The organism is Bacillus sp. MYb56, from assembly GCF_002976445.1.
In the GTDB taxonomy this organism is placed as follows: Bacteria; Bacillota; Bacilli; order Bacillales; family Bacillaceae_G; genus Bacillus_A; species Bacillus_A mycoides.
The window spans coordinates 115344-230686 of the sequence record NZ_PCOH01000005.1; the positions used below are offsets into that span (position 1 = coordinate 115344).

A 115343-nucleotide genomic window follows, 5' to 3' on the forward strand; every position below is an offset into this window, starting at 1 on the left:
TACACGAATTGTCCATCAACAGCAACTAAGCTAATCCAGCGATACATATACGCGTATAGAAGAGCACGATTACATTTGTCGTAATCTAACTTCGTTTGCGTTGCATTCAAGTCTGGCATAAAGGCTGGTAAGTGCCAATATTTATCTAAATGCGGCGTCAAACTAGATTTTTTACTATTTAATTTGTTCACGCGGCGATAATACGATTGAAAATAATCACCTTTATCGTTCATAAAACCATTCGCAATATGTCCAGATGAAAGCTTAGGAAAATCTTGTAGCGATAATCCGTAATGAGCACGATAACAAATCACTTCAAATGGTGAAAACGCCTCGTTTACCGTATCTTTTTCTTTAAACATTTCTTGCAATAACTCTTCTTGCAATTCTTGTTTTAAAGATGGATGTACGCCCCAATATTGTAATTCTCTATGATGAGAAACTTTCGGAACGAACGGACTTGCTAAATGGAAAAGATCTTCAATTTTTTCACGAACGTATTCATCACGATCACGCTTCTTGAAATCTGCTTCTTTTCGCAATGCTTCAACGATATTAAGCTCTAATTTGTCACGATAGCGCACTTGAAGTTCGTCATAACAATAACTCAATATATGTTCACGATAGAAGTCTTCCACCTTTTTCGACTGAATTTCTTCGGCTTTCGCATCACGACAATATTCCCCGTACAAGCTCATATAAATTTCGGACGATATATCTTTCGGTAATACACCTAAATTTAAATGTTGCTGCATATCTTGCCAAATCTTTTCTTGCAATTTCTCTTCAGCTAATACGTATACATTCGTCGGGTTCGTTTTCCCCTCAAATTCCTTGCTTCGCTTTTGGATTTCAAACAATAAATTTTCACGTGTTTCGTATAAATTATCAAAGAATCTTTCCCAATATTGAATCATTTTATCAACTGCTTGGTATAGCGATTGATACACGAGTTCTAACAACATTTCTTTACGATACTCACTTAATTTGTGTACGTACTGCGTTACAATATCTTCAAATTCTTTTTTAAACAAACGCTGCTGATTATTAATCATTTTTCCAAACCAGCCTTGTTGCTGCGCAATTTCAACGCGGCGAACAGCCGTTACAGTTCCATCAATATTACTCACATTAAATTTCTTATCGTAGTTTTGAATTAAATTACGCTTTTGTTCATTATTTTCATGTAGTCGATTCATCTTCTCTACTAACTGCTTACGAATTTCATACAGCATAAAACGTGCTGCAACTGGATGAACTGGATCCGTTTTCTTTAAAAACCATGTATTTAATTGGTAAGACTGTCCTTCTGAGCCACTCGGTGTAAAGCGGTCTGATTCGATCATGTCATATAAAAGGGTAGTAACATGCTCATGTACACGGCTCGGAATGGCATAAGCATATAAACGAACCGCATGATCAACTCTCGCTACTTCCCCCTTCATTTGTTCCATCATTTTAAGCTTCGCAGCCGATATTTTGCACTCATGCTGCAGGCGGTTTAATTCCTCATCTTTTTGCACTGTACGGTGTACGTAACTCTCTACAGCATCTAAAAACAATTTTGATTTTGCAACACCGAGCTTACCACCCTCTGCCCCCTCACGTGTTTCATGGTACATTTGTCTATAAAAAATATGAGCTTGTTCTGGCCGAGTAGCAAGATGCTCTAAGTCTTCTAAATAACTTTTCCCGCGCTCTGGCTTTTCACGCTGCATACCACGTTTGACATCTTGGTCGTATCTTTGCTTTTTTTCTTGAAACAGTTGATCTAAATGAAGCCAAGATTCATCTAAACCTTGCACCGCCCATTTTAAAGCACAGTATTTCAAAACGTGCTCATACGGATAAATAAGTTTTGCCGTTCCTGCTCCGCAATATCTCCCTTTCCCACTCGATTCTGCCAATTGCTGAATTTGATTATCTTCTTGTGCAAAATGATTTGCAGACATTGGACTAAATAACTGTAAATAAATCGTATTTGCCATTTGCTCCATATAATCCGATAAATTGTGCAAATGGTGCCCATGTAAATTTTCATAATCATATAAGAAACAATAATTGTACGGTAAATGATGCTGCTTTATCGTATGGTTTGTTCTTCCGTCCTCATCCACTTGATCAGGACGATATTCTAATTCAATCGTTACGCCGCCTCGTTTTGATAATTCACCAGTCGATCCAAGCGTAATAGCGTGCAACTCTTTTAACGATGCATAACCATTCGCTTGCACAGTTTCAAACTCTTTCGCACTAACCGTTCTCGTCTTAACTAAAACATCCGGCATTAAAAACGCACCGCGAATTAAAATGTTATGATGCTGCAATTTCTTCCGGAGCATCTCACGCAAATATAATGCGATTTGTAAAAACATCCCTGAGCCTGTTCCGCCGGCTAGTGATGTTACAATAATGACACGTACACCATATTCGGTCTGATCACTTGTAACTGGAAAAATCTTCTCGATTTCTTGCCAAAACGATGTGAGTTTATCTTCTTTCATCGCAGCACGTAACGCTAACCGTGAAATGACGCGTAACTGTCCAGCCCCTTCTGTTAACGGTTTATCAAGTATAGTCGGGTCCATCGGAAACCACTCTGGAATCGTTGGATCTCCCGCAATATACTCTCTCGGTGTTTTACTCGAGCTCGTTTGCGTCTTAAACTTCCGAATATGATCAAATTTACTCAATGTATTCACATCTGTATCAAATACATGCATCGCTACCTTTTTACGACGCTCCTCAGGTAATCTTTCATATATTTGATGTGTGACAGTACTACCGATTCCACCTAAGCCAATTAAAATTGTTGGAACTTGTAATGTCATGTGAACCACCTTCCTATTCTTGCTTGTTTGAAAAGAAGAATAAAGAGAGCCGGGCCTCCTCCGCCCCTCTTACACCCTATCTACTATTCACATTCGTACCGGTAAATCTCCTTACCATATCCTCTATCAATTACTAAAAGTTCATTTGGATACAACGTCTTATGCTCCATTCCTACCTCTTCCTCTGTTATAAACATCCCATCAATAATCATCCCAACCACTTGCGATTCTTTCGCTACAAATATAGATTTCGATCCTTTTTTCGCTATTAATGTTACAGATTGCACAGTCTTTCTTTCTGCTCGGAATGGAATGCCAAAATAGTGCTTCCACCATTTATTTTTAAGTAACTCTGGTTCAGATTGATAAAGCCAATCTTTCGCTACTTCTTGATCCCATTCGTAATATAGTAATGCTTTCCTATGAAATCTAGGACGAACAACCCATCCTAAAATAATAATTCCTACTATTAAAAGTAATAAAGTGATAGGAATTACAAATTTAAAAATGAGCGCATACTTCTCAAAAAACGGCGCATTTTCAATGTGCAGTACGATCTTTTCCTTTACTTCTTGTAATGTTGAATCATTGATCGTGATGGTAGCCTCTACGGTGCCGGTATCTGTAAAATTGAATGTGTCGGAGTAATAAGGTCGAGGATAAACATAAACTTGACTACCATGCTGTTTTAATTCATAGTTGATCGATTGATTCGATGTGACACCAGTAGATTTTAATAGTTTCTTTACAGCCTCTTCTGTCATCGGTTTACCATTTAACTGGGGCTGTAAAATAAATGGTTTACTATTTTCTAAATTTGTTACCTTTTCTTCATAATCTTTCGTAACAGCTTGAAGTGTTAATTTTGGTTTTTCAGCTGGTTCAATTTTGAATTCTTTCGTCTGTCTATAAAATCCCTTTATATTCATATGGACTTTCCCGCGTACTAACGCTTTACCAACCTGTGTCTCGTAATAAAACACATGTCTTTTATCATCCCACTTCATCGGATACTGCTTTCCATCTATTTCTACTTCTGCTTCGAAATAAGAAGTTTGAATTGGTAATTCAGTAGGTTTCGCTTCAATAACAGCTGTCACACCTTCATACATTTTCTCAACATTTTTTCTATCTTTATCATCTTTGTCGTACGTAGAAACAGTATAATTAAGCGCTGGTTCAACAAGTACTTGTAATCCCTCTTTCTCAATGTCCTGATCCACTTCTATCGTATATGTCCCTGGCTTAATCACTTCCTGGTTCGCTGTACTTACATGCACTATATTTCCGAATAATTTAGCTTCTCCTGGTGCATGTATAGAAAAAGAAGACTGCAATTGTAACGGTTTGGAAAGTTGCATAACTTTATAATTAGACAAAGAAGGTGATTGTCGTACAAGCGTCATACGCTTTAATGGAAACGGTGTTGTAATCTCTACTTTTTTCCCTACTATTTTCGTTTTGACAATCGACTCAACAGAAGAAAATGGATCACGATTTGCAACTAATGCTGCCACTTGATTCACACTTTGTACAATACCATCCTCACCGCTAGACGGCATGACAACTCCATTCATTTCTTTTTTCCAAATCTCTTTAAACGTATTTAACTGCAGCTTCTCTTGCTGCCCTAAATCCTCTTCCATCGTGATTAAGACTGGATGTAAAGAGATCTTTTTCGAATCCATTTCTTTCTTAAACTGCGCTAACTTCTGTGTAATTTGTTCTTTTCCGCCAATCTTATCTTTCTCCAAATCATTAAATGCCCCGTCAGTTAATACAATAAGCCAAAATTCACGTTTCCCATCTATATCTGCTTCCTTTTTTATAGATTGCATCGCCGTTTCTACTGCGCTAAATGGAGTATTTAAATATGTTTTCCACGCCCCAATCCCCTCAATTTCTGTTTGCCTTTGATCCTTTGTTAATGAAATGTTTAATGGAGCATCCGGCTTACTCATTGGAACGTAAGAAAACTTATTTTTCTCATCTAATAGCGCAACTAAACTTTGCAAGGCGTAATTGGCATACTTCCAGCGATCGTTATTTCTCATGCTGCCCGAATCATCATATACAAGTGAAACGACCCTTTCCTTTGCCTCCTCTCCTTTTGCAAAAACTGAAAAAGGTAAACATATAAATAGAAACAGCATGAACGTGGCACAAATTCGAATTTTCATGATGAGGCTTCGCCACCTTTGTAGACAAATTCCTATGTTTAAATTTATGAGAGGAAACAAGATATATGACTTGTATTTTAGGACAACAGTTCACAGCAATTACATTATGTAAACAAAAATGAACTACTCCCATATTTTATTTCGAATTTTTTCCTTATTATATATCTGAAATAACACATAGATTTCATACTTTTCCAGCTATAAATTCCACCATTAAAGTTTGATTTTCTTTTCAATACAAGAAATAAAGAGCACGCTATAATTAGCGCACTCTTTACTTCTTCACATATACTTCAACAATCGGATTTTCCTTTTGATCTGCATGTAAACGTATATTCTCTTCACCCGTATTATAAATGCTAGCTACCAGCATAACTGTTAACAAATTAGGGATTTTCCCGTCACTTCCATATTTTCGTTCAAGAGCTTCTGTATACTCGAAATCCAAATCACCCTGCACATATGTATACACTTCAAAACCATCTTTCAAATTACATACGACCGTATCAATAATATCCGCCCCTACTTGTTTCTTCATTTCACCTCGCAGTGCTTCTATTAATTCCTCCCAAGGAATTTCGTACGTCTGAAATTGGTCTGTAGATTTCATTTCTCTTCCTCCTCGTTATGTATCCTGTTCGTATATTTCCCCTTTCGTATAACAATTATGATAGATAGGTCATTCGTACAAGCCGCACTTGTCCTGCTTACATATCGTATTACGGTAATACGGAAGGAGGAAAGAACATGCATAGAAAAAGATGTTATGATACATGCCAACGTTATTTCGGTAAAGTTGTTCGAATTGAAGATCGGGATGGTCGCATTCACTTAGGCAAAATAATAGATGTAACAAACGATTCTGTTTGGATTGAACCAATGCAACAGCGCTCATCTTTTGATACAGGATTCGGGTACTATAACGCATATTCAAACGGCGGATGTGATATTTGCGGTGGTATTAGCAGATGTGATAACTGTGGATTTGGATGCGGTGGTGGATTCGATGGTGGATTTAGTGGCTGTGGATGCGGCGGTCGTGGTTGCGGTGGTTGTGGCGGCGGTGGCTGGGGCCTTGAACTCGGATTTGGCTTTATTTTTGGAATTACTTTGGCTGCATTATTTTTCATCTAACATAGTAAAGAGTTGACTATCTTTAGCCAACTCTTTTTCTATTTTTCACATATAAAAATCCGATGCCCTAAAATATGTTGATACATAAGCAGTACTTGTTCGTGTTGCACCCACGCCTCATACAATTCTTCCGGAATAAACGGTGATACATTCCACTCTGGCTCTTCCACATGTCCTGCAACTGTTTCTGCAATAGTTCCGCCACCCGCAATTGTAATTCTTTTAAAATTTGCTGCTTGAAATAAATGAATCCACTCATTCTCAGTTAATAATTCTTTCATACCGTATAACTGTCCAATCTTTTCCTCCTCTTTCTTCTCAATATGTTTTTCGGTAATCATTTCAATGACAACAAGTCTCCCATCCTTTTGTAATACACGATAACATTCCGAAATAACCTTTTCTTTATTTGTAAAAGCGAGTATAGATTCTCCAAGTACAAGCTCAAAAGAATCATTTAAACACGGTAACCTTTCTACATCTCCTTGAATCAATTGTATATTTAAACCATCAAACAACCATCTATCTTTCGCTTTTTGAATCATAATTTCATTCTTTTCAACCGCTGTCACTTTATAACCCAATTCTTTTGTCATATACGCCGCTGTTTTCCCCGTGCCGCAACCTATCTCAAGAACATTTTCTCCGTGTCTAAGCGGCAATTGAGATAGTAATTGCTTCGTTAACGTAAAACCACCAGGATGAGCACTCCCTATTCCGTAATAAGCTAAAAAATCAATGTACGAATTTCTTTTCATGGGATTCTCCTTCATTTTTCTATAATACTTATATTCATTCATAAAAAAGTGGTGCAAAAAAAAACATTTCCAAAGTGCTTTACTACACCTTAGAAATGCTTTTATTTGTTATTATTTCTCTTCTACATACGCCCATTTGAAACTATATTCCGGACTAATATTATGTTTCACAATTCCCTTTACATTTGGTTGCATAACATATGATCTAGCATTTTGATATAAAGGTACAAGTGCTACATCATCTTCAAGTAACACTTTTTCTGCCTTCCCTAACTCTTCCCAACGTTTCTTTGCATCAGACATTAATTCTGTTTTACTCTTTTTAATACTCTCATCATATTTTGAATTTGAGTAACTCATTTGATTCTGAGAATTCGTTGTTTCAAACATATCTAAGTATGTCATCGGATCTGCATAATCTGGGCTCCAACCACCATATGCGATATCATATTCTTGCTCTGATTCTAATTTTAATTTTTGCTTAAACGGCTGAAGTTTAATATTTACTGTTACACCTTTTAAGTTTTTCTCAATCTGATCCTTTACATACTCTCCAACTTTTTTCGCATTACCAGTATCGTAGTTTAAGAATTCAATTGTCACCTGATCTTTTCCAAGTTCTTTTTTCGCTTCGTCCCATGCAGCCGCAGCCTTTTTAGTATCTTGTTTCAAACCATTTTTAAATGTTTCTTGGAAATCTTTACCGTCAGGTCCAGCTGCTAAACCCTTCGGAACTAAATAATCGGCTCCTTTTGAACCATCATTTAAGATGACATTTGCTAAATTCTTTTTATCTATCGATAATGCAATTGCTTCACGTAATTTCTTGCTTTTTAGTGGTGTATCTTGACCAGCACGCTTTTGATTTAAACGTAAATAGAATGTACTTGGTTCTGAATATGTTCCAAACTCATCTTTTTTATTTCTATACTTATCAACGAATTCTCCTGATAAAAGCGCGAAATCAATTGCACCTGTATCATATAAATTTACCCTTGTAGCTACTTCTTTTACTACACTGTAATTAATTTCATCTAGTTTTACAGTCTTTTTATCCCAATATTGGTCATTTTTCTTCAATTTCCAGCCTTGCTCATGTTTCCAATCAGTAAGTACAAACGGTCCATTATAGACTGTCGTATCAGATTCTAAACCGAACTTCTCTCCTTTTTCTTTTACGAACTTCTCATTTAATGGATAGTATGATGGGAATGCCACTAAGTTTAAGAAGTATGGTACCGCTTGCTCTAATTCTACTTCAAGCGTATAATCATCGGTTGCTTTTACTCCTAATTCAGTTACAGGTTTTTCTCCTTTATTAATCGCTTCTGCATTTTTAATATAGTAAGTAATAAATGCATACTCAGCAGCTGTTTTTGGATCTAATAGACGTTGCCATGCAAATACGAAATCTTTTGCAGTTACTGGATCACCATTTGACCATTTTGCATCTTTACGTAGCTTGAATGTATATTTTTTACCATCCTCGCTTTTTGTGCTAGATTCTGCTGCAGCTGGGATTGGCTTATTATCTTTATCAAGACGATATAATCCTTCCATCGTGTTTCCTAAAATTTGTGAACCAAGTGTATCCGTACTTTTCGAAGTATCCATCGTCGGAATTTCATTCGTTTCTGTTCGATTTAATACTTGTTTTGCTGCATATTTAATATCGGATTTTTTCTCTTCCCCACCATTAGACGTTGTAGTTGTTTTCTTCTCTCCACCTGATCCCGAGCAAGCTGTTAATGCCATACTCATTGCTAGAACTGGTGCTACAACCGCTGTTAATTTTGTCATCTTTTTTCTCTTCATTTCTTTGTACCCTCCCCAATTATATGTACGATATTAACAGTTAGAGATTCTCTATTAACTTTCGTTATCAGAAAATTCTTATTAATTAATATTCTACTATTTTTTCCGGTTTTGTAAAGTATTTTTGTAAATTTTCTAAATATTTATTTTTTTATGATAATAACTTGCTATTTTACTATTACTACTATATGAATCATCCCCCGTCTACTATATGTAAACATATCCCCTCTTATTCTTCTCTATTGCTATGTTCTATATTTTTCTCATCAATATGAAATCTCTGCTATCATTTATCTATCCAATTGTTGAACTCCTTTCTAATTTCCATGTGCCTTATTCTCCTATTCATACAAAAAAAGCATTTCAAAAGCATATTAGCCACTTTTGAAATGCTTTCATGTTATTTCTTTCCGCCATCCTCAGTTACATACGCCCACTTAAAGCTATATTCTGGACTAATGTTGTGTTTCACAATTCCTTTTACATTCGGTTTCATTACGTACGCTCTTCCTGTTTGATATAAAGGAACTAATCCTGCATCTTCTTCAAGGAATATTTTTTCTGCTTTCCCTAACGTTTCCCAGCGCTTCTTCGGATCAGACAATAATTCATTACCTGCTTTTTGTACCATTTCATCGTATTTCGGATTTGAATAACTCATTTGGTTATATGGACTCTTCGATTCAAACATATCAATAAATGTCATTGGATCCGAATAATCTGGGCTCCAACCTGCAAATGAAACTTCATAATCTTGCGCTGACTCTAATTTTAATTTTTGTTTGAATGGCTGAATTTTCGTGGTAACTGTTACACCTTTTAAATTTTTCTCAATTTGATCTTTAAAGTAATCGGCAATCTTTTTCGCAGTTCCATCATCATAGCTTAGTAATTCAATTGTAACTTGATCTTTTCCAAGTTCCTTTTTCGCTTCTTCCCAAGCTGCTGCGCCTTTTTTCGTATCATATTTCAGACCATTTTTAAATGTATCTTGATAATCTTTACCATCCGGTCCTGTCGCAAGCCCTTTTGGAACCAATTGATCCGTTGCTTTTGATCCATTATTTAATATAACGTTTGCTAAACCTTTTTTATCAATTGATAATGCGATTGCTTCACGAAGTTTTTTGCTCTTTAACGGTGTATCTTGTCCATTACGCTTTTGATTTAAACGTAAGAAGAACGTACTTGCTTCTGAATACTCACCATATTCATCTTTGTTCGATTTATATTTATCTACAAATTCTCCTGATAATAATGTAAAGTCAATCGATCCTGTATCATATAAATTTACTTTTGTAGCCACTTCTTTTACAACGCTGTAATTAATTTCTTCTAATTTCACAGTCTTATTATCCCAATACTTATCATTTTTCTTCAGCTGCCAACCTTGTTCATGTTTCCACGATGCCATTACAAATGGCCCGTTATACAATGTTGTATCTGCTTCTAAACCGAATTTCTCTCCTTTTTCTTTTACGAACTTTTCATTTAAAGGATAATATGACGGGAATGCTAATAAATTTAAGAAGTACGGTACCGGTTTTTCTAATTCTACTTCTAGTGTATAATCATCTACCGCCTTTGCTCCTAATTCAGTTCCAGGTTTTTCTCCTTTATTAATCGCTTCTGCATTTTTAATATAGTAAGCAATAAATGCATATTCTGCCGCTGTGTTTTTATCAAGTAAGCGCTGCCATCCATATACGAAATCTTTCGCTGTTACAGGCTCTCCATTTGACCATTTTGCATCTTTACGCAGTTTAAACGTATATTTTTTACCATCTTCGCTTTTCGTACTTGATTCTGCAGCAGCCGGAATAGGCTTATTATCTTTATCAAGACGATATAATCCTTCCATTGTGTTCCCTAAAATTTGTGCCCCTAACGTATCAGTAGATTTAGAAGTGTCCATCGTCGGAATTTCTTGATTTTCCGTACGATTTAATACTTGCTTCGCTGCATATTTAATATCAGCTTTTTTTTCTTCCCCACTATTAGATGTAGTAGTCGTTTTCTTCTCCCCACCTGATCCAGAGCACGCTGTCAATGCAACACTCATTGCTAAAACTGGTACTACAACCGCTGTTAACTTTTTCATCTTTTTTCTCTTCATTTTTGTACCCTCCCTAATTATATGTACATTACCAACCCTTGAGAGACCCCTTGCTAACAATTAATTTTCTGAAAATTATAACTAATATTATTCTACTCTATTTTTCGTATTTGTAAATAGTTTTATTTTAAATATTCTGATTTTTATCTTCATAAATTAGTATGATTTATCCCCCATCTACTATATGTACGTACTATACGCCTTATTCTTCTCTATTTAACTGAGCTAAAAAAAAGCATTTCAAAGTAGCTAAGCTACTTTGAAATGCTTTTTTAACTCTATTATTTTTCAGTCACGTATGCCCACTTAAAGCTAAATTCTGGACTGATATTATGTTTTACTACACCTTTTACATTTGGTTGTAAAACATAAGAATCCCCACGTTGATATAAAGGTACAATCGCTACATCTTCTTCAAGTAATGTTTTTTCAGCTTTTCCTAACTCTTCCCAACGTTTCTTCGCATCGCTCATTAATTCCGTTCCAGCTTTTTTCACCATGCCGTCATATTTAGGGTCAGAGAAGCTCATTTGGTTATGAGAATGTCCAGTCTCAAACATATCTAAGAACGTCATTGGATCTGCATAATCTGGATTCCAACCACCGTATGAAATATCATATTGTTGCTCAGATTCTAATTTTAGTTTTTGCTTAAATGGTTGAAGTTTAATGTTAACTGTTACACCTTTTAAGTTCTTCTCAATTTGGTCCTTAATATATTCTCCAACTTTTTTCGCATTACCAGTATCATAGTTTAAGAATTCAATTGTAACTTGGTCTTTACCTAGCTCTTTTTTCGCTTCTTCCCAAGCTGTAGCAGCTTTTTTAGCATTTGGTTTTAAACCATTTTTAAACGTTTCTTGGAAGTCTTTACCGTCTGGTCCAGTTGCTAAACCTTTTGGTACTAAGAAGTCAGCTTCTTTTGATCCATCATTTAAAATTACGTTTGCTAAATTCTTTTTATCAACTGATAGTGCAATTGCTTCACGTAACTTTTTACTCTTTAATGGTGTATCTTGTCCATCACGTTTTTGGTTCATACGAATGAAATACGTACTCACTTGTGAATATGTTCCGAATTCATCTTTCTTATTTCTGTATTTATCTACGAACTCTCCAGTTAATAAAGCAAAGTCAACTTGACCGCTATCATATAAATTGATAAGAGTTGCTGGTTCTTTAACAACACTGAAGTTAACTTCTTCAAGTTTTACAGTCTTTTTATCCCAATATTGATCATTTTTCTTTAATTGCCATCCTTGTTCATGCTTCCAATCTTTAAGAACGAACGGTCCATTATAAACTGTTGTATCAGACTCTATACCGAACTTCTCCCCTTTTTCTTTTACGAATTTTTCATTTAATGGGTAGTACGATGGGAATGCTACTAAGTTTAAGAAGTACGGTACCGCTTGCTCTAATTCAACTTCAAGCGTAAGATCATCTACCGCTTTCACTCCTAATTCAGCTACAGGTTTTTCACCTTTATTAACCACTTCTGCATTTTTAATTGGGAATGCGATAAATGCATACTCAGCAGCTGTTTTTGGATCTAATAGACGTTGCCAAGCATATACGAAATCTTTCGCCGTTACTGGATCTCCATTTGACCATTTTGCATCTTTACGCAGTTTAAATGTATATTTTTTACCATCTTCACTTTTCGTGCTAGATTCTGCTGCAGCTGGAATAGGCTTATTATCTTTATCAAGACGATATAATCCTTCCATCGTATTCCCTAGCATTTGTGAAGATACTGTATCTGTTGATTTAGAAGAATCCATCGTTGGAATCTCTTGGTTTACTGTTCGATTCAACACTTGTTTTGCCGCTAATTTTCCCTCTGACTTGCTATCTCCACTTGAGTTTGTGCTTGTCTTTTTATCTCCGCCTGATGTAGAACATGCTGTTAATGCCATGCTCATTGCTAAAACCGGTACTACAACTGCTGTTAGTTTTTTCATTTTTTTCTTTTTCATTTTTGTACCCTCCCTAATTCTAAACGATAGCTATTTAAGAATTTTCTGATAATTCTGTTTTTCTTTATATATTTATCAGACGATTCTTACTACTTCTTATTCTACTAATTTTTTAAAATTTGTAAAGTGTTATTATTGAAAATTATTAAAAAATTATTTTCTTACAGTAATATTCATAAAAATTCCATATAGTTTTTTAACATCGTTTTTTATCATTACATATACACTAATTTAATAGTGTTAATGATACTTTCCAATAAATAGACTGTAGATTGTCGTTAATAAATAATGTATATTCTAGAGATCTCTTTCCTACAAAAACAAAAAAAAGCAGATATAGCATCCGCTTTAATTTCCCTCAATTTGCTTCTCACTTAATCCAAGATGTGTTCTGAGTGTATTACTCAAATTTTGCAAGTCTTTTTTATTAGGATTATAATAATATACACGCTTCCCATTTGGGCCATTTGGTAAATATAAATCATCACCGTTCAGTTGAATCTTCTCAACTGAACAATCTAAACCATATTTATAAAAAGATAAAATATCATCCAATGCTAAATTTGTTTTAAAATCGCCATCGACGGCCTCAACCATTTTCTCCAGTTTTGTAATAGACCCTACACTTTTTAATTTACTTAAAATCGCCTCAATAACAAGTTGTTGGCGCTGTCCCCTCATTGCATCACTATCAATATGACGAGTTCTCGCCAAAGCAAGTGCTTCTTCTCCCGTTAATTTTTGAACCCCTTTTTTCAAGTGAATCGTATCGGGTTCATCTTTACTATTTTGTTCAGTACATTCAACCGGGACATCTACCTCAACACCATCGAGCCCATCGACAATTTTAATAAATGACCCAAAATTAAATTTCACAAAATAATCTACCGGTACTTGCAGCAACTTTTCTACTGCCTCAACAGAAGCTTGTGGCCCTCCATCCTTTCCGTTTTTAACGAAACCACTTCCATATGCGTGTGTTATTTTATCTTTTTTCTTTTCGATTGGAACATATGTATAAGTATCTCTTGGTATACTGGTTAATTTCACTGTCTTATCTTCTTTATTAAACGTAGCTAACAATAATGCATCCGTATGAAATGCACCATTATAGCCCTTTTGCCGTTCTTGATTTTCATCAATCCCCATAATTAACATTGAAACGTTGTGTGTAATTGGCTTTACAGCTTTCTCACGTAAATTTGATTTTTCACCACGCGATAAGTTCAAATTAGATTTTTGTACGAGATTAGAAGTTTTCATATATACATAAGCACCATACCCAACTCCGCCAAATAGTAATACTCCTAACAATACACTTATGATCGTTGTCTTTTTATATTTTCGTTTATTTTTCTTTTCTCTTGAAGGAGAGGTATTCTCCATATAGTTCCCTCCGTTTTCTATTCATCTAATATGTTTTTCAATTTTTCATAATTAGTGCTATCCTTTTGAAATACATTCTCTTTCAATCCTTTGTTTATTTGTATCCATTCAGTCGTAATCGAATATTGAATCATACCTTCATGGAAACTAAGGAACTTCAACATAATCCCCGTATTTTTCTCTACAACCATTTCAAATTTCCCACTCAAATCTTCAGATGTACTTACAGGCATTTCTATGTTTATTACCCCTTCTATTTTGTAGCAATCGAGTCCAAGATACTTCGTTTCTTTATAACTCCAATCTTTATATCGAATTAATAGATCAGCAAATTCTGATTGAATACTGTACTTAGCGAATCCCACATATTCGTCATCATACCGTTTCTTCTCACTTGATTTTCTCAATAACCTTTCCGTAGGGCTTAATTTTAATAGTTCATTATTTCTTTCTTTTGGACTCCATCTCGTCTCTTTATACGTATTATTCTTATCATTAAACTCTTTTTTTCCTTCCTCGCTATAAATCATCGTGCTTTTTTTCGATAGCTTGTCTTCTTTAGATGAAATACCACTTTGTTTCTCCGTATCAATCGCATATTTATATGTTGTAGCAATTCTTGTAGAGCTAGAATATTCTTCGAATTGCCCTGAAACATTTTGGAAATGATCAATTGAATCAAGCATCTTTTGATGAATCTTTTCCTTATCTGGATAATTGACGTTCGACTTTATTTCTTCTTCATTCTCATAATCAGAAAATGCATTCTTCTTTACGTAATTAAACATCCCTCCATTTTGTGCAAAGCTCTGTATAGAAAACTCAGACATAGATACAATTGATAGCGTTAGAACAGCGGCACTAATAAACATCATATGTACTCTATAACTCTTTCTTTTTACAGGAAGATTATGAAGTGTATCATTAATTTTTTCATTTAGTGCCTGTGGCAATACGGTATTATCCTTTTCTATTCTCTTTTTTAATTTTTCATCAAATAATTTTTCTTTATCCATTTTAACCACCTCCTACTCCATCTTTAATCGCTCTTCTAATTGTTCCCTTGCACGTGACAATCTTGATTTAACCGTTCCTTTTGGAATTTCTAAAAGCGTTGCAATACTTTCTTGATTCATATCTTCATAATAATAAAGTACAGTTACAGCTCTTAGTTCTTCCGTTAAAGACTGAATAGCATTACAAAGGTCAATATCTTCATATTGATCGAACGCCACCATATTACTATCATGATCCTCAATTACAATTACTTTTTTATAAGAGCGAATTATATTGTTACACTCATTTATTAAAATTCTAATGAGCCAAGTTTGAAAAAATTCTTCCTTTTTCAGTTTTTTTATATTTTCATAAGCTTTTAAAATTGTTGCCTGCATCGCATCCTCTATATTCGTCTCATCACATAACATCGCCTTCGCAATGCGATACATCTTTACTTTTTCTGTATGTATAAGTGTCATAAAAGCCTCGTGATTACCCTTTTTTGCTAAAGAAACATCCGTTTCTTCTTTTACAATCATCTTATATAAAGGAATTACTTTCACAATTGGTCCTCCTGTTTCAGCCTCTCTATTAATTAAACTTTACACATATTAGACGGAGTATCCTAGAAAAAGGTTCAATTCTTTTGAATATTTCTACAAGAAAAAATGTAAACATTCCATTTTGACTATCTACTTAAATGTTTCTCTAAAAGATATCCCTTCGAATTTACAAACAAAAAAAGCCCACTTTCTCAGTGGACTTTCTAATTTACAACGGTAAATCCCTCTTCCTAAACACTACAATTGCTACTATGAAGATACAAAGTGCTCCAGCAGTTAAGCCTATACTTACTGGCCATATATTATATGTTCCTTCAGCAATTTCTTTCGGACGAAACAATGTAAATAAAGATATATTTCTCATCCACTCTAACTTATCACTTAATTTCCCTACCATATCTAATACGAAAAATAAGATTGTTAAACTGGCTGAGTAGCTAAGTGCCTTTCTTTCATCATTACATATACAAGAAAAGAAAAATGAATAGGCACTAACTACTAAAAATATAAGCCCTCCAACTACATTTATTTTCAAAAATAATTCTTTATTTAAGTTATTATCTTTTAAAAACCAATCTGCACCTAATATACCAGCTACATAAGTGACAATTACAATTATTAGTAGCCCCAATATGAGAACAGTAGCTTGTGTAATTGCAATTTGCACCCTGGATACAGGTGTTGCTAATAAATATGCCATCGCCCCTTTATCTACATGACGAGCAATTAGATGCGTTGCAACCGTGACACAAAAAATTGTTAAAATGATAATAAACAATAGACTATAATATTCACCAGCTAAAAAATCCATTACATTTTGAATCGGACCTTCCATTCCAACAATTTTTTTCACACTATCAGGCATGGCACTTATTAATTCATTTAAACCTTTGGCTGAAACCATCGATGGGAATATCCAAATTAATAACCATAAATAAAGAGCTGCACCAGTAGCATAGCTGAATATACTTTTTTTCGTTTCTTTCAAACTAGCTAAAAATAGTTGTTTATTCATGCTTTACCCCTTCTTTCTTCTCGTAATAATGCATAAATAAATGTTCTAAATCCGTCGCTCTCGTTTGAAGTGCAGTTACATTATAGTTTGAAAGTATTTGTAAAACAGTTTGATAGTTTCCTTGCACAATAATTGACGCCTCTCTACCTTTCATTCCTTCAAATTGCAAATCACATTGTTTAAGAGATTCGATTTCTTCTTGAGATGATACTGTTACATCTATCACCTGTCTTCTCATGCCTTGTAAATCATGAATGTTTTCAACGGTTACAAGACAACCATCTTTAATAATAGCTACTCTGTCACAAGTTCTCTCAATTTCAGTGAAAATATGTGATGACATAAGGATTGTTTTTCCTCTTTGCTTTTCCTCTAATATTAAATCTATAAATACTTGTTGCATAAGTGGATCGAGTCCTGATGTCGGTTCATCTAAAATTAACACTTCTGGATCATGCATAAATGCCGCAACTATACCTACTTTTTGTTTCATTCCTTTAGACATTTTTCGAATTGGTGTTTTCACCTCGAACTGCAAACGTTCTATCAATTCATCTCGTCTTTTTATATTTTTTAACCCACGCATTCCTTGCATCAAATTTAATAACTCTAATCCATTCATTCCTTCAATAAAAGAAATTTCTCCTGGTAAATAGCCAACTTCTCTTTGAATTTTCGCAGCATCTTCCCAACAATCTAATCCGAAAATTGTCGCTTTACCAGCCGTCGGTTTTATAAATCCCATTAAATTACGAATCGTTGTTGATTTCCCAGCACCATTTGGTCCTAAGTAGCCAAAAACTTCTCCTTCTTTCACTTCAAATGTAATATCAAACAAGCCTTTTCCATTTGAAAACTGTTTTGTAACATTTTGAACTGAAATCATAAACCCACCTCATTTTTTGAAATATTTAACATGTGATATTTCAAAATTATTGTACTCCTCATCTTTCATATTCGCAACAACTTTTTGAAATATTTATATGTCCATATTTCAAAAATATTGTTTTCAATTATTTTTTCTTGTATATTTTAATTGAGGTGATTGCATTGAACGGCTTTGAAAAAGTGAAAGAAAAGAAAAAACGTGCTATTAAAGAGGCGGCCTTCTTATTATTTTCAGAACGTGGATTTAATGAAGTGAAAATAGAGCATATTGCAAAAGAAGCAAACGTTTCTCAAGTTACCATTTATAATCATTTCGGAAGTAAAGAAGCATTATTTAGAGAGCTTATACAAGAATTTATAACATCTGAATTTCAATATTATAAAAAACTTGCAGAGGAAAAATTACCTTTTCATGAGATGATGCAAAAAATGATTGTAAGAAAAATGAATACTGGTGGGTTATTTCAGCCGGATATGTTACTACAAATGATGCAAAGAGACGAAGCGCTCCGAGAATTTATTTATAGTTATCAAAACGAAAAAATCTTACCTTGGTATTTAGAAATATTAGAACAAGCACAGCGCAAAAATGAAATTAATCCACACCTTTCAAAAGAAATGATGTTACTTTACATTCAAATGTTCACTAAATTAGGTGATGATTTCGGGGCACAGCTTCTTGAAGGAGATCGAGAAAAACATATACAAGATGTAGTTACGATGTTTTTTTATGGACTTTCCGTCCCAGAAAAATAATTTTTTCTAAAGAACAAACAAAATCATAAAAAAGCCCTTTGGATATTTAAATCTCAAGGGCTTTTTGGTGTTAAAAAAATTATTAATACTAATTTTCTCTTAACGAAGTTAAATGCTGCTTTATAGATAATACCTTATTATAGATTAACTCTTTTAGCATAACAGGCTGAATTGAGATAATCGTTTCTCCGAAATTCAGAAAATAGTTCGAGATAAAATCAACTTCTTGTTTATTAAAATAGCCTGTTATAATGTAATTTTCGTTTTCTTTTTGTATCTTCATGGAAGGATAATTCTCTTTATCAAAAATGTCTTTTCCTTTTTGATTAACAACGACAATAAAATCAGTTGCATCAGGCCTTCTATGAAAATTAGTAAGATAACTTAACAATTCTTCAAGATTTTTTGAATTAGTATTGCTTGTTTCCACAATAGAAAGAATTTTATCACATCTAATTATTTGAACATGATTTGTCTCAAAATTAAAGATTTTAGCATACCACTGTCCAAATTTAGATTCTATTCGAATAAATTGGGCGACCAATACTTTCTCCTCATCTTTTTTTAAATATGTTAAATGATAAACTCGCTCAGCAAAAATCCCCTGTAAAAGTTCTTTTAAGAACGGACTAAAGTTACTATGATTTGTTACTTCAAAGGAAAGCGTTCGTTCCATGATTGAAATATTTTTACTCACATTATCAGGTAATACATGTTTAAATTTATTTTCAAGCGCAATACTTTCTATATTAAATGGCTTTGTTTTGTATCCATTTAATGTAAGCATCGAAAAGTATAACGCATACATTTCATCCACACTAAAATATATTGGTGATAACACACTATTTTCTATAATTTTATAACTCCCATTTCTACCTAGTTCAGAATATATTGGTACACCTATTTCTTCTAATGATTGAATATCTCGTAGAGCGGTACTTTTAGAAATATCATATCTAACCATTAAATCTTTTAAATTAAAATATCTTTTATTATTTAAGAAAATAAGCATATCATTTATTCGTTCAGTTTTTTTCATATTTCCCTCCATAAAAGGTGTCATGTATTGAAACCTTTTTAGTCTATATTATAATTATTAACTAATAAAGGAGTTATATATTTATGACATTAGAAATAGCTATTTTTCTTTCAATGAATGGGCAAGCAAAGGAGGCAATTAATTTTTATACACGTAATTTAGAGGCCAAGAAGTTAATGATTGTTACGTATGAAGAACTGGCCAAAAGAGATAGTTCTTTTGAAATTACAAGTGAAAATAAAGATCATATTGCCCACTCTGTTTTACAAATTGGGAATACAAAGCTAATGATAGCCGAAGATACAATGAACCCTACTGAACGTTATAGCGTTGGAAATAACATGTCACTTTGCATTCAAAGTGCTAATTTAGAAGAAATACAAAGATTTTATAATAATTTAATTTCCGATAAGCATGTGAAAATAATCTCTCCACTAGAAAAAAATGTATTTAGTGAAGCATATGGTATTATTGAAGATCCTTACGGCATACAAATCCAGTTAATGTATGATAAACGACTAAACTAAATAATGAGTCATATTCGCATATTCCTAATAAAAAAAGACACGAAATTCGTGTCTTTTTTTATTTTACCGCAATGACTCTACCCGTTTCACTACTTTCAGTCGCCAATTGAATCAATTTAATAACGTCTAAACCTTCTTGAGCAGTTACAGGTAGTTTTTCACCATTTAATATGCTATCTCGCACGCCTTTATAATACATGTCATAGCAGCCGACTTCTGTTGGAATACGCTCTAAGCTTTCTTCTGTTTCTAAAGTAGCAAAATTCTCTTCAGAGTCTGCTCCATAACCATTATCCCCTGGCTTCATTCCAGTCTTTAATTGTTCTTCCTGTGAATCCATACCATACTTCACGATAGAACCTTTATCTCCATGCAGTGTAAAATGTGGTCCAGCTTGCTTTACGTAACTGCTACTATGTAAAATAACGCGCTTCACTCCATAGTGAAGTACAACATGGAAGTAATCATCCACTTCTGCACCTGGTCGTTGTTTTATTACATCTGCGCTTATCGCATCTGGTTTCCCAAATAATGATAATGCTTGGTCAATTAAATGCGATCCTAAATCATATAATATACCTGATCCTGGTAAGTTCTTTTCTCTCCAGCGATCGCGTACATGTGGGCGGAAACGATCGAAATGCGCTTCATATGCGTATACATTCCCTATTCTTTTTTCTTGTAATAATTTCTTTATCGTTAAGAAATCATTATCCAAACGGCGATTATGATACACACTTAAAACGACATTATGTCGGTTCGCTAATGAAATAAGTTCTTCTCCTTCTTCAATTGAAACAACGAATGGTTTTTCCACAACAACATGCTTACCGTGTACAATTGCTTCTTTTACATATGGAAAATGGGTTGTATTCGGCGAAGTAATGACCACTAAGTCAATATCAGCTCGATTTACTAATTCATCAATTGTACCAACAACTTCAGCATTTGGTAATGCTTGTTTCACTACTTCTTCTTTTGATGATAAAATAGCACGAATATCGTATTCTTCTATCGTTTGTAATAACGGGATGTGAAATGTTGTACTAGAAAATCCAAATCCTACAATCCCTACACCTATTTTTTTCATGTTGCCCCTCCATTTGTCCCGCTTTAACGGGCAGTAAGATTCCTAACTCAAAATTCAACGAAAGCAAAGAAATTAGGTGAGGAATCAACTGCTCGTAAAAGCCCGATTGGCTCAACTAATAATCAGTGGGGATAAAGAAAATCCCCACTGATTAAAGTTTCACTTTATGAGAACGATTTCATTTCATTATTATAACAAGATTATTTTTATATACATAATGATTTGCTTAGAAAAAAGCATCTTGCTATCATTCATAGCAAGATGCTCCCTTTATCCCGCATTAACGCGCAGTAAGACTCCCACCTCAAAATAAGGGGAATGCGAGGGAGTTAGGCGGGAGACCAACTGCCCGTAAAAGCCCGATTGGTGAAGGCTAATAATCAGTGGGGGATGGAAAAAACCCCCACTGATTAAAGTTTCACTTTATTCCGTTCTTTTCTTTGTCCACGTTTCAATTACTTCACCAGTATCATTAACATCTAGTACTAAACTACCATTACTATACCGGTCTTTATTTCGAAACGCTTTCGGATCAATTTCTTCTACAATGTGTTTCTCTGTCTTCATGTAAACTAATTCATCATCTCGAACAATTTCAATACCGACAATGCGGTACGGATTACGTTTTAACTCTTTAAAAATTACAAGGCCTCGCTTCGCCCTCGTTGATTTCTCAATTTCCGATGCCTTTATACGTTTCACAGCACCTCGCTGCGTAACGAGAATAAGTTGATCTTTTTCACCATTTAACGGTTTACCAGAAGCAACATAGTCATCTTCTTTTAAATTAATTGCTTTCACACCAGCTGCTCTGACACCAACTGGACTTACTTCTTCTTCATTGAATACAAGTGCATATGCACCATGTGTTGCAAGAACAATATCACTTGTCCCATCTGTCGCAAATATATCAACAACTTCATCATCTTTTTTCAAGTTTACAGCAACGAATGCCCGTGAATAACGCTGCACTTTATATTGGTTTAATTCTGTTTTCTTAATCATACCGTTTCGTGTAACAAATACGATAAATCGTTTTTCTTCTTCAAAATTCGGTACGACTGTTGCCCAAATTAACGATTCATCTCGCTCGAGTGAAACAAGATTCGCAACGTGTTGACCTAAATCTTTCCAACGAATTTCTGGCATTTCATACACAGGAAGATAAATATAATTTCCTTTGTTCGTAAATAAAAGAACGGTTTCTGTCGTGTTTGTATCGAAACGCTCAAGTAAGATGTCACCCTCTTTCATACCGAAGTATTTCCCGTTCGATGCATTATGCGAACGCCAACCTGTTCGTTTCACATAGCCTTCTTTCGTTACAGTAACGATGACATCTTCTTGCGGAATCATAACTTCCACATCGATTTTAATTTCTTCAATTTCCTCTTCAATTATCGCACGGCGATTATCACTATATGTTTTCTTTACTCTCTTCAAATCTGTTTTAATAACTTGAAAAAGTCTTTTTTCACTTTGTAAAATTGACTGTAACTCTATAATTTTCTTACTAAGTTCCGCTGCTTCTTGCTCTAGCGCTGTAATATCTGTATTTGTTAAACGATATAATTGCAGTGAAACAATTGCTTCTGACTGCGCCTCTGTAAATCCAAATTTCGCACTTAAATTATCTTTCGCGTTACGCTTATCTTTAGACCCACGGATCGTTTCAATCACTTCATCTAAAATTGATAATGCTTTCTTTAAACCTTCTACAATATGCTGACGATTTTCTGCTTTTCTTAATTCATATTGTGAGCGTCTTGTAACAACTTCTTTCTGATGTCCAATATATGCATCCAAAATCTTAGGTAATGTCATAAGTGTCGGACGACGATTATTTATCGCTACCATATTAAAGTTGTATGGAATTTGTAAATCTGTATTTTTATATAAATAATTTAAAATACCTTCAGCATTCGCTTCTTTTTTTAATTCTACAACGATACGAAGACCTGTACGATCTGTCTCATCACGTACTTCAGCAATTCCATCTAGCTTTTTATCTATACGTAATTCATCCATTTTCTTAACAAGATTCGCTTTATTTACTTCGTACGGAATTTCTGTAATAACGATTTGTTGCTTCCCGCCACGAATCGTTTCAACCTCTGCTTTTCCGCGAATAATAATTTTACCTTTACCTGTTTCATACGCTTTTTTAATGCCATCTATCCCTTGTATAATACCACCTGTAGGGAAATCTGGTCCTTTAATAACTGTTAACAAGTCCTCCACAGAACTATTCGGTTGATCGATACGCATAATTGTAGCATCAATTACTTCTCCAAGATGATGCGGTGGAATTTCTGTTGCATAACCAGCGGAAATCCCTGTAGATCCGTTCACTAATAAATTCGGGAACATTGCCGGTAATACAATAGGTTCTTCACTCGTATCATCAAAGTTTGACACGAATTCTACTGTTTCTTTATCAAGATCACGTAATAACTCAGATGCGATTGGTGATAAACGTGCTTCCGTATAACGCATTGCCGCTGCTGGATCCCCATCAACACTACCGTTATTTCCGTGCATTTCAACTAAAACATTACGTACTTTCCAAGTTTGACTTAAACGGACCATCGCCTCATATACAGAGGAATCACCATGTGGATGATAATTACCGATAACATTACCTACTGTTTTAGCTGATTTACGAAACGCTTTATCATGTACGTTTCCTTCTACATACATAGAATATAAAATACGTCTTTGTACCGGTTTTAAACCGTCACGCGCATCTGGAAGCGCGCGGTCTTGAATAATATATTTACTATAACGTGCAAAGCGGTCACCTAACACGTCTTCAAGCGGGAGGTCATGAAACTTCTCTGCCTGCATGTTATTCCACCTCCGTCTCCATAATCATTTCATTTTCTAAAATATTTCCTTCTTCTTGCATACCAAATTGTACATTACGCTCAATCCATTTACGGCGAGGTTCTACTTTATCCCCCATCAATGTCGTAACTCGGCGCTCAGCTCTTGATGCATCGTCAATTTTCACACGGATTAACGTACGTGTTTCAGGGTTCATCGTTGTTTCCCATAATTGATCGGCATTCATTTCGCCAAGTCCTTTATAGCGCTGCAACATGTAGCCTTTACCGACCTTTTTCGTTACACCACCTAATTCTTCATCAGACCATGCATACTCAATTACTTCACTTTTCCCTTTTCCTTTACTTACTTTATATAAAGGTGGAAGTGCGATAAATACTTTACCAGCTTCAATAAGTGGTTTCATATAACGGTAGAAGAACGTCAGTAGTAACACTTGAATATGTGCTCCATCCGTATCTGCATCGGTCATAATAACAACTTTATCGTAGTTAATATCTTCAACAGCGAACTCATTCCCTACGCCGCCGCCAATTGCGTAAATAATCGTATTGATCTCTTCATTCTTAAAAATATCAGCAAGCTTTGCTTTTTCCGTGTTAATTACTTTACCACGTAATGGTAGCACCGCTTGGAAACGACGATCTCGCCCTTGCTTTGCTGAACCACCAGCCGAGTCACCCTCTACTAAATACAATTCGTTTTTCTGAGGATTACGTGATTGTGCAGGTGTTAACTTCCCGCTCAAAGTACCTTCTGATTTTTTCTTCTTCTTACCAGTACGCGCTTCTTCTCTCGCTTTACGAGCAGCCTCACGTGCTTGTGCTGCTTTAATTGCCTTTCTCACAAGAAGTGTAGCTACATCCGGGTTTTCTTCTAAAAAGTAAGCTAAATGCTCAGATACAATTGCATCAATTGAAGAACGAGCTTCACTTGTACCTAGTTTCCCTTTCGTTTGCCCTTCAAACTGGAGTACATCTTCTGGTACACGTACAGAAACAATCGAAGCTAATCCTTCTCGAATATCTGTACCCTCTAAATTTTTGTCTTTTTCTTTTAATAAAGAAACTTTACGAGCATACTCATTGAACACACGTGTCATTGCTGTTTTAAATCCAGCTTCGTGTGTACCACCGTCTTTTGTACGTACATTATTTACAAACGAAAGAATGTTTTCTGAGTAACCATCATTAAACTGAAAGGCTAACTCTGCTTCAATTCCATTTTGCTCACCCGAGAAATATACAACTGGATGAATCGAATCTTTCTCTTCGTTTAAGTATGAAACGAAAGCCTCAATTCCTGTTTCATAATGAAACACATCTTCTAAATCATTACGTTCATCTTTTATCGAGATTTTCATTCCTTTTAATAAGAATGCAGATTCACGTAATCTCTCACATAATGTTTCATAATTATAATTTGTTGTGCTGAAAATAGTTGTATCTGGTTTGAAGTGCATCGTTGTACCAGACTCTTTCGTTTTCCCGATTTTCTCTAACGTCGTTGCAGGAGTACCACCATTTTCAAAGCGTTGTTCATAAATGCTACCATCTCGCTTAATCGTTACTACTAGCCATTCTGATAAGGCGTTTACAACTGATGCCCCAACACCGTGTAAACCACCACTCGTTTTATAGCCTCCTTGGCCAAACTTACCACCAGCATGAAGTACTGTTAAAATAACTTCAGGTGTCGGCTTTCCAAGCTTATGCATTCCCGTAGGCATTCCTCGCCCTTTATCAATTACGCTAATACTATTATCTTTATGTATTACGACAGAAATTTCGTCGCCAAATCCCGCTAATGCTTCATCAACGGAGTTATCTACTATTTCATATACTAAATGATGCAATCCACGGCTATCCGTACTCCCGATATACATACCCGGGCGTTTTCGAACGGCTTCAAGTCCTTCTAACACTTGAATTGCATCTTCATTATATTGGAACTGATGCTTCGCCAAACTCCTTGCCCCTTTCCTAATCAAATCAGAACATATGTTTCTATTATAGAATAACGCCTCGACTATAGTTTTGGCAAGTTATCTTATCTCTTTTATATACTATTTTCAATAGAAAAATCCTTGTTTTTTTTCACAAGGATTCCTCTAGGCTACTATTTCAGAAAAATAATCGTTTGTCAACGAGAAATGGATATGTATTCCAACATTATACATTCCAAACCTTTATCATGATCCAAATGATCAATATCCAAAATGGGATAACAAGTAACAATCCCCAAAAACAGCCTTTAAAAAATCTCATGATGAACACCTCGTTCATCCGCCCTACTTATGTAAAAAGCGAGGGCTGAATCAATCTTTCTATCTTTAAAATCTATACTATTTTGTCATTACATGCTCTACTTTAATGCAACGATCCATTATTACTGTGTACCCTTTTTCTTGTAAAAGTTTATATGTATCTTCATCTTGTACTCCTAATTGTGCCCAGAAAACATCTGCATCAATCTCTACAAACTCTTTCGCAACATCCTTTAAAAATTCTGAGCGACGAAACACATTTACAATATCAACATGTTCTTTAATATCCGTCAGTGAAGAAACCGCCTTTTCTCCGAGTACTTCATCTACTGTTGGATTTACTGGAATAATGCGGTACCCAGCATCTTGCATTGCTTTTGAAACCATATACGATGTGCGTTCTGGCTTATCTGATAATCCAACAACTGCAATCGTTTTACTTTTCTTTAATACTTCACCAATTTCCGTACGAGTTGGGTTTTCAATTATCATAATTTATCCCTCCTATTCCTTTAGTATATCCGATAAAGAAAGTCTCTTTCAACATGAAAGAGACTTTCTTTTATTCCGATTATTGATTCTTTGTAGCTGAATTATCTGCTAATGTAGCTGTTTTCGTCATTTTTTGGCCATTGCGATAGAATGTAACTTCTACTTTCTCGCCTACTTTTTTCTTTTCATATAAATATTTACGGAATTGAAGTGAATTCTCTACTTTTTGATCATCTAACGCTACTACTATATCATATTGCTCTAAACCAGCTTTTTCTGCAGGTGATATTGGATAAATTTTACCTAATACAACGCCGTTTGTTACTTCTTTCGGTACTTTCAATTGATTTACTGCATAAGCTTGCACATCTTCTAATGAAACGACACCTACTCCTAGTGCTGGACGTTTCACCACTCCTTCTTTTTCAAGGGATTCAATAACTGGCTTTGCAATATTAATTGGAATAGCAAATCCAATTCCTTCAACTTCTTGTTGTGCAATTTTACTTGAATTAATCCCAATTATTTCACCGTTTTGATTAAATAACGCACCACCACTATTACCTGGGTTAATCGCTGCATCTGTTTGAATAACTTGAGCATTCCAATCTGCACGCTTATCGCCATCAATATCTACTGGAATTTCACGTTCTTTGCTACTAATAATACCTTCTGTTACACTTCCATCAAACCCTAGTGGGTTACCGATTGCAATCGCTTTTTCACCCGCACGAAGTTTACTTGAATCACCTAAAGTGGCAACTTTATTTACATTAGATCCATCAATTTCTACAACCGCTAAATCTAACCAAGGGTCTTTCCCTACAAGCTTTGCATCTACCTTTTTACCATCACTTAGTTTTACAGCAAGTTTATTTGCTCCATCTACTACATGGTTGTTCGTTACAATATACGCTTTATTTCCTGCTTTTTTATAAATAACACCTGATCCTGAGCCAGCTTGTTGCTCTTGGCCTGTCGGTTGCATTGCAAATGGATCAACACTTTGTTGCATATTAATAACACCTACAACAACATCCTTCGCGCCTTCGATCATTCCCGGTAAATCAGTTTCATTTTTCGCTTTATTTACAACTGGAACTACAGTTCCTTCTACTTGTTTATTAGAATTGAATGACGAAACAGCTGCATTATTATTTTGCACCCATGGCATGTACGGTGCTGCAAAACTAATCGAAACCGCCCCGACTACAGCTCCAACTAAACCTGTGAAAAAATATCCTTTTTTACTACCTGATTTTTTCACTTCTCTCGTTTCACTATGCTCTTCATTCAAATTCCGTCCGTCGTAATATCCCATGTTTTATTTCCCCTCCCTGGTGAATTCGTACTTTCAGTATAGTCACATTTTGTGTCCTTCTTGTGAACTCATCGTGAAATCCAATTAAAAAAATACTCCTATCTACCATTGTAGACAAGAAAAGTATTTTTTGTACATTCCACCTACAAAGGAGAGTGTAAATTTGCTATATCCCAAAGCCGGGATGCATAGTAACTTAAAGGTTATTCTTCGAATTTGTAACCTACTCGAATAACAGTGCCGATATGCCTCGCCTTATCTCCTAGCTTATTTCGCAGTTTTTTAATATGTGTATCAACCGTTCGGTCATCACCGTAGTAATCATATCCCCATAACTGATCTAATAAATGTTGACGTGACAACACAATTCCTTTGTTCTCCATTAAATAAACAAGAAGTTCGAACTCCTTATGTGTCAATATAATTTCTTCACCATCTACTAAAACTGTTCTAGATAGTCGATTCACTTCTATTCCAGCTAAAGACATAGTATTTTCTTCTGATACTCCTACCGCTCCATCCGCACGTTTCAATAACGTCTTTGCACGAGCTACTAACACTTTCGGACTAAAAGGTTTTGTTACATACTCATCTGCACCTAGTTCAAAGCCTAGTAATGTATCATCCTCATCAGAACGTGCTGTCAGCATAATGATTGGTACCGCTGACTCTTTTCTAATTCGTCTACAAACAGACCAACCATCTATTTCTGGTAACATAATATCTAACATAATTAAATCAATTGTATGTTCAGCAAATAATTCTAGCGCTTTTTTTCCATCTTCCGCTTCGATTACTTCAAAGCCTTCATTACGAAAATAATCACTAACAATTTCACGTAATCTTCTTTCATCTTCAACAAGTAATACTGTTTTATTCATATAACCTATCCCGCCTTTTTACTCTTTCAATCGAATAATACGTTGATTGGAGCTTCCGCGAAATGGAAGTGTTAAATCTTTTTTATCAAGTTCAAATCTTCCATCGACCAAAACATCCCCATAATGTAACAATTCTATCATATCATTATTTTGAGCACTCTGTATCTCTTCTAACCTGTAACCTGTATAAATCCATAGATTTTTTCTCAAATCCTTCACTGCTTTTGCTACTTTTTTCACTTCAGCAGCTTGAAAAAATGGATCTCCGCCTGAAAATGTTACATCGGTTAATGAATTTTTTTCAATCTCTTTCACAATTTCTTCTACCGTCATTTCAGTTCCATTGCAAACATTCCATGATTTCGGATTATGGCAACCGATACAACGATGCGGACAGCCCGCAAAAAACACGACTGTCCGCAATCCTTCTCCATCTACTACACTATCATGAATGATATTCATAACTTTCATTTATGCTTCACCCGATCCATCTCTTCACTACGTTTCGCGCTATTCCACTTTGACATATCTCCAACAAGATATCCTGTTATGCGGCGAATTCTTTCTATTTCATTCTCATCTTCATTCCCACAACTCGGACATTCATTCCCGATAATGCCATGATAACTACAGCACTTACAACGATCAACAGGATGGTTAATTGAACCGTACCCAACGCCATTCTCTGCCATCGCTTGCACAATTTGCTTTAATGCCTTTTTGTTATGCATAGCTGCTCCGTCTAGTTCAATATACGTAATATGTCCCCCGTTACATAGGGCATGGAAAGGTCCTTCTAAACGAATTTTATTTATCGCTTGAATGTTATAATAAACTGGAATATGGAATGAATTCGTATAGTAATTATGGTTCGTTATACCGCTAATCTCACCAAATTCTTCTCTATCTTTTTTCACAAACTTTCCTGATAACCCTTCTGCTGGCGTTGCAATTACAGAGAAATTGAGTTGATGTTCTTCCATCGCCTTATCCATTCTCTCTCTCATAAAGGAAATAATTTCATATCCAAGCTTCCACGATTCTTCATTTTCTCCATGATGCTTTCCAGTTAACGCTACTAAACATTCTGCAAGACCGATAAAACCAAGACTTAACGTCCCTTGTTTTAAAATCGGTGCCACAGCATCTTCAGGTTGTAACGTCTCTCCACCACGCCATACACCTTGTGAATATAAGAACTGAAAATCTCTTGCTCTCTTTGTACATTGATAAGCAAATCTCTCTAATAATTGCTTAACGCCTAAATCTAAATAATAACTTAGCGCTTCAAAAAACGCTTCTTTTGAACCACTAATTAGCGCTAATTTCACTAAATTAATAGAAGTAAACGATAAATTCCCTCTTCCAATTGCTGTTTCTTCCCCATGTATATTAGACATAACACGAGTACGGCACCCCATATAACATACTTCACTTTCAGGTCGACCATCATAATGCACAGCATTAAACGGAGCATCTAAAAACGAAAAGTTAGGGAATAATCGCTCAGCGGTCGTTTCTAACGCTAATTCAAATAAATCATAGTTCGGATCACACTCTTCAAAGTTCACGCCTTTTTTCATTTTGAAAATTTGAATAGGAAAAATCGGTGTTTCCCCTTTACCAAGTCCAGCTTGCGTCGCTTTTAAAAGTTGCTTAATTAAAAGTCTTCCCTCTTTCGATGTGTCTGTTCCGTAGTTAATAGAAATAAATGGTACTTGTCCCCCGCCCCTACTATGCATACTATTTGAATTATGAACGAAAGCCTCACACGCCTGATACGTATCATTTTCTGTCTCTTTCCATGCAAATTCCTCTATTTGTTCTTTCGTAAGCGGATATGACTGTAGTCGTTTTTTATGTCTCTTTACTGTTTTTCTCACATATGGAGCTAAATCAATATCAAAGAGTGCAAACGATTGACCACCGTGCTGCATATTTTGATTCGCCTGAAAAATAATTGAAGAAAGCGCCAACGCACTTTTAATGTCTTGCGGTTGTCTCATATGTCCATGTCCAGTATGAAAACCGTTAGCTAGCATTTGCGCTAACGGAATTTGCGAACAAGTCGTCGTTCCTGTTGCATAAAAATCTAGATCATGTGGATATAATATATTTTGATCTATCGCTTTTTTCACTTGATCTGATAATAATTTTTCTATTGCATAATACTTTGCGCTCTCAGATGCGAACGTTCCCATTACTCCCATTGGAGATCGACCATCTACATTTGCATTTTCCTGCATTAAATCTTGTTCATTACCGTGGATAATTGTCTCAAATACTTTCATTAATTCTTCTCCACGTACATTTTGTTTCAACATTCATAACCCTCCACCAACATGTTGTTGTCTTTTGATTAAAATCATACAACATATAGTTCTTCTGTTCCTGTGAAAAATGTAACATTCCTGTGAAAGTTTTTTTAAAAATTAATGACTTTTTCATTTATAAAAAAGAAATGTGCTCTTTACAAATGTATGGTACAATAAATGGGAAAAACTCTTTTTACCCTTTATCAACACATTTGTATAAAGGAGACTGAACTCATGGTTATTACATATCTTTTATTTATCGTTGCCTATCTACTCGGTTCGATTCCATTTGCATTAGTCGTTGGAAAAATTGGTTATGGAATCGACATTCGTGAGCATGGAAGCGGTAATCTAGGCGGAACAAATACATTCCGTACATTAGGGAAAAAAGCAGGTTTTATCGTAACAATTGCTGACATTTTAAAAGGTACATTAGCAACAGGTCTACCGATTATTTTCGGGTCAGATATTCACCCACTATGGTTTGGATTAGCCGCTGTTCTTGGACATGTCTATCCGATCTTCGCAAAATTCCGCGGGGGGAAAGCAGTTGCAACTTCTGCTGGGGTGCTATTATGCTATTCACCAGTTGTTTTTGCAATATTAGCTGTTGTCTTTTTCAGCCTTTTATTTACAACAAGATACGTATCACTTTCTTCTATGATAACAGCTGTCGTTGCTGTTATTGCATCCATTGTTAGCGGGGATAAAATCTTCATTATTGCGATGTGTTTATTAGCAGGTATGGTTATTTATAAACACCGTGCAAATATCGGAAGAATTATAAATAAAACTGAACCAAAAGCAAACTTTTCAAAAAAGCAAAAATAAGATCGTAACCCACATAACGCAAAAAGAAAACGTGAAGCATATTAATAGCGTCTTTTTGCGTTATTTTTTATACTAAAAGAAAAAGCAACATAACTTGGAGGAACTATACATGAATCTTTCCGTAACAAAAGAAGCAGCACAATGGTATAAAAACGAATTAAACTTACAATCGGGTGAAACAATACGCCTTTTCGTACAATACGGCGGTTGCAGTACTGTGCAAAAAGGACTTTCTTTAGGTATTCGTAAAGATGACCCTGCGCACCCTGCTGTTCAAACTCAAGAAGAAGGTATTAACTTCTTTATTGAAGGCGATGATGAGTGGTTCTTCGATGGACATAATTTATTAGTTACACTTAACGACGGTGATGATTTCCCTCAATTTAATTATGAAAAATAAAAAAGCGTGGCTTCTGCCACGCTTTTTTTATCCCGCTATTTGCGGGTAGTAAGACCCCCACTGATTAAAGTTTCACTTTATTTCTTTTTAATTTCCTCATATTTCGCATACCACTCAGGATATAATTTTTTAAATGATACAGGGCGGAACCCTTCTTTTTTCGCACAAATATTCGTCGTGCTTGCAGTAATACAAAGTTCGCCATCACCATTATAAATTTCATATCCATATACAACGCGGAGCGGGCTCACAGTATCAACCCACGTTTTCACAATAGCTTTTTCTCCGTAACGCATCGCTTTACGATATGAAATTTGCAAGTCTAATACAGGAGAAATAATTCCCTCTTTCTCCATTTCAACATATGAAAATCCTAATTCTTGTATAAGTTTAGTGCGCCCAAGTTCCAGCCACACTAAATAGTTTGAATGGTAAACAACACCCATCTGGTCTGTTTCCGCATAGCGGATTTCAACTTCATGTTCTGCTACAAACATTTCTATTCGCCTTCTTTCACTTCTGCTACCTTGCATACATTTAATCATAATACAGTGGAATCAAAAATAAAATAAAAACAGTGAATCTTTTACCGAAAGGGGCAAGCACATGATCCAAATTGTAACTGTTCGTAGCGGTGATAGTGTTTATGGTTTAGCATCAAAGTACGGATCTACACCTGAAGAAATTGTAAAAGACAATGGACTAAATCCAGCTGAAACACTCGTTGTTGGTCAGGCACTTATCGTTAATACAAAAGGCAATAATTATTATGTACAGCCAGGTGACAGCCTTTATCGAATTTCTCAAACGTATAACGTCCCTCTCGCCAGTTTAGCTAAAGTTAATAACCTTTCATTAAAATCTATTCTCCATGTCGGACAGCAATTATATATACCGAAAGGAACAAAACGAGCAGTAGAATCCATTGCTTATTTACAGCCTTCAACAATACCGATAAAAGAAAGTTTAGTAAATGCTACACGTGCTATTAATCCATTTTTAACATATTTAGCCTACTTCAGCTTTGAAGCAAAAAGAGACGGCACTTTAAAAGAACCGACGGAAACAGCGAAAATCGCTAATATCGCAACGCAAGGTAACACCATTCCTATGCTCGTTATTACAAATATTGAAAATGGAAATTTCAGTGCCGATCTGACCTCGGTTATTTTACGCGATGCAACAATTCAAAACAAGTTTATTACTAACATTTTGCAAACAGCTGAAAAATATGGCATGCGAGACATTCATTTCGATTTCGAGAGTGTGGCACCTGAAGATCGCGAAGCGTATAATCGTTTTTTACGAAATGTGAAAACACGCTTACCTAGCGGGTACACATTAAGTACAACACTTGTACCGAAAACGAGCTCAAATCAAAAAGGGAAATTTTTTGAGGCTCACGATTATAAAGCACAAGGACAAATTGTTGATTTCGTCGTCATTATGACATACGACTGGGGTTGGCAAGGTGGACCACCGATGGCGATTTCCCCTATTGGTCCTGTAAAAGAAGTACTTCAATATGCAAAATCTCAAATGCCCCCACAAAAAATTATGATGGGGCAAAATTTATATGGATTTGATTGGAAACTTCCTTTCAAACAAGGGAATCCACCCGCAAAAGCAGTTAGCTCTGTCGCAGCTGTTGCACTTGCTCGTAAATACAATGTTCCTATCCGCTATGATTTCACAGCCCAAGCTCCACATTTTAATTACTTTGATGAAAACGGCGTACAACACGAGGTTTGGTTTGAAGATTCGAGGTCTATTCAAAGTAAATTCAATTTAATGAAAGAACAAGGCATTGGTGGTATTAGTTACTGGAAGATTGGTCTACCATTCCCACAAAATTGGCGTTTACTCGTTGAAAACTTTACAATTACGAAAAAAGGCTGACGAAAGTCAGCTTATTAAATAGTTTTATAATATTATCCAAACACACAAAAAGGAGAATGATGACATTCTCCTTTTTTAACCGTTATCAACAATTGGTTGTTTGCCAGTTTGGTCTTGCATTTGCTTCCCTTTATTGCCACCAGCTTTTTTCGATTGTGTTCCAATTTGATTTGGTGCAAAGTCTTTTGAATTCTTTTTCGGATTACCCATTACTATCGCCTCCTTAACACTAGTATCGTACTAGTGTTAAGAATTATTCAGCCTGCTTAAAAAGTTTCATTTCATAACGTTTTTCAATTCGTTTTTCAATTCGATCCATTGCATCACGATCGCTTAATAATTGTTGTTTATTTTCATTTACAAGTTCTTCAAACGATCTACGGCGACTTCTTCTCATGTTGCTCACCCTTTCTTCTACGCTTTCTTATTACATAGTATGAGCAAATGAAAAACTCTTTAATCAGATTTGCAAGAAAATTTTATGTTTTGATAAAAAATCCCATGCGCATATATTGCACATGGGATTTTTTACACCATCGTATTTAAATATTTTTTAATTTCTTCATCCGCATTTACTTTATTTGCTCTATATTCATCCAGCGCTCGTAATACAGAATCGTATTCTGCTACAATGTAGCTCTCTAGCTTCAAAATGTCCTCTACACTGTCAATCATAATTCTCGTGTTGCCAATCTCACTTTTCAATGCTGCCTCGTATGTTAAGCTCGTACAAATTTCTCTTACATCGTCTTCCATTTTTTCTGTTAACACATATTTCTTTCGCCCTTTGACCTTTAACCTTATAATTGGGTAAAAAGCTTTTATATCTAAATAACTCCCAACATTCATACAACGAATCCACTCAATATCACGTTTATTTCGTACAAGCATTTCTTTTACCGCTTCAAATACCGCTGTTTCATCAAGTACTTCCTTATTCGCTTTTCTTTTTCCTTCTTCTTCAACGGCTGCACATTTTTGATAAACAGCCGCACACGTAATACAGTCGTCAAATGCATTATGAGAACTTAAGCGAATTCCAAGCATTCGTTTTAACGTTTCAAGTTTGTGATTAGGCGCATGCTTCATATATTTTTTCGCTAAAAACACAGTATCAATAACGTTATTTTTAGGCTCAGGTAGTCCAAGCATATTTACATTACTCTTTAAAAAACGCATATCAAAAGAAGCATTATGTGCCACGATAATATTTGTATCTAGAAATGCCAAAAACAAAGGCAATACTTCTGCAATTGTTGGTGCGTCTGAAACACGATAATTCGTAATACCTGTTAAACTCGTAATTCGGCTCGGAATTGGACGCTCTGGATTCACATACGATACAAATTGATCTACTAGTTCATGATTACAATATTTCACTGCTGCAACTTGAATAATTTTATCATTATAAGGGTTAAATCCTGTTGTTTCAAAATCAATTACAACATAATCTAACGGTAAGGATACATTCCCCACTCCAGACACTCCTTTATCTCTAAACATTTATATTTCTTTTATCATATCACGAAGCTTTCACTACTTGAAAAAGAAAAGGCAGAAATGATTATATTCCATCTCCACCTTTTCACCGTTATTTTAATTTAGCAATCCGTTTCTCCATCTCTTTTTGCGTCATCGGTCCAATAAACTTATCTTGAATAACACCTTCTGTATCAATAAAATAAGAAGTTGGAATGGTAATTACTTTATACGCTGTTGTCACATCAATGTTCTTGTCCAATAAAATAGGAAAAGTAATTCCTTTTTCTTTAGCGAAGTTCCTTACCTTTTCTTCTCCCCCTCCTTTTTCTGAAGGAGTATAGTTTATAGCTAAAATTTCTACGTTTTCTTTATGTTCTTTATAAAAGGCCTCCATATCAGGCATTTCTTGCTGACAAGGCCCACACCACGTTGCCCAAAAGTTTAAAATAACTTTCTTTCCTTTTAAATCGGATAACTTTACATTCGTTCCATCTATCTTTGCTAATTCAAAATCTGGTGCGCTCTTTCCAATTTCAATACCGTTCCTTGCGAAAATCTCTTTCATAGCAGCTTCACTTTTGGCAGGCTTTTCTTGCATTACTTGATCCTCTTTACCAAACTGTTCATAAGCTGCATATCCCGCTAAACAAAGTAACACTACAATAATGGTAAGCTTCCGCCACATATTATATCACCCTTACGTGTTTATCTTTTTATTACATAATCACCAAAATGCTATATACCTTATTTTAGCTTATACGGACAAGCTTGGAAATATTCACAGTCGAAATAGTTAGAATATTTATAGTGCAGATGAAATATTTCCCTTTTTATCATATAATTAGAAATAAATACAAAACTTGCGAGGTGATATGTATTTTACAATTACTTATCAACCCTTTTACTTTTGTTTTCTTCACTTTACCGTTACTATGTATTTTTTTAGCGCCTTACTATACAAATTCAAATGGGCTGTAATTATTATTTCTTTTACTGTTCCACTTATATTTTTCATTATCGTCTCTAAATTTAATATACACCTAGCTTTACAAAACTTAGACGCTTGGATTGTTTATAGTTCTGTTTATTCTGTACTTTCCTACATAACGGCAGCGCTAATACGAAGAAAATTGCACATGTAGCACTTTCAAAAAGGGGGATTTTTATGAATTTATTTAAAAAAATACTATTATATATTCTTAGTTTTATATTTTCCCCAATCGGGATTATCACTTGGATCATCTCGCTCTTCAGTAAAGATCCTGAAAAAAAGCAAGTTGGACGTATTTGTCTCTTTATCGCTTTAATCTCATTTATCCTTTTAGCCGGCCTCGGTATTCTTACTTTCTTCACAATGACTATCACCACCACTACTACTATACAATAATTATAGAAAGGATGATTATTTTGGGAGAACATCCTATAAGTAAAGAACTTCGCTATATACGACTATGTTTAGTTGTTTTAGTAATCGTTCTTTTATTTTTCAACGGTGAAAGAGTTGTTGAAATTTCTACAAATCATGATGCCGTAGAAAACGTTTCAACCAGTAATATGACACAGATTGCTGAAAATACATTTGCTATTCAAGAATATAATCCATCACTAAGTAGCGAACGTACGGTCAAAATTTTCAAATATAATCCGGATACAAATCAACTTACTCTAGTCAAAGAGTTTAGCACTAACGATACTGAGTCTTATACGTATCAACTTAATAAGAGTGAATAAAGATAAGAGCGCTATATAGCTCTTATCTTTTTATTAGCATCTCTTTAAACAATGACTTACACGCTAATAATTCTCTAGGATCCCCGCATTCCACAACAATTCCATTCTTCATGACCACAACTCGATCCGCTATCATCGCCCTCTCAACATCATGTGTCGTCACAATTCTCGTTACATTCCCCCCTAGCCCTTTAAGCATATTCCAAACCACTTCTTGATTGCTCAGATCTAATCCCGCAGTCGGTTCATCTAGAATAATGAGATTCGGATTTGATACAATCGCTCGCAATAACGCAAGACGTTTTCTCTCTCCTCCCGAAAACTCTTCACCGCTTTTATGTAGTACAGTTTGAATCCCTTCAGGTAAATCCCTAATAATCGGCTTCACATTTACAAGTTCAATATTTTTTGCTAACTGGTTTTCTAAATACTCTTCACCGAAATACATATTCTCTTTTATTGTCGTCCGAAAGAAACGAGGTTCTTGCCACACTGTAGTCATACGAGCCCCATTACCATAATAAACAATGCTACCGTTAGATGGTTTATACACACCCGTTATTAATTTTAAAAGCGTTGTTTTTCCTGCACCACTTTCTCCTACAATAATGACGAGTTCACCAGGATTAATTTGCAAATGAATATTTTTAATTCTACATCTCTCTTCGACGTTCTCTTGAAATGAAACATTTGTTAATCTCATTCCCATCGCTCTCTCTACATTTCTGTATTCAGCTCCTATATTTAAAAAACAAAAAACTCGATTTGCCGAAGCAATAGCAACTTGTGTCATCATTAATAAATCACTTGCATAACGAACAGGAAAAAATAGCATCTCAATTGTAGCTAATACCGCCACAAGCGAACCGACTTCCATATCCCCTTTTATTATTTTTTTTGCTCCTATAATAAGAACAACAATATATGCTCCTGTTTCTATTACCGTTCCAACTATCCCAATACAATGTTGTATCATCGTCTTCCTTACTTCTGTTTTATAAGATTGTGCCGTCACTCCTTTAAACAAATGAATTGCCCATTTTTCTTTTTGTAAACTACGTAAATCTTGCATACCTTTTACAAACTGTGACATCATCTCTACAACACTTGATTGATTTTTTTGAGCAATACTTGCAATATTTCTTACTTTTCCCCCCATAAGCATTGGAACAATTGCACTTAAAAATAAAAACGGGGTTATCCACCATATGAACTGTACATCGATATGTTGTAGAGCTATGAATGCACCAATAAATTGTGCAATGGCGTGGATGTATTCTATTAATATAGATCCATATAACCTTACCCAATTCGGAATATTAGAAACGACTAATGTTTCTAACTCCCCTTGTTTTACCTTCTCACTTTCTTCAAACGGTAATAAGAAAAAATGACGTAATACATCTATACGCTTCTCTCGTAATATTCGCTGACTTACTTTTGAGCTTACATAATCAAATAACAGATTGTTCACCCACATCAAAAAGCGACTCCCCGCAAACAAAGCAATATATACATACGTACCTTTTAACTCCCGCTGAATAATGTTATCTACAATTAGCCCCATAAATAGCGGACGGGATAAATTTAAAATGGCAGCTACTATTCCGCTACAAATCGCACTAATTAGCAATAGCTTTTCTTGCAACAGCGGCAACATTATTCTTCTATACTCATTCATTGTCATTCCCCCAATTTTGCATAATAAAAGGAAAGGGATGAAACCAAATGGTTTCATCCCTTTCCCTCTGTACATAAAGTAAGGAAGCTAACAAATGTTAGCTTCCTTATCATTCATTTCAATTATTTAGTTTGACACTTTAGACTCTTCGATTTTCGAACGAAGAACCATTTGCAAGATACCACCGTGACGGTAGTAGTCAATTTCAACTTCACTATCGAAACGAGCTACTACTTCAAATTGCTTCTCTTTTCCTTCTGCATCGATTGCAACTACTTTTACAAGATCGCGTGGTCTAACCGTTTTGTCAATTTGAATTTCAAATGACTCGTCACCAACAAGTCCTAATGTTTCAGCACTGTCGCCATCTTTAAATTGTAATGGTAATACGCCCATTAATACTAAGTTACTGCGGTGAATACGCTCGAAGCTTTCTGCGATTACTGCTTTAATACCTAATAAGTTTGTACCTTTCGCAGCCCAGTCACGAGAACTTCCCATACCGTAGTCTTTACCAGCAACAACTAGAAGGCCTGTGCCATCTTCTTTATATTTCATCGCAGCATCATAGATAGATGTTACTTCACCAGTTGGCCAATATGTTGTATATCCGCCTTCTGTTCCTGGTGCGATTTGGTTTTTAATACGGATGTTTGCAAATGTACCACGCATCATAACTTCATGGTTACCACGACGAGAACCGTAAGAGTTAAAGTCGACTGGTTGTACGCCGTTTTCTAGTAAATAACGTCCAGCTGGCGTGTGCTTACCAATTGAACCTGCTGGTGAAATGTGGTCTGTCGTTACAGAATCACCAAATTTACCAACTATGCGTAAGCCTGATAACGTTTCAACTTCACCTGGCTCTTTAGATAATCCTTCGAAGAACGGTGGGTTTTGAATGTATGTTGAATCATTATCCCAAGTATATAAAGCTTCATTTGAAGTTTGGATTTCATTCCAGCGCTCATTGCTGTTAAATACTTGTGCATATTCTTTTTTGAACAATTCAGATGTAACAACACTTTGAACTACATCTTCAATTTCTTTAGCTGATGGCCAAATATCATTAAAGTAAACAGCATTACCATTTACATCTTTACCGATTTCATCATTTTTCAGGTCAATATCAACAGTACCTGCAAGTGCATATGCCACAACAAGTGGTGGTGATGCTAAGTAGTTTGCCTTTACAAGTGGGTGAATACGACCTTCAAAGTTACGGTTACCAGATAAAACAGATGTTACTAATAAATCATTTGCTGCGATTGCTTCTTCTAATTCCTCTGCTAATGGACCAGAGTTACCGATACAAGTCGTACAGCCGTAACCAACTGTTTGGAAACCTAATTGATCTAAATACGTTGTTAAACCAGACTTATCTAAGTACTCTGTAACAACTTTAGATCCTGGTGCTAACGATGTTTTTACGTAACCAGGTACTTTAAGTCCTTTTTCAATTGCTTTCTTCGCAACTAACCCTGCTCCAATTAACACGTACGGATTTGACGTATTTGTACAGCTTGTAATTGCAGCGATTGCAATTCCACCTGTTTTCATCGTTACTTCTTGATCTTTCAATGTAACTTTCACTTCTTTATCAAACTCTTGCTCATTGAATCCAAGCCCTTGTGTTCCAACTGGTGCTACAACAGCTTTATGGAACTCCTCTTTCATATTTGAAAGTGGGATTAAATCTTGCGGACGTTTCGGTCCAGAAAGATTAGATTCAATTGTATTTAAATCAATTTCAACAAGATCAGTATAAATTGGATCTTTACTGTCTGCTGTATAGAATAAGCCATTTGCTTTACAATATTCTTCAACAACGCGAATTTGCTCTTCATCTCTACCTGTTAAACGTAAGTATTCTAATGAAATATCGTCGATTGGGAAGAATCCACAAGTTGCACCGTATTCTGGTGCCATATTTGAAATTGTTGCACGGTCAGCTAAAGGCATGCTCTTTAGTCCATTACCGAAGAACTCAACAAATTTACCAACTACACCTTTTTGACGTAACACTTGTGTTACTTTTAATGCAACGTCAGTTGCTGTTGTACCACTTGGAAGTGTACCAGTTAATTTCACACCGATTACTTCAGGTACTGGGAAATATGAAGGCTGTCCAAGCATTCCTGCTTCTGCTTCAATACCACCAACGCCCCATCCAAGAACACCAATACCATTAATCATTGTTGTATGTGAGTCAGTTCCAACTAATGAATCTGGGTATGCAACTAAGTCACCTTCAGCATTTTTCACCGCATGAACAACCGGTGCTAAATATTCAAGATTTACTTGGTGTACAATACCTGTTGCTGGTGGAACTGCACGGTAGTTATCAAATGATTTCTGTGCCCAGCTTAAAAATTTATAACGTTCTTCATTACGTTTAAACTCTAAGTCCATGTTGAATGCAAGCGAGTCCGCTGTACCCGCTCTATCAACCTGTACAGAGTGGTCAATTACAAGGTCTACAGTAATTTCCGGATTAATTTTATCAGGATCTCCGCCCATATCTGCCATTGCTTTACGAAGCGAAGCCAAATCTACAACAGCTGGAACACCTGTGAAGTCTTGTAAGATTACGCGAGATGGTTTAAACGGAACATCGATATCTTGAACATCTTTCGTTCCCCATTTCGCTAAATTTGTAACATGTTCTTCTGTAATTACGCGTCCGTCTACTTGACGAAGTACAGATTCAAGTAAAACTTTCACGGAATATGGTAATTGAGATACGTTGCCAACCCCTGCGTTTTCAAGCGCTTTCAATTGATAATAATGATACGTCTTTCCATCTAGTTCAAAAGTTGCACGTGATTGAAATGGATTATGTTTGACCATTATGTTTCCCCCCTGTTAAACGTGACTAATTTGTCTGAATATAAAATGTAGACAAACTTTTCAATACCTTACGATAATATCTTATTACAACTTTCTAAATAAGTAAATAATAAGAAACTTATGGATTATCATAAGTTTTCTTTATCTTTCTAAATTTGAATAGTGTCCATGCTCTTTATTAATACTATTACTATAAAGTAAAGCACTCTTTCAGCGTTTTACTTTACGTTCATATATGCTATGAACGACTCATGGTTCGTCTATAAAAAACATTATAGAGGTGAGAAAAATGGGTAAAAGAAAAGCCAATCATATTATTTCAGGAATGAATGCTGCATCCGCCCAAGGGCAAGGAACTGGCTATAATGAAGAGTTCGCAAATGAACCTTTAACTCCGGCAGAGCGACAAAATAATAAGAAACGAAAAAAGAATCAGTAACGAAAAATCCCAAAAGGTATACCTTTTGGGATTTTCTCTAATGTTTATAACGTAACAACTCCGAAACTGTTACAAATCGATAACCCTGCTTTTTCAGTTCAGGTAAAATTTTTGCTAATGCCGCCACTGTTTGACTACGATCACTTCCTCCATCGTGCAACAGTACAATATCTCCACTTTTAGCATTTTTCACAACATGATTTACTATGGATTCTGTACCTGGATTCGCCCAATCACGAGGGTCTTGATGCCATGACCATAGAACAATTTGATACCCAGCTTTTTTTGCCGTAGTAAATACAGCATCATTAATATATCCACCTGGCGGACGGAACAATAAAGGTTCTTTCACCCATTTTTCAAAATATTTCTTTCCATTTAAAATATCATGTTCTAATTTTTCATCTGATGAATTACTCGCATACAAATGATTCATCGTATGATTTCCGATTTCATGCCCTTCTTTCAACACTTGCTTTACTAAGTACGGATTACGCTGAACTCGAAAGCCAATCATAAAAAAAGTCGCTTCCGCTTTATATTGACGTAATAACTCTAATACTTGCGGTGTATAAGTTGGGTCCGGTCCATCATCAAATGTAATTGCGATAATTTTTTCATTATTTGGCACTTCCCATGTTACATAGCCAGTTGGCTCTAGCTCTTTTCTTAACAACATTTTAGCTTCCACTTTGTCCACTTGAAATATATGTACTGCACAAATTAAAGAAAAAATTGATAGAATAATTTTTCGTTTCAGCATAGTAGCACTAAAAGTAATGAGGTTGTTGAATTCACAACAACCTTTTTCACTTTTCTATTTGATCTACATTTCGCATAATATTTTGGAGATTACTTTCATATTGCTCAAGTTGTGGACGCTGCGTTTCTGATGCTACTTCAAGTGCATTTTGAATCTGTTCGTACGCCTCTTGCACTTCTTGGCGTAACTCTTTTAAATCATGGCCGTAATTCGGGTCATTTTTCACAATATTATTGAATATATTTTCCGCTTGAACAACCCCTTGCTGCGCGGCCTGAAAAGCCTGTTGCTTATCTTTATGATATGGCATAACACTTTCCCCTTCCTATATGAGTTAGTCCTACTTATCTTTACCCATTTCTCAAAAAACATTCTCGTATAAATTCGCAAACTTCTCTCATTCTAAATAGGGAGAGGAGGTGTAAAATACAATGGGTAAAAACAAGAATCAATCTAATCGTCAAAACGAGAAAAAAGGGCAATCTTCTGGACAGCCCGAGCCTTTAAGTGGATCTCATAAAGTTAAAAACCGTAATCATTCACGTCAAAAAAATCATGCACATCATGATATGTAAAGCAAAAGTATTCACACACACTGTATCTTTCACATAAAATGTTTATATTTTTCTATTTGTTCTTCACCTCTATTTCATTCATGCATAATATAGTATGAATTGAGATTTTACGGAGGGTGTCTTTCATGGGCAAGAAAAAGAAGGATTGTCTTTTTCATGTTGATGGTTTCGAAGAATGGATGGATCAATTTTGTTCCGATTCTTATAGTAACTTTAGTTTTCCAAATCAAATTCATATTGACCTTTGTGAAACAGAACAAGAATACATTTTGGAAACAGATGTACTAAATGTAACTGAACAAGATGTACTCATTAAAAAGATGGAGACAGGCCTAAACATTTGCATACTTCATAAAAATAATTCTTTACAGCGGATAATTCCTTTACCTGCTAATATTATTTATAAGAAGATGCTAGCCTGCTTAGAGAATGGATATTTAGCCATTCATATTTCCAAAAATGAAGTTGCCAACACGCATGAAGAGAAAGTCTTTTTTCGAATTAACGATTAATATAAATACAAACATAAGCCCCAGCAACCTTTTAGTTTGCTGGGGCTTATGTTATTTCGCATGTATTTCTATTTTAGAATTTCTAATATATCTTTTTTTCATTAAACCTTTTGTCACTAAAAGAACTGGGAACGCTATGCTTGAAAATATAGCTAATATTAAAAATACTATAAAGCCATTTTGATATCCATAATGATCGAGAAGTATCCCGCCAAACCAAGGACCAATTACTACTCCAATTCCTGAAAAGCCCATAGCTCCAAAATATGTCCCTTTCAAATGTGAAACAGCTATCTCATCAATAAATACATCTGTCATTGAAAACATTAATACTTCTCCGAATGTAAAAATAATTGTACATATAGCAGCCCCTAACATAGATTCTACTAGTCCAAATCCAAACAATCCCCCGCTCACAAATAACGTTCCAACCATAATAGATGCTAACGGCGTATATTTTTTACACATTTGAATAACAGGGTATTGAATAACTACTACTGTAACCGCATTTAAAGTTAGCATATATGAGAACAACTTTACTCCATCTTGAAATATATGTGCGTTTGCAAAATATTGAGATAGTGTCGTCGTTAAATGTGAAAAACCACTATTACTCAAAATGATTCCGACTAAAGCAACTAAAAATACTATGTCTTTTCGCAAAATCCGAACCGCACTTAACATTGTGACCGGATTTTCTGTAGTTACTTTCTTATTATCAAGTGGATATTTCTTAAATTGAAACGCTAATATAACTGTATATAAAATGTACACTCCAGCGGCTACTAAAAAAGGAATCGTTGATTTTGCACTTCCAATCTGTAATCCAACAAGTGGACCCATCGCTACTCCAACATTTATTGCACCGTAACGCAAATTATATACGAGTAAACGATACTCTGGTTTCGTTAAATCTGATAATAAAGCTCTTGATGTCGGTTCAAAAAAAGAACGACATAATCCATTCAAAGCGTTTAATAGAAAGAAACTCAAAACATGATCTGCAACTGAAAATCCTATAAATACAAACACCCAAACAATCATGGACCATATTATAATCATCTTTCGACCAAATCGATCCGATAAATTGCCTCCAATAAAACTAGCTAACACTCCAACAAGCGCACTCGTTCCAATGATAGCACCGGTCATTCCAGCCGATACGTCTTTAACAGTCGTTAAATAAATCGCTAAAAAAGGAATGCTCATTGAAGTTGCAAACCTAGCAAATAATGTCCCTATAATGATACTCATTCCAAGTGGATGAATATTTTGTAACTTCCCCTTCATCTTTAAACCTACTCTCCCTTTTCTTACATAAAAAAAGAAAGCAAAGGATCTGCTTTCTTTTTCCTTTTTCTATACTTGAGATGTTTATACCCGAGCTGTTCTCGTTATTTCCATATCAATTCCGTATGTAAACTGTAGTTCTTTACAAACATCTTTAATCAAAATAGCTACATTATACTTTTCATTAAATTCTAAAACAATGCTTTCTACTTCTTCATATGTATACTTATATTCGCCAGTAATTACACTTTTTAAATCAAAGCATTCATTAATACAAAGCTGGACGAGTAATTGTTCATACTTCTCTATGACATCTTCTTTTTTCCAAAGTAACTCCTTTACATATAACCGATCAAATTTCACACTTTCTCGATTACAATCCGTTAAAATCCGGGTCATCTCATTTAATTCTCGATATAATTCGGAAATATTTCTGCTTAAACTAAGCAACTTATCTACGCCGTTTTCATATGGCATTTTCATTCCCCCCCGCATTTTCTTCTTATTATAGCAAGAAAATTCTAAAAAAAGTTTCTTTCTTCTGAAATATTAGGAAACTAATTTCAATTGCTTTACAATGAAACTAGCTAACACGAAAGGGGAAAGAAAATTGGAGAAAAAATTATATTACATCGACGCTTATAAGAAAGACTTTACTACTAAAGTTATAAAACAAGAGCATGATACAGAAGGAAACTTATATGTTGTCTTAAATGAAACTGCATTTTATCCAACAGGCGGCGGACAACCACATGACACTGGAACTTTAAATGGTATTCCGGTAAGTAACGTTGAAGAAGTAAATGGAGAAATTCGTCATTTCATAATAGAACAATTACATACAGAAGAAGTAGAGGGTAAAATAGATTGGGAGCGCCGTTTTGACCATATGCAACAACATACGGCTCAGCACATTTTATCCGCTGCTTTTTGGGATCACTTTAACATACCGACGATCGGGTTCCATCTTGGAAAAGAAACTATAACCATTGATTTAGAAACTGCCAATCTTTCTACAGAAACTGTTGAGAAGGCCGCACAAATTGCTAATCAAATTGTTTTTGAAAACCACCCTATTCGTATTAAATGGATGAACTTAGAAGAGGCCAAAGCATTACCCCTTCGCAAAGAACCAACTATGACAGAAAATATACGCGTTGTTATTATCGCAAATTATGATTACAACGGCTGTGGCGGAACGCATCCGAAACACACTGGTGAAGTAGGTCCTATTCAAGTACTAGGATGGGAGCGCAATAAAGGTGGTATACGCTTAACATTTATAGCTGGTTGGCGTTCTCTTAAATTAATGGGACAACATCAACAAATATTAACCGATGTTTCTAAGCAATTGAACAGTAGCGAAACTGATATTCCAGCAAAAGTAGCACAACTTCTTACCTCTCAAAAAGAAAACGAAAAGGCAATACAAGCAATGAATGAAAAACTATTATTTGTAGAAGCAAATGAACTATTACAACAATCGGAAGAAATACATGCTGGAACACTTATCTCTCGAGCATTTACAAATCGCTCTATGCAAGAAGTCGCAAAACTAGCTGCCATTATTACAGAACAACAAGAACACGCAATTACATACTTCGTTATTGAAAATGAGGACAAATTACAATGTATTCTTGCTTGTGGTAAAGCAGTGACACTCGATATGAATACACTTTTAAAAGATGCCCTCCCTTCTATTGAAGGAAAAGGCGGAGGAAATAAAAAGAGTGCTCGTGGCGGTGGGAAAGCAATTATGAGTAGAGATGAGTTTTTAAATCAACTTGTTTCTTCTTTACAGTCAGCAGTGTAAAACATGTTTATGAAGGGTAGCTAACGGCTATCCTTCAATTATTTACAGGCCTATATTTTGTTTCAAGCCTTGATAACTCCCTGCACTTGCAAAACCTTCACTTATAAGAGTTATAAAAGTTTCCGAAAAACCATAATGACTTAAGTCTTTAATCACTACCATTTGTACATCATGAATTGGATTAAGATCAAATTCATTAGAAGGTAGCGTAATTTCACCTTCAATCCTTTCAAGCAGAAACGTAATATGTAATAAAGATGGACTAGCATCTGGTTTATCACAAACATAGAGTAGCTTCTTAATTTTAACTTCTAATCCTGTTTCTTCTCTCATTTCTCGAATCAACGCTTCTTCTAACGTTTCACCGTTCTCTACTCTTCCTCCAGGTAAAGACCAATTGCGATTAGCAACTTTTTGCTTTACTAGCAATACTTTTTCATCTTCAATTAAAATTCCCGTAACACGAACTTGCATTACACTTTCCATATGTAATCTCCTCTTCCCGTTATATTTACAAATTAATCCTTCCACAAAAAGAACATATGTTTTATAATTAAAGAAAATTCTGGAAGAAAGAAGTTGTTACATCTATGCGTCCACCTTTAACAAAGTCTATATCACTTGAAGATTTCCAAAACTTTTATTGGTTAAAAGCAGAACTCCAAACATTTTGTCGTGAGCATGGTTTGTCAGCTAGTGGCTCTAAGATTGAAATAACCGAGCGTATCTCACATTATTTACATACTGGTAAAATATTAAAAAACAGCTCTAGTCAAAAGGTGAGTAAAGCTTCCCTCTCTTATAAAGAACTTTCTCTTCAAACGATTATTACTAACAATCACCGCTGTAGCGAAGATGTTCGTGCTTTTTTCAAAGAAAAAATCGGAGCAAACTTCCGCTTTACAGTAGCTCTTCAAAAATTTTTTAAAGAGAATGTTGGAAAAACATATGAAGACGCGATAACGTTTTGGTATGAAGAAAACGAACGAAAAAAAGATCCTACATACAAAACAACTATCAGCGCGCAGTTTGAATACAATCGTTTCACTCGCGACTTTTTCGAAGATCCAAATAACAAAGGGAAATCAAATGCTGATGCTATCGCTGCTTGGAATGAAATAAAAGCAAAACCTGGTAGTAATGCTTATGTTCCTCAAAAAGTAGAAAACTAGTCCCTTTCTAGTTTTCTACTTTCTCAAATAATAGCGCAAGCCCTATTCCACCACCAATTCCTAACGTCGTAATTCCATATTTCATATGCTCTCTTTGTGCTTGATAAAACAAACGTGTCACAAGCATAGCTCCAGATGCACCGTACGGATGACCGAGCGCAATTACTCCACCATTTACATTTAATTTTTCAAAAGGAATTTGTAACTCCTTTGCACAAGCAACAATTTTTGAAGCAAATGCTTCATTTATTTCAAAATAATCGATGTCCTCTACTTTCATATTCATTTCGTTTAATAATTTGTTCACCGCAAATATCGGACCAGTCCCTGGAAGATTTGGATCCACGCCAACTACAGCACTACGAACGAAACGAAGAACTGGCTTGTACCCTAATTTCTGTGCTTGCCCCTCTTCCATTACAAGAACAGCACATGCTCCATCATTTACACCGCACGAATTACCTGCTGTTACCGTTCCATTTTGTAAAAATACAGGTTTCGTTCTCTTAATCATTCTTTCATAATTCATTTCCCGCTTTATAGATTCATCTAATAATCCATTAAAATAATGAGGTAATATCTCTTCTTGTATATATCCTTTTTCTAATGCTTGCAGCGTTCTTTTATAGCTAAGACAAGCATATTCATCTTGCATCTCTTTTGTTATGTTATATTGCTCTGCAACATACTCAGCCGCCAATCCCATATCTGGATCCCCAATTGTTTCAGGTGAAAACCGCGCTCTATTTTGAAAAGGTGACGTACTTGTACTCTCTACGCCCCCAGCAATATAACAATTACCTGCATCCCCTTGAATAAAATGACACGCAGTACGAATTGCTTCCAATCCAGCACCGCATTGCCGGTCAATCGTTACACCAGGTATATGATAACCAAGCCCAGCTTCTAAAGCAGATAATCTTGCAACATTACCTCCCGGTCCAACAACATTCCCTAATATAACATCGTCTATTTCTCTCTCAATTCCTTTACTTAAAAACGTAAGAAGTGGTGCTGCTAATTGCTGAACTTCATAATCTTTCAACATCCCGTTTTTTTTACCAATAGGTGTTCTTTTCGCTTCTACAATAACCGCCCTATTCATGTATCTTCTCCCGGTTTTCAATCATACTTTTTGCTGCATTGCGAGCTATTTTCCCGCTATTTGTATAAGGTATTTCATCAACAAAGTACCATTCTTTCGGTATTTTAAAAGATGATAATCGTTGTAAGCAAAAACTCTTTAATTTTTGCTTTGTAGCACTTCCTTTTACGATAGCGACAGGCTTTTCACCCCAGTAACTATCTTCTACACCAACCACAACTATTTCTTCAACAGCTGGATGTGTCTGTAATACCCTTTCTATTTCTTCTGGGAAAATATTGATTCCTCCAAATAAAATCATATTCTTCTCTCTACCAACAATATATATAAAGCCTTCTTCATCTTGGTAGCCCACATCCTGCACTGTCATCCAGCCACCTTCGGACAATTGCGGGATTATAGCTCCATCCGATACATAGCCCATAAAAAATTGATCACTTTTCACATACACAGTTCCTATCTCACCTGTCTGTACTTCTTCTCCTGCTTCATTACATATTCGAACTTGTACATTATGACAAGGTTTCCCTACTGAATTCGGTTTTCTTTCACTCTCTTCATCAACCAATGCCGTTACAAAGCTTAGCTCAGACGCACCATAAAACTCATATCTTTTTGCATAAGGAAACACATTCTTCATCTTCTCTTTTGCTTCAGCTTCCCATTTCGCTCCTGACGAAATAATTTTCATTTCACTTTCAATTACTTTATTTTCTTTATACAAAGACTCAAGCATTGTAGGAACTGTATACATTACAGAAATATTCTCTATCCTTATACTAGATAGCACTTGAACTGGTACAAACTTTCTCATTATGTGTACCGTTTGCCCTAAAAACAATGCACTTATTGCCCCGTATAAGAAAAGAGAATGAACAAGCGTCCCAGCTATTAAAATAGAATTTTCCTTTTTCATATGAAAGTCATGTACATTACAATCAAAACTATGAACCCACGACTGTTGTGCACGTAAAAATGCTTTTGCCTTTCCTGTTGATCCCGATGTAAATCCCATATAAAAAGGAGCGTTTTGTACATTTTCTACAGAATAGTATGTAGGAAGATAGTTCTCAATCATTTCTTTCCATTCTTCAATCTCAATAATCCTCCCTTCTTCGCACGATATATCACTAAGCCTATACTGCTCCGCCACAATAACATCTGGTTTACTAATCACTAGTCTGTCTTTAAGCTCATCTCGTTTCCATTTTATATCTAGTGGCACACAAACCCATCCAGCCATAGCGGAACCCGCAAATATTTGTAAAAATTCCATACTATTCTCTAATAAAATTGCTATCGTTTTATTCTGCGATTCTTTTTCATTCAACCAGTTTGCTACTTTACACACTGACTCAAACCATTCTTTATATGTTAATACTCTATCATTTTCTTTAATCGCTATTTTATTTGGTTGTAAAGAGGCATACTTTTTATATTCTTTTGTAATCCCCATATGAGACTTCCTTTCTTTACAAAATAATAAAAAGAAACACGCAAGTAACGTGTTTCTCCTTTTTCTTACCCTGCATTTGTAATTTTTTTATTCTTCAAAGCAGGCGTAATAATATGTTTCAATGAGCGATGTAATCTTGTCACAAGAATCGCTGCTATAGTCGCCTTTATGCAATCACCTGGTAAAAATGCGACACTTACTTTCATCGTTTCCCATACGGAAATATCCATTACGAAAGCTTGGACAATGATACCAAATACATAAACTACGAAAATACCACCAATTATATTAATGCATAGTACTTTTATAATAGAAACTTCACGTAAACGCTCAATTAAATATCCAATGACAAACGCTCCAACGATATAACCAAGTAAATATCCTGCACTTGGCCCAACAAATACACCTGGTCCCCCGCGCCCACCAGCAAGTAATGGTGCTCCAACTCCAACTATAAGTAAAAAAATAAGCTGACTTAACGCACCAAGACGTGAGCCTAACAACCCACCAGCAAGCATAACACCGAGTGATTGTAATGTAATTGGAACTGGTGTAATAGCAAGAGCAATTGGAGGTATTAACCCTAACACTCCCATAATAGAACTAAATAAAGCGACGAAAACTAAGTTTTTTGTATTCATGTTTGCTTCTCCTATTTGTAAACTTAAATTAGATTTTAGATAACATATTATAGGAGTTATCTTATCTTTCTATCCACCGTTTGTCAACCTTGTCTCCATATAAGTTTACAAACGTAAATTCAATTATTTCTCTTTATGCAAATGCTCAAGTTCTTTCCGAAGCGCCTGCTTTAAAAACTTCCCAACAGATGTTTTCGGAATTTCCTCCATAAATACAATATCGTCTGGTAACCACCACTTCGCAAACTGCGGTTTTAAAAACTCATATATTTCTTCTTTTGTAACCGTACTATTTTTCTTTTGAACAACGCAGGCAACTGGGCGTTCTTGCCACTGCGGATGAGGAATTGCAACGACAGCCGCTTCAAATATAGCATCATGTGCCATTAAAGCATTTTCAAGATCCACTGAAGAAATCCATTCTCCTCCGCTTTTAATAACATCTTTCGTACGATCAACAATTTTCACGCAGCCTTCCTCATCAACTGTAACAACATCACCAGTATATAACCAACCGTCTCGGAATCCTTCGACAGTACGATCATCGTTATAATAGCTTTCAGCGATCCAAGGTGCTCGTAAACATAACTCTCCCATCTCAGTACCATCCCACTTCACTTCACCGTTTGTACCGACTACTTTCATCTCTACACCAGGGACAAGATATCCTTGTTTTGAGCGGATTTCTAATTGCTCCTCATATGATAATTCTGTTTCATAACTTTTTAAACGTGCAAGTGTTACGAGCGGGCTTGTTTCAGTCATACCATATGCATGTACGAAAGGAACATTATATTTTTGCTCAAATGCTTTAATAACGCTTTTCGGTGCAGCAGCACCACCGCATAATATTCTCGTTATACTAGATAAATCGTAACTATTATTTTCTAACTCTTGTAATACACCGAGCCAAATTGTCGGCACACCTGCTGCTATCGTTACTTTTTCAGCTTGAATCATCTCTAATAAAATTTTTGGAGTAAACATTGGTCCTGGCAGAACTTGTTTAGTTCCAAACCAAGTAGCTGCAAAAGGAAGCCCCCAAGCGTTCACATGGAACATCGGTACAATTGCCATCGCCGCATCACTTTCCGATAAAGCAGCTGTATCCGCTAAACCGAGTGCCATACAATGCAATACAGTACTACGATGCGTATATACAACACCTTTTGGGTTTCCTGTAGTCGCTGACGTATAACACATACCAGCAGGTGTATTTTCATCAATATCTTTTACAAATTGGAAAGTTGGATCGCCTTCTTCTAATAGCTTTTCATAATGATATACAGGTTCTAGCGTAGTATTGGGAAGTTCATCTTTATCAGTCATAATAATGTAGGCTTGTACAGTTGATAATTGTGATTGAATATTTTCAACAAGTGGTACGAGATCTTCATCTATAAGTAGAATTCGATCTTCTGCGTGCTGAATAATGTATGAAATATGTTGAGGAGATAAACGAATATTAATTGTGTGTAAAACGGAAGCAATACCAGGAATAGCAAAATACGCTTCCACATGTCGATGATGATTCCACGCTAACGTTCCTATACGCTCGCCTTCTTTAATTCCTAATTTTTTTAACGCACTAGAAAGCCTTCTCGTCCTTTCACCTAACTGCTTATACGTTAATGTCGTAACTGTGTCATGTGTCCGTGAAACAATTTCTTTCTTTGAAAACAGTTTTTCTGCTCTTTCCATCATAGAACTAATTGTTAGCGGTACATTCATCATCATATTGGTTATATCCCCCTTTAAAGCGTTTTCATTTCTGTATATTATAACAGACTTCTACAAATAATTACGATATTTTTTCTGTATTTTCTGAATTATTTCTTTGGAAATAATTCAGAACGATAAAAAACATGTTTTGAATACATTGATTCGAAACATGTTTTTTATTTTTTATAAACTATCTACCTTTTTTCTTACTTTCTTTTTTAATTTAAAAATGACACGATTACTATATTCTTTATTTTCTACTAAAATCCGATACGTCTCTAACACTCCTAAAACACGAACAAAAAGATAAAACCCGATAGCAATAAGTACAACACAATAAGGATAATACTGCACGAGCTCTCCTGAAGTAATTCGTTTTTTCTCAAATAAAAATGGTATCGCTCCTGCTGCTATGAAACAAAGTCCAACAATTACTACTGCAGCATACTTCTTTTTAATAGTCGCATATCTTTTTGTCAATTCTTTTAAAAAGTTTGGATCAAATAGTAATTCTTCTTTTTTTAATACATTGTATCGACTCTCTTCTATAGTTACAGGTACCATCATTGCTCCAATTCCAAGGACAGCAATGATAATGACAAGGAATGTAGACATTGTTGCATTTTCTTTAAATAATAAATACGGTATTGTAGATAAAATAAGCAAGCTAAATCCTAACGCAATATATTTAGAAATTTTTTGCCCATACACTATATACCCTTCTGCCATTTCCTGACTTACGTAATAGCCATCCACATTTTCATTACTTTGCTCAGCAGTTTCTTTTAATAAATAGTCGAGTGATACTTCAAATACATTTCCAATCATTATTAACTTTTCAGTTTCAGGAAATCCTTGACCGTTTTCCCATTTACTAACTGCTTGCCTTGTTGTGTTTAATTTTTCAGCTAACGCTTCTTGAGAAAGACCCTTTTCCTTTCTTAATTTAAAAAGCTTTTCACCAAATCCCATATGTGTGTCCCCCTTTGTTTTCTTACCTAAATTGTATGTAAACATTGCCCTTATCTCTATCTTCCTGCGGTTGCACTTTGTCAACTTACGGTTGCGATTGTGTTATATAGCGGTTTTAAATACGATTTAGCTGTTTTTCTTCTATAATTATGGCGTTAATAAAATAATTACTCTCAATGACCAATTATAACAATTAAAGGGAATTATTGTTATAAAAAATAAAAAAACTCCTTTATTCATTTAAAGGAGTTTTCGTTATGAACCATTCTAAGATGACTACTTTTTCTTCTATATATGTTTCTGCTTCATGTAATGAATGATGAGCATCTCATACAGTATATGTTTTTATCTCTTTTTTTAAGGCGTACTCATATATATGTAAAATGTCACTTATATTAAATTAACTTAATGTAAGATCTTTCGTATACGACGTTTTATATTACCACTTCTTAACAATCATAACGGCTTCTGCTTAAACTTTTCATAATTCCGTACCTTTAATGAAAGGATATTCCCGCAATCTGTACAAATATAAGCATCCACTGGTGAAGATGTGAACATCGTTTCCTTTTTCCGTATTTGTGCATAACCGATAAACTCACCTTCTCCTATGTTTTGAGAACCGCAATGAGAGCATGTCTGCACGTCTTTCTGTTTCATGAGAGCACCACCTTTAATCTGTTTCCACTCCCTTCGACAGTTCGCTTCCATTCCCCTTCCAAAAAACCTCTTATTCTCTTACATTTCAACAGGAATCTCAGAAGAAAAATCGTATATGTACTATGAACTATATTAATTGACGGAGGAATCGTATGAGTACAATTATGACAGTCAATACAGCACAAGAAATTGAAAACGCAGAAATACATATGCTTTCTTCTAGATTAGAGGCACTACAAACAATAAGCGGCAACCCAATGCAAGTACAAACGAAAAAGTTCGGGAGTGCCACTGCCTTTTCATCAAAAGTAATTGCTGGTCCTGCTTCTAATACAGTAAAGGGCATTACATTTACAAATACAGATGAGATAGATGAAATCATCGCTTATTATCAATCACTACAAATCCCTTGCCGTTTTGAAATTACACCAGCGCAAGGTGCAACTGAATTATTTCAATACTTATCTCAAAAAGATTTTTATCAATCTAGCTTCCATACCGCTTTATATAGTTTACCAAGAGAAGACTCATCGCTGCTGCCTTCTAACATTTCAGTACGCCAACTAAAAGAAAATGAATTTGATATTTTTGCAGACATATATGTACGTGGATTTAACATGCCATCCTTTACAAAATATGGTGTGCACCAAAATAACGAAATTCTCTACAATAAATCCGGCTGGCATTTTTTCATAACCGAAGTTCAAAACACTCCTGCTAGTATAGGGGTACTTTATATAAATAAAGGTGTTGCTTCATTAGCTGCTTCTGCTACTTTGCCAGAATTTCAACGTAAAGGTTGTCATACCGTATTAATTCAAAAACGAATTGAGACCGCTCTTGAATCCAATTGTAATTTAATAGTTGGACAAGCAAGATTCGGTAGCGGCAGTCAAAATAATATGGAACGTGCCCATATGAAAATTGCTTATACAAAATCAATATGGACTGCGAAAGACATATAATTAACTTTCTTTTTCTTTCCATTACGAATGTATACATTTTATGACAATTACCTTTCTATCCTGTTACTCATTTGAATATTCAAACTAAATTTGTTACGCTATTACTAGATACATCATTCAACTTGCAATATGAAAAGAGAATTCTACTCAAACTACAAGGAGGAGAAATGTATGACTAAACATGATCATGGTTTAAAAGAAAAAGTAGAAGGTGCTATTGATAAGGTAAAGGGTGAAGTAAAGGAAGTTGTCGGGAAAGTAACTGACAATAAAAAATTACAAGCCGAGGGAAAATGGGATAAGGTGAAAGGCACTGCTAAAGATACTGTCGGTAATGTAAAAGAGAAAATACATGAATATAAAGAGAACAAATAAAAAAGAGCCACGATGTATGGTCGTGCAAGTAGTAAGTTACTAGATCTGAGAAGATTGTCAGCTACTCAAAAATGAAAATACAACCGAGAAAGTAAGAGAGTTTGTATTTTACATTTACCCATAAGATCATTTTAAAATGACAAATAGATGCCTCAAGGCATCTATTTGTCTATAAAGAACTATTTTACTTCTATTGTATAATTACCTAATCCTAATCACTCAGGTTTTTCCTTACTAACATTTTCTAACATAATGCCTTTGCTAGAGTATAAGATTACTTTTACATCTTACTTTGTGAAATTTGGTTTTAGGTCACCTGTATACGGTTCATGCTCAACAAAGATTTTTATATCTTTTCCATTCACATCTTTCCCTATTCTTGTATACGTAAATTTATCTTTATTTAACTCTGTAAGTTCAAGGACCGCACCATATTTATTATTTCCTAACGAAACGTGAGCTCTTATTTTATTGTCATGTACAACATCGAAGAAACCATAATCCCCACGACTTATCCCTGTATTCATATTGAAAAACTCATATTTATTTGTATTTTTATCATATTTTGCTAGACTGATTAAGTTAGAGTTGTACTTTGTTACATTATTACCCTGTTCATCTAATACCACTGTTCCGTTCCATAGAGTACTAGATAAGATTTCATCTCCATCAACGTCTGTAACTATTTTCCCCGTCGAGCTTTCTAAATTTTTATCAGATCGGGTAAAAGAAAGCTCTTTTTCTTGATAAGGAACATGTTCAACAAACACTTCTACATCGTTCCCTTTTGCATCTTTCCCCATTCTTTTATATGTAAATTTCTCCTTGTCTAATTGCGTTAATTCAACAACTGCTTGATAATTTTGCGTTTCAGAAATTAACACTCTTTTCTTTCCATCATTCGTTATAAAAAAGGCACCGCTATCATTACGACTCTCTCCTGTACTTGCATTAAAAAATTCATACCTTGCAGTTTTAGCATCATATTTTGCAAGCCCGATGAAATTTTGATTTTCTTTCGTTACATCATTATGATCTTTGTCATAGACTTTTGTCCCTTTCCAATTTGTTTCACCAAGTATGCTAGCTAGTAGTTGCCCTTTCGTTTGTTGAGTTTGTTGAGTTTCTTGTATTGCATTGTATAAAAATTGTGCGTACTGTTCACGTGTCACATCCATACTTGGAGCAAATTTCCCTCCTCCTACTCCTTTTGCAATATTATTTGTTTGAACAGCACTAATTGCATTTCTTGCCCATGAGTTCGTTGAAACGTCATTAAAAGTATGATCACTCTTTGCCTTTAAATGAAAAGCATTTGTAAGAACTTGTGCCATTTCTGCACGTGTTAAGGATGCCTTCGGTCTAAAGTTCCCATGCTCGTCACCCGTAAAAACGCCCATTTCTGTTAAAGATAAAATTTCCTTTATATAGCTTGTCGAATCTTCGCTTACGTCCCCATATGGGTTCTGATAATTTTTGTTTTCTGCCATATTAAAATAACGATACATTAAAGCTGCAACTTGTTCGCGTGTTACGTTATCTCCAAAACCAAATCTTCCATCATCATAGCCAAAAATAATTTTCTCACCTGTTAATTGATGAATCGCCTCATATGCCCAGTGCCCCTTTGGAACATCTTTGAATACACCAGTATGATTCGTTTGTGGTGTAAACTCCTCTGCTTTCACCTCTCCATTCTTTTCACTTAATAGACTTCCACCTAAAACTGCTGATATGATACATGTTTTTAAAATTGTTTTATTCATAACTTCCCAATCCCTTCCTTCATTTAACAAAGAATTACACCACTTATCTTCCAAAAGAAGATTCTATGTGAGCAATTCATGTTTTAAATTTTGATTACAGCTAATTGGTTACACCTCCAAAGTTCTTTTTCGTAGTATCCATAGCTGTTATATATAGGAATTATAAATAGCAACTATAAATTGCCCATAAATAAATTATTAAAAAAAGATAAAATTAAGATAATATATTTTTAATCTCAATCAAAAAAAACGTTATTCTTTCTCATCTAGCTTGTTTAGAAAGAATAACGTTTTTTTAATTCTAGGGTCCCTTTTGGAAAAAAAGAGGTTTATTTTATATGTCCAAAAACAATTTCACGGCCTTTTCCAAACAAAACATCGGAAAAAAGCCGTGGCATATACTTATTTTATAATTGACGGAAGACGACCAAAATAGCTCTTTTTATTTACCCTCATTCTTCTCTAACACATACAAATCTTCTTCAATATTCGTTAATTTCTCACTTACAAGCTTTCTTGCATCTCCAATTGCTTGATTGTATGCAAATGGTCCAACTAATTTAATCATTTCCTCTATTAAACGTTCTGCTTGGAAACGTCCAATTTCATCTAAATCTTCTTCAACGAAAAATTGCTGAATTTGTGCTACAAGCTCTTCTTTTTTATCAGTCGGTATTTTTATGTTCATCATCATTCGTTACTCCTTTATATTTAAGATAATACTTTTCTTAACTCTACCATAGAAAAGCGATTTCCTGGACAAGTTTTTGTAACCCCTTCTAACTCCCTATGGCCGAGTATATTTCCTTTCTCTATGGCAAACTGCTTCATAAACATTTTACATAAAGAATATAATGAATTCATTTGTGCAGTAGTTGGATCATATTTATCAAAATTCCCCGTCATACATATTCCAATTGTATCACTATTATTATCTGTCGCATGTGCTCCAATATGTAAACCTCGTCCTTCGACTACAGTTCCATCTTCTTCAATAAAATAATTGTAACCAATCCCGCTCCATCCTCTTACCTTTTGATGAAATTCGTGAGTTTTATACACATCCCAGCCATCTTCTGACGTATGGTGGATGATCAGTTTATTTACTTTTTCTAAAGGAACTAACTCATTTTGAAATGTTAAATTTGCACATTTAATTTCCATTTGAACTTCCTCCCCTTAAAAATCAATTATAATAACTGTTTTATCATCTGGTCTTATTCTATTTTCTCCTTCTAACCTTTCAATGATTGCTACATATTCTTTTATACTATTTTTTCTTATATATGCTACAGTTTGTTCTAACGACCACTCGGGGTGAAACAATCCGTCTGAACAAATAAAAACCCCACTTACTTCAGCTACCTGTAATTCACCATATTGTAAATAATCCATAACTTCTTTCATCCCATTTGCAACTGAGTAGCCGTTTGGCATATTTGCAAGATAGCGATTGTATTTTAACTGCTCCCGAACATCTTGAAAAACGTGTTCCTCAGGTATAGGTAATCCCTTTTCTCTATCTTCCTCTCTCTTCTTTTTTGCACGTTTACTAATTCCTTGAACCGTATCTTTCGTTAATACTCTCATCGCTCCATTTTGAAGTATTGCAACGATCATACAATCACCTAACTGTGCATATTCAAGTTTTTCGCCTTCTATTTGAACTGCTGCAATACATGTACACCAAAGATGGTCTTTTTTTCTCGTATCAACCTTGTACTCTAGCATCTTGTTTTGCAATAATTCATTCGCCTTTGCAACTTCATCTTGTAAACTATTGATCTCTCGTAGCGAAGTAAAATGACTTGAAAATAAATGTGAAGCGATGTATGCTCCATTATGTCCTTCTTCATCACAAAATGGAACTAACGGTGTTGCTCCATCGCATACACCGTAAATCATTTTATCTTCATTACAAAAAAATGAATCCTCACACTCTTGTTTTAAAGGACTCTTCTGTTGATACGTCGTTATCTTCATATCTGTATCCCCTCCTAATTTATCAAACACTCGAACTATTTAGATTAATCTAATTTTCCAAAATAAACTGTTTTCCCAAAAAACTTTCAATTTCATATATAATCTTGAAATAATATGATTATTTAGTGAAGGACGGGAAAGAGATGGTCAGATTTCTTGGTGTTATTTTTGGTTCTATTATTATCGCAATTGCCTTTAATCTTTTCCTTATCCCCCATAAAATTTTAAGTAGTGGAATTGGCGGAATTGCTATTATTTTAGGGATTGTAACCCCTGTAAACACAGGTATTATTAACTTTGTATTGAACTTACCTATCCTTATTTTAGGATACATAGGTCTTGGAAAAAAAGTAATTTTTAACACGGTTGTTTCTGTAATTGTATTATCTGTTGCACTATACTATGTTCCAGTAAAAGTCGTAGCAACAGATCCACTTTTATCATCTGTATTTGGCGGTGTCATCGCCGGAGCTGGTATTGGTCTTGTCTTTAACTGCCATGGTTCAACTGGTGGATTTGATATTATCGGTATGTTGTTATCTCGTAAGCGAGATATTAAACTTGGTGGATTCCTCATTGCATTAAATACTGTTGTTGTTGTCATTGCAGGATTTTTCTTCACTTGGGATGTTGCCCTTACAAGCTTACTTTCAATTTATGTAACTGGTAAAGTAATTGATGCCGTTCATACGAAACATCGTAAAGTTACACTTATGATTGTAACAAATCAAGCAGAAGAAATGAAAAAAAAGCTTCTTTCAACTGTAGTACGTGGAATTACGTTACTTGATGGTGAAGGTGCTTATTCAAACGAGAAAAAACGTGTACTTATGACAGTCGTTTCACGTGAAGAATTAGCAAGTATGAAACTAACGATTTCGGAAATTGATCCTCATGCATTCGTTAATATTACGGAGACTGTTGAAGTATTAGGATTGTTTAGAAAAGTGTAAAAAACTAGGTGGACCTTCACCTAGTTTTTATTTTCCATAAATTCAATTCGATTTCCAAACGGATCTGACACGTAAAATCTGATTACATCTGGTCGCGCATGATCATCTATTACTTCAATACCTTGCTTTATTAACCCTTGTTTAAATTCATTAATTTTCAAAACATAAAAAGCTGGATGCGCTTTTTTAGCTGGATTAAAATTTTGCTCAACTCCGATATGAATCTCTTGATTTCCACACTTAAACCAACACCCACCACGCTTCTTTAATTCCTCTGGCTTTGGGATTTCCTCCATACCAATTTTATTACCATAAAATTCTCGTGCTTCTTCTTCACATCCTACTGGCGCCGCTACTTGTACATGATCAATTCCTTGAATATAATTTTTCATATTCCTTCCCCCTCTTCTATTCTAATGTTATAACGAAAATACATTCATGTAACTTAGAAAATATTAATAAAGCAATATAAGATTCTCTTATTACTACCCTTTTTTACCTTCCACTAAAAATAAAAAAGAAAATTTATTATATAATTTCCATTTTTTATAGAAATACACATTGCACCTATATTATAGTTAGTACTAGATTCATCTTTTTTAGATGCTAGTTGTACGGAGGAAATATTATGAGTCGTAAAAAACATTCATCTACTCAAAAAAAGCGTCACCCAAACGTATCGGAGCGCTTGCGAAACCATATACAAAATCGTTCTTTAGCAGAAATGTATGCATCTCTTTTTGAACATAACCCTGATAGTATTATTTCATTGAATTTAGAAGGAGTTATTTTACATATTAACCCCTCTGCGGAAAGAATATTAGGTTATACTTCTAACGAATTAGAGCGAAAAACAATCACTTCTATTTTAGAAGCACATATTTCTGATCAAGTGCTACAATACATAAAAAATGCTGCAGCTGACAATCAAAAAGAGTATATCGTCTCTATTTATCATAAAGACGGATATTTACTAGATGTCGTAACAAAATTAGTTCCTATTTTTGTTAAAAACCGTTTAACAGGTGTATACGCCATTATGAAACCCCTTGAAAAATCAGAAAGAATTGAGAAAGTATTACAAGAGAGTGAGAAACGATTACGCACATTAATGAATTCAATGCCTGCATTTGTTATTTTTAAGGATCATGAAGGACGCTGGCTTGAAGCGAATGACTATGCGCTTTCTTGTTTCAATTTCCATAACGTTCCTTATCATGGAAAAAGAGATAATGAACTCATTCAATATAACGAAGCATACCGCGAATCTTTTTTGCATTGTGAAGAAGTCGATGAACTAACATGGCAAAAAGGACAAATTCTTCACGGAGAGGAATTTATTATACATAGAAATGATTTCGACCTAGTTTTAAGCATTTCAAAAGTTCCACTCTTCCATCCTGATGGCTCACGCAAAGGTCTTATAGTGATGGGAAGAGACGTTACCGAACTAAAAGAAACTGAAAAGTTATTACGGAAATCCGAAAAACTTGCAGTAGTCGGACAACTGACAGCTGGAATTGCCCATGAAATTAGAAACCCGCTCACTTCATTAAAAGGATTTTTAACGTTATTACATCCAGAAATAAATGAGGAAAATAAATGGTATGTGGACGTTATGTTGAGTGAGATTTCACAAATGGAATCTATAACAAGCCAATTTATGGCGATGTCTAAACCACAAGTGTTATCTATTCATACATGCAACGTACAAACATTAATTGAAGAAGTTGTAACTTTTATTTTACCAACAGCAATTATGCATAGCGTTCATATCATCATGGATCATTTCGATTATATTTCTGACATTCAATGTGATGGTAATCAATTAAAACAAGTTTTGATTAACATATTAAAAAATGCAATCGAGGCGATGCCTGATGGTGGTAACATATTCATTCAAACAACTTCGTTAGAAAATGATTTTGTTTCAATACGCATTATGGATGAAGGTTGTGGGATTCCCGAAGAGCGCATGGCTCGTCTTGGTGAACCTTTTTATAGCTTGAAAGAAAAAGGAACTGGCCTTGGCTTAATGATGTGCTATAAAATCATTCAAGAGCATCACGGAAAATTATTCATTTCCAGTGAATTAAACATAGGAACAACTGTCGATATCCAATTACCGATTGCTACAGCTCAGCCTGTAACAAACTCTTAACTATGCTACATTAATATAGTAAAAGACATCTGTTATAAGTAGTCGAGTTATTGTGGAAAACATCTACACTAATACGTTAAAAAGCTCAAAGTCCCTATATGACTCTGAGCTTTATTTTTGTATACGATTTATTTTATTAAATCCACTCTTTTCCATGTTTACGAATAAACTGAATATCATTTTCATAATGTTCAAGATGCCCTTCATCTATCATCTTTTGGAAGTTCATATCGCCTTCTAGTGCTTTTCTTTTCATGTATTTACATAATCCTTCTAATCGTAGAAGTACCATCTCCAAATAATCCTCGGCGATGCCATCACTTTTATAGGACTCAAAAAACAATTTAACTCTTTGCTTTATGCGGTCTGCATGCTGTAATGAATTATAATAAACCGCCGCACCTGTTTCCTTATAATAAACTCTACTTAATGGGACACAAGTGTAAAGAGTATAGGCTATGTCCCAAAGTCTGGGTCCAGGACCAGCAACATCAAAATCAATAATACCTACTGGTTTTTCGTTATTAAAAATAATGTTGTATATTGCAAAATCATTGTGGCATACAACCTCTATTTTATTTGGAGTATTATCCATCGGTTTCCAATCATCTGATAACGGGAAATCACTCACAGCATCATGATAAAGACGGAGCATCTTCGCTATTTCTTTTAAAACATCATTAGACCACATGTACTCTTTTAAAGGGTAATTACCAGCTTCTCCTTCAATAAATGATAATACCTCTCTATCTTTATCATCAATACCTAAAAACTTTGGTGCATAACTAAAACCTTTGTTTTCCAAATGGTTTAATAGCTTATGAATTCGGGTACTGCCTTTCTTTAATTCTCGTCGAACAGTATCTTCCGAACGATATACGTTTGAGACATTCCCTCCCGTTAGCATTTCTTCATTTTCGTAGTTTGACATCTAATAGTCCCCCTCCATTATTCTACATTTTCTTTATATTTTAACATAACTTTCCTATTCTCTTTTAACCCCTTAAATTACAACAAAAAAATCGAGTATAAAATCTTTATGATTTTACACTCGATTTAGTCTACTATTTATGCATGTGAAAATATTTTTTCATACCATTCTGTTGCCTTCTCTACTTCATTCATCGTTAATTGATGTCCTCTATTTTCCCAATGCATTGTTACATTAGCATCTACATTTTCTAATAGCATCTTCAATTCCTCTGACTCAGAAGGTGAACAAATTGGATCATTTGTTCCAGCAGCGATAAATACGAATTTCTCTGCTAAATTAGGTAATTGTATTCCTCTTCTAGGCACCATTGGGTGATGAAGGACTGCACCTTTTAATGCATTTTCGTAATGGAATAATAAGCTCGCCGCAATATTTGCTCCATTTGAATACCCAACAGCTACGATATTATCTCTATCAAATTCATATGTTTTTGCTGCTTCATTTAAAAATTCATTTAATTCCTTCGTACGGAAAACAAGATCCTCTTCATCAAAAATACCTTCTGCTAATCGGCGGAAGAAACGAGGCATCCCATTTTCTAATACATTTCCACGAACACTTAATACAGAAGCTTCCCGATCAATTCTTTCTGCAAGCGGTAATAAATCTAATTCATTTCCTCCTGTACCATGAAGCAATAACAACACTGGTTTTGACGTATCTTTTCCTTTTTGAAAAACATGTTTCATCATATTCCTTTTCCCCTTTCAATCACTTTAATCTAGATTTCTCACTTCAAATGGTAAGAGTGTCTGTTCAATTTGTTTTCTATGTTGTTCATATCGATCCGGTAATTTTAACTCCTCACCCATCGTCTCTAAAGATTCGTCATGGGCAAAACCAGGAGGATCTGTTGCAATTTCAAATAAGATTTCGCCGTGTTCTCTAAAATAAATTGCGTTAAAATAGTTTCGGTCTTGTACAGGTGTTACACCATATCCAAAGCGAGACACATGCTCTTTCCAGTCTAATTGATCAGCATCATCACTCGCTCTCCAAGCAATATGATGAACTGTACCAACACCCATTTGTCCACGTCCAATTGTTGATAATCTCAAATCGATAATATTTCCAATATCAGCAGAAGAACGGAACCGCATAAACTCTCCCTCTTCTCCTACTTTCTCAAGACCCATAACATGCTCTAACAATTCAGCAGTTTTTTGAGGTTGTGCAGATAAAAGAACAGCACCGCCAAATCCTTTAATTGCTACTTCTGGCGTAACTTCCCCAAAAGTCCAATTATTTAATTCGCCCTCTTCTCTTTCAACTAATTCTATATGCAAACCATGTGGATCATCAAATTCTATATACTGTTCTCCAAACCGAGTCATTTTTGTATACGGTACGTCGAATTTTTCTAATCTATTTTCCCAAAACTCCATTGTACCTTTTGGTACGACATAAGACGTAATGCCTACTTGACCGTCCCCAATAATACCTTGACGAGCACCTGCCCATGGGAAAAACGTAATAATTGTTCCAGGCTTTCCTCCTGTATTACCAAAATAAAGATGATACGTACCTGGATCATCAAAATTCACTGTTTGTTTTACTAAACGCAATCCTAATACACCTGCATAAAAATCTACATTTTCTTGTGGGTGTCCTACGATTGCTGTAATGTGATGAATTCCCATTGTTTTCTTTTCCATTTTCTCCGCCCCTTTTTATTTCATTTTAAAAACTTTTATACATTAAAATTCATTATTCATTTTGTCCATACTGCAAAGTAAAATCCATCGTTATGATTTTATCTTCAATTCGAGATATAAGCTGTGAAATTACGCATTATCTTCTATATCACTGAATTCATCTCGAATTCGAGATAATTCCAAAAAAATATTTACTCCATCTAAAATCTTTATTCGGAAATAAATTATCTCGAACTCAATATTTATTATAAGTTACTTACTTTTAGTTGTCAACAAGCACTTATTTTCATTTTAAATCAAAAGAGAGTAAATGCTAGTTAGCATTTACTCTCTTCGCTAATTATTTCGTTTCCTCTTCCAACACTGCTTCCATCTCGTTAAATTCACGATGAATTGCTTTCACTGGTTCTTTCGTTAATAAACTTACAACTATAACAGCTAATAAACTACAGAAGAATCCAGGTACCATTTCATACATAGTCGCTTTTAAACTTGGAATTTGTACCCAAGTAATAACAACTACTGCACCTACAATCATACCAGCAAGAACGCCCCATTTGTTCGTTCTCTTCCAATATAAACTTAATAAAATGGCGGGTCCGAATGCTGAACCAAATCCTGCCCAAGCATAACCGACAAGTGTTAAAATTGTATCACTTGGATGATACGCTAAAACAACTGCGATCATAGCTACTACTAATACTGACAGTCTACCGATAAATACAAGTTCTTTATCACTTGCGTTACGACGGAAAAATGTTTTATAGAAATCTTCCGTTACAGCACTTGAAATAACGAGTAATTGCGAGGAAATACTACTCATAATCGAAGCCAAAATAGCTGACAATAAAAATCCAGTAATATACGGATGGAATAAAATGTTTGAGAATGTTACAAAGACCATTTCTGGGTCTTGTAATTTCTCATTATTTTTAGCGTAATAAGCAATACCAATTAGACCAGTAAGCATTGCACCTATAATTGAAATCGTCATCCAACCGATACCGATTCTACGAGAAGTTTTTAAATCTTTAACAGAGGTAATTGCCATAAAGCGAACAATAATATGCGGTTGACCAAAATACCCAAGACCCCATGCTAAAAATGAAATAATACCAAGAATTGTAGTACCTTTAAACATATCTAAATGCGATGCATCAACTTGCTTAATCGTATTGAATGTTTCTGTTACACCACCGACATCTGTAAAAGCTACAATTTGCACTAACACAAGAGCAATAAACATAATACAACCTTGCACAAAGTCGGTCCAACTTACTGCTAAAAAGCCACCGAATAATGTATAAGCAACAACGACACCGACAGTTACAAATAAACCAATTTTATAATCAAGATTGAAAGAATTCTCAAACAAACGTCCACCTGAAACTAAACCAGCTGACGCATAAAATGTGAAAAACACTAAAATGACGATAGCGGAGACAAAACGAAGTATTTTCGTACGATCTTTAAACCGATTTTCTAAAAAATCTGGAATCGTAATTGAATCATTTGCCATTTCTGTATACGTTCGCAAACGCGGGGCAAGAATTAAATAGTTTGCATAAGCACCTATTAATAAACCTATCGCAATCCATACACTTGATAATCCTGTTGCATACATCGCACCAGGTAATCCCATTAGCATCCAACCACTCATGTCAGAAGCACCAGCTGATAAAGCTGTAACTGCTGGACCGAGTCCCCTTCCCCCTAACATATAATCTGATAAATCGGATGTCTTCTTATAAGACCAATAGCCGATATACAACATACCTGCCATATAAATAGCAAGCGAAACCATAATCTCAATCTTCACCAAATCTCTCCCTTAGTTACATAAGCCATTCAAAATTTCGAAAAATGACTTTTTCTATTTTCTTGTTTTCGCTTATGGTTCCCTACCTTAACAAACATTTTTTGTTCTTTCAAGTGAACAAGCCCTTTTCACTACATGTGAAAACCTTTATAAACGCCTTTATCCCAGTGGATTACCCGGTTTTTAAAAGAAATTAAAGTAAAAATAATCAGAAAATAAAATAGCGTTTTTTCACACCTTATTTTCATTCGTTTATTAGTTGAATTTTAAAAGAAAAAAGCCATACGAATGTATGACTTTTAATGTATTAAACATAGCTTATCTTCTATTTACTAGTAGGAAACAATTCTGAAAGAGGAACTATCCGCCCCACCTCATCTTTAAACACAATATGCTCTCTCGTTAAATGGCGCGGGCTCTTTACTCCCGCTGCTGCCGCTAATGAAAACAAACTATATCTCATACTAATAACATAGTTCATTACTCGCCATTTTTTCTCATACGGATCTAATGCTTTTTGGTAGTGTGGATTCGTAGTTGCAACCCCCGATGGGCATTGCCCTGAATTACATTGAAGTGCCATAATACAACCGCTTGCCATCATGAATCCACGTGCTGAATTTACGGCATCTGCACCGATAGCTAAAGCAATCGCTACTTTATCTGGCGTGATTAATTTCCCGGAGGCAAACACCTTTAATTTATCCCTGACACCGTAATGATTTGCTGTATCAATAAATGTAAGTAATGCCGGTATAAGCGGAAGCCCCATACTATCTGCCATCGATTTATATGTTGCCCCTGATCCACCTTCTGAACCGTCGATTGTAATAAAATCTGGATAGATGTTTAATTCTTTCATTGCTTTTAATAAATCTTCCAAAGGCTTCTGTTGACCAATTACAATTTTCATGCCCACTGGTTTACCACCGTTTTCTTGTAAATCTTGAATAAAATATAAAGCCTCTGCGGCACTACTAATAAATGAAAAACGATTTGGCGAATTAATCGTTTCTCCTTCTCGTACTTTCCGAACGGAAGCGATTTTCTCATTTACCTTCTGTCCTTCTAAATGACCACCACGTATTTTTGCTCCTTGCCCAAATTTCAATTCAAACGCTTTAATATTACTTTCTTTCGCCTTCTCCATAAATTCCTTCATCGAAAAATTCCCGTCCTCGTCACGGTATCCAAATAATCCCGGACCAATTTGGGCAATGATATTTGCACCGGTATGTAAATGTTCCGGTATTACACCACCTTCCCCCGTATTAATCCACGAACCGCCAGCCATCTTCGCGCCAAATCCACTTGCCAAAATATAATTTTCTCCAATCGCACCGTAAGAAGTTGCTGATGCGCCAAACATGCCATACAGTTTCCACGGATATTTGCGGTTTTCACCGACGATAATTGCATCGTCTTCTTCATATAACCAAAGATTCGTTGTATCCGCTGTCAATTTTTCTCTTCGTGAAAATAACCCTTCTTTATGAATCACATACTTTTTCCCTTCACGTTCTTTCGTTACATTCACACTTAATTCATCTGTTAATTTCGGAAATAATGTATTAGCGATATAATATCCAGATGCATCAAAATCTCGTTTTGATCCAAAACCGAGTATTTCTGAACGGTATTTTGCTAGAAACATTACACTTTGAAAATCATAACGTGAAAAGGGCTTTCCATCCGTATCATGATCAAACCAATATTGCCTAAATTCCGGTCCTATCTTTTCAAGTAAATAACGCATCCTTCCTAAGTATGGATGTAACTTTAATATAGAATGATGCGTCCGTTTTTTAATAAAAAATGTAATAATAAAAAAAATGATTAATAGTAACATCAATAAGAGCAATATACTAATAATAACGAGTAGCGTTTCACTCATCCCGCTTCCTCCTATGAAAATCCATAATAAAAGGAGAACACCTGATGTGTTCTCCTTTTATCTTTATTCAAATTAATGTAGCAAGATGCCCTTTCGCGTCATATTCAACCAAACTTTCAGCATTTTTAATTCGCTGCACAAAATCTGGATTAGCGATTAATGGTCTTCCGAACGCCGCTACATCAATTGTTCCTTCTTGCAGTGCTTCTTCTGCCTCTTTCGGATTCAAATTACCTACTCCTACGATAGTACTATCCCAATACTTTCTTACTAATTGATGAAAATTCTTACCGTCAGCAATAACTTGCGTATAATTCATCGTTGAAGGGTGAATCATCGTTAATCCAACTTCTTTAAACATATTTACAAACGTTTCAATTGCAAGTTCAGGATGTTCCCACATATAAGTAGGATTATCACCTTTAAAGGCAGAGAAGCGAAGAAGCGTTTTATCAGCTCCAACTGCTTCAATTACAGCCTGAACAACTTCTTTCATAAACGTTAACCTTTGTTTTAAGTCCCCGCCGTATTTATCAGTACGCTTATTCGCAAATTCATAAGTAAATTGGTCAATTAAATATCCGTGTGCACCGTGAATTTCTACACCATCAAATCCAGCTTCGATTGCGTTTTTTGCAGCCTGTGCATATTGATCGACAACTTCTTTTATTTCTTCTATTGTCATTGCTTCTGGTGTATCAAACGGTTTACGAAAACGCGGAACATTACCCTCCGCAGCAATAGCAGACGGTGCTTGCGGCATTTGACCACCAATTATTTCGTGATGACTCATACGTCCAACATGCCATATTTGAGCAATAATCGTTCCGCCTTCTTTATGTACTGCCTCTGTAACAGGTTTCCAAGAATCAATTTGCGCTTGTGTATAAATACCTGGTACTCCCGGATTCCCTTTTGCTCTCGGGCTAATGACAATTCCTTCTGTAATAATTAATCCAATCCCATCAGCAGCACGTTTTTGATAATACTCTACTACATCAGTACCAACTACCCCAGTCTCATTATTTGCAAAACATCTCGTCATCGGTGCCATCGCTATGCGATTACGAAGAGACCAAGATCCAATTTGAATCGGATGAAATAACTTCGTTTCTTCAATATTTTCAAAAGACCCCCAAGCGTTTATATTTGTTCCTTCATAAATACTTGCCGCTTTATTATTTGAACTTGTCATTTTTCTTCCCCCTAAAAAAATCTAACTATAATCGCATCATACTTACTTTTAGATAGTAACGTCAATTTATACGCTCTTACGTAGGAATATTCGTATAATAAAACTAACCGTTTTTAACTTTAAGGATTCTGAAATTCAGGAATCTGCTGTTTATTCTAATGTCCAGTAAGTGGATGAGGAAAATACTTATTAAGTGGATGTTTTCTTTTTTTCTAGTTTTATTACTATAGAATATATCGGTAATTAATTATTTAACTATTTACTAACCAAAAAGAACCTGTTTCCAATGTACTATGTTCAAACTTACACTAACGAGGTTTCAATAATTCATTTGTTTTTTAAATTATACCAACGAAATTTTAGGAACTAATAAAAGACTCCTAGATAGTTGAAAGTATTTTTTCTTATTTAATTTTTAGAAAGAAGGATAACAATGAAAACAAAAGCTATCGTTTCTACACCTGAAAAAGATTTTAATATGCAAGAAGTATACTTAAACGATATTAAAGACGATGAAGTATTAGTAAAAATTATCGCTTCGGGTATATGTCATACAGATGCAACAGTTTTAGACGGTACAATGCCAACACCAAAACCAGTTGTTTTAGGACATGAAGGTTCTGGTATCGTGGAAAAAGTGGGAAGTAATGTAACATCGGTTACACCTGGTGACCATGTTGTACTTGGATTCGCTTACTGTGGTCATTGTGAAAATTGCTTAGATGGTAATGCTGCTGCTTGCGAAAATATGATTGAATTAAACTTCTCTGGAAAAAACAAACGCCATGTAACACCTATACACGATCTTAACAATAATGACATTTCTCAATTCTTCGGCCAATCTTCATTCGCATACCATGCCGTGGTTGATGAGAATAATACTGTAAAAGTACCAAAAGATGTTGATATACGTTTGTTAGGACCACTTGGTTGTGGAATTATGACTGGTAGCGGTACGATCCTAAATTCATTACAGCCAAAACCAGGTAGTAGCCTAGTTGTATTTGGAACCGGTGCTGTTGGCCTTAGTGGCTTAATGGCAGCTAAAATTGCTGGATGTACTACAATCATTGCCATTGATATTCATGATAGTCGTTTAGAATTAGCGAAGGAATTAGGGGCTACACACACGATTAATAGCTTAAACGAAGATCCAGTTGCCAAAATTAAAGAAATTACAAACGGTGGAGCTAATTACTCATTTGAAACAACTGGCGTAAATACTGTTACACTGCAATCCATTCAATGCTTACGAGTAAAAGGTACAATGGCAACTGTTGCTGTTGGTAAAAAGGATTTAACTTTAAACGTAACAAATGAAATTGTCGTAAAAGCTATTACAATTAAAGGGGTAGTTGAAGGTGATGCAGTACCGCAACTATTCATTCCAAAATTAATTAATTTCTATCAAAAAGGACTATTCCCATTCGATAAGTTTGTACAATTCTATTCTTTTGAAGAAATTGCTCAAGCATTTGAAGATTCTAAAACAGGAAAAACGATTAAACCTATTATCGTAATGGAGTAACATTTGTTTACTTTTTCCCGATAACTAACAAAACAAAAATATCCTGAAATGGAATAAATAAAATTAAAAAGGTTTCCTAAGTAGGAAACCTTTTTTAGTTGACCATATAAGGCTAACAATTCGTTTATCTCTTTTAAATAAAGAAAATAAACAATTATTATCTCCTCACATATGGAAAATCTCTTAACAATAGAAGTGGGAGTGGTTCAGTATTCTTCTAAAAATAATAACTTATATACCTAAAACAATGAAAGCCCTACCTCTCTTTCATCCTTACGGCTCCTCGTCCGTGCCAGTGTGAATCAGGATTGCAAAAATCAAGTAACTATTTTATCGAGTTATTTAATTAAACTTCGAACATTCGTAAAAGAAATTAAAAAATAAAAATGGATTAAATTGTAGTAATAACAAAAGAGGTTAATGCTCTAAAAGTGGTTTGAAAGAGTTGAATGTCTTTGAAATGATTGATTTTCTATAATTATATTCCCAAAAAATTCAAGATCTTTTTTGGGATGTAATACATTATCTACAATGAATCTTAACAAAAGCTTTTTATTTGATTTTCTGTGATACCTTCAATTAATCCCAGCTCACTAATCAAAAATTCATGTGCGTTATCTAACATTTTCTTTTCGCTTGCATTAAGTGCTTTTTCTTTCTGCATACGTAATAAGTCACGTACAACTTCAGCACCTTCTTGTATTTTACCCGTTTTTATTTTATCAGTGTTCAATTTATACCTTTGTTTCCACGTAAGTAATCTATCTGATTCCCCATGCTGAAAAATATCTATTATGTTTGTTAATGCCTTTATATCTGTAACTGGTCGTATATTTGAACTCAATATTTTCCCCATAGGAATCATTACTTCCATATTACTAGCCGACATTTTTATAACATAATACTGTCTTTTTTCTCCTGAGATTTCCTTTTCTTCTATGGCTTTAATTATACCTGCTCCGTGCATTGGATAAACGATGTTATCGCCAATTTGAAACAAATAATCCACCTCCATATATGGTAACCTTCTCAATCTTAACATACATTTATTTTTTTAGCAAAATTTTTATAATATCACAAAATTATTTTCTATGTCAATTTATTTACACATAAAAATTCAAGCTGTACAGAAACACTAAAAAACCCGCGATTTTGTTACATTTCTACACCCATTTTCTCTAATTTTATATACCTTGTAAAACAAAAAAAACACATCACTACATATAAGTAGCGATGTATTTTTATATAATGACAAAAACGGTTGCTTCAAAACTTCACACACGATCCTTCGCTTATATACTAACCTGTTTACTAATCGTTTCTCGCGCTAAAAGAAAACTCATAATCACTTGCGCAGCTACTCTACTCGTCATATCCCTAAAATCAAGAGTTGGATCAATTTCTACTATATCCATCCCTTGAACGAGTGGCTCTTTACCAAGGAATTCAATTGCATCAAGTAAAGTTGTACTATCCATCCCACCAGGGCCAATTGCTGGACAGCCCGGCGCAAACGCTTGGTCTAGTACGTCCATATCAAGAGAAATATAAATAGAAGTCACATCTTGTTTTCTTAATACTTCAATACTTTCTGAAATAAGATCTTTTATTTTTCGCTCTCTTACATCTTTCATTGTATACACTGTCACGCCATGCTCTTTTGCATATTCATGGTACGCTCGTGCATTTGAAAAATTACGAATCCCAATTTGAACGAGTTGTTTTCCTGTAATCACATCATTTTCTAGCAAACTACGGAACGGTGTACCATTTGATGGACCACCATCATCTAAATTACGTAAATCATGATGGGCATCAAATTGAATAATACCGACCTTCCCTTTACTATTTGCAAAACCAGTTATACTCGGAAAACTAATCGAGTGGTCACCACCAAGAACGATTGGTATCATTTTCGGATTTACTTTCGTCAAGTGACCAACTGTTTTCGCAATTCGGTTATGACTCTCTTTTATATCTGTCACATGCATCGTAATATCACCACAATCATGAAGAACACTTTCTTTCATATCGTGTTCTTCTGTAATTGCGTACGTGCTATATGCATCCAACATTGAACGAATTGTTTTTGGTGCAAAACATGCTCCTGAATGACTAATAGATGGTTTAGAAAGGGGCGCTCCAATTAAGGCAGCACCGAATATTTCCACACCTTCCTCCCAATTTTTAATCATTTCGCTCCACTTCGTCACTTCACGATCGATAAACTTTGCATTTTTCTTTAAATAGTGGCCGTGCTCCACGATTGTTCACCTCTTGTATATGCGATATTCCCATTCTTCCATACTGTATTTACATGACTTACGCCGTAATGGTACGGTACGTAAGCGTAATTATAAGCATCCCATAAAACTAAATCCGCCTTACGACCAACTCTAATTTTCCCAGCTACATCGCCTCGATTAATGGCATAAGATGAGTTCACTGTTACCGCATTCCAAACTTCTTCTGGTGTCATTTTCAGTTTCAGCATCGCAATGCTCATAATAAGCTGAATGTTTTCAGTTGGACAGCTACCTGGGTTAAAGTCTGTAGCTAAAGCAACTGCAACACCTTCATCAATCATTTTGCGGCCGCGTGCGAAGCTTTCTTTATTTAAATAGAAAGTTGTTCCTGGTAATAAAGTTGCTACTGTATTAGAATTCGCAAGCATTTCAATTCCTTTATCAGAAGCGCCAACTAAATGGTCCGCTGATGCTGCACCAATTTCAGCCGCTGCTTCCGCACCACCAAGAGGGTCGATTTCATCTGCATGAATTTTCACATCAAAGCCAAGCTCTTTCGCTTTTAATAAAAATTCTTTTGATTCTTCTACAGAGAACACACCTGTTTCGCAGAAAATATCAACGAACTCAGCTAATTGCTTCTCTTTCATTTCCGGTAATAAATCTAGCATCCATTGTAAAAATTCTTTCGATCTTCCTTTATACTCTTTCGGAACTGCATGAGCACCTAAAAATGTTGAAACTAAATCAATTGGATGCTCTTTTTGTAATTGTGCAGTTGCCTCTAATTGTTTCCATTCTGTCTCATCATCCAATCCGTAACCACTCTTCGCTTCTACAGTTGTAACTCCGAAAGATAGCATACGGTCTAAATGGAATTTAGCTTTTTGAACAAGTTCTTCTTTCGACGCTTGTTTCGTTGCATTTACAGTTGAAAGAATACCTCCGCCTTGTTCTAAAATTTCCAAGTACGGAACTCCTTGTAGTTTTAGCGCGACTTCATTTTCACGAGATCCACCAAATACAAGATGAGTATGCGGATCAACAAGACCAGGAGACACCATTTTCCCGCCGCAATCAATAACCTCTTTCGCTTGTAATCCTTTAGCTTCTTCCGCTGTTCCAACGAAAGTAATTACACCATTTTCAATTCCAACCGCACCGTTTTCAATAACAGGAAGCGTATTCATCGCTTCCTGTCTTAACAAGCCATCTTCTTGATCCATTGTTAGTAATTGACCGATATTTATTAGTAAAGTGTCCAGCATGTTTCTTCCTCCTTATTTCATCATTGGGATGTTAACGCCTTTTTCTTTCGCAGTTTGAACCGCTAAGTCATAGCCAGCATCAACGTGACGAACAACACCCATACCAGGGTCAGAAGTTAATACGCGTTCAATACGTTTTGCCGCTGCTTCTGTTCCATCTGCAACGATAACCATTCCAGCGTGAAGTGAATAACCCATACCAACGCCACCACCGTGATGAACAGACACCCAGCTTGCACCATTTACACTGTTAATTAATGCATTTAAAATTGGCCAGTCTGCTACTGCATCACTACCGTCTTTCATAGATTCTGTTTCACGGTTTGGAGATGCTACTGATCCACAATCTAAATGGTCACGGCCGATAACGATCGGTGCTGATAATTCACCATTAGCCACCATTTCATTAATAATGCGGCCAAATTTCGCACGCTCACCATAACCAAGCCAACAAATACGTGATGGAAGACCTTGGAACTCAACTTGCTGACGTGCCATACGAATCCAATTACATAAATGCTCATTATCCGCGAACTCGCGTAAAATAACTTCGTCTGTTTTATAAATATCTTCTGGATCACCAGAAAGTGCTACCCAGCGGAATGGTCCTTTTCCTTCACAGAATAATGGACGGATAAATGCTGGAACGAATCCCGGGAAATCGAAAGCATTTTTTAATCCTTCATCGAAAGCAACTTGGCGAATGTTATTTCCGTAATCAAATGTAATCGCGCCTTTTTCTTGCATTGCAAGCATTGCTTCTACATGTTTTTTCATACTTTCTTTTGATAATTGTACGTAACGTTCTGGATCTTCTTCACGAAGCTTCGCTGCTTCTTCTACTGTGTAACCTACTGGAATATAACCGTTTAATGGATCATGGGCAGAAGTTTGATCCGTAACTAAGTCAGGGATAATATTACGGTTTACTAACTCAGGTAAAATTTCTGCTGCATTACCTAATAATCCAATTGAAATAGGCTCTTTCTTCTCTTTATATTCGTTTGCAATAGCCAATGCTTCTTCTAATGATTCTGTATACTTATCACAATATCTCTTTTCAATACGACGATCGATACTACGCTTATCTACATCAATAGCAATTACAACACCGCCGTTCATCGTTACAGCAAGCGGTTGTGCGCCACCCATGCCACCTAAACCAGCAGTAATCGTTACAGTACCTTTTAATGAACCATCGAAATGTTGACGTGCCGCTTCACCAAATGTTTCATATGTTCCTTGTAAAATCCCTTGTGTCCCAATGTAAATCCAGCTACCCGCTGTCATTTGTCCGTACATCATAAGACCTTTTTTCTCTAGTTCACGGAAGTGATCCCAGTTCGCCCACTTCGGTACTAAGTTTGAGTTCGCTAAAAGAACCCGAGGCGCATCTTCATGCGATTTAAAAATTGCTACCGGTTTTCCTGATTGAACAAGTAACGTTTCATCGTTTTCTAACGTTTTTAATGAATCAACAATTGCATGGTAGCTTTCCCAATTACGAGCTGCACGGCCAATTCCGCCATACACAACTAATTCTTCTGGTTTTTCAGCTACTTCAGGATCTAAATTGTTCATTAACATTCGAAGTGCAGCTTCTTGAACCCATCCTTTCGTTTGTAACTCAGTACCTCTTGCCGCACGAATTGTTTGTTGTACTTTTTCCATTTCAATCTCTCCCTTTTCTCGTTTTATAGTGCTGCATTTACATCCAATCTTTCCTTTATTGAATAATTCGTTTTTAACCAATGCGCGATATTTTCAATATCCGTTGAGAATATACGGTCATTTGTAATAGAAGGCACTTGCTGACGACCTTGATGATAGAACGTTTTTGTAACTGTACTCATGTTTTCAATTCCGCGATATTCTGCTGCTTGCATCGCACAGATCATCTCAATTGCAAGAACACGTCTTGCATTTTGAATAATTTGATGCGCATGACGTGAAGCGATTGTTCCCATACTTACGTGATCTTCTTGGTTAGCTGAAGACGGAATTGAATCTACACTCGCTGGATGAGCTAACGTTTTATTTTCTGAAACGAGTGAAGCCGCTGCATATTGCATAATCATGGCACCTGATTGAAGTCCTGGTTCTGGACTTAAAAATGGTGGTAAGTCATTTAATTGCGGATTTACTAGGCGTTCAATACGGCGCTCTGAAATATTTGCAAGCTCCGCCATCCCTACTTTTAAGAAGTCCATTGCAAATGCAATTGGTTGTCCGTGGAAATTACCACCAGAGATTACTTTTTCACCGCCATCAAAAATAAGTGGATTATCTGTTGCTGCATTCATTTCAATTTCTAATTTTTCTTTCACATAATTTAAAACTTGCCAAGAAGCACCGTGAACTTGCGGGATACAACGAAGTGAATATGCATCTTGTACACGAAGTTCTCCTTGTTTTGTCACAAGTTTACTATCATGAAGAATATCACGAATTCTGCTTGCCACTTCGACTTGCTCTTTATAACCACGCGCTTTATGAACATTTTCATCGAATGCATCAATAATGCCGCGTAATCCTTCCATTGTCATCGATGCAATTAATTCTGATTGATAAGCACTTGCTTCAGCTTCTATATAAGAAAGAACCCCTTGCGCTGTCATTGCCTGCGTACCATTGATTAACGCAAGACCTTCTTTTGCTTCAAGTTCAATAGGTTCAAGTCCTTCTTCTGTAAGAGCAACCATCGCATGAACTCGTTTTCCTTTGTAGAACACTTCACCTTCACCTAATAAAACGAGAGCAAGATGAGATAAAGGTGCTAAATCACCGCTCGCTCCTAGTGATCCTTGTTGCGGAACGACTGGATGAATTTTACGATTTACAAACTCAAGAAGCATGTTTACAACAAGTGGTCTAACACCCGATACTCCTTTTAACATCGTATTAGCTCGTAAAATCAACATACCGCGTGATACTTCTTCAGGGAATGGATCGCCTATTCCGCACGCATGTGACTGAATTAAGTTGTGTTGAAGTGCTTTTACATCATCTTTTTGAATAAGTACATCACTAAACTTTCCAAATCCAGTTGTAATACCGTAAACGACTTTTCCGTCCTCTACAATTTTCTCGACAACTTCGCGGCAATTTGCCACTTTTTGCATACTAGTTGGGCAAGCTGTTACACCTTCACCTTCAAGTAACAACCTCTTCATTTCTTCAACTGTCAATGTGTGTCCTGTTAACGTAATCATTCTTTTTCCTCCTTATAAAGGCAAAAGGGGACCTTATCTTTTTAAGACAGACTTCTGTCCTAAAAAATAAGGCCCCCTTCTAACTAATAGACTATGGGCAAATCATATGTGATTAATTCCTAAACCAATCGCCTCATGCTCAGATCCTTTTACAGGTGCACCAATCGTTCCATAAAGTGCAACAGCAACCCATTCGCCTTCTTTTTTTCCGTCGTATGGTGTACCGCGCACAATCGCAAAGCGAAGTCCTACTGTACGAAGAACGTCTGCTAACTGAATTTGACCTCTCGTCACTCCGTACAAAGCTTCCATAATTGCATGATAAAGTGCATGTGTTTCTCTGTAAACATCTGTTTCAATAACTCGGTTGCTCTTAGCCGCTGTTTCCATTGCTGCTACTACTTTTTGCGAATTCATAGAACCAACTTTCCCAGTACAATATTTCCAACCTTTCGGAATAGATAATACGGGACTTTCATTCTCATCCGCAAGTGCCAACAGCATGGCCATACGACCAATTCGATGTGTTCCTTGAAGAAGCATGTGACTCTCTCATTTCTTTTGAATTATTTGAATATTACTTAATTTAAGAATATATGAAAACGGTTAAATCGTCAATAGTTTAAAATATTATTCAAGCAATTTTTTATCCCTCTCATACTTGTACTTGTGTACACAATTTATTTACAGATTTTTTTCAGACGTGCTATAGTCTCACTAACAGATGCAAAGGGGCGAAATTTCAGTGGCGAAGCGAAAAGATATTCATTTTCGAATTGAAGAAAAATTACTTACAAGGTTTGAAGACGCACTCCATTACGAAGGTTTAAATAAAACAGATGTATTAACACATGCGATTCAGCAATTTTGCATAAAGGTGGAATGTGAAAAAATGAATGATGTAAAACGCCAATACAACGTAAGTAACCATTTACAAACACGTATCGATACGCATAAACATTACGAAGAAAAACAAGTGAATGTAGATGAAGTCGTTATTGAACATTTACAACTCCAAGGAGAAGAAAAAATATTAGAGGTCGGGTGTGCTAACGGAAAATTTCTTTCCCTTTTGCAAACTAATGGTCATAAAGGACATCTAACTGGTTTTGATCAATCCGAAACTATGCTTTCTGAAGCTGCTATAACGAATAATATGATTGAATGGAAACTCGGTGACGCTAGTAAACTTCCTTTCGAAGCTAATTGTTATGACCTGCTAATCGCAAGGCATATGTTATACCACATGAAAGATGTCGAAAAAACTATTCAAGGATTCCATAAGATAATTCGTCCTGGCGGCGCCCTTTTAGCTACAACAAATTCTAAAGTTTCATTACCTCGTATAGATGAAATGTGTAACAAAATGTTAGTCACATTTGATTTACCAAAAACATCACCGTCAGTAGCTCCATTTTGTTTAGAAAATGGTAAAGATCTATTACACTCTGTTTTTTCAACTGTTGAAGAAACAATTATTCATAATGCACTTGTTTTTCATCATGCAACTCCAATCGTTAACTATATTTCTAGCATGTTCCCGTCGTTGAATATACCTGATAATATGTCCCTTCACACCGAAATGAAGGAATGGCTAAAAGAAGAAATAGAAAATGATTTATCATTTCATAACGGTATATGGCGCGATCCGAAAACGTTAGTGATTTATCGATGTAAAAAAGAAAAGAGCTAGCATTCGCTAGCTTTTACACGTTTTCCGGTAAAAGATTCTCCATCATTATATTGCCCTTTCCACTATAAAAATTTGTATTATGTTCATTCACTACTCCAAAATAGGAGGCAATCGCTAGTCCAAATGGCACAAATGCATGTCCTTGTGCTGTAATAATATTTGCGTGCTGTACAACTTCTGTATACACAAAATTTTCTACTGGAAAACAATCTAATTTTTGATAATCTATGGTCACTGTATAAGAGATTTCTTTTAGTAAACCTGCCCTTGCTAACGCATACGGTCCAGCACAAATCGCTGCCACTAATTTTCCTTGCTCAGAAAATTGACGAATAACTGAAAAAAGCAGTTTCGCCTCTTTCATATGTATTTCATCTCCGCCCGGAATGATAATCCCCTCATATTCTTCTACACGCACTTCACTTAATTCTATATGCGGCTGTACTTGTAAGCCTGTTTCACTTATAATCATTTCTTTTGTTAAACCCGCTGTAATGATTTCATATTTCTTTTTCAGCAATGCTGTTGCTACCGTTATTTCAAACTCTGCAAATGTCGGGTATACGAATAATAATATTTTTTTCATAGCCTTTTCTCCCTTAGCCACCCTATAAAATATGCCTCTAATTCGTCCACTGATAATATATTAGTGTCCACATAAGTTACGGGAAATTGTTTATACCATTCTTTTTCAACTTCTACTAATTTAAATTGTTCCTCAAATGTACTTCGATTTCTTGTCCTATCATTATTTCTCCTATCATACAAACTCTCTTTCGAAACATCTAAATAAAAAATTGCATCCGAACGGCATTCTCTTAATTTATACAATTCATCTTTTAATTCTGTTTCTATACCCCACTCTTTCCCTATCATCTTCGGATAAAAGAGTGTATAAAATTCAATATCTTCTGGTCCACGATCAAAAATCACGACTGAGCTTTTCACATTTTGAAACTCTTTTATTTTTGCTTCAATAAACATTTTTTGATTTGTAATAAACCCCTCTTTTGAGTTCATATCTAAATGTAATTCTTTTCTTTTTTCTACAATTGGATATGGATTTTCGTATATAATTGAAAGCTCATATTGCTCTAACCTTTTTGCCAATGTTGTTTTCCCACTTGCCATCGGTCCTTGGAGTGAAATTACGTATGTCATCCCTCTCATTCCCTTGTACTGTATTACATAAATAATAAACAGAATTTTGAAAACTATCAACAAGATATATATCATCTTGTTTCTTATTCTTATCTAACTTATAATAAAAAATAGAGATTATGACGGACGCAAAATAATGTAAGCTTGGAAATCCAAGCTTACATTATTTTTTGCTTTCCCTTTTCTTATAAAAAGAGTATACTAGATTAGAACGTATGTTCTTAATAATTACATACAGTAAGGAGATAGAACAATGGTATACGACACAAAAGCAATTTCTTGGAATGCATCTTTAAAACAACTTCAACGCCGCTATACAAACAAACAAGTTGACCGAAAAGAATTTGAAGATATTGAACTGATGGAATTCTTCCGCGATAACGACTACATTCCTTTACCTACACATATAAGCGGCCTATCAACAACACGTTTTACTTCTTACTCTATTTTCACAACTGAAGATAAAGATCGTAAAGTTGGCACACTCATCATTGAATATGTAGAAAATGACAATGATATTTTATGTGTTGAACAACTATACTTCGTTTAAATCACAACGCTTGGTCAAAATGATCAAGCGTTCTTGCTTTCTATGAATCTCATTGCTTATAATATAAATAAAATACAAAATATTGCTTTCGTTAAAGGAGGGCATACAATTGCTTGAAGGATGGTTTAGTTGGTTTATAGTCGTTTGGACTGTTGTATTATTAGGGCTTATGTCCATTGGTGGATATTTCATGTTCAGAAAATTCCTAAAACGGTTGCCAAAAGAAGACGGTATGTCCATTTTGGATTGGGAAGATCACTATATTAATAAAACAAGACACTTATGGGCTGACGAACAAAAACAATTGTTAGAAGAACTAGTAAGTCCCGTTCCGGAATTATTTCGCGATGTTGCTAAGTCAAAAATTGCTGGCAAAATCGGAGAACTAGCATTACAAGAAAATGCCTCTAAAATTACACAAGATTTAATTATTAAAGGATATATCATCGCCACACCAAAGCGTGATCATAAATTTTTAATTAAGAAACTACAAGAAAAAGAGATTGATTATTCTAACTATAAAACTTTACTTGCAAAGTAAGCCCATTATTCCTTATAAAAAAGATTGCTATTTTATAGCAATCTTTTTTATAAGCTCAACTTACAGTTACTGATTTTGTAGCAATTAATCTCGCTTTCGCTAAATCTATCTGTAACCCTACAGCACTCGTATAAATCGTATCACCAGTACCTGTAATATTTACAGAGGTATATGTTGTATTCGCAGCAATTCATCCTGTTGCATTTATATTTGTAATATTAGATTCGGCTCAAGACACTTAAGCTAAGTGAAATTTCGTCATTAACATTCCACTTTCATGTTGTATCAGTACCATCAAGTGGAGTAATTGTTAATGAAGGAACGTCTCCTATACGATCCAACCTAATCTAACTTAGCCACCAATTACCGGTGATAAAACTTCAAACCAAATAGTATTCCTTATATCGGTCCATTCATAACGTCAAACTTAAATTGCTTCTTCGATGGTCGACAATTTATACATCACAACTAGAATTGAGGAAGTTACCTTTCAGTGATTAACAAAAAACAACGTCTAATCAGACGTTGTTTCTTTATACATATAACACTCTTTACGTTAACTTCATATCTTTTTCATTATAAAAACCGTCTTCTTTTTCCATTTTCTTCTGTAATTTCGTAAAGGAACGGTACATTGCAATTCTCCATGACACAATCATCGCGAACGCCAGTAAGAAGAACATGCCACTAAGTTGTCCTAAATCAAGAGATTGGCTTAAGTATGTTTTAAATACAATCCGCACGACAAGTAATCCAATTAGTATAAAAACAAATGCTTTTGAACGCTTCAAATAAATCTCTTGTCCTCTAATTTCAAATTTAGATGTTTTAATAAGAAAAATAGAGAAAAACAAACCGACGCCAATTGCTTCTAACATTTCTGCTGGAGTTAATCGAAATTCAGGAAAAACAAACATCAACGCTCCCGTGCTCATAAAAAATGGGGGAAGTATAATTTTTTTCAATGTTGCAGGTTTCTTAGCTGCTTTTAAACGAATAAACATCGCACCGACAGCCATACAAACAGCAACGATACTTGATAACAGAACTATGTTCATATTTTCTCATCCTTTTTTGTGGCTATATGCAAAATATAATTTTATTATATGCTTTTCCGTTAGTATTTCCAACATTTTCACAGAATAATACTAAAAACCGGTAAAACCACCAAATAAACTTGAGAAATATACGATAATTTTCGTCATCCAGTTAAAATATAGGAAGATACCCATGACAATCATAACGTATCCTCCAATCTTCATGAATTTCATACTATTTCTTTTAATCCAAGACATTTTCGTAATAAAGAATGAAAGTACGAAAAACGGGATAGCAAATCCAAGTATGTAAGCAATCATATAAATCATTGCCGATTCTGGATTTGTTGCAGCTAATCCAATTACAGACACTAATATAGGTCCAGTACAAGGTGTCCATCCAGCAGCAAAAGCCAATCCAATTAAAACTGAACCAAAATAACCACTCGGACGATTTTTAAACGTAAATTTACGGTCTTGCATTAAAAACTTCGGTTTAAACACACCGACAATAATAAGACCAAACACGATGATAAATATACCGCCTAACTGTCTAATTAAATCTTTATAATTTGTAAAGATGCCTCCAATAAAACTTGTACCAAATCCAATTGCAATAAAAATAATTGAAAAACCAAGTAAGAAAAACGCTGTATGTATCATACTTCTTTTGCGAAGCATTGCATTTTCTTCTTTCAATTCAGAAACCGACATACCTGTTATGTATGATAAAAATGCCGGATAAAGCGGTAAGCAACATGGGGATATAAATGATAAGAACCCAGCTCCAAACGCTAAAAAAATACTAATATCTTGCATTATTCCACTCCTCTCCTCTTCAATATTGTAGCAAAAACAATTGAAAATACTATGGACATTTCATGAATTCACTTTTCCAACATGACAATAAGAAAAACTACCCTTTCACACACTTTCTAATAAAACGTTTTCATTCCCTTCTATTATATAGAAAAATCTCAATTGAATTATGAAACTCTTTCTAATTGTTACTAACATAACAAAGGTTCCACAGTTTCTCAAATGATTAGCACATTACAATTGACTTCACACCTATTGGCCTTAAAAATTTTTTTCAAATGCTGTCTTTATACAACATAAAGCTGATTTTACAATACTTTAATTATTATTAATTTCAAGATTATGCATAAATATCATACTTTTATTATTATTCTATAAAATTTTGCACTTTTCTTTCATTTGACCCTTCATTTTTAATTTTGTATACTTCCCTCTAGTTATATATGTCCGTTACGGAACAATTTCATATAGATGGGAGGAATTTTTCATGCTTCGTTATTCTCTTTTAGTTTTATTAGGAGCGTGTAGTTATGGGGTTTTAGCTATTTTTGTTAAACTTGCATATGCAGAAGGGTTTTCACTTGGAGAGGTAATTGGTAGCCAGTATTTGTTCGGTTGGATTATTTTACTTGCTATTACACTTCTATTTTCTAGACATCGTGTTCCACTAAAACAAATGTTAATTTTATTCGTCGCAGGAACGTCTGCAAGTTTTACTGGAATTTTTTATTACGCTTCTTTAAAAACTGTACCAGCTTCTATTGCAATTATACTTTTATTCCAGTTCGTTTGGGTTGGGATTATCATTGAAGCAGTCGCAACAAAAACATTACCTTCAAGAGAAAAAGTTATTTCAGTAATCTTCTTACTTGCAGGTACATTTTTATCAAGTGGGTTATTAGAAACATCAGCTGGTGATTTCGATACGACTGGAATCATTTTAGGCTTATTATCTGCTGTTACATTTGCAACATACATTTTCGTAAGCGGGAAAGTTGCCGTTGAAGTACCTTCTTTACCACGTGGTGTCCTTTTAATGGCTGGCGCTTTAACTTTAGTCATGATCGTATTCCCGCCAACATTTATTTTTAACGGGGCGATCTCTCAAGGCCTTTGGAAATACGGCTTAGGATTAGGAATATTTAGTATCGTTATTCCGTCCATTGCCTTTACAATTGGCATTCCAAAAATCGGTTCTGGATTAGCAACTATTCTTGGTGCAGCAGAACTACCAGTTACAACTATTATGTCTGTATTCGTTTTAAAAGAAGCTGTACTATCTTCACAATGGTTCGGTGTATCACTTATTTTAATCGGTATCGCAATCCCGCAAATTGCATACGCAATGCGTGGGCGTTATCGAAAACAGCATACTCATAAAAAAGTTGCAGCATAAAACGAGAGAGGATTTTCATTTGAGAATCCTCTCTTTTATTATTGTATAATTAATACAAATACTTCACTTAAGAAAGAGGGCATAATAAGTGGCATCTATTCCTGATCAATTAACAGAAAAACTTATTTCCATTCATCGGCATTTACATGAAAATCCAGAACTATCATACGAAGAATTTGAAACGACAAAAGCGATAAAAAATTGGTTAGACGAGGCCAATATCACTATTATTGATTCCAATTTAGAAACAGGAGTTATCGCTGAAATTTCTGGTAATAAAAAAGGACCGGTTGTAGCGCTTCGTGCTGATATCGATGCCCTTCCTATCCAGGAAGAAACAGACCTTCCATACACTTCAAAAATACAAGGTAAAATGCATGCTTGTGGGCATGATTTTCATACAGCTGCTATTATTGGTGCAGCCTATTTATTAAAGGAAAAAGAATCTTCTCTTAACGGAACTGTCCGCCTTATATTCCAGCCAGCTGAAGAAAGTAGTAATGGCGCTTGCAAAGTTATTGAAGCTGGGCATTTACGTGGCGTGCAAGCTATTTTCGGTATGCATAATAAACCTGATTTACCAGTAGGTACAATTGGTATTAAAGATGGGCCACTAATGGCCGGAGTTGATCGATTTGAAATTGAAATCCATGGTGTTGGTACACATGCAGCTGTGCCTGATGCCGGTGTCGATCCTATCGTTGCATCATCTCAAATCGTTATGGCACTTCAAACGATTGTAAGCCGAAATATTAGTTCTTCTCATAACGCTGTCGTAAGTGTAACAAACATTCATTCAGGGAATACGTGGAACGTTATTCCCGAAAAAGCAATATTAGAAGGAACTGTCCGTACATTCCAAGCTGAAACACGTGAAAAGATTCCGGCATTAATGAAACGTATCATTAAAGGTGTTTCTGATGCACTAGGTGTAAAAACAGAATTTCGATTTTACCCAGGTCCTCCTGCTGTTCAAAACGATAAAGTACTCACTGATTTTTCTATTCATATTGCAGAGAAAATGAAGCTAAACGTTATCTCTCCTACACCATCAATGGCAGGAGAAGACTTTTCTTTTTACCAACAAGAAATACCAGGTTCATTCGTCTTTATGGGAACAAGTGGTACACATGAATGGCATCATCCAGCTTTTACAGTAGATGAAAAAGCATTGCCTATTAGCGCAGAGTATTTCACCCTATTAGCCGAAGAAGCTATTCATCAATTATTACAAACAAAAAGCTGTTAAGTTACCCTTAACGGCTTTTGCTTATGCTGTTAAATCTCGTTTTATAAATACAGTATAGGAAACCCCTAAAAATACAGCTAAGTATAGAAGAAGCATACAAGAAGCAAATGGGAATGTTACTCCATCAATAAAGCTTCCACCCTTTAAAAGCCCATATAAATCTGTATTCGCTGGTAATAAATATTTCGCCCATTCATATCTTGCTGCCGGAATTAGCGCTATTCCCCCTGATAATGCAAGAAATAAAGAAATCCCGATTGCACCTCCGCTCGATCTCGTTAAAACGGAAATCATAAAGGCAAATGCAGCATACACAAGAGTTGGTAACCAAGATAAAATATAATATTTACTTGCTTCTACGAAAATATTTTGTTTTATTATATTTCCATTTTGAACGACAAATTCAGCCCAAGCTGGTTGTTGGAATTTATAAATAATCAACCCGCATAATACGGAAAAAATCATATTAAATATAAATAATAATGCCGCAAATATAACGATTGCCAAAAACTTGGATGTTAAAATTTTAAATCGGCTCGCTGGACGAATTGTTAAAAATTTATATGTTCCCCAGCTATATTCATTCGCAAAAATCGTACTCGCATATACGAGAATAAACGGAAGTAAAATTGGAAATACGATAAAACCTGTATCTCTCATAAATGAAAGCGGAGAACTACTTGCTGGCGCTGTATTCGTATCTAAATGCTTCATTTTAAGCTGGTATTCTTTTACAAGCTCGTCTCCTGACTTTTCTGTTAAAATATCCTCTTTTTTCATGCCGAGCTTTTTCTCAATTTCTACAGTGCGTTCTGTATAATCCGCTTTCCACCCTTTTGTTTCTGGCTCTAAATATTTTACCGTAACCCATCCTAATCCAATAATTAATACCGCAATAACTGCAAAAGGAATAATCGTTCGCTTTCGCTTAAATATTTTATACAGCTCGTTATAAACTAAATTAAACAATATCTTTTCCTCCTGTTAATTCTAAAAACTGCTCTTCTAGCGTTTTTCTTTCTTCATATACACGATAAACTTGAATGTTTTTCTCCATCAATGTACGAAGAATATTTGGAACTTCTTCATCTTTCACGTTTATAATTAATTCGTTTTCTTTTACTAAAACATCGTATTCTAAAACCTCTGCCGCTTTATTCGCATCATCTACACGTATATGTATTTCTTCTGTTTCTTCCTTTTTATCACTTTGAATATTTTGTGTTGCGACATATTCTCCATGCTGAATAATAATAACCCTGTCACACATTAATTCAACTTCTGAGAGTAAGTGACTAGAAACAAGGACAGCTTTTCCTTGTTCATGCGCAATTTTCTTTATGTACATCCGCATTTCATGTATACCACTAGGATCTAATCCGTTCGTCGGTTCGTCTAGTATTAATACATCTGGATTATGTATAAGTGCCTGAGCAATTCCTAAACGCTGTCTCATACCGAGTGAATATGCTTTTACTTTACGGTCAATTACTTGTCCCATTCCTAACAATTGCACTACTTCATCGATACGCTCTTCAGTCACATTCCCATTCATTCGTCCGAAATATGTTAAATTTTCATAGCCGCTTAAGAAAGGATAAAATTCTGGTGTCTCAATTACAGCACCAATTTTCGCAGCAGTTTTTTCAAATTGCTGTTTTACAGATTGACCATCAATCCATACTTCCCCTTCTGTCATACGGATCATTCCGACCATCATTCGCATTAATGTCGTTTTTCCAGCACCATTTGGTCCTAATAAGCCAACTACTTCACCTTTTTTCACTTCAAAACTAATATTTTCTACTAACGTCTTTGAACCAATTCGCTTTGTTAATCGATCAACTTTTACGATCGCTTGCTCATTTATCATTCCATACAACCTTTCTTCTTAACTCTTTTTTTCAGTTCTTCCCACTGTATCATGATTAATAACATGTGTAAAATGAAGAAAAAGCCATGATTTCTCATGCCTTTCTCCTCGTTTCATATGACTTTTCACCCTTTAACCTTTGTGTAAACCTACAACATTGCCACATTGATATTATAATGACGGTTATCATAACAACTGCTGTTATCACTACCGCATACATCGTAATCGGTGCATTGGTTATCCCTTGGATTCCTACTGCTTTCATAAAAATAATAATAAATAATTTCAAAAATAACATACCATGAATTAATCCGAAAACAAAAGCTCCTCCGTAAGTTAATAATTGCTCCTGACATAATAAACATAACATTTCTTTTCCTGTCATATGCATCACTTCATTCGATGTAAACTCCTCTTTTCTTATCTGTAAAAGAGAAGCTGTCATTTTATATGTAATGAAAATACACACAAAAACTATAAATAGAAACATAGCATAAAACCACTTTACAAATATAGGTGTATATTCCGCTTTACTTATTACAACTTCATTGAATCGGAATGATATCATAAAAAAACAAAGCATTGTATTCATAGCAATCCACATAAATTGTTTTAACCTTTGGGCAGCAAATGTTTGTATATTTTTTCTCGCTAACCGAAATAAAGACATAATTTCCCCCTACCTTGCTTCATAACATACGCATTCTATACTACTAGTGTATAAAAATATGACATTTTAAACATCGCACTTCAATCGGAATCTTTACTAAGCCTTTAGTCCTAGAAACCACGCATATTGATCTCCTTAGCATTGAATAAAAAACAAAAAACGGAAATGCACTTTAGTTACATTTCCGTTTTTTGTTTAATGAGGTGAATCTTTATATAACTTAATTATCATGACTACCCTGTAACTTCATCAACTATTCAGCCTTCGCATCTTCCACTTCAATCCTTTTTTTCTCTCTTGCAATTTTCAAAAACTCTAACAACTCTGGATTGTTATTCATTTTTTTATAAGCCACTGACATTTCTGCAACAAAATTAGAATCACATAACTCTTTATATACAACTTCTGTTCTATACAATTTATTTGCGGATACAGGTATTACCGTAATTCCAATACCTGCCGCTACAAGCCCCATAACAGTTTGATACTCCGTTGCTTCTTGTACAATGTGCGGACTAAAACCTACATCACGGCAAAGCGATAAAATTGTATCATATAACGCTGGCCATACTGGTCTCGTAATAAATACGAACGGTTCATCCCTTAAATCTTCGATATGTATTTCGTCCTTTTCAGCAAGAGGATGTGCCTTCGGTAAACATAACGTACATGAAAGTTTTTGAATTGGTTCTAACTCAAGTAATTGCGTTGGAATTGGCGGACGTAAAAATCCAATATCAATTCGATTATCATGAAGTGCATGCACCTGATCCGGTGTGGACAATTCATGTAATGCTACAGACACTCTCGGAAATTTCTTTCTATACTCTCTGACGATTGACGGTAAAATATCATATATCGCCGCACCTACAAAACCAATTGAAAGTGATCCAACTTCTCCCCTTTGAGCACTTTGTGCAACTTCTACTGCTTTTTCAATTTGTTCAAACGCTTTTTTTACTTCTTTTAAAAACATTTCTCCTGCTTCTGTTAATTCAACCTTTCTCTTCGTTCTTGAAAATAACATAACTCCCATTTCTTTTTCTAATTGCTGAATTTGTTGACTAAGCGGTGGTTGTGTCATTTGTAAACGAGCAGCTGCTCGTCCAAAGTGTAATTCCTCTGCCACTACAACAAAATATTGCAAATGCCGTAATTCCATTTTGGACACCCTTTTCACTTTCGATTAATACATCTAATATATTAATAACATATAATTTATATATTAGACAAATATTTCGAATGAACGTATAGTAGAAATTGTTAATTCTTTTTTACAATTTTTATGTAAAAAACAAAGAGGTGGTTACTGTATGAAATGGTGGAAGTTAAGCGGACAAATTTTATTATTATTTTGTTTCGCTTGGACAGGTGAATGGATTGCAAAACAGGCACACCTCCCAGTTCCAGGAAGTATAATCGGTATTTTTTTATTGTTAATCTCATTAAAATTTAATATAGTGAAAAAAGAATGGATACAAGACGGTGCAGACTTTTTATTAAAAGAACTTATTTTATTTTTCATCCCTTCTGCAGTCGCTGTCATTCGTTACAAAGATACATTATCACAATATGGAATCGATCTCATTTTAATTATCGTGATTAGTACACTTTGTGTTACTCTCGTAACAGGACTTTTAACAGAATTGCTATTAAAGCGGAAAGGATCAACACAATGATCGGCTTTCTTTGTTTACTATTAACACTATTCACATATTGGGTATCTAAAAAAATGTATCAACGCTGGAATTGGAGTCTGCTTTCTCCCCTTCTTGTATGCCCAATCATTTTAATAGCTTTATTACTTGGATTAGATACACCATACGAAACCTACGAATCTGGTAGTCATTGGCTAACAGAATTATTAAAACCTGCAACAGTTGCTTTCGCATGGCCAATCTATAAACATTTTGATCTATTAAAAAAACACGGCACTGCTATTTTAATTAATGTCATTGTCGGTTCTTTTCTATCTGTTATTACTTCCGCACTACTAGCTAATTTTTTTCAAATTGACTCTACAATAGAACAAAGTTTAGCACCGCACATTGTAACAACACCTATTGCAATGGCTATTTCAGAAATGATTGGCGGCATGTCACAATTAACAGCAGTTTTCGTTGTATTAACTGCCTTAACTGGAGCGTTATTCGGTCCTACACTCATACGCATATGCCGTATTAAAACAGCGCTCGCAAAAGGTATAATGCTAGGTACTAGCGCGAATGGGACCGGAACATCAAAAGCATTTGAAATCGGTCCTGTAGAAGGTACAATTGCAAGTTTATCAATGCTTTTAACAGCTGGAGCTAGTTTAGTTATCGTTCCACTTTTCTTATCTTGGATACACTAAAAAAGCAAGTATTTACACACTTGCTTTTTTATTTACATATCGGTATATTAGCTCGTAATCCTCTGGAAAAGCTAATGATAATTTTCCAACTTCATGTATCCCTTTCCAATCAATCTCATGTATTAACTCATCCGGATCTTGGATTTTCATATTACCACCTATTTTTTTAACAAAGTAATAATGAACATACACCGGAATCCCGTATGTAATACCTTCTTTTTCGTATATTTTATTTACAACCTCCACATTGTAGCCTGTTTCCTCCCAAACTTCCCTGATACAACATTCTTCTAGTGTTTCTCCCTTTTCCAGTCCTCCACTTGGGACAGACCACCTTTTTTCTTCCCCTTCTTTTCCTTGCAATACCATTAAAATTTCATTTCTTTCATTCATACAAATAGCTGCCGTACCTATCCATCTCTCCATATACATCCCTCCCCTACTAAAATTCACCTTCTTTTTTATTTCCCCTTTGAAAAAAAAGAGGAAATAAGTAAAAAGATGCCGAAAGTTTACATCAACTTCATGAGCAGTCCCTTCTTAGAAATTCAAACCGGAAGGATGAAATTATGATTTCTAAATATGTTGTGGAATGTGTTTTTTGTGAAGAAAACCGAAAACCTCGGCAATCCATTGTCACAGTGCCTGCTACTTCTCAGCTACTAGCCATTCAAAAAGTACGAGCTGAATGTAAACGTCGCTTCGGAAAAACTTTATTATTGCAAACAGAAATTAAAGAAGACTTACTCATTGAACAAAAAGAAAGCTGACCATAAATTGGCCAGCTTTCTTATCCGATCATATTTTCACATGAAGATTAGGGGCATCCTCTTTAAGGATCGGGATTTACCCATTATGTGCGTTCCATAATGGTCATCGAACAATATATTTCTATACAATAAACTATTGAATAGAATAGGGCAAAACTTGTTCGCATTTTTAGAAAAGGGATAGGGATATAATTCAAGTAATACTTCGAATACTCGAACTTTATACTCATTATATTAAAGCAAATCCTTTTATATGAGAAATATGAATTACTTACATAATTCATTCGTAAAATATATTAATAGATTTCTATATATTCTCTTTAATCTACTAACAACATACATCCAGCTAATATTGGTGTCATAATCATCGAAAACCTTAGAAGCATGCGAGGTGCATAATTTGTAAACTTAGCTCCTATATATGCTCCTAACATTGTCCCGATTAAAACTTGTACTAATAATACATAATCTAAATACCCTTCCGAACTATATCCAAACCCACCTCCAATTGCGATTGGTAATATAACGAGCATTGTCGTCCCTACAGATTGACGGATTGTTAAACCTAATAGAACCATTAATCCGAGTTGGATAAAAGTTGCTGAGCCAATACCAAATGCACCTGCTAAAATTCCAGTCACCAATCCGAGGAATATACATTTAATTACGTTATCTTTCGAAAGTTCTTTATGCCCTTTTAAAGACGACTGTGATCTTTTTTGAAACATAATCAACCGAATAAACATAAAAATTGCCGATAAAAATAACATACCAGCTGTAAACCAATGCAACAGATGTGCTGGTATTAACGAACCAAACTTTGAACCAATAAAGGAACCAATCGCGCCAAATCCCCCAACAACTCCGCCTATTACAAGCACAACATTCCCTTCTCGGTAATGACTTACTACTCCAGATAATGTCGTAAATGCCATCGCAGTTAAAGATGTTGCAAGAGCAACATGAATAGGGATATGGAATACTAGAGTGAGTATCGCGATGATAAATCCTGCTCCCCCTGCTCCGACAAATCCTAATAAAACTCCCATTAATAACATTGTTATAATAATTGCCACATAATTCCCCTCCAATATCCCAATTATCTATCATATACACACTTCTATACAAACAAAAAGCACCCTAAGCGGATGCTCTGACTACTTTTCTTTATTGATAATATGTACTTAATCTTGATTAATTAAAATAACAGCTGGACCAGAAACAACTACTCCGGCCACTTCTATCTTTTCAAATTCCATCACTGTAATAGATATAACCCCTTCTCTTTCCATCAATTCCTTACTCAGGACTTCAGTCGGTATTGATTTCACCGTCCTACCTCCTTTTCATTTTATACAAAATTACAAAAAACTACCCAATGCATCTAAATATATGCATCACCTCCGCTTTCATTCCTTATTCCAGTCAAAATTCACATCACCTTTCTATAACATATTGAAAAATAAAAAAGCACTCGCCAAAGCGAATGCCTTTCCATTATTTACTCTCTATTACTTTTAACATTCTATTAATAAATGCTGCCGATTCCCCACGTGTTGCAGAACCTTTTGGCATAAACTCATTATTCTCATTCCCTTTTACGATACCTAACCCATAAACACGTTGAACCGCCTGTTTATCATACGCTAAATTTTGATCCGTAAATGGTAATGGAACTAAATTACCTTTAATATTTTTGAATTGCAATGCACGATCAATCATAATGACAGCTTCATCACGTTTAATCGTATCATTCGGAGCAAATATATCATTTCCTCGTCCACTTATAATCCCAGCACTAGCTGCACGATTAATACCATCTACTAGCGATGGATGAGCTGTGCTTAAATCTTTGAAATTCGATTTCCCCTCTGGTAATTGCAATGATCTTGAAACTAAATTCGCAAATTCACCACGTGTTACAAGACGTTCTGGCCAGTAAGAACCCTTCCCGTCTCCAACCATAATACCTCTTTTATCTAATTCACGAATATCTGCTTCATACCAACCGCCAGTTATATCATCTTTATGATTCGCATCATAATAAGCTTTCGTTCCCTGTAAAAATGGCTCCCACGCATTATTCCTTATCATAATGGCCGGACAATTCTTTCCGCTCCAAAATTGATGCTTTTTTACATTTTCTAAAGGAATATTTAATTCCCCCATTAAATAGGCTGCTAGTTTGCGAGCATTTTCCACAGCTTTATTATAATCACCATCTTGATTGACAGCAATTTCAATTGCAATTGATTCTCTGTTACCGGTTCCTTCTGATCCATCTCCAGCATGCCAACCATTTTCATTTAATGGTAGATGTTGATAAATTTCTTTATCATCTACTGTAAAATGCCAAGATGCTGAACGATCAGTCGTTCCTGTTGCTTGACTGTATAAATATTGTGCATGGTTTCTAGCATTTGCTCCAACACTATAATTATCTGTCTCATGAATTGTAATGTATTTTGGTTTCATCGCATAACCTGGACGAATATTTTCATTACCTGTTGGTACAATCATTTCCTTTAATGGTACACCGTAAATATCCGTTGTTTTCTCTTCTATTGGTGCAGTATACATAACCGCTGCACGTTTCGTACGAGTTGGAGTTGTGCTTTGAATAAGAGATGCTTTTGTACCCTCAAATTTTGCTGAAGGTGCATAAATCCACTTCACCTCATTATCTATTTGGACTTGGAACCACTCTCCAACTTGTCCAATTGCAATAATTGTTTGCGGTTGTAACACTTTCTCGTCTTTATATGAATTAAATGGTGCGGAATATGTGGCTGTCTCTTCATTAATTACTAATTTTTCGTTTGCCAAGTGATAAACTTCCTTAACCTCTACATTTCCTTCACTACTTTGTATCCACCCAGCTCCAGATTCTGTTTGTATATAGTAAGCGTTTCCTTTTTGTTTTTCGGCTTTCACTACTTGATTAGAAAGCTGAACACCTGTCGCTTTTTGTAACTCAGCAGAATCAAATAAAGATGCTGAACCTATTATATGTACAAAAAAATCTCCTTGTACTTCATTTGTTATTCCTTTGCTCTCTCCACGTCCATCTTCATCTTTCATATGGCTTTCAATACTTTTTAATGCTTGCTCGTCTGTTGAAATTGTTACGGTCTTTTCTACTGTGTCTGCATAGGAAAAACTTGGAATCGTTACCATACTAAATACAATTGATGCAGCTAAAACATTATAAAATTCTTTTTTCATACTAATTATTTAACACGTTTATATCTTAATTCGTGTTAACTTCCCTCCCTAATCTAAAATATTTAAGGCTATCTAGCAAACTTCTAAACTAAATAACCCTTTACAATATAACAAACTCTATCTCATTCGTATAGATAGGAATGACTACTATTTGCCTACTTTTTCTATATTGGAATATAGAAAAGAAGCTATAAAAGATATAGCTTCTCCTCTCACTATTTCAATCTCGTTGTACCTTATACTCTATAACTCTACCATCTTTATCAAATTGCAAAACAAGACATTCACTATCTATAGGAATAAAACCACGTTCATTCCCAAGATAGTATAGTGTAGTAATTCCCGTTTCCAAACTGCTTGTTTTCGTAGGGGCCCCTAACAATTTTGTAATTTCCTCGTTTGATTTCCCTATCAATTTATGCTCCTGTAATAGGTCATCTACCATATGTACTCGTTTTTCTTCATAATTTAACCACCGATCCTGATTAAAATTTGAAGTGTATTTATTTATACTTAATTGTACGGTGCATACTAGCAATGGAATGAGACCTACCATCATTATAGTGAACAGTTGTTTCTTACCTTTATCACGTCTTGCCGAAATATGTAAGATAGACTTTTGAATAATAACTAATAAAATAAAAGGCATTACTACCACCAAAATACTCATTACACTCAATGACACATGAACCATATCAATAACGAAAATAAACGCAATGTACATTAATATATGCAAACAAAAATAAATGTACAACATTCCCCACAATATAGAGCTTTTACCTTTCTCCACCCAAATAACACCTACTTTATCCCGCTATTTGCGGGCAGTTAGACTCCCACCTCAAAATTCGGCTGTAAAGGGTAGAAGTCGGGTTGCCCATAAACCCCCACTAATTAAAGTTTTACTTTATTTTTCACTTCGCAACATAATTCATCTGGCCAATCATATCTCTAATCTTTTGTAGTTCTCGTGCTGTATATATTACTTTACTTGTTAAAACTTCATTTCTGAAAAACGTTACAATTTGCTCTCTATCTTTAAATCTCGGCAATTCTTCATTAGAAAGATCAATAACTTCTTTTCCACTCTCATTTTCAAAATATACAATTGGTTTTACTTTTTCCTTTACAATATCTACTTGCATTTCTTCCAAACAATTATATAAAGTTTGAGATAGCATTTTCGCTTTATACGCTGGATTCCCTTCATTTCTTACTTGCAAAGTTAATGAAGTTCCATCCGTAATAAATTCAAATGTCTCTTCTTTTTCAATTTCATGTTGATACTTACCAATTTCCTCAATCATAAATGAATATATACCCGCATTTTCTTTCGTTAAGCCATGGATTAATTTCCCTGTCCATTCTTTCGTCTCAAGTAGATAAATACCAGTTTTACATAAGATAAGGTGATGAATTCGATTATCATTTATGTCACGTTTATCTCTATATTTATTGCGTATCATAAAAACGTTCGGTATAATATGAAACTCTTCTTCTAGTATTATTCCTTGCTCAACGAAACCTCGCTTCATATAATGTAATATTTCATGCGCATTCACTTCAGCACCATTTTTGGTATATTCTCGTAAATCCGCAATTAAATTTTGAAACATATGTACTTCACTACTATGCTTATCTTGCATTTCACTACGTTCTTTACTATGTTGAACAGCCAATTGATTTTTCATCATACGCATATTTTCAAGTTCTCTAGCTGTATTCACTTGTAAATCATTATATTTTTTCTGTTCCATATTCTTTAAAGTATCCTGTTGTTCTTTATGCCCTGTAATCGTAGCTGCAATCTCATTTTCATACGTTTCAATCGCTTGTTTCTTTTCAAACTCTACTTGCTGACTCTCTGATTCTAACTGTTTATTTTTATAAAACAGTACAAACACTACAGCTAATAATATTAAAATCCCACCTATTAGCACATACTCCATATTATTACTCCTTTATTTCATTTCCGATTATTTTTAAACATATATCAATTACATTATACTATGTTATCAATATATACTTTGTAAAAATTATATATTTTTCATAAAAGGCACCTCAGTCGAGATACCTTTTAGATTCACTTTATTGTACACCATACTGAATATAACTTGAATCATAGTATACCCATTGATTTGTCCCTAAGCAAAGCCATCCATCTTGCTTACTCCATACTCGATATGATTCACCATGATGTAACTGTCTTATAACATTCCCGTTTAATGATGGAGCATCTCGCAGATTCACATTATCGCCAGTAATAGTTGCTACATAATGTTTATACTGAATATAACTTGAATCATTATATACCCACTGATTTGTCCCTAAGCAGAGCCATCCATTTTGTTCTCCCCAAACTTCATATGATTCGCCACGATTCAATTGGCGAATTACACTAGACTGTAAAGATGGTCCACTTCGTAAATTCACATTATCTCCATTAATTACAGCAACTCCGTATACTGGAGTCGCATTATTAGGCGTGGAAACATTCCCTCCACCACTTGCTCCATTTCCTTGTAAAGCTTCTAATGAAACAGCTGCTGATACGTCACAATTTCCTACACCTGAAATTTGCCCAGAATCTGTGTACTGCCATGCTGTCCACTCTGTCCATCCACCAGCATCAGCAGGCGGTATACTAGAATATTTGGAAATCCAAAGTGGAATGTCACTTAACCCGCTAATTCCAAATTCATTAATATACCAAACTCCTGTATATAACATTACATTTTTCCCAGTAGCTTGTTTCACATAATTTACGAAACTTCTTGCCCAATTCGATATAGTCGCACCCGTTAAACTACTATTGCTAGTATCCGTTGGCGATTCTAAATCTAAAACAGGGATTAAGTCCGTCTGATTACTCTGTAATATATTCACAAAATGTTTCGCTTCTGAAATGGCATCATTTTGTTCTGGGTGCGCAAAATGATATGCACCAATTAATACATTCGCATCTCTCGCAGCTTGTACATTTTGAACGAAAGTAGGGTCAATATAGTTCACACCTTCCGTCGCTTTTGCATACGCCGCTGGAATGCCAGATGACTTCACAGCATTCCAATTAATGTTTCCTTCCCAATGAGACACATCAATAAATGTAATATTTGAACTGGATCTATTTTGCATATAAAAGCTCCTATCAAATTTTGTTATTCTATATACAATATGTACAACTCTAGTTAAAGGACACGACAAATCTCTCACATATTTCGAAAATTTTATTACATTTTAATATCTGAGAGAATAGAAAAAAGACCTTGTAATTCTACAAGGCCTGTTGCAAACTCCCTTTATTTTGTAGCAAGTACATATTGTAGTAAAGTCCTTGTTTACTAAGTAACTCTTGATGTGTTCCGCTTTCTACAATTTCCCCTTCATGCATAACAAATATTTGATCCGCATCTTGGATTGTAGACAATCTGTGCGCAATCGCTATCGTTGTTCTACCTTTTCGCATTTGCTGCAATGCCGTTTGGATAGCCTCCTCTGTTTCTGTATCAATATTTGCCGTCGCTTCATCTAACACTAATACTTTCGGATTGGTTGCTATCGTTCTAGCAAAAGCAATTAATTGCCTTTGACCACTAGAAAATGCAGCTCCTCTTTCGACAACTTCTGTATCATACTGCTCTGGTAATTTTTCAATAAACGTATTCGCTTGCACAAACTTTGCCGCTTCCTCTATCTCTTCATCCGTAATCTCTTCATTATACATACGAATATTTTGCTTTACATTTCCAGCAAATAAAAATGCATCTTGCAGCACAAGACCAATTTTCTTTCGAATTTCTTGTTCTTCGAACTTCTCTAAATCTACTCCGTCTATTACTATATTTCCTGATTTAATATTGTAAAATCTCATTAATAAATTCATAATCGTACTCTTTCCGCTACCAGTATGCCCTACGAAAGCAACCGTTTGCCCTGACTTTACGTGAAAAGATACATTTTTTAAAACGTCACGCTTTCCATCATATGAAAAAGTAACATCTTTAAACTGAATTTCCCCGTTAGCTACTCGTGGCTGTTCACTCCCCATTTGAACAGGAGCTAAATCTTTATCATCCATTAAATGAAATACACGCGATGATGAAACAAGCGCTTGCTGGAAGAAAGATAGTTTCATCATCATCTCATTTACCGGCTGGAAGAAACGATGAATATAGTTAACGAAAGCATATAAAACCCCTACTTCAACAGGACTCTTTAAAGCATCGATTCCGAATAAACCAAGTACTACCGCAATTGCTACAATATGAACAAGATCTGTTGCTGGACGTAAAAGTAATGCATCTAATTTCAATGTACGACGTCCAGCACTAAAATGTTTATTGTTCACTTCTTCAAATTCTTTTCTCATCCGCTTTTCTTGCCGGAACACCTGAACAATATTCATACCTTGAATGGACTCATTTAACTTTGCATTTAATATACTCAGCTGATTACGTACCTCTAAATAAAAAGCTGCACTTTTCCGTTGATACAACACCATAATTGCAAACATTACCGGAATTAATATGAGCGAAAATAGCGCTAATTTTACATCTAATAAAAACATCGCTACTAAAATCCCTACTAAAAAGACTACATTTTTCACGAATGTTGATAGTACACTAACATAAAAATCCTTAATCGCTTCTGTATCATTCGTTATGCGAGATACGAGCGTACCAATCGGCGTACGATCAAAGAAGCTTAATGACAATTTTTGAACATGTTCATACACTTCAACTCGCATATCTTGGACAATCTTAAAAGCGATATTTTGAAAGTACAATAATTCTAAATAAGTAAATAATACTTTTAATAAATGAGCAATAATATACACTACAAATAGGGTTACAAGTGCTGATTGTTCAAAGTTACCTGGCACTAAGTGTTCATCAAGAAATTGTTTAATTAAAAAAGGACCCATCATTTCAGTTACAGTTGCACCAACTAGAAATAAAAATGCTACCGCCAATAACCCTTTATAGGGCCTCATATAAGAAAGCAACCTTCTTAAATCACTCCGTTTTTTCTCAGCCATCATACGCCTCCTTTCTCTACTAATGCCTCTAACTGCTGGCTTTCGTACATTTCTTTATACCAACCATTTTCTTTCATTAATTGCTCATGTGTCCCTCGCTGCATAACCCTACCTTCATCAATAACAAGAATAAGATTTGCATGCTGAATAGCACTTAAACGATGGGCAGTAATAATCGTCGTTTTCTCTGCCCTTTCTCGTTTCAATGCAGTTAAAATAGTTTCTTCTGTTTTTGCATCTACGGCTGATAAACAATCATCTAATATTAAAATTTCAGCATTTGTTAATAATGCACGCGCAATAGAGATTCTCTGTTTTTGACCTCCTGATAGTGAAACGCCCCTTTCACCTACTACAGTGTCATACCCTTCTGAAAATTGAAATATATCATTATGAATACAAGCAATATCAGCAGCTCGGCTAATTTCTTTATATGTAGCATCGGCCTTTCCAAAAGCAATGTTCTCCCCAATACTCGCTGAAAATAAAAAGTGATCTTGCGGTACATATGAAATTGCAGAACGCACACCGTGAAGTGTTAAATCTCGAATATCCCGCTCCCCAACTTTTAATTCACCATTAAAATTATCATACTCTCGAATTAAACATTTTAATAACGTCGTCTTCCCTGCACCGGTACGCCCTACAACTCCTAACGTTTCACCTTTTCTTAAGTTAAAGTAAATATCTTTTAAGTTTAATAGTTCATTCTTTTTATAAGAAAACGAATCAACAGCAAACGAAACATCACCACTTGCTATAGCATGTATAGCATTTTCCTTATTCACTACATCTGAAGTTTGTGAAAATATTTTCTCCACACGATCATACGAAGCACGTCCACGCTCCATAATATTAAATAGCCATCCAAAAGCTAACATTGGCCATACAAGTGTCCCTAAGTACGTTGTAAATGTTACTAATTCCCCTACAGTTAATTCACCTCGTACGACTAATAATGATCCGTAACAAATTGCGATCAAAAATGAAAATCCGACAATTAGGGAAATCGTTGGATCGAATAACGAGTCAATACGTGCAACTAGCATATTTTTATGTACGACATCTTCAGATTTTTTCCGAAACGCTTGTAAATCCTCTTTCTCTTGTCCAAGTGAGCGAATTACCTTCATCCCACTCATACTTTCTTGCACTTTATCATTGATTTCAGAAAACGATTGCTGTGCCTTATGAAATCTTCTATGCAATAAAGTTCCATAATAATTTGTAGAAATAGCTACAATTGGCATCGGAATTAAACTTAATAACGTTAACTTCCAACTAATTGTAAATCCCATCGCTACGAGTACACATCCTCCAACAGCTAATGAATCAACGAGTGTTAAAACACCTGCCCCCGCAGTTTGCTGAATCGCCTGAATATCATTTGTCGCATGTGCCATCAAATCGCCTGTGCGACGTGATTGATAAAAAGATGGGCTCATCTTAGTAAAATGTTCATATAGATTCTTTCGCAGTTGACGAGCTAGTTTTAAAGAAGATCCAAAAATCATAATACGCCATAAGTAACGTAATATATACATCATAATTCCTACAACTACTAATAGAATAACCCAGTTCAACAATTTTTCAGACGTTAATGTTCCACTATTAATTTCATCTACTACAATCCCTAGTACTCTTGGCGCTACAAGTTCAAGAAGCGCGACACCAAATAACATAATAATTCCGATTATGTACGCTCGTTTTTCTTGCTTAAAAAACCAAGCTAAATTAAAAAACACTTTCATATTTATCCTCCTCCCTTAAAATGAGCGATGTTTTCAGTGTAACAAAAATACAGAATATTTAAAAGTTTTAAATATGTTTTATAACCAAAAGAAAAGGGCACTCGGTAAGAGTGCCCTTTTGCGCTTATTTTGTTTGTTGCTTGTTCATCGCGCTCATCATTTGATTGATTTTCTTTTGGGAAGGTTTTTGTCCCATTTGCATCATCATCATTTTTAACATTTGTTCGTTAATTGGTGGATTTTTTTGTAAGTAATTCATCATGTATTTGCGGGCAATGAAAAATCCTAACGCCACGCCTGCTACTAGTGCTACTACGCCCACTAGAATACCTAACCACATTGGCATATCTTTTCCTCCTTCATGTTGTCTACCTTACAGTGTACTAAAACCTTTTCAATAAGACAAGATACTATTCGACATTTTTTACACATATGTTCGTACTTGTTTGAGAGGATTTAACCAACCGTACTTTTTATTTTCATAATCCATCGCTAAAAATGTTAACTCACACTTTCTAAGCACCTCAAAGAAAGTTGTTTCCATGGATACATTTCCAGAAGTATTTATTCGAATATATTGTGGTTTCACCATTATTTCTCCGTATTCGGCTCCTGTATAAAGCGTATGAGTATGATTTGTTCTTTCATATTTACCAAGAACACGCAAAGCTTGTTCTAATTTATGATGAATTTTCATTACTTGTAACGGCATCGTAATATACGTCATTTGTTTATATAATACTTTCTTCTCCGAAAGGAACCCAGATTCTGAAAATCGAGCAAATAAATCAAAAAACAAATATTCACGACCAAAGTAAGCTTTCGCAATATCCTCTTGAATTAAATACAATTCATACGTTTTCATTTTTCCCCTCCCGATCTGGACAACCTTTTCCCTACATTATATAAGAGAAGATTTGCAATGATTGTCTGACTACGGAGAGAGAAAAAACTTTTCCTGTCGAAAAAACTCAATTACATAGAAAAATCTCCCCATGCTGGAGAGATTTTTCTAAAATCATTAAAGCATTTCTTTTACTTTACGAACAACGTTCTCTACAGTAAATCCATACTCTTCCATAATCTTCTCACCAGGAGCAGAAGCACCGAATGTGTCGATACCTAGTACATCTCCATCAAGGCCTACGTAACGGTGCCATCCGAATGTAGCACCCATTTCAATTGCGAAACGTTTCGTTACTGCTTTTGGTAGTACAGATTCTTTGTACTCAGCAGTTTGAGCTTCGAAGCGATCCATAGATGGCATGCTAACAACAGCTGCATCAACGCCGTCTGCTGCTAGAGCTTTTTGCGCTTCGATTGCTAAGCTTACTTCAGATCCAGTTGCAATTAAGATTACATCAGAAGTTTCTTTCTTGCTTGCAGAAACTACATATGCACCTTTTGCTACTTTTTCATAAGTATCGTCTTTTGCACCTTCTAATGTTGGAAGATCTTGACGAGTTAACACTAATGCAGTTGGTGTTTTTGTAGATTCTAGAGCTAGTCTCCAAGCTGCAACTGATTCGTTACCGTCTGCTGGACGAATAACAGATACATTTGGCATTGCACGAAGCGCTGCTAATTGCTCAACTGGTTCATGTGTTGGACCATCTTCACCAACAGCAATACTGTCATGTGTAAATACATACGTTACAGGCAATTGCATTAATGCTGCAAGACGAATTGCTGGACGTAAGTAGTCAGAGAATACGAAGAACGTACCACCGTAAGTTTTTAAACCGCCATGAAGTGCGATACCGTTCATTGCTGCACCCATTGCGAACTCACGTACACCGTACCAAATGTTTTTTCCGCTGTAATCAGCTCTTGTAAAGTCTTTTTCGTTATTCATGTATGTTTTGTTAGAACCAGCAAGGTCAGCAGATCCACCGAAGAATGATGGTACAGACTCTGCAATTGCATTAATTACAGCACCTGAAGAATTACGTGTTGCTGCTTTTGATCCTAATTCATAAGTTGGTAAGCTTTGTTCCCAACCTTCTGGAAGAAGACCGTTCATTGCTGCTTGCAGTTCGTTTGCTAATTCTGGATATGCTTGTGCATATTCACCGAGCATCGTGTTCCACGCAGCTTGCGTCGTTTCACCAGCATCTTGTACTGTTTTACGGAAGTTGTCATATACTTCTTCTGCTACATGGAAGTCTTGTTCAGCAGTCCAAGCGTATGCTTCTTTCGTTAATTTTGTTTCGTCTACACCAAGTGGAGAACCATGTGAAGCTGATTTTCCTGATTTGTTTGGAGAACCGAAACCAATTGTCGTTCTTACTTCAATTAGCGTTGGGCGTTTTTCGTCAGCTTTCGCTTCTTCAATTGCTTTTGCGATTGCTTCAATATCATTTCCATCCTCAACACGGATTACTTGCCATCCGTATGCTTTGTAACGATTTTCTACACTTTCAGAGAATGAACGATTTAAATCGCCATCTAATGAAATATCGTTTGAATCGTAAAGTACAACAAGACGACCTAATTGTAAATGAGCAGCTAATGAAGATGCTTCAGCAGAAACGCCTTCCATTAAATCTCCATCACCACAAATAGCGTATGTATGATGATCTACTACATTATACGCATCACGGTTGTATTTAGCCGCTAAATGTCTTTCAGCCATTGCCATACCTACAGCAGTTGCAATACCTTGTCCAAGTGGACCAGTTGTTGAGTCTACACCTGCTGTGTGACCATACTCAGGATGTCCTGGAGTTTTGCTTCCCCATTGACGGAAGTTCTTTAAATCATCCATTGTTAAGTCATAACCAGATAGATGAAGTAGACTGTATAGTAACATTGAGCCATGACCTGCAGATAATACGAAACGATCGCGGTTAAACCACGTTGGGTTATTTGGATTGTGTTTCATAAATTGAGTCCATAATGTATAAGCCATTGGTGCTGCACCCATTGGCATTCCTGGGTGACCAGAGTTTGCTTTTTCAATCGCATCAATGGATAATGTGCGAATCGTGTTGATAGAAAGTTGTTCGATTGAATGTGACATGCTATTCTTCCCTTCGCGTATGTTAGTAAACGTTTTATACATTTATATGATAGCTTCCCACGCAAGATTATACAACATGTATCGACAAATATGTTGATGTTTTTTTGATTTTTCATAAAAAACACAGTGATTCAGGGAATGTATGGGCATTCAATATGACATACTTTTTAATTGTTTTTATTTTAAAAATAAATATAATTATCTGTATATTTATACAAATATACTAATTTCTGATATATCTCCTTTTTGATAACCTTTAAAAATACAAAAAAGCATCTGAATTAGATGCTTTTAAAACAAATTAAATAATCCGCTTACGAATAGAACTTGAAATAAAATCAATTATAATTACCATTAAAATGATACCTAATAAAATAATTCCCACACGAGACCAATTACGTGAACTAAGTGCAAAAATTAATGGCGTACCAATACCACCTGCTCCAATAACACCTAAAATCGCAGCGGATCGTACATTAATTTCAAACCTGTATAACGTATACGATAGAAAATCCGGTAACACTTGTGGTAATACGGCATACCAAAGTATTTGAAACCGATTTGCACCCGTTGCTATTAACGCTTCCGTCGGTCCCTTATCTATATTTTCAATTCCTTCCGAATATAGTTTCCCTAACATTCCGATAGAGTGTAACCCTAAAGCTAGAACTCCGGCAAAAGAGCCTGGACCAACAGCTTTTATAAATAAAAGAGCCATAACTAATTCAGGAAATGTACGAACAAAACTAAGTACAAATTTCCCAGTTCCTGAAGTTAATTTTCCACTACTCATATTCGTTGCCGCCCAAAAAGCAAATGGAACAGATAAAAAAGCAGAAATAAATGTACCTAATATCGCAATTGCCAACGTATCAATTAAACCGTGTAATAAATCTTCACCATCTGGCAAAGATACATACGACCAATCTGGGTTCAATACGCCTGTCATAATTGCTTTTGTAATTTCTCCCGCCGTATTCTTTATTCCCTCTAACGGGACTCCTGAAAAGGCCCATACATATACAACTGTAAGTGCTATAAAAATAATCCAGCGATATATACTCGGTTTCTTCGGTTTTGGTACGATTATCGTCGTTTTACTCATTATAATTTCCCCCGCAACACTGTACTTATATAATCAATTAGCAATACAACAACAAGGGTATAAATAATAATAGAAGCAGTTTGTTGATATTGTAAAAATCCAAGTGTACGATCATAATATAATCCAATCCCACCTGCTCCTACTAAACCTAGAACAGCTGCTGCACGTACATTCACCTCAAATGTATAAAGTACATAGGAGACGAAGTGCGCTTTCACTTGCGGAATGACCCCATAAACTATCCATTGCACCTTATTCGCTCCTACAGCTGTCATCGCTTCTAATGGACCTGGATCAATTGATTCAATTGACTCATACAATAATTTCGCTACGAGTCCAACGGAGAAACAAGTAAGAGCCAAAATACCTGGAAGTGGTCCTATTCCAAAAATCGCTACAAAAATAGCCGCTAATAATAAATCTGGTATTGTTCGTATAAAATTTAAAATCAATCGAGCTGGACTGTACAAAAATACACTAGTAAATACGTTACTTGCCGCAAATAGTGCAAGTGGAATGGCTAAAATCGCCCCTAAAGTCGTTCCAATAATCGCCATACGTATTGTATCTAACATTGCTGTTGTAATAATTTGAAAATAACTCCAATCTGGTGGCACCATTTCCTTCAATAAATCCATCATATTTGGAAAACCAACTACTAGTTTTGAAAATGATGCGTCGACCTGTACACTACTACCCCACAACAGTAAAATAACTAAAATAACCGTTAACATATGTTTCAATTTACTCGGCGGCTTCGGTATCGATTTCGAATATATCGTCACTTCATTCATTTAGCTGCCACCTCTAATAATGCGCTTTTCTGAGCTACGTCCCCATAAATTTCAGCGAATTTTTCATCCGTTGCCTCTTCTACTAATCCATCAAAAACAATTTCACCAGCATGTAATCCAATAATACGAGTAGCATATTGCCTCGCTAAATCAATAGAATGTAAGTTTACAATTGTCGTAATTCCAAAATCTTCATTAATTTTCTTCAAATCATCCATTACTTGCTTTGTTGTCAGAGGATCTAACGAAGCAACAGGCTCATCTGCCAATATGATTTTCGCTTCTTGTGCCAATGCTCTAGCAATTGATACACGTTGCTGTTGTCCCCCTGATAATTCATCAGCTCGTGCATATGCTTTTTCTGAGATATTCACTCTATTCAGCGCCTGGAATGCAAGCTCCACGTCCTCTTTCGGAAACAGACCTAACGTTGTACGCAATGTAGAATGATATCCAACCCGCCCAGCTAATACATTCTTCAGTACCGTTGATCGCTTCACAAGGTTAAAGCTTTGAAAAATCATACCAATATCTCGGCGCATGCGTCGTAATCCTTTTCCTTTTGCAGCAGTAATAGACTCCCCTTCAATAATGATTTCTCCTTCTGTGATTTCATGAAGGCGATTTACCGATCTGAGAAGTGTTGATTTTCCAGCACCGGATAGCCCGACCATTACAACAAACTCACCTTTTTGAATTTTCAAGTTTATATTATTCAATCCTTTTGTACCATTCGGATACACTTTGGAAACATTTCGAAACTCTATCACACATCTTACCTACCTTCTATGTATTATCAATAACTGAAAAACGGCAAACTAACTGAAATCACACACTTTCCAGTTAGTCGCCATTTCCATATGTATTATTGCGTTTTCACTTTCTTTCCATATTCACGAACGATATCAAATTTACTATCATCAGATTTAACGTATCCTTCATGTGAGTATACTTCTTTAATGATTTTGTGCCCTTCCTCATTCTTTCCTATTTCAATGAAAGCATCCTGTAATTTCTTGCTCCACTCTGCATCTAAATCAGAACGTACAGAAATCGTATCGTTTGGAATTTTCTCCGTAAATTTTACTATTTTCGTTTGGTCGAATATATTCGGATAATCTTTTTTTACAATATTACGAGCATCTTGGAATACAACAGCTGCATCTACATCACCATTTAAAAGAGCAATAAGTGACTGATCATGACCTTTTAATGTAACAGGTTTCACATCCTTTAGCGGATCGATTCCCTCTTTTAACAATACAGCCGCAGGCCATACATAACCCGCTGATGATGTTACATCTTGATAGCCAATTTTTTTACCTTTTAAATCTTTTACACTATTAATATTAGAATCTTTCTTAACAACAAACTCTGATTTATAAACATCTACTAAATCCTTTGTGGGAGCTCCAGTTTCATCATCTACCCCAAAACGTTGCGCCTGTAAAATTACGTTTGCAGCCTTTTTCTCATGCGCTAACACATACGCTGTTGGAGGTAAAAAGCCTACATCTATTTGCTTAGATGCCATCGCTTCTACAATTGTATTGTAATTCGTTGAAATACTAACTTTTACCGGAATGTTTAATTTATCACTTAATAGCTTTTCCAATGGTTTTGCCTTCGCCTCTAACGTATCTGCATTTTGAGAAGGAACAAATTGAACATTTAGTGTCTTCGGTACATAACCTTTTTTCGTATCTTCATTTTTACTTGCACTTGATTCCTTCGTTCCACATCCACTTAATAATCCCGCTGCTAGTACAACTGTTGTGCTCATTGCAAAAACTTTTTTCAACATGTTAATGCCTCCATTTTTCGTTGTTATAAAATAACCTTCCATAAACATGAAGAAATATATCACATATTTTTACAAATAATTGCTTATTTACAGAATCTTTACACATTCTATACATTCACATTAAAATTCTTTTCATATATTTGATATGATTAATTGAAAGATAACTATAGAAAAGGTGAATGGCGTTGAATCAAAATCAAATTGTAACTTTAAATATTTTATTAACAAGCGATGTACATGGTACTGTGTATCCAATTCACTACCAAGATAACTCCAAAGCAGAAATTGGTTTAGCTAAAATTTCTACTCTCATAAAAAAAGAACGTTCTCAAAATGCAAACGTTCTTCTGATTGATAACGGGGACTTCATTCAAGGAACACCATTTACTTATCATTACGCTACATACGAAAAAGATATGGAAAACCCAATGTCCTTATTAGCCAACTACTTAGAGTATGACATTGCAATTATCGGAAATCATGAATTTAATTACGGAATGGATATATTAAATAATGCTGTGACTACTGCAAATTCCCCTTATCTATCAGCAAACATTTTAGATAAAAACAGAAAAGAACCTTATTTCGGAAAACCATATATAATAAAACATATTGAATCAAATATAAAAATTGCTATTTTAGGGGTGACAACGCATTACATCCCCCATTGGGAACAAGCACATCATATTAAAGATTTACAATTTGAAGATGCATTTGAAACAACAAAAAAATGGGTTTCTTACATCCGTAAACATGAAAAACCAGATTTACTAGTCGTAGCCTATCACGGGGGATTTGAACGTGATTTACAAACCGGAGTACCGACTGAAGTTTTAACAGGTGAAAACCAAGGATATGCAATGTGCCATGAAATTGAAGGCATAGATATTTTACTAACAGGCCACCAACACCGAGAAATCGCTCACACCGTGATTAATGGTGTAACAATTTTACAGACCGGATGCAATGGACACTCAGTTGGAAAAGTAACAGTAACATTCGAAAAAGCAGAACAAAAATGGGTGAAAAAAGAGAGTTATTCAGAGTTATTGCCCGTACAAGGAATTGCGGCAGACCAAGATGTTCTTTTCTTGGTTGCCAATTATGAAGAGAAAACACAAAATTGGCTTGATAAACCTATTGGAATAATTTATGGGGATATGCAAATTTCCGATGCTATGCAAACACGTTTGCAAGACCATCCTTTTATTGAATTCATAAATAAAATACAGATGGATATAGCTAATGTTTCAATTTCTTGTACAAGTTTGTTTCATAATACATCTCCAGGTTTCCCTAAACATGTAACAATGCGTGACATCGTTTCTAATTATATTTATCCAAATACATTAAAAGTAATTAGAATAACCGGAGCGGATATAAAAAATGCTCTCGAACTCTCTGCTTCTTATTTCACATTAAAAGCAGATGGAACCATCATCGTAAACCCTACCTATATAGAACCAAAACCACAACACTATAATTACGATATGTGGGAAGGGATTTCGTATGTATTAAACATTTCAAAACCAATTGGAGAGAGAGTAGAGTCTTTGCAGTATAAAGGCGCTCCTCTTAATATGAATGAAGAATATGACGTTGTTATGAATAATTATCGTGCAAGCGGTGGCGGGAACTTCTTTATGTTTCAAAATAAACCAGTAGTAAAAGACATACCAACAGATATGTCTGAACTTATCGCTAACTATATATTGAAGCATAAAAGGATAGAAGCAACGAAAAATGAAAACTGGAAAGTTATTAAATAACAATTTTAACAAATAAAAAAAGATGGGCTATGCCCATCTTTTAATTTAATTTTGCATTATCCTGCTTTTTTAAAGCTTTTAATTTCGCCGGTGTAACGTCCGTGCCTTCTTCGTTAACGACTTTAATTCCTTTTAATTCGTTTAACATATTTTGACGAAATCCTTTTAAATATTGTTCACGAAGCGATTGGCGCTCACGTTGTTCTTCTTCAGTTAAGCCTTCAGCTTTTGCTTTTTTCGCTAAGAAGTTAATGCGTTCAATGAGTTCTTGACTTGGCATCTCGAATCCCCCTTCTACTCAAAACTGATTATTATCATACAATAGTTAGTCCTCTTTATCAAGCAATTGCTTTGTATATTCTACATACCTTCGATGTACAGTTGCTTTTGAAACATCATGACCAAAACCACGAAGTGTTGCTGCAATTTCTTCAAAAGTTAATTCATTCCGGCGCAAACGTACAATTTCCTCAATTGGCACTTCTTTTTTCTCACGTCCTACGCTTAAATGACGATTTTTCAAATTATTTTCTGGACGAAATCCTTTCTCCACTGCTCTTTGCATGCCACGTTTAATTTTTAAATTGTGGATCTTTCTTTGATACTCTTCAACGATCCCAATTATATTTAGCACCATCGAATCAGAATCTGAAAGCTGTAATTCACCACTATGTGTGTGCGTATAAACTTTTATCCCCTCTTTATGTAAACAATGCATTAATGCAATCTTTGCATTTCCTCTACCAAGACGCGTTTCATCTTGTATAAGTAGTACATCAACTTGTTCATCTCGAATTGTATCTAGCACTTCTAATATGCCATCACGTTCAATTGTATAACCGCTAGCCTGCTCCTCAATTACCTTTGTAACATCCATTTGATAGCGCTCAGCTAAATGCAATAATTCATCTTTTTGACGCAATAATGATGTTTCCTGTTCTTCTTTTGTTGTGCTCACACGTGCATAAATAATTGCATTCATTTTGAACCCTTCTTTCTCACTATATTTTCCTTATAGTGTATCATAAATTTGCCTTTCGTTCGAACTTATGTTTGTAGAATGTTTTTTCGCATGTTATACTTAATAATAAGAAAAATGAAAGAAAACGAGGTGTTAGAAAACATGGAAAAGTTAACGAAACGCCAGCAAGACATTCTCGACTTTATTAAGCTAAAAGTACAAGAAAAAGGATATCCACCTTCCGTACGTGAAATCGGTCAAGCAGTCGGCCTTGCTTCTAGTTCTACAGTGCACGGACATTTATCACGACTAGAAGAAAAGGGATATATTCGACGCGATCCAACAAAACCACGCGCAATTGAAATTTTAGGTGACAACCGAACGGAAACACAATCTGTTATTCAAGTTCCAATCATCGGAAAAGTTACTGCCGGTTTACCGATTACAGCAGTCGAAAGTGTAGAAGATCACTTCCCACTTCCGGCTAGTATCGTTGCTGGAGCAGATCAAGTGTTTATGTTACGCATTTCTGGAGATAGCATGATTGAAGCCGGTATCTTTGATGGTGATTTAGTTGTTGTTCGCCAACAACAGTCTGCATACAACGGTGAAATTGTAGTTGCTTTAACAGAAGATAACGAAGCAACTGTTAAACGTTTCTATAAAGAAAAAGATCATTTCCGTCTACAACCGGAAAACTCTTCACTAGAACCTATTATTTTAAAACAAGTGTCAGTTATTGGAAAAGTAATTGGCGTATATCGTGATTTACATTAAAAATAATAAAAAGAAGATAATTCCCTTATTTATATAGGTAATTATCTTCTTTTTATATTTTGATAGATTTCCGTTCATTCAAAAGAATGCGTTTCATTAATTATTAACGCGTTTCAATAGTAACATCTCCAGCAGCGGTTTTACCGCTAATCTTTTTACTACCATTACCAATCGTTATATTTTTATTGTCTTCATTAAAAATTGTCACGTCTCCAGCAGCAGTTTGCCCAGTTATAACTGCATCTTGTGGTTTTTCCAATAAAGTAATATCTACATCTCCAGCAGTTGAACTTACCTCTAAATCATATTTAGAATCATGATCAATAATATCTATATCCCCACTAGCCGTTTTTGCTGTTACTTTCCCTATTACTTTTTTTAAATTCACCTCACCAGCTTTTGTAGACCCCTCCACACTCTTTGCTGTTACATGTTTCAAATCCACTTCTCCGGCGAGTGTTTCAACACTTACGCGGTCACTTTTCACATTACTTATTTCTATTTGTCCAGCGGATGAATTTACTTTTATCTCTTGATAAGAACGTTCAGGTACTAATATAGTCAATGTAGGCGTTTGAAATCCGAAATTGTAAAATGAAAAATCAAATGAAACACCTTTTTCTATTTCCCCTATGATTTTTAATGTATCACCATCTTCAGCAATACGAATCTCCTGTTTACTTACGTCTCCTTTTTGCTTTACATAAAAAGAGGAATCAGGAGATTTTTGGACAACAATATCTCCAGCATCTAACTTAACTTCTACATTTTTTAGCGTTTCGTTTTTAATTACGTCCTCTTTATCTCCTTTTTCTGCAGTTTGTACTGCTTTTTCATATGTTTGTGAAATCCCTATTACTCCAATAATGATACAAGCGATAGCTACTAATAATATCTTTTTCATCATCTACTCCCCTTTTATCATTTTGAAGTTCCAGACTACATAGCGTACACATAATCTTTTAAACCACTTCGTACTATAATAAGCTACAATACATAACAACAAACCTACTCCGACAAACGTTATACTAACGAAAAGATCCAACCATATAAAAGTGCCCATAAATACTTTTACAATAACGAAAAATGGTGTCACTACACTAGCAATACCACCGACCCAAAAGGAAAATATAAAAGCTATAATTGCAACTAACGGGCCTAACACGATAATAAAATTAAACAAACTAAGTCCAACCGCTGCCATGACAGCTCTTGTCACATTTGAAGTCGACGGATCTTTTTTCATTTCATCAAATCGATACATCGCAAGTAAGTCTTTCGCAATTACTTTCGGAGAGCCAAGACCCTTTATTATTTCTGATTCAGTTTTCCCTTCTTCTATCCCAAACTGAAAGTGCTCTTCATAATCGAATAAAATATCTTGTCTCTCTTCTTCTGGTAACTTTCTAAGATGACTTGATAATTCTTTAAGAAACTGCTCTTTACTCATCCCATTCCACCCCTTCAATAATTTCTTGAACACCTTTAGCAAAATCACGCCACTCTGTTACTAATAACGTAAGTTGCATCTCCCCTTGCTCTGTTAGTTGATAATATTTACGGGGCGGTCCTTCCGTCGATTCTTTTAAATATGTTTGAAAATATCCCTCTTTCGTTAAACGACGTAATAACGGATATACAGAACCTTCCGATATTAAAAATTTATTAGAGATTTGCTGAACAAGTTCATAACCGTAACTATCTTTACGTTTCACTAGTGCCAAAACACATAGTTCTAACACACCTTTTTTAAACTGAACGTTCAAGGACAATCCCCCT

At 35.2% G+C, this 115343-nt stretch carries 113 protein-coding genes (1 of these 113 only partly in view); 28 read left to right on the forward strand and 85 right to left on the reverse strand.

Translation table 11 applies throughout. From position 1 onward, the window contains the following. From CQ058_RS08775 to CQ058_RS08785, 3 genes are all read right to left on the reverse strand, one after another. Nucleotides 1–2831, reverse strand: the 5' portion of a protein-coding gene (locus tag CQ058_RS08775) for a tubulin-like doman-containing protein (protein ID WP_002087746.1). The gene continues 532 nt to the left of window position 1, outside the view; only the first 2831 of its 3363 coding nucleotides appear in the window; it begins with the start codon at nt 2829–2831; the stop codon falls past the left edge of the window. Nucleotides 2832–2914: 83 nt separating this feature from the next. Continuing rightward, nucleotides 2915–5011, reverse strand: a complete 2097-nt coding sequence (locus CQ058_RS08780) for a vWA domain-containing protein (RefSeq protein WP_002190356.1) — start codon at nt 5009–5011, stop codon at nt 2915–2917. Between the two features lie 274 nt (nt 5012–5285). Then, nucleotides 5286–5621 (reverse strand): hypothetical protein, encoded by a 336-nt coding sequence (locus CQ058_RS08785; protein WP_002190357.1) that lies wholly within the window; start codon nt 5619–5621, stop codon nt 5286–5288. Between the two features lie 137 nt (nt 5622–5758). Between CQ058_RS08785 and CQ058_RS08790 the strand changes: the two genes are divergently transcribed. Then, complete coding sequence (locus CQ058_RS08790) at nt 5759–6145, forward strand: hypothetical protein (protein ID WP_002128474.1); 387 nt, start codon at nt 5759–5761, stop codon at nt 6143–6145. 38 nt (nt 6146–6183) lie between these two features. Here CQ058_RS08790 and CQ058_RS08795 read toward each other — a convergent pair whose 3' ends face one another. The 9 genes from CQ058_RS08795 to CQ058_RS08835 all read right to left on the reverse strand — a co-directional run bounded on the left by CQ058_RS08795 (nt 6184) and on the right by CQ058_RS08835 (nt 17662). Then, entirely contained in the window at nt 6184–6903 is a 720-nt protein-coding gene (locus CQ058_RS08795; protein ID WP_002190358.1) for a class I SAM-dependent methyltransferase, read from the reverse strand. Between the two features lie 111 nt (nt 6904–7014). Further along, on the reverse strand, nt 7015–8718 hold the full coding sequence (locus tag CQ058_RS08800) for a peptide ABC transporter substrate-binding protein (RefSeq protein WP_002192731.1): 1704 nt from the start codon (nt 8716–8718) through the stop codon (nt 7015–7017). Between the two features lie 400 nt (nt 8719–9118). Further along, entirely contained in the window at nt 9119–10834 is a 1716-nt protein-coding gene (locus CQ058_RS08805) for a peptide ABC transporter substrate-binding protein (protein ID WP_002190362.1), read from the reverse strand. A 281-nt stretch (nt 10835–11115) separates the two neighbouring features. Continuing rightward, nucleotides 11116–12813 carry a peptide ABC transporter substrate-binding protein gene (locus CQ058_RS08810; RefSeq protein ID WP_105589619.1) on the reverse strand — a complete coding sequence of 566 codons (1698 nt, stop codon included), beginning with the start codon at nt 12811–12813 and terminating at the stop codon, nt 11116–11118. Between the two features lie 348 nt (nt 12814–13161). Then, nucleotides 13162–14199, reverse strand: coding sequence for an LCP family protein (locus CQ058_RS08815; protein WP_002192730.1), 1038 nt, complete (start codon nt 14197–14199; stop codon nt 13162–13164). 17 nt (nt 14200–14216) lie between these two features. After that, a complete protein-coding gene (locus tag CQ058_RS08820) occupies nt 14217–15215 on the reverse strand; it encodes a hypothetical protein (protein WP_002190364.1) in 999 nt (332 codons plus the stop codon). A gap of 12 nt (nt 15216–15227) precedes the next feature. Then, nucleotides 15228–15761, reverse strand: a complete 534-nt coding sequence (locus tag CQ058_RS08825; protein ID WP_002190365.1) for an RNA polymerase sigma factor — start codon at nt 15759–15761, stop codon at nt 15228–15230. Nucleotides 15762–15969: 208 nt separating this feature from the next. Then, a complete protein-coding gene (locus tag CQ058_RS08830) occupies nt 15970–16776 on the reverse strand; it encodes an ABC transporter permease subunit (protein WP_002190366.1) in 807 nt (268 codons plus the stop codon). Further along, nucleotides 16769–17662, reverse strand: a complete 894-nt coding sequence (locus tag CQ058_RS08835) for an ABC transporter ATP-binding protein (protein ID WP_002190367.1) — start codon at nt 17660–17662, stop codon at nt 16769–16771. The genes CQ058_RS08830 and CQ058_RS08835 overlap by 8 nt, the downstream gene beginning before the upstream one ends. Nucleotides 17663–17799: 137 nt before the next feature. On the opposite strand from CQ058_RS08835, the gene CQ058_RS08840 reads away from it, so the two are divergent. Beyond that, nucleotides 17800–18420: a TetR/AcrR family transcriptional regulator gene (locus CQ058_RS08840; RefSeq protein ID WP_012261391.1), complete on the forward strand. Its 621-nt coding sequence runs from the start codon at nt 17800–17802 to the stop codon at nt 18418–18420. 88 nt (nt 18421–18508) lie between these two features. On the opposite strand, the gene CQ058_RS08845 is transcribed toward CQ058_RS08840, so the two are convergent. Next, complete coding sequence (locus CQ058_RS08845) at nt 18509–19483, reverse strand: helix-turn-helix transcriptional regulator (protein ID WP_002190369.1); 975 nt, start codon at nt 19481–19483, stop codon at nt 18509–18511. Nucleotides 19484–19542: 59 nt separating this feature from the next. Here CQ058_RS08845 and CQ058_RS08850 point away from each other — a divergent pair, with 59 nt between their 5' ends. Continuing rightward, nucleotides 19543–19986, forward strand: a complete 444-nt coding sequence (locus tag CQ058_RS08850) for a VOC family protein (RefSeq protein ID WP_105589620.1) — start codon at nt 19543–19545, stop codon at nt 19984–19986. A 58-nt stretch (nt 19987–20044) separates the two neighbouring features. Here CQ058_RS08850 and CQ058_RS08855 read toward each other — a convergent pair whose 3' ends face one another. The 8 genes from CQ058_RS08855 to CQ058_RS08895 all read right to left on the reverse strand — a co-directional run bounded on the left by CQ058_RS08855 (nt 20045) and on the right by CQ058_RS08895 (nt 31207). Beyond that, nucleotides 20045–21076 carry an oxidoreductase gene (locus tag CQ058_RS08855; protein WP_002128492.1) on the reverse strand — a complete coding sequence of 344 codons (1032 nt, stop codon included), beginning with the start codon at nt 21074–21076 and terminating at the stop codon, nt 20045–20047. Nucleotides 21077–21499: 423 nt separating this feature from the next. Then, a complete protein-coding gene (gene parC, locus CQ058_RS08860) occupies nt 21500–23923 on the reverse strand; it encodes a DNA topoisomerase IV subunit A (RefSeq protein WP_002014315.1) in 2424 nt (807 codons plus the stop codon). 1 nt (nt 23924) lies between these two features. Next, on the reverse strand, nt 23925–25889 hold the full coding sequence (gene parE, locus CQ058_RS08865) for a DNA topoisomerase IV subunit B (RefSeq protein ID WP_002087772.1): 1965 nt from the start codon (nt 25887–25889) through the stop codon (nt 23925–23927). Between the two features lie 378 nt (nt 25890–26267). Then, the gene (locus CQ058_RS08875; protein ID WP_002014313.1) at nt 26268–26681 is read right to left on the reverse strand and encodes a CoA-binding protein; all 414 of its coding nucleotides are present in this window, start codon (nt 26679–26681) and stop codon (nt 26268–26270) included. A gap of 79 nt (nt 26682–26760) precedes the next feature. After that, on the reverse strand, nt 26761–28002 hold the full coding sequence (locus CQ058_RS08880) for a S1C family serine protease (RefSeq protein ID WP_105589621.1): 1242 nt from the start codon (nt 28000–28002) through the stop codon (nt 26761–26763). Nucleotides 28003–28205: 203 nt separating this feature from the next. Further along, nucleotides 28206–28883, reverse strand: a complete 678-nt coding sequence (locus tag CQ058_RS08885) for a response regulator transcription factor (RefSeq protein WP_002185181.1) — start codon at nt 28881–28883, stop codon at nt 28206–28208. Between the two features lie 18 nt (nt 28884–28901). Further along, nucleotides 28902–29354, reverse strand: a complete 453-nt coding sequence (gene nrdG / locus CQ058_RS08890; RefSeq protein WP_002128495.1) for an anaerobic ribonucleoside-triphosphate reductase activating protein — start codon at nt 29352–29354, stop codon at nt 28902–28904. Beyond that, entirely contained in the window at nt 29351–31207 is a 1857-nt protein-coding gene (locus CQ058_RS08895; RefSeq protein WP_002190371.1) for an anaerobic ribonucleoside triphosphate reductase, read from the reverse strand. The genes nrdG and CQ058_RS08895 overlap by 4 nt, the downstream gene beginning before the upstream one ends. A gap of 225 nt (nt 31208–31432) precedes the next feature. On the opposite strand from CQ058_RS08895, the gene plsY reads away from it, so the two are divergent. Continuing rightward, nucleotides 31433–32029 (forward strand): glycerol-3-phosphate 1-O-acyltransferase PlsY, encoded by a 597-nt coding sequence (gene plsY / locus CQ058_RS08900; RefSeq protein ID WP_002014306.1) that lies wholly within the window; start codon nt 31433–31435, stop codon nt 32027–32029. Nucleotides 32030–32138: 109 nt separating this feature from the next. After that, nucleotides 32139–32429 carry a HesB/YadR/YfhF family protein gene (locus CQ058_RS08905; RefSeq protein WP_002033558.1) on the forward strand — a complete coding sequence of 97 codons (291 nt, stop codon included), beginning with the start codon at nt 32139–32141 and terminating at the stop codon, nt 32427–32429. 77 nt (nt 32430–32506) lie between these two features. On the opposite strand, the gene CQ058_RS08910 is transcribed toward CQ058_RS08905, so the two are convergent. Beyond that, nucleotides 32507–32926 carry an acyl-CoA thioesterase gene (locus CQ058_RS08910; protein ID WP_002128497.1) on the reverse strand — a complete coding sequence of 140 codons (420 nt, stop codon included), beginning with the start codon at nt 32924–32926 and terminating at the stop codon, nt 32507–32509. A gap of 109 nt (nt 32927–33035) precedes the next feature. Here CQ058_RS08910 and CQ058_RS08915 point away from each other — a divergent pair, with 109 nt between their 5' ends. Beyond that, nucleotides 33036–34328 (forward strand): glycoside hydrolase family 18 protein, encoded by a 1293-nt coding sequence (locus CQ058_RS08915; RefSeq protein WP_002066644.1) that lies wholly within the window; start codon nt 33036–33038, stop codon nt 34326–34328. Between the two features lie 75 nt (nt 34329–34403). On the opposite strand, the gene sspN is transcribed toward CQ058_RS08915, so the two are convergent. From sspN to CQ058_RS08935, 4 genes are all read right to left on the reverse strand, one after another. Then, entirely contained in the window at nt 34404–34538 is a 135-nt protein-coding gene (gene sspN / locus CQ058_RS08920) for an acid-soluble spore protein SspN (protein WP_000527988.1), read from the reverse strand. A gap of 43 nt (nt 34539–34581) precedes the next feature. Further along, the gene (locus tag CQ058_RS08925; RefSeq protein WP_002014298.1) at nt 34582–34725 is read right to left on the reverse strand and encodes an FbpB family small basic protein; all 144 of its coding nucleotides are present in this window, start codon (nt 34723–34725) and stop codon (nt 34582–34584) included. A gap of 131 nt (nt 34726–34856) precedes the next feature. Next, on the reverse strand, nt 34857–35804 hold the full coding sequence (locus CQ058_RS08930) for a 3'-5' exonuclease (RefSeq protein WP_002190374.1): 948 nt from the start codon (nt 35802–35804) through the stop codon (nt 34857–34859). A gap of 115 nt (nt 35805–35919) precedes the next feature. Further along, complete coding sequence (locus CQ058_RS08935) at nt 35920–36495, reverse strand: TlpA family protein disulfide reductase (RefSeq protein ID WP_002190375.1); 576 nt, start codon at nt 36493–36495, stop codon at nt 35920–35922. A 480-nt stretch (nt 36496–36975) separates the two neighbouring features. Between CQ058_RS08935 and CQ058_RS08945 the strand changes: the two genes are divergently transcribed. Both CQ058_RS08945 and CQ058_RS08950 read left to right on the forward strand, forming a co-directional pair. Beyond that, on the forward strand, nt 36976–37197 hold the full coding sequence (locus CQ058_RS08945; protein ID WP_002190376.1) for a hypothetical protein: 222 nt from the start codon (nt 36976–36978) through the stop codon (nt 37195–37197). Between the two features lie 11 nt (nt 37198–37208). After that, nucleotides 37209–37541 (forward strand): YmzC family protein, encoded by a 333-nt coding sequence (locus tag CQ058_RS08950; protein ID WP_080019310.1) that lies wholly within the window; start codon nt 37209–37211, stop codon nt 37539–37541. Nucleotides 37542–37563: 22 nt separating this feature from the next. Here CQ058_RS08950 and CQ058_RS08955 read toward each other — a convergent pair whose 3' ends face one another. Together CQ058_RS08955 and acnA are read right to left on the reverse strand one after the other, a co-directional pair. Continuing rightward, entirely contained in the window at nt 37564–39279 is a 1716-nt protein-coding gene (locus tag CQ058_RS08955) for an ABC transporter ATP-binding protein (protein ID WP_002190378.1), read from the reverse strand. Nucleotides 39280–39348: 69 nt separating this feature from the next. Continuing rightward, nucleotides 39349–42072, reverse strand: coding sequence for an aconitate hydratase AcnA (gene acnA, locus CQ058_RS08960; protein ID WP_002014285.1), 2724 nt, complete (start codon nt 42070–42072; stop codon nt 39349–39351). A gap of 289 nt (nt 42073–42361) precedes the next feature. Here acnA and sspO point away from each other — a divergent pair, with 289 nt between their 5' ends. Continuing rightward, nucleotides 42362–42511, forward strand: coding sequence for a small acid-soluble spore protein O (sspO, locus tag CQ058_RS08965; RefSeq protein WP_002033549.1), 150 nt, complete (start codon nt 42362–42364; stop codon nt 42509–42511). Nucleotides 42512–42548: 37 nt separating this feature from the next. On the opposite strand, the gene pdaB is transcribed toward sspO, so the two are convergent. Further along, nucleotides 42549–43274, reverse strand: coding sequence for a polysaccharide deacetylase family sporulation protein PdaB (gene pdaB, locus CQ058_RS08970; protein ID WP_002066634.1), 726 nt, complete (start codon nt 43272–43274; stop codon nt 42549–42551). A 46-nt stretch (nt 43275–43320) separates the two neighbouring features. Continuing rightward, on the reverse strand, nt 43321–43584 hold the full coding sequence (locus CQ058_RS08975; protein ID WP_002014282.1) for a hypothetical protein: 264 nt from the start codon (nt 43582–43584) through the stop codon (nt 43321–43323). Nucleotides 43585–43705: 121 nt separating this feature from the next. Between CQ058_RS08975 and CQ058_RS08980 the strand changes: the two genes are divergently transcribed. Beyond that, nucleotides 43706–43849 (forward strand): small acid-soluble spore protein P, encoded by a 144-nt coding sequence (locus CQ058_RS08980; protein ID WP_002128508.1) that lies wholly within the window; start codon nt 43706–43708, stop codon nt 43847–43849. A gap of 125 nt (nt 43850–43974) precedes the next feature. Next, on the forward strand, nt 43975–44361 hold the full coding sequence (locus CQ058_RS08985) for an Hsp20/alpha crystallin family protein (protein ID WP_002066632.1): 387 nt from the start codon (nt 43975–43977) through the stop codon (nt 44359–44361). A gap of 51 nt (nt 44362–44412) precedes the next feature. On the opposite strand, the gene CQ058_RS08990 is transcribed toward CQ058_RS08985, so the two are convergent. Then, nucleotides 44413–45651, reverse strand: coding sequence for an MDR family MFS transporter (locus CQ058_RS08990; RefSeq protein WP_002192727.1), 1239 nt, complete (start codon nt 45649–45651; stop codon nt 44413–44415). Nucleotides 45652–45735: 84 nt separating this feature from the next. Then, a complete protein-coding gene (locus CQ058_RS08995; protein ID WP_002137716.1) occupies nt 45736–46128 on the reverse strand; it encodes a hypothetical protein in 393 nt (130 codons plus the stop codon). A 133-nt stretch (nt 46129–46261) separates the two neighbouring features. On the opposite strand from CQ058_RS08995, the gene CQ058_RS09000 reads away from it, so the two are divergent. Then, the gene (locus tag CQ058_RS09000) at nt 46262–47464 is read left to right on the forward strand and encodes a serine-tRNA(Ala) deacylase AlaX (protein WP_002192726.1); all 1203 of its coding nucleotides are present in this window, start codon (nt 46262–46264) and stop codon (nt 47462–47464) included. Between the two features lie 42 nt (nt 47465–47506). Here the strand turns inward: CQ058_RS09000 and CQ058_RS09005 are convergent, their stop codons facing one another. After that, the gene (locus tag CQ058_RS09005; protein ID WP_105589623.1) at nt 47507–47950 is read right to left on the reverse strand and encodes an NUDIX domain-containing protein; all 444 of its coding nucleotides are present in this window, start codon (nt 47948–47950) and stop codon (nt 47507–47509) included. Nucleotides 47951–48054: 104 nt separating this feature from the next. Between CQ058_RS09005 and CQ058_RS09010 the strand changes: the two genes are divergently transcribed. Beyond that, nucleotides 48055–48636 carry a DUF6434 domain-containing protein gene (locus CQ058_RS09010; protein ID WP_002190382.1) on the forward strand — a complete coding sequence of 194 codons (582 nt, stop codon included), beginning with the start codon at nt 48055–48057 and terminating at the stop codon, nt 48634–48636. A 7-nt stretch (nt 48637–48643) separates the two neighbouring features. On the opposite strand, the gene CQ058_RS09015 is transcribed toward CQ058_RS09010, so the two are convergent. From CQ058_RS09015 to CQ058_RS09045, 6 genes are all read right to left on the reverse strand, one after another. Further along, nucleotides 48644–49741, reverse strand: coding sequence for an acetyl-CoA C-acyltransferase (locus CQ058_RS09015; RefSeq protein WP_105589624.1), 1098 nt, complete (start codon nt 49739–49741; stop codon nt 48644–48646). Then, on the reverse strand, nt 49734–51197 hold the full coding sequence (locus CQ058_RS09020; RefSeq protein ID WP_002190384.1) for an acyl-CoA synthetase: 1464 nt from the start codon (nt 51195–51197) through the stop codon (nt 49734–49736). The genes CQ058_RS09015 and CQ058_RS09020 overlap by 8 nt, the downstream gene beginning before the upstream one ends. Before the next feature lie 65 nt (nt 51198–51262). Next, entirely contained in the window at nt 51263–51838 is a 576-nt protein-coding gene (locus CQ058_RS09025) for a biotin transporter BioY (protein ID WP_002014265.1), read from the reverse strand. A 123-nt stretch (nt 51839–51961) separates the two neighbouring features. Then, entirely contained in the window at nt 51962–53575 is a 1614-nt protein-coding gene (locus CQ058_RS09030) for a long-chain fatty acid--CoA ligase (RefSeq protein WP_002167835.1), read from the reverse strand. Nucleotides 53576–53743: 168 nt separating this feature from the next. Beyond that, entirely contained in the window at nt 53744–54532 is a 789-nt protein-coding gene (locus CQ058_RS09035) for a helix-turn-helix domain-containing protein (protein WP_002190385.1), read from the reverse strand. A gap of 456 nt (nt 54533–54988) precedes the next feature. Further along, nucleotides 54989–55192 (reverse strand): hypothetical protein, encoded by a 204-nt coding sequence (locus CQ058_RS09045; protein ID WP_012261408.1) that lies wholly within the window; start codon nt 55190–55192, stop codon nt 54989–54991. A gap of 152 nt (nt 55193–55344) precedes the next feature. Between CQ058_RS09045 and CQ058_RS09050 the strand changes: the two genes are divergently transcribed. After that, nucleotides 55345–56157, forward strand: coding sequence for a hypothetical protein (locus CQ058_RS09050; RefSeq protein WP_002190386.1), 813 nt, complete (start codon nt 55345–55347; stop codon nt 56155–56157). 171 nt (nt 56158–56328) lie between these two features. Next, nucleotides 56329–56532 carry a CsbD family protein gene (locus CQ058_RS09055; RefSeq protein ID WP_002033531.1) on the forward strand — a complete coding sequence of 68 codons (204 nt, stop codon included), beginning with the start codon at nt 56329–56331 and terminating at the stop codon, nt 56530–56532. Between the two features lie 287 nt (nt 56533–56819). Here CQ058_RS09055 and CQ058_RS09060 read toward each other — a convergent pair whose 3' ends face one another. The 4 genes from CQ058_RS09060 to CQ058_RS09075 form a co-directional block, all read right to left on the reverse strand. Then, on the reverse strand, nt 56820–58298 hold the full coding sequence (locus CQ058_RS09060; protein ID WP_002190387.1) for a DUF4822 domain-containing protein: 1479 nt from the start codon (nt 58296–58298) through the stop codon (nt 56820–56822). 442 nt (nt 58299–58740) lie between these two features. Further along, a complete protein-coding gene (locus CQ058_RS09065) occupies nt 58741–58992 on the reverse strand; it encodes a DUF2164 domain-containing protein (protein ID WP_002087817.1) in 252 nt (83 codons plus the stop codon). A 17-nt stretch (nt 58993–59009) separates the two neighbouring features. Beyond that, nucleotides 59010–59462 (reverse strand): peptidoglycan recognition protein family protein, encoded by a 453-nt coding sequence (locus tag CQ058_RS09070; protein ID WP_002190388.1) that lies wholly within the window; start codon nt 59460–59462, stop codon nt 59010–59012. Between the two features lie 15 nt (nt 59463–59477). After that, complete coding sequence (locus CQ058_RS09075; protein ID WP_002190389.1) at nt 59478–60281, reverse strand: protein phosphatase 2C domain-containing protein; 804 nt, start codon at nt 60279–60281, stop codon at nt 59478–59480. A 143-nt stretch (nt 60282–60424) separates the two neighbouring features. Here CQ058_RS09075 and CQ058_RS09080 point away from each other — a divergent pair, with 143 nt between their 5' ends. Next, complete coding sequence (locus tag CQ058_RS09080) at nt 60425–61234, forward strand: YitT family protein (RefSeq protein WP_000251329.1); 810 nt, start codon at nt 60425–60427, stop codon at nt 61232–61234. A gap of 20 nt (nt 61235–61254) precedes the next feature. Here CQ058_RS09080 and CQ058_RS09085 read toward each other — a convergent pair whose 3' ends face one another. Then, nucleotides 61255–61626, reverse strand: coding sequence for a VOC family protein (locus CQ058_RS09085; protein WP_002087825.1), 372 nt, complete (start codon nt 61624–61626; stop codon nt 61255–61257). A gap of 236 nt (nt 61627–61862) precedes the next feature. On the opposite strand from CQ058_RS09085, the gene CQ058_RS09095 reads away from it, so the two are divergent. After that, nucleotides 61863–63395: a BA3702 family sensor histidine kinase gene (locus tag CQ058_RS09095; RefSeq protein WP_105589625.1), complete on the forward strand. Its 1533-nt coding sequence runs from the start codon at nt 61863–61865 to the stop codon at nt 63393–63395. 136 nt (nt 63396–63531) lie between these two features. On the opposite strand, the gene CQ058_RS09100 is transcribed toward CQ058_RS09095, so the two are convergent. The 6 genes from CQ058_RS09100 to CQ058_RS09125 all read right to left on the reverse strand — a co-directional run bounded on the left by CQ058_RS09100 (nt 63532) and on the right by CQ058_RS09125 (nt 70952). Next, nucleotides 63532–64326, reverse strand: a complete 795-nt coding sequence (locus CQ058_RS09100; RefSeq protein ID WP_002190392.1) for a phosphotransferase — start codon at nt 64324–64326, stop codon at nt 63532–63534. Between the two features lie 137 nt (nt 64327–64463). After that, nucleotides 64464–65078, reverse strand: a complete 615-nt coding sequence (locus CQ058_RS09105) for an alpha/beta hydrolase (protein WP_002128536.1) — start codon at nt 65076–65078, stop codon at nt 64464–64466. Nucleotides 65079–65105: 27 nt separating this feature from the next. Next, nucleotides 65106–66044, reverse strand: coding sequence for a ring-cleaving dioxygenase (locus tag CQ058_RS09110; RefSeq protein ID WP_002167825.1), 939 nt, complete (start codon nt 66042–66044; stop codon nt 65106–65108). A 340-nt stretch (nt 66045–66384) separates the two neighbouring features. Continuing rightward, nucleotides 66385–67863 (reverse strand): sodium/proline symporter PutP, encoded by a 1479-nt coding sequence (gene putP / locus CQ058_RS09115; RefSeq protein WP_002190394.1) that lies wholly within the window; start codon nt 67861–67863, stop codon nt 66385–66387. Between the two features lie 325 nt (nt 67864–68188). After that, nucleotides 68189–69757 carry an FMN-binding glutamate synthase family protein gene (locus CQ058_RS09120; protein WP_105589626.1) on the reverse strand — a complete coding sequence of 523 codons (1569 nt, stop codon included), beginning with the start codon at nt 69755–69757 and terminating at the stop codon, nt 68189–68191. Nucleotides 69758–69824: 67 nt separating this feature from the next. Then, nucleotides 69825–70952: an alkene reductase gene (locus CQ058_RS09125; protein WP_002190396.1), complete on the reverse strand. Its 1128-nt coding sequence runs from the start codon at nt 70950–70952 to the stop codon at nt 69825–69827. Between the two features lie 433 nt (nt 70953–71385). On the opposite strand from CQ058_RS09125, the gene CQ058_RS09130 reads away from it, so the two are divergent. Then, on the forward strand, nt 71386–72480 hold the full coding sequence (locus CQ058_RS09130; RefSeq protein WP_002190398.1) for an NAD(P)-dependent alcohol dehydrogenase: 1095 nt from the start codon (nt 71386–71388) through the stop codon (nt 72478–72480). A 538-nt stretch (nt 72481–73018) separates the two neighbouring features. Here the strand turns inward: CQ058_RS09130 and CQ058_RS09135 are convergent. From CQ058_RS09135 to hutP, 6 genes are all read right to left on the reverse strand, one after another. Continuing rightward, the gene (locus tag CQ058_RS09135) at nt 73019–73480 is read right to left on the reverse strand and encodes a CarD family transcriptional regulator (protein WP_170935206.1); all 462 of its coding nucleotides are present in this window, start codon (nt 73478–73480) and stop codon (nt 73019–73021) included. 292 nt (nt 73481–73772) lie between these two features. Continuing rightward, the gene (hutG, locus tag CQ058_RS09140) at nt 73773–74744 is read right to left on the reverse strand and encodes a formimidoylglutamase (RefSeq protein WP_002128542.1); all 972 of its coding nucleotides are present in this window, start codon (nt 74742–74744) and stop codon (nt 73773–73775) included. Then, entirely contained in the window at nt 74723–75994 is a 1272-nt protein-coding gene (gene hutI / locus CQ058_RS09145) for an imidazolonepropionase (protein ID WP_002190400.1), read from the reverse strand. The genes hutG and hutI overlap by 22 nt, the downstream gene beginning before the upstream one ends. Before the next feature lie 12 nt (nt 75995–76006). Beyond that, nucleotides 76007–77665, reverse strand: a complete 1659-nt coding sequence (gene hutU / locus CQ058_RS09150) for a urocanate hydratase (protein ID WP_002033512.1) — start codon at nt 77663–77665, stop codon at nt 76007–76009. 23 nt (nt 77666–77688) lie between these two features. Continuing rightward, nucleotides 77689–79206: a histidine ammonia-lyase gene (gene hutH, locus CQ058_RS09155; RefSeq protein ID WP_002190402.1), complete on the reverse strand. Its 1518-nt coding sequence runs from the start codon at nt 79204–79206 to the stop codon at nt 77689–77691. Nucleotides 79207–79308: 102 nt separating this feature from the next. Further along, a complete protein-coding gene (gene hutP / locus CQ058_RS09160; RefSeq protein ID WP_000926519.1) occupies nt 79309–79749 on the reverse strand; it encodes a histidine utilization transcription antiterminator HutP in 441 nt (146 codons plus the stop codon). A gap of 181 nt (nt 79750–79930) precedes the next feature. Between hutP and CQ058_RS09165 the strand changes: the two genes are divergently transcribed. Further along, nucleotides 79931–80899, forward strand: a complete 969-nt coding sequence (locus CQ058_RS09165; RefSeq protein WP_085960791.1) for a class I SAM-dependent methyltransferase — start codon at nt 79931–79933, stop codon at nt 80897–80899. A gap of 13 nt (nt 80900–80912) precedes the next feature. On the opposite strand, the gene CQ058_RS09170 is transcribed toward CQ058_RS09165, so the two are convergent. Then, nucleotides 80913–81485, reverse strand: coding sequence for a DJ-1/PfpI family protein (locus CQ058_RS09170; RefSeq protein WP_002167821.1), 573 nt, complete (start codon nt 81483–81485; stop codon nt 80913–80915). Beyond that, a complete protein-coding gene (locus tag CQ058_RS09175) occupies nt 81482–82060 on the reverse strand; it encodes an AAA family ATPase (protein ID WP_002128548.1) in 579 nt (192 codons plus the stop codon). Before CQ058_RS09175 ends, CQ058_RS09170 begins: the two co-directional genes overlap by 4 nt. Before the next feature lie 253 nt (nt 82061–82313). On the opposite strand from CQ058_RS09175, the gene CQ058_RS09185 reads away from it, so the two are divergent. Further along, nucleotides 82314–82610: a hypothetical protein gene (locus CQ058_RS09185; RefSeq protein WP_002033506.1), complete on the forward strand. Its 297-nt coding sequence runs from the start codon at nt 82314–82316 to the stop codon at nt 82608–82610. A 109-nt stretch (nt 82611–82719) separates the two neighbouring features. After that, nucleotides 82720–83151, forward strand: coding sequence for a DUF2621 domain-containing protein (locus CQ058_RS09190; protein ID WP_002190404.1), 432 nt, complete (start codon nt 82720–82722; stop codon nt 83149–83151). Between the two features lie 551 nt (nt 83152–83702). Here the strand turns inward: CQ058_RS09190 and CQ058_RS09195 are convergent. Then, nucleotides 83703–84209, reverse strand: a complete 507-nt coding sequence (locus CQ058_RS09195; protein ID WP_002190405.1) for a CcdC family protein — start codon at nt 84207–84209, stop codon at nt 83703–83705. A gap of 90 nt (nt 84210–84299) precedes the next feature. Beyond that, the gene (gene ccdA / locus CQ058_RS09200) at nt 84300–85007 is read right to left on the reverse strand and encodes a cytochrome c-type biogenesis protein CcdA (protein WP_001152684.1); all 708 of its coding nucleotides are present in this window, start codon (nt 85005–85007) and stop codon (nt 84300–84302) included. Nucleotides 85008–85494: 487 nt separating this feature from the next. On the opposite strand from ccdA, the gene CQ058_RS09210 reads away from it, so the two are divergent. Continuing rightward, the gene (locus tag CQ058_RS09210) at nt 85495–86403 is read left to right on the forward strand and encodes an EamA family transporter (RefSeq protein ID WP_002190406.1); all 909 of its coding nucleotides are present in this window, start codon (nt 85495–85497) and stop codon (nt 86401–86403) included. 88 nt (nt 86404–86491) lie between these two features. Continuing rightward, nucleotides 86492–87652, forward strand: a complete 1161-nt coding sequence (locus CQ058_RS09215) for a M20 peptidase aminoacylase family protein (protein WP_002190407.1) — start codon at nt 86492–86494, stop codon at nt 87650–87652. 21 nt (nt 87653–87673) lie between these two features. Here CQ058_RS09215 and CQ058_RS09220 read toward each other — a convergent pair whose 3' ends face one another. From CQ058_RS09220 to alsR, 4 genes are all read right to left on the reverse strand, one after another. Then, nucleotides 87674–88621 (reverse strand): ABC transporter permease, encoded by a 948-nt coding sequence (locus tag CQ058_RS09220; RefSeq protein WP_002128553.1) that lies wholly within the window; start codon nt 88619–88621, stop codon nt 87674–87676. After that, entirely contained in the window at nt 88614–89525 is a 912-nt protein-coding gene (locus CQ058_RS09225) for an ABC transporter ATP-binding protein (RefSeq protein ID WP_002014392.1), read from the reverse strand. Before CQ058_RS09225 ends, CQ058_RS09220 begins: the two co-directional genes overlap by 8 nt. 94 nt (nt 89526–89619) lie before the next feature. After that, on the reverse strand, nt 89620–90195 hold the full coding sequence (locus CQ058_RS09230) for an FtsX-like permease family protein (RefSeq protein WP_002185137.1): 576 nt from the start codon (nt 90193–90195) through the stop codon (nt 89620–89622). A 253-nt stretch (nt 90196–90448) separates the two neighbouring features. Then, nucleotides 90449–91357 carry an acetoin biosynthesis transcriptional regulator AlsR gene (gene alsR / locus CQ058_RS09235; RefSeq protein ID WP_002128558.1) on the reverse strand — a complete coding sequence of 303 codons (909 nt, stop codon included), beginning with the start codon at nt 91355–91357 and terminating at the stop codon, nt 90449–90451. A 151-nt stretch (nt 91358–91508) separates the two neighbouring features. Here alsR and CQ058_RS09240 point away from each other — a divergent pair, with 151 nt between their 5' ends. Both CQ058_RS09240 and CQ058_RS09245 read left to right on the forward strand, forming a co-directional pair. Further along, complete coding sequence (locus CQ058_RS09240; protein WP_000872360.1) at nt 91509–91874, forward strand: CidA/LrgA family holin-like protein; 366 nt, start codon at nt 91509–91511, stop codon at nt 91872–91874. Then, a complete protein-coding gene (locus tag CQ058_RS09245) occupies nt 91871–92548 on the forward strand; it encodes an LrgB family protein (protein ID WP_002137763.1) in 678 nt (225 codons plus the stop codon). The genes CQ058_RS09240 and CQ058_RS09245 overlap by 4 nt, the downstream gene beginning before the upstream one ends. A gap of 12 nt (nt 92549–92560) precedes the next feature. Here the strand turns inward: CQ058_RS09245 and CQ058_RS09250 are convergent, their stop codons facing one another. Next, the gene (locus CQ058_RS09250; protein WP_002137764.1) at nt 92561–92974 is read right to left on the reverse strand and encodes an NUDIX hydrolase; all 414 of its coding nucleotides are present in this window, start codon (nt 92972–92974) and stop codon (nt 92561–92563) included. A gap of 143 nt (nt 92975–93117) precedes the next feature. On the opposite strand from CQ058_RS09250, the gene CQ058_RS09255 reads away from it, so the two are divergent. Further along, nucleotides 93118–93318 (forward strand): DUF3903 domain-containing protein, encoded by a 201-nt coding sequence (locus CQ058_RS09255; RefSeq protein WP_002167816.1) that lies wholly within the window; start codon nt 93118–93120, stop codon nt 93316–93318. Between the two features lie 320 nt (nt 93319–93638). On the opposite strand, the gene CQ058_RS09260 is transcribed toward CQ058_RS09255, so the two are convergent. The 15 genes from CQ058_RS09260 to CQ058_RS09330 form a co-directional block, all read right to left on the reverse strand. Next, the gene (locus tag CQ058_RS09260) at nt 93639–94394 is read right to left on the reverse strand and encodes a sulfite exporter TauE/SafE family protein (protein WP_105589627.1); all 756 of its coding nucleotides are present in this window, start codon (nt 94392–94394) and stop codon (nt 93639–93641) included. A gap of 108 nt (nt 94395–94502) precedes the next feature. Next, nucleotides 94503–94649, reverse strand: coding sequence for a BC1881 family protein (locus CQ058_RS09265; protein WP_002014405.1), 147 nt, complete (start codon nt 94647–94649; stop codon nt 94503–94505). A 166-nt stretch (nt 94650–94815) separates the two neighbouring features. Next, nucleotides 94816–96543 carry an S-layer homology domain-containing protein gene (locus tag CQ058_RS09270; RefSeq protein ID WP_002167815.1) on the reverse strand — a complete coding sequence of 576 codons (1728 nt, stop codon included), beginning with the start codon at nt 96541–96543 and terminating at the stop codon, nt 94816–94818. A 220-nt stretch (nt 96544–96763) separates the two neighbouring features. After that, nucleotides 96764–97333, reverse strand: coding sequence for a hypothetical protein (locus CQ058_RS09275; protein ID WP_002190409.1), 570 nt, complete (start codon nt 97331–97333; stop codon nt 96764–96766). A 124-nt stretch (nt 97334–97457) separates the two neighbouring features. Next, entirely contained in the window at nt 97458–98492 is a 1035-nt protein-coding gene (locus tag CQ058_RS09280) for a nuclease-related domain-containing protein (RefSeq protein ID WP_002185132.1), read from the reverse strand. Nucleotides 98493–98631: 139 nt separating this feature from the next. Then, entirely contained in the window at nt 98632–99678 is a 1047-nt protein-coding gene (locus tag CQ058_RS09285; protein ID WP_002190411.1) for a GH25 family lysozyme, read from the reverse strand. Between the two features lie 139 nt (nt 99679–99817). Continuing rightward, nucleotides 99818–101581 (reverse strand): ABC transporter ATP-binding protein, encoded by a 1764-nt coding sequence (locus tag CQ058_RS09290; RefSeq protein ID WP_002192720.1) that lies wholly within the window; start codon nt 101579–101581, stop codon nt 99818–99820. Continuing rightward, nucleotides 101581–103332, reverse strand: a complete 1752-nt coding sequence (locus CQ058_RS09295; RefSeq protein ID WP_105589628.1) for an ABC transporter transmembrane domain-containing protein — start codon at nt 103330–103332, stop codon at nt 101581–101583. Before CQ058_RS09295 ends, CQ058_RS09290 begins: the two co-directional genes overlap by 1 nt. A gap of 124 nt (nt 103333–103456) precedes the next feature. After that, a complete protein-coding gene (locus CQ058_RS09300) occupies nt 103457–103678 on the reverse strand; it encodes a YneF family protein (RefSeq protein ID WP_001132292.1) in 222 nt (73 codons plus the stop codon). Nucleotides 103679–103756: 78 nt separating this feature from the next. Further along, nucleotides 103757–104197 carry a sporulation inhibitor of replication protein SirA gene (gene sirA / locus CQ058_RS09305; protein WP_002014415.1) on the reverse strand — a complete coding sequence of 147 codons (441 nt, stop codon included), beginning with the start codon at nt 104195–104197 and terminating at the stop codon, nt 103757–103759. Between the two features lie 156 nt (nt 104198–104353). Next, nucleotides 104354–106354: a transketolase gene (gene tkt, locus CQ058_RS09310; RefSeq protein WP_002190419.1), complete on the reverse strand. Its 2001-nt coding sequence runs from the start codon at nt 106352–106354 to the stop codon at nt 104354–104356. A gap of 301 nt (nt 106355–106655) precedes the next feature. Continuing rightward, complete coding sequence (gene phnE / locus CQ058_RS09315) at nt 106656–107459, reverse strand: phosphonate ABC transporter, permease protein PhnE (RefSeq protein WP_002033481.1); 804 nt, start codon at nt 107457–107459, stop codon at nt 106656–106658. Then, nucleotides 107459–108253, reverse strand: a complete 795-nt coding sequence (phnE, locus tag CQ058_RS09320; protein ID WP_002087885.1) for a phosphonate ABC transporter, permease protein PhnE — start codon at nt 108251–108253, stop codon at nt 107459–107461. Before phnE (CQ058_RS09320) ends, phnE (CQ058_RS09315) begins: the two co-directional genes overlap by 1 nt. Next, the gene (gene phnC / locus CQ058_RS09325; RefSeq protein WP_002033479.1) at nt 108250–109023 is read right to left on the reverse strand and encodes a phosphonate ABC transporter ATP-binding protein; all 774 of its coding nucleotides are present in this window, start codon (nt 109021–109023) and stop codon (nt 108250–108252) included. The genes phnE (CQ058_RS09320) and phnC overlap by 4 nt, the downstream gene beginning before the upstream one ends. Nucleotides 109024–109118: 95 nt before the next feature. Then, nucleotides 109119–110057, reverse strand: coding sequence for a phosphate/phosphite/phosphonate ABC transporter substrate-binding protein (locus CQ058_RS09330; protein ID WP_002128577.1), 939 nt, complete (start codon nt 110055–110057; stop codon nt 109119–109121). Nucleotides 110058–110242: 185 nt separating this feature from the next. Here CQ058_RS09330 and CQ058_RS09335 point away from each other — a divergent pair, with 185 nt between their 5' ends. Continuing rightward, complete coding sequence (locus CQ058_RS09335) at nt 110243–111826, forward strand: bifunctional metallophosphatase/5'-nucleotidase (RefSeq protein WP_002190420.1); 1584 nt, start codon at nt 110243–110245, stop codon at nt 111824–111826. 40 nt (nt 111827–111866) lie between these two features. On the opposite strand, the gene CQ058_RS09340 is transcribed toward CQ058_RS09335, so the two are convergent. Both CQ058_RS09340 and CQ058_RS09345 read right to left on the reverse strand, forming a co-directional pair. Further along, nucleotides 111867–112106, reverse strand: a complete 240-nt coding sequence (locus tag CQ058_RS09340) for a DUF896 domain-containing protein (protein WP_002014431.1) — start codon at nt 112104–112106, stop codon at nt 111867–111869. 45 nt (nt 112107–112151) lie between these two features. After that, entirely contained in the window at nt 112152–112808 is a 657-nt protein-coding gene (locus tag CQ058_RS09345) for a YneB family resolvase-like protein (protein ID WP_002128580.1), read from the reverse strand. 141 nt (nt 112809–112949) lie between these two features. On the opposite strand from CQ058_RS09345, the gene lexA reads away from it, so the two are divergent. Continuing rightward, nucleotides 112950–113564 (forward strand): transcriptional repressor LexA, encoded by a 615-nt coding sequence (gene lexA, locus CQ058_RS09350; RefSeq protein ID WP_002087894.1) that lies wholly within the window; start codon nt 112950–112952, stop codon nt 113562–113564. A gap of 103 nt (nt 113565–113667) precedes the next feature. On the opposite strand, the gene CQ058_RS09355 is transcribed toward lexA, so the two are convergent. The 3 genes from CQ058_RS09355 to CQ058_RS09365 are packed head-to-tail and all read right to left on the reverse strand — an operon-like array spanning nt 113668 to nt 115330. Beyond that, nucleotides 113668–114471 (reverse strand): DUF4097 family beta strand repeat-containing protein, encoded by an 804-nt coding sequence (locus tag CQ058_RS09355; RefSeq protein ID WP_087946967.1) that lies wholly within the window; start codon nt 114469–114471, stop codon nt 113668–113670. After that, nucleotides 114472–115014, reverse strand: a complete 543-nt coding sequence (locus tag CQ058_RS09360; RefSeq protein ID WP_002142767.1) for a DUF1700 domain-containing protein — start codon at nt 115012–115014, stop codon at nt 114472–114474. It abuts the gene before it with no gap. Further along, nucleotides 115007–115330 (reverse strand): PadR family transcriptional regulator, encoded by a 324-nt coding sequence (locus CQ058_RS09365; protein WP_002185126.1) that lies wholly within the window; start codon nt 115328–115330, stop codon nt 115007–115009. Before CQ058_RS09365 ends, CQ058_RS09360 begins: the two co-directional genes overlap by 8 nt. Nucleotides 115331–115343 lie beyond the last annotated feature (13 nt).

Excerpts from the sequence above, each read along its gene's own strand:
- plsY (WP_002014306.1), top strand. The coding sequence starts at position 31,433 with ATGGTTATTACATATCTTTTATTTATCGTTGCCTATCTACTCGGTTCG.
- CQ058_RS09255 (WP_002167816.1), top strand. The coding sequence starts at position 93,118 with ATGATTTCTAAATATGTTGTGGAATGTGTTTTTTGTGAAGAAAACCGA.
- CQ058_RS09030 (WP_002167835.1), bottom strand. The coding sequence starts at position 53,575 with ATGATGATGAATGTACCGCTAACAATTAGTTCTATGATGGAAAGAGCA.
- CQ058_RS09100 (WP_002190392.1), bottom strand. The coding sequence starts at position 64,326 with ATGTCAAACTACGAAAATGAAGAAATGCTAACGGGAGGGAATGTCTCA.
- CQ058_RS08980 (WP_002128508.1), top strand. The coding sequence starts at position 43,706 with ATGGGTAAAAACAAGAATCAATCTAATCGTCAAAACGAGAAAAAAGGG.
- CQ058_RS08995 (WP_002137716.1), bottom strand. The coding sequence starts at position 46,128 with ATGCCATATGAAAACGGCGTAGATAAGTTGCTTAGTTTAAGCAGAAAT.
- CQ058_RS09185 (WP_002033506.1), top strand. The coding sequence starts at position 82,314 with ATGGTATACGACACAAAAGCAATTTCTTGGAATGCATCTTTAAAACAA.
- CQ058_RS08855 (WP_002128492.1), bottom strand. The coding sequence starts at position 21,076 with ATGAAAAAAATAGGTGTAGGGATTGTAGGATTTGGATTTTCTAGTACA.
- CQ058_RS08850 (WP_105589620.1), top strand. The coding sequence starts at position 19,543 with ATGACATTAGAAATAGCTATTTTTCTTTCAATGAATGGGCAAGCAAAG.
- CQ058_RS09360 (WP_002142767.1), bottom strand. The coding sequence starts at position 115,014 with ATGAGTAAAGAGCAGTTTCTTAAAGAATTATCAAGTCATCTTAGAAAG.
- CQ058_RS08835 (WP_002190367.1), bottom strand. The coding sequence starts at position 17,662 with ATGATTTCAGTTCAAAATGTTACAAAACAGTTTTCAAATGGAAAAGGC.
- CQ058_RS09280 (WP_002185132.1), bottom strand. The coding sequence starts at position 98,492 with ATGGAGTATGTGCTAATAGGTGGGATTTTAATATTATTAGCTGTAGTG.
- CQ058_RS09095 (WP_105589625.1), top strand. The coding sequence starts at position 61,863 with ATGAGTCGTAAAAAACATTCATCTACTCAAAAAAAGCGTCACCCAAAC.
- CQ058_RS08990 (WP_002192727.1), bottom strand. The coding sequence starts at position 45,651 with ATGAAGGGGAAGTTACAAAATATTCATCCACTTGGAATGAGTATCATT.
- CQ058_RS09105 (WP_002128536.1), bottom strand. The coding sequence starts at position 65,078 with ATGAAACATGTTTTTCAAAAAGGAAAAGATACGTCAAAACCAGTGTTG.
- CQ058_RS08880 (WP_105589621.1), bottom strand. The coding sequence starts at position 28,002 with ATGGGATATTACGACGGACGGAATTTGAATGAAGAGCATAGTGAAACG.
- CQ058_RS08780 (WP_002190356.1), bottom strand. The coding sequence starts at position 5,011 with ATGAAAATTCGAATTTGTGCCACGTTCATGCTGTTTCTATTTATATGT.
- CQ058_RS09015 (WP_105589624.1), bottom strand. The coding sequence starts at position 49,741 with ATGAATAGGGCGGTTATTGTAGAAGCGAAAAGAACACCTATTGGTAAA.
- CQ058_RS09340 (WP_002014431.1), bottom strand. The coding sequence starts at position 112,106 with ATGCCAAGTCAAGAACTCATTGAACGCATTAACTTCTTAGCGAAAAAA.
- CQ058_RS09270 (WP_002167815.1), bottom strand. The coding sequence starts at position 96,543 with ATGAAAAAAGAATTTTATAATGTTTTAGCTGCATCAATTGTATTTAGT.
- sspN (WP_000527988.1), bottom strand. The coding sequence starts at position 34,538 with ATGGGTAATCCGAAAAAGAATTCAAAAGACTTTGCACCAAATCAAATT.
- CQ058_RS09295 (WP_105589628.1), bottom strand. The coding sequence starts at position 103,332 with ATGAAAGTGTTTTTTAATTTAGCTTGGTTTTTTAAGCAAGAAAAACGA.
- CQ058_RS09120 (WP_105589626.1), bottom strand. The coding sequence starts at position 69,757 with ATGAGTGAAACGCTACTCGTTATTATTAGTATATTGCTCTTATTGATG.
- CQ058_RS09225 (WP_002014392.1), bottom strand. The coding sequence starts at position 89,525 with ATGATAAATGAGCAAGCGATCGTAAAAGTTGATCGATTAACAAAGCGA.
- CQ058_RS09125 (WP_002190396.1), bottom strand. The coding sequence starts at position 70,952 with ATGACAAGTTCAAATAATAAAGCGGCAAGTATTTATGAAGGAACAAAT.
- CQ058_RS08910 (WP_002128497.1), bottom strand. The coding sequence starts at position 32,926 with ATGTTTGTAGCAGAACATGAAGTTGAAATCCGCTATGCGGAAACAGAC.
- CQ058_RS09035 (WP_002190385.1), bottom strand. The coding sequence starts at position 54,532 with ATGGGATTTGGTGAAAAGCTTTTTAAATTAAGAAAGGAAAAGGGTCTT.
- CQ058_RS09080 (WP_000251329.1), top strand. The coding sequence starts at position 60,425 with ATGGTCAGATTTCTTGGTGTTATTTTTGGTTCTATTATTATCGCAATT.
- CQ058_RS08805 (WP_002190362.1), bottom strand. The coding sequence starts at position 10,834 with ATGAAGAGAAAAAAGATGAAAAAGTTAACAGCGGTTGTAGTACCAGTT.
- CQ058_RS08985 (WP_002066632.1), top strand. The coding sequence starts at position 43,975 with ATGGGCAAGAAAAAGAAGGATTGTCTTTTTCATGTTGATGGTTTCGAA.
- CQ058_RS08830 (WP_002190366.1), bottom strand. The coding sequence starts at position 16,776 with ATGAATAAACAACTATTTTTAGCTAGTTTGAAAGAAACGAAAAAAAGT.
- CQ058_RS08895 (WP_002190371.1), bottom strand. The coding sequence starts at position 31,207 with ATGTTGAAACAAAATGTACGTGGAGAAGAATTAATGAAAGTATTTGAG.
- CQ058_RS09060 (WP_002190387.1), bottom strand. The coding sequence starts at position 58,298 with ATGAATAAAACAATTTTAAAAACATGTATCATATCAGCAGTTTTAGGT.
- CQ058_RS09245 (WP_002137763.1), top strand. The coding sequence starts at position 91,871 with ATGATCGGCTTTCTTTGTTTACTATTAACACTATTCACATATTGGGTA.
- CQ058_RS09230 (WP_002185137.1), bottom strand. The coding sequence starts at position 90,195 with ATGTCTTTATTTCGGTTAGCGAGAAAAAATATACAAACATTTGCTGCC.
- CQ058_RS09300 (WP_001132292.1), bottom strand. The coding sequence starts at position 103,678 with ATGCCAATGTGGTTAGGTATTCTAGTGGGCGTAGTAGCACTAGTAGCA.
- sspO (WP_002033549.1), top strand. The coding sequence starts at position 42,362 with ATGGGTAAAAGAAAAGCCAATCATATTATTTCAGGAATGAATGCTGCA.
- CQ058_RS09085 (WP_002087825.1), bottom strand. The coding sequence starts at position 61,626 with ATGAAAAATTATATTCAAGGAATTGATCATGTACAAGTAGCGGCGCCA.
- CQ058_RS09025 (WP_002014265.1), bottom strand. The coding sequence starts at position 51,838 with ATGAATACAAAAAACTTAGTTTTCGTCGCTTTATTTAGTTCTATTATG.
- hutP (WP_000926519.1), bottom strand. The coding sequence starts at position 79,749 with ATGCTTCTTCAAGGAACACATCGAATTGGTCGTATGGCCATGCTGTTG.
- CQ058_RS09110 (WP_002167825.1), bottom strand. The coding sequence starts at position 66,044 with ATGGAAAAGAAAACAATGGGAATTCATCACATTACAGCAATCGTAGGA.
- acnA (WP_002014285.1), bottom strand. The coding sequence starts at position 42,072 with ATGGTCAAACATAATCCATTTCAATCACGTGCAACTTTTGAACTAGAT.
- hutU (WP_002033512.1), bottom strand. The coding sequence starts at position 77,665 with ATGGAAAAAGTACAACAAACAATTCGTGCGGCAAGAGGTACTGAGTTA.
- CQ058_RS08885 (WP_002185181.1), bottom strand. The coding sequence starts at position 28,883 with ATGAATAAAACAGTATTACTTGTTGAAGATGAAAGAAGATTACGTGAA.
- CQ058_RS08945 (WP_002190376.1), top strand. The coding sequence starts at position 36,976 with ATGAATTTATTTAAAAAAATACTATTATATATTCTTAGTTTTATATTT.
- pdaB (WP_002066634.1), bottom strand. The coding sequence starts at position 43,274 with ATGCTGAAACGAAAAATTATTCTATCAATTTTTTCTTTAATTTGTGCA.
- CQ058_RS08820 (WP_002190364.1), bottom strand. The coding sequence starts at position 15,215 with ATGGATAAAGAAAAATTATTTGATGAAAAATTAAAAAAGAGAATAGAA.
- CQ058_RS09070 (WP_002190388.1), bottom strand. The coding sequence starts at position 59,462 with ATGGAAATTAAATGTGCAAATTTAACATTTCAAAATGAGTTAGTTCCT.
- lexA (WP_002087894.1), top strand. The coding sequence starts at position 112,950 with ATGGAAAAGTTAACGAAACGCCAGCAAGACATTCTCGACTTTATTAAG.
- hutH (WP_002190402.1), bottom strand. The coding sequence starts at position 79,206 with ATGATTACGTTAACAGGACACACATTGACAGTTGAAGAAATGAAGAGG.
- CQ058_RS08975 (WP_002014282.1), bottom strand. The coding sequence starts at position 43,584 with ATGCCATATCATAAAGATAAGCAACAGGCTTTTCAGGCCGCGCAGCAA.
- CQ058_RS09050 (WP_002190386.1), top strand. The coding sequence starts at position 55,345 with ATGAGTACAATTATGACAGTCAATACAGCACAAGAAATTGAAAACGCA.
- CQ058_RS08915 (WP_002066644.1), top strand. The coding sequence starts at position 33,036 with ATGATCCAAATTGTAACTGTTCGTAGCGGTGATAGTGTTTATGGTTTA.
- CQ058_RS09130 (WP_002190398.1), top strand. The coding sequence starts at position 71,386 with ATGAAAACAAAAGCTATCGTTTCTACACCTGAAAAAGATTTTAATATG.
- CQ058_RS08795 (WP_002190358.1), bottom strand. The coding sequence starts at position 6,903 with ATGAAAAGAAATTCGTACATTGATTTTTTAGCTTATTACGGAATAGGG.
- CQ058_RS08785 (WP_002190357.1), bottom strand. The coding sequence starts at position 5,621 with ATGAAATCTACAGACCAATTTCAGACGTACGAAATTCCTTGGGAGGAA.
- tkt (WP_002190419.1), bottom strand. The coding sequence starts at position 106,354 with ATGTCACATTCAATCGAACAACTTTCTATCAACACGATTCGCACATTA.
- phnE (WP_002033481.1), bottom strand. The coding sequence starts at position 107,459 with ATGAGTAAAACGACGATAATCGTACCAAAACCGAAGAAACCGAGTATA.
- CQ058_RS09075 (WP_002190389.1), bottom strand. The coding sequence starts at position 60,281 with ATGAAGATAACGACGTATCAACAGAAGAGTCCTTTAAAACAAGAGTGT.
- CQ058_RS09330 (WP_002128577.1), bottom strand. The coding sequence starts at position 110,057 with ATGTTGAAAAAAGTTTTTGCAATGAGCACAACAGTTGTACTAGCAGCG.
- CQ058_RS09005 (WP_105589623.1), bottom strand. The coding sequence starts at position 47,950 with ATGGAAAGTGTAATGCAAGTTCGTGTTACGGGAATTTTAATTGAAGAT.
- CQ058_RS08955 (WP_002190378.1), bottom strand. The coding sequence starts at position 39,279 with ATGAAACCATTTGGTTTCATCCCTTTCCTTTTATTATGCAAAATTGGG.
- CQ058_RS08800 (WP_002192731.1), bottom strand. The coding sequence starts at position 8,718 with ATGAAGAGAAAAAAGATGACAAAATTAACAGCGGTTGTAGCACCAGTT.
- hutI (WP_002190400.1), bottom strand. The coding sequence starts at position 75,994 with ATGCTGGACACTTTACTAATAAATATCGGTCAATTACTAACAATGGAT.
- ccdA (WP_001152684.1), bottom strand. The coding sequence starts at position 85,007 with ATGCAAGATATTAGTATTTTTTTAGCGTTTGGAGCTGGGTTCTTATCA.
- CQ058_RS08875 (WP_002014313.1), bottom strand. The coding sequence starts at position 26,681 with ATGATAATTGAAAACCCAACTCGTACGGAAATTGGTGAAGTATTAAAG.
- CQ058_RS09290 (WP_002192720.1), bottom strand. The coding sequence starts at position 101,581 with ATGGCTGAGAAAAAACGGAGTGATTTAAGAAGGTTGCTTTCTTATATG.
- CQ058_RS09345 (WP_002128580.1), bottom strand. The coding sequence starts at position 112,808 with ATGAATGCAATTATTTATGCACGTGTGAGCACAACAAAAGAAGAACAG.
- CQ058_RS09170 (WP_002167821.1), bottom strand. The coding sequence starts at position 81,485 with ATGAAAAAAATATTATTATTCGTATACCCGACATTTGCAGAGTTTGAA.
- CQ058_RS08905 (WP_002033558.1), top strand. The coding sequence starts at position 32,139 with ATGAATCTTTCCGTAACAAAAGAAGCAGCACAATGGTATAAAAACGAA.
- sirA (WP_002014415.1), bottom strand. The coding sequence starts at position 104,197 with ATGAAAACGTATGAATTGTATTTAATTCAAGAGGATATTGCGAAAGCT.
- nrdG (WP_002128495.1), bottom strand. The coding sequence starts at position 29,354 with ATGAAAGTTATGAATATCATTCATGATAGTGTAGTAGATGGAGAAGGA.
- alsR (WP_002128558.1), bottom strand. The coding sequence starts at position 91,357 with ATGGAATTACGGCATTTGCAATATTTTGTTGTAGTGGCAGAGGAATTA.
- parC (WP_002014315.1), bottom strand. The coding sequence starts at position 23,923 with ATGCAGGCAGAGAAGTTTCATGACCTCCCGCTTGAAGACGTGTTAGGT.
- CQ058_RS09285 (WP_002190411.1), bottom strand. The coding sequence starts at position 99,678 with ATGCAAAATAGATCCAGTTCAAATATTACATTTATTGATGTGTCTCAT.
- CQ058_RS08925 (WP_002014298.1), bottom strand. The coding sequence starts at position 34,725 with ATGAGAAGAAGTCGCCGTAGATCGTTTGAAGAACTTGTAAATGAAAAT.
- CQ058_RS09065 (WP_002087817.1), bottom strand. The coding sequence starts at position 58,992 with ATGATGATGAACATAAAAATACCGACTGATAAAAAAGAAGAGCTTGTA.
- CQ058_RS08935 (WP_002190375.1), bottom strand. The coding sequence starts at position 36,495 with ATGTGGCGGAAGCTTACCATTATTGTAGTGTTACTTTGTTTAGCGGGA.
- CQ058_RS08790 (WP_002128474.1), top strand. The coding sequence starts at position 5,759 with ATGCATAGAAAAAGATGTTATGATACATGCCAACGTTATTTCGGTAAA.
- CQ058_RS09355 (WP_087946967.1), bottom strand. The coding sequence starts at position 114,471 with ATGATGAAAAAGATATTATTAGTAGCTATCGCTTGTATCATTATTGGA.
- CQ058_RS09020 (WP_002190384.1), bottom strand. The coding sequence starts at position 51,197 with ATGGGGATTACAAAAGAATATAAAAAGTATGCCTCTTTACAACCAAAT.
- CQ058_RS09165 (WP_085960791.1), top strand. The coding sequence starts at position 79,931 with ATGCAAAGGGGCGAAATTTCAGTGGCGAAGCGAAAAGATATTCATTTT.
- CQ058_RS09250 (WP_002137764.1), bottom strand. The coding sequence starts at position 92,974 with ATGGAGAGATGGATAGGTACGGCAGCTATTTGTATGAATGAAAGAAAT.
- CQ058_RS08950 (WP_080019310.1), top strand. The coding sequence starts at position 37,209 with ATGATTATTTTGGGAGAACATCCTATAAGTAAAGAACTTCGCTATATA.
- CQ058_RS09045 (WP_012261408.1), bottom strand. The coding sequence starts at position 55,192 with ATGAAACAGAAAGACGTGCAGACATGCTCTCATTGCGGTTCTCAAAAC.
- CQ058_RS09175 (WP_002128548.1), bottom strand. The coding sequence starts at position 82,060 with ATGACATACGTAATTTCACTCCAAGGACCGATGGCAAGTGGGAAAACA.
- CQ058_RS08845 (WP_002190369.1), bottom strand. The coding sequence starts at position 19,483 with ATGACACCTTTTATGGAGGGAAATATGAAAAAAACTGAACGAATAAAT.
- CQ058_RS09240 (WP_000872360.1), top strand. The coding sequence starts at position 91,509 with ATGAAATGGTGGAAGTTAAGCGGACAAATTTTATTATTATTTTGTTTC.
- CQ058_RS09195 (WP_002190405.1), bottom strand. The coding sequence starts at position 84,209 with ATGAACATAGTTCTGTTATCAAGTATCGTTGCTGTTTGTATGGCTGTC.
- CQ058_RS09010 (WP_002190382.1), top strand. The coding sequence starts at position 48,055 with ATGCGTCCACCTTTAACAAAGTCTATATCACTTGAAGATTTCCAAAAC.
- CQ058_RS09055 (WP_002033531.1), top strand. The coding sequence starts at position 56,329 with ATGACTAAACATGATCATGGTTTAAAAGAAAAAGTAGAAGGTGCTATT.
- CQ058_RS09210 (WP_002190406.1), top strand. The coding sequence starts at position 85,495 with ATGCTTCGTTATTCTCTTTTAGTTTTATTAGGAGCGTGTAGTTATGGG.
- CQ058_RS08810 (WP_105589619.1), bottom strand. The coding sequence starts at position 12,813 with ATGAAAAAGAAAAAAATGAAAAAACTAACAGCAGTTGTAGTACCGGTT.
- phnE (WP_002087885.1), bottom strand. The coding sequence starts at position 108,253 with ATGAATGAAGTGACGATATATTCGAAATCGATACCGAAGCCGCCGAGT.
- CQ058_RS08815 (WP_002192730.1), bottom strand. The coding sequence starts at position 14,199 with ATGGAGAATACCTCTCCTTCAAGAGAAAAGAAAAATAAACGAAAATAT.